The organism is Ralstonia sp. SA306 (assembly GCF_054792405.1).
Genome location: NZ_CP096451.1, coordinates 3302875 through 3418217, shown reverse-complemented (window position 1 = coordinate 3418217; position 115343 = coordinate 3302875). Strand labels below are relative to the sequence as shown.

Sequence of the window (115343 nt, the reverse complement as noted above, 5' to 3'; positions counted from 1 at the left end):
TGGGCGCGCTGGACCAAGCCCTGTGGAAAGCCAAAAAGCATCTGGCGGGGCACAACATCGTCTTCCAGGCGGGGCTCAACGAAGACCTGGCCGCCACGGCGGTCTGGGGCTCGCAGCAGGTCAATCTGTATCCGAACGCCAAGTTCAGCGGCGTGTTCGGCATGTGGTACGGCAAGGGGCCGGGCGTGGACCGCACGATCGACGTGTTCAAGCACGCCAACTCGGCGGGCTCGTCCGCGCATGGCGGCGTGCTGGTGCTGGCGGGCGATGACCACGCAGCCAAGTCGTCTACGCTGGCGCACCAGTCCGAGCACGTCTTCAAGGCAGCCGGCATTCCGGTGCTGTATCCGTCCAACGTGCAGGAATACCTCGACTACGGCCTGCACGGCTGGGCGATGAGCCGCTACTCCGGCCTGTGGGTGTCGATGAAGTGCGTGACGGACGTGGTGGAATCGTCTGCGTCGGTAGATGTCGACCCGCATCGCGCGCAGATCATCCTGCCCGAAGATTTCGTCATGCCGCAGGGCGGCCTGAACATCCGCTGGCCCGATCCGCCGCTGGTGCAGGAAGCCCGCCTCCTTGACTACAAGTGGTACGCCGGCCTGTCGTACGTGCGTGCCAACAAGCTCGACCGCGTGGTGCTCGATTCGCCGCAGGCACGCTTCGGGATCATGACCGCCGGCAAGGCGTATCTGGACGTGCGTCAGGCGCTGGTCGACCTCGGCCTCGACGAGGAAACCTGTCGCCGCATCGGCATCCGCCTGTACAAGGTCGGCTGCGTGTGGCCGCTGGAAGCGCACGGCGCGCGTGCCTTTGCCGAAGGGCTGCAAGAGATCCTGGTGGTGGAAGAGAAGCGCCAGATCCTGGAGTACCAGCTCAAGGAAGAGCTGTACAACTATCGCGACGACGTGCGCCCGCGCGTGTACGGCAAGTTTGACGAGCGCGACAACGCCGGCGGCGAATGGTCCGTGCCGATGGCCAACTGGCTGCTGCCGGCGCATTACGAGCTGTCGCCTGCGCTGATCGCCCGCGCCATCGCCACGCGTCTGGAAAAGTTCGAGCTGCCGTCGGACGTGCGCGCACGCATTGCCTCGCGCATCGCCATCATCGACGCCAAAGAGAAGGCGCTCGCCAAACCGCGCATCACTGCAGAGCGCAAGCCGTGGTTCTGCTCGGGCTGCCCGCACAACACGTCGACCAACGTGCCGGAAGGCTCGCGCGCGCTGGCCGGCATCGGCTGCCACTACATGACCGTGTGGATGGACCGCCGCACCGACACCTTCAGCCAGATGGGCGGCGAAGGCGTGGCGTGGATCGGCCAGATGCCGTTCTCGGGCGACAAGCACGTGTTCGCCAACCTGGGCGACGGCACGTATTACCACTCGGGCCTGCTGGCGATCCGCGCGTCGATTGCGGCCGAGGTGAACATCACCTACAAGATCCTCTACAACGACGCCGTGGCCATGACCGGCGGCCAGCCGGTCGACGGGCCGCTGTCGGTGCCGCAGATCGCCGCGCAGGTGCATGCGGAAGGCACGTCGCGCATCGTCATCGTCACGGACGAGCCCGAGAAGTACAACGCTGCCATCAAACTGCCCGAAGGCGTGACGGTGCACCACCGCGACCGGCTCGACGCAATTCAGCGCGAGCTGCGCGAGGTGCAAGGCACCAGCGTGCTGATCTACGACCAGACCTGCGCGACGGAAAAGCGCCGCCGCCGCAAGCGCGGCACGATGGTCGATCCGGCACGCCGCGCGTTCATCAACGATGCGGTGTGCGAAGGCTGCGGCGATTGCTCGGTCAAGTCGAACTGCCTGTCGGTCGAACCGCTGGACACGGAGCTGGGCACCAAGCGCAAGATCAACCAGTCGTCGTGCAACAAGGATTTCTCGTGCGTGAACGGCTTCTGCCCGAGCTTCGTGACGGCCGAGGGCGCGCAGGTGCGCAAGCCCGAATCGCACGGCGTGTCGATGGAAGGTCTGCCGCTGCTGCCGCATCCTGAGCTGCCGGCCATCCAGCGCGCGTACGGCGTGCTCGTCACCGGCGTGGGCGGCACGGGCGTGGTGACCATCGGGGGCCTGCTCGGCATGGCTGCGCACATTGAGGGCAAGGGCGTGACCGTGCTCGACATGGCGGGCCTGGCGCAGAAAGGCGGCGCCGTGCTCTCGCACGTGCAGATCGGCGAGCGTCCGGATTCGATTCACGCCACGCGCATCGCCATGGGCGAGGCGGACCTGGTGATCGGCTGCGACGCGATTGTCTCGGCGTCGGACGAAGTGCTGTCGAAGGTGCAGCATGGCCAGACGCGCGCCATCGTCAACAGCACGGCTTCGCCCACGGCCGATTTCATCAAGAACCCGAACTGGCGCTTCCCGGGCAGCTCGGCCGAGGCGGACATCCGTGCGGCCATCGGCGATGCCTGCGCATTTGAAGACGCCAACACGCTGGCCGTGCGCCTGCTGGGCGATGCCATCTACACCAACCCGCTCGTGCTGGGCTTTGCGTGGCAGAAAGGCTGGCTTCCGCTGACGCACGACGCGCTCATCCGCGCGATCGAACTCAACGGCGTGGCCGTCGAGAAGAACAAGACCGCGTTCGAATGGGGCCGCCACCTCGCACAAGACCGCGATGCGGTGCTCAAGCTCGCCGACGATGCGCCGCGTGCCAAAGCCGACGTCATCGCCCTGCCCTCGCTGGACACGCTGATCGCCCGCCGTGTTGATCTGCTGACCGCGTACCAGAACGCAGCGTATGCCGCTGAGTTCCGCGCGGTGGTGGAACGCGTACGTGCAGCCGAAGCTGCCGTGGTGGGCGCAGGCCAGCCGCTGGCGTTCACGGAAGCGGTGGCGCGCAACCTGTCGAAGCTGATGGCGTACAAGGACGAATACGAAGTCGCCCGCCTGTACACCGACCCGGCATTCCTCGACAAGCTGCGTGCGCAATTCGAGGGCGAGCCCGGCCGCGACTACCAGCTCAACTTCTGGCTTGCGCCGCCGATGATTGCCAAGCGTGACGAGAAGGGGCACCTGGTCAAGCAGCGCTTCGGTCCGAACACGATGCGCATCTTCAAGCTGCTCGCCAAGTTCAAGGGCCTGCGCGGCACGGCGTTCGATATTTTCGGCAAGACCGAAGAGCGCCGCACCGAGCGCGCGCTGATCGGCGAATACCGCGCGCTGGTCGATGAACTCGCGCGCGGGCTGACGGCGCAAAAGCTCGGGCAGGCCGTGGAACTGGCCCGCTTGCCGGAGGACATCCGCGGCTTCGGCCATGTGAAGGAGGCCAACCTGGCGGCGGCGCGCATCCGCTGGAACAAGCTGCTGGCCCAGTGGCGCGATCCGGCGGCGGCACAGCAGGCAGCCTGATCCGCGCCGCTTTAGGTATCACCATGAAAAAACGGAGGCTTCGGCCTCCGTTTTTCTTTGCGCGCGTCCGCTTCGTCAGCCCGGCTCCTCAGCCCGGTGCGATCTGCTGCGCGTAGTCGTACAGGTCCTGCAGGATGGTCTGCGCACGCGCGTCGCCGTTCTCCGTGGCTTCCGCGCCCAATTGTTGAAGCCGTTCGCCGAAGACCTCGAAGGTCAGATAGCCATCGCGGCCTTCGAACAAGCGCTCGGCGCGCAGTTGCTCCCACTGCTCGTATTCCTCTTCGTTCAACGTATCGGGGAAGTTGCGTGCGCGGTAGCGGAACAGCAACTCGGGCAGGCGTGCATCGGCAAAGTCCGCATGCAGGCGCGCGAGTTGTTCGCCGCTGAGCGTGCGCAGCTCGTTGAGCATGCGGCGGTCGTCGTTACCGACAAATCCGCCGTAGAGGTTCTGGTCGACGTCTTCGATCGGCTCCAGCTCGCGGGCGTACACCTGGCGCCACGTGTCGCGCATGTCCGGCGCCCCCTGCGCGATGGCGGCGTGGCGTTCAATGGTGGCGAAGTCGATGCCCCAGCGTTCTGCCTGCGCGGGCTGCAACGTCTTCATGTTGCTGATGACGATGGGCGACTTGTTGATGTGGATCGACTTGATCGGCAGGCGTGTGGTGCCTTCGGCCAAGTCAGCCGTACGCGTGAACATGCGCTCGCGGATCGTCGCAACGTCCATGTGGAACAGCTCGGACGGGTCGAACGCCAAATCCCACACGATCAATTCGTTCTTGTTGGTCGGGTGCCCGCCCAGCGGCCACACCACGGCCATGCAGCCGCGCTCCACGCCGTACATGCCCGAAATGTGCAGCAGCGGCCGCGGCGCATCGCCGATCTCGGCCACCACGCGGTCTTTCTTGCGCAACGCCAGGCAAAAATCGAACAGGCGCGGCTGTGCGTTGCGAATGAGGCGCGCCAGCGCAATCGTCGCGCGCACATCGGATACCGCATCGTGCGCCGCATCGTGCACCAGACCGTTGGCCTTGGACAAATGCTCCAGCTTGAAGCTCGGCCTGCCGTCTTCATGCGTCGGCCATTGAATGCCTTCTGGGCGCAGTGCCCAGGTGGTGCGCACCACGTCGAGCAGATCCCAGCGCCCGCATTCGTTCTGCCACTCGCGTGCGTATGGGTCGATCAGGTTACGCCAGAACAGGTGCCGCGTAACCTCGTCGTCAAAGCGGATGGTGTTGTAGCCGACGCCGATGGTGCCGGGCGTGCCCAGTTCGCGCTCGATGGCCTGAGCGAAACGGTATTCCGGAACGCCTTGCCGGGCGCACTGCTGCGGCGTGATGCCGGTGATGAGGCACGACACCGGATCGGGCAGCCAATCGTTGGACGGCTGGCAGAACAGCTCGACAGGCTCACCGATCTCGTTCAGCTCGGCATCGGTGCGGATGCCCGCAAACTGGGCCGGACGATCACGGCGCGGCACGGCGCCGAAGGTTTCGTAGTCGTGCCAGAGGAAGGTAGGAGTGACGGGCAAGGCAGCGGCTCGTTGGAAAGACTGAAGATGCCGGCATGCTAACAGTGTTGCCGATCCCGCTCGCCTTGACGGTTGACTCACATCAACCCGCACCGGGCAGGCGTCGACCAGACTGGTATCTCCCCCCAACCAGGAGATGTCTCATGGCCCAGTCGATGAAAGCTGCGGTTGTCCACGCGTTTGGCGAACCCTTGCGCATTGAGGAAGTGCCGGTTCCCACACCTGGGCGCGGGCAAATTCTTGTGAAGATCGCGGCCTCGGGCGTCTGCCACACCGACCTGCACGCCGCCGATGGCGACTGGCCCGTCAAACCCAGCTTGCCATTCATCCCCGGGCACGAAGGGGTGGGTTATGTGGCGGCGGTGGGCGAAGGCGTGACCGCCGTCAAAGAAGGCGACCGCGTGGGTGTGCCCTGGCTCTACACCGCCTGTGGCCACTGCGAGCACTGCCTGAGCGGCTGGGAAACCCTTTGCCACGAGCAGCAGAACACAGGCTACTCCGTCAACGGCGGCTATGCCGAATACGTACTGGCCGATCCGAACTACGTCGGCCACCTGCCCGCGCAGGTCAGCTTCGAAGAGATCGCACCGATCCTCTGCGCGGGGGTGACGGTCTACAAGGGCATCCGCATGACGGATACGCGGCCCGGACAGTGGATCGCCATTTCCGGCATTGGCGGGCTGGGACACGTGGCGGTGCAGTATGCGATCGCCATGGGCCTGCACGTGGTGGCGGTAGACGTGGCGCCGGACAAGCTCGCGCTGGCACGCGAGTTGGGGGCCAAGCTCGTCGTCGATGCCTCGCAGCAGGACCCCGCGGCCGTGATTCAGAAAGAGATCGGCGGTGTGCACGGCGTGCTCGTGACGGCGGTGTCGCGCAGTGCCTTTGCACAAGCGCTGGGCATGGTGCGGCGCGGCGGGACGATCTCGCTCAATGGGCTGCCGCCGGGCGATTTTCCGTTGCCGATCTTCTCCACGGTGCTCAATGGCATCACGGTGCGCGGTTCGATTGTCGGCACGCGGCGTGATCTGCAAGAGTCCCTGGAGTTTGCCGCCGAGGGGCTGGTACGCGCCCACATTCACCGCGACAAGCTCGACAACATCAACCAGGTGTTCGCCGATCTGAAGGCCGGCAAGGTGGATGGCCGCATCGTCCTGACGCTCTGAGTGCCGCCACCGGGCGGTGCGAGTAAGCTGCAGGCATCACGTCCGCTTACCCCACCGCCATGCGCATCCTCTTTTTCAGCAGCCACCGTTACGACGAAGACAGCTTCCGCGCCTCCCTGGCGCGCGGCGGCCACAGCTTCGACCTCGTTTTCCAGCGCGCGCACCTTGACGCGCAAACGGCGTCCCTCGCAGCGGGCTTTGAAGTGGTGTGCCCATTCGTGAACGACGCGCTCAACGCGGAAGTGCTCGAAGCGTTGGCAGCGGGCGGCACGCGCCTGATCGCGCTGCGCTCGGCAGGCTTCAACCACGTCGATCTGCCGGCCGCGCAGCGCCTCGGGCTGACGGTGGTACGCGTGCCGGCCTATTCGCCGCACGCGGTGGCCGAACATGCGGTTGGCATGATCCTAACGCTCAACCGGCGCCTGCACCGTGCCTGCAATCGCACGCGCGAAGGCGATTTCTCATTGGATGGATTGCTGGGCTTCGACCTGGCGGGCAAGACCGTCGGCGTGATCGGCACCGGACAGATCGGGCAGGTGTTCGCGCGGATCATGGCGGGCTTCGGCTGCCAGTTGCTGGCATTCGATCCGTTTCCGCAGGCCTCGCTGACGGCGCTGGGCGTGCGCTACGTGCCGCTGCCTGATTTGCTGGCGCAGGCGGATATCGTCAGCCTGCACTGTCCCCTCAACACCGGCACCCACCACCTGATCGACGCCAACGCTCTGGCCAGCATGAAGCCGGGCGCGATGCTCATCAACACCAGCCGCGGCGGCCTGGTCGACAGCCCCGCGCTGATCGACGCCCTCAAGACCGGCCAGCTCGGCCACCTCGGGCTGGACGTGTACGAGGAAGAGGCGGATCTGTTCTTCGAAGACCGCTCCGCCGATGTGCTGCAGGATGACGTGCTGGCGCGGCTGCTGAGCTTTCCCAACGTCATCGTGACCGCACATCAGGCGTTCTTCACGCGCGAGGCGCTGGCGGGCATTGCCGACACCACGCTCGCCAACGTGGCGGCCTGGGTGGCTGGCGCACCCGTCAATGTGGTGAAGGCCTAGACCCGCAGCAAATCAAACTGCCTCGGCTTTCGGCTGGGACAGCTCGCTCTCGCCGTCCTTTACGTAGATGGAGTTGCGTGGCTTGGCCAGCACGCGTCGCACCATCGGCTCGAAGAACGACAGCGGCAGGTTGTCGTAATCGGCCATGAAGGCGGCGGCGTCGTATTTGGCGCAGAACTCGGCCGTGCGCTCGAACAGCTCGGGCTGGCTGCGGTACTGCTCGCGCAGGTTGCGGTCGAGCCCCAGATGGTGGAAGAAGTAGTAGCCCTGGAAGATGCCGTGCTTCTCGACCATCCACAGGTTTTCCGGGCTCACGAACGGCTTGAGGATGGCCGCGGCGATGTCCGGGTGGTTGAAGCTGCCCAGCGTGTCGCCAATGTCGTGCAGCAGCGCGCAGACCACGTATTCCTCGTCGCGACCGTCGCGGTGGGCGAGCGTGGCGGTTTGCAGGGAGTGCGCGAGACGATCGATCGGGAAGCCGCCGCAATCGCCGTCGAGCAGCTTCAGGTGGGCGAGCACGCGGTCGGGCAGTGCGCGGGCATAGGGCATGAACTCGGCCGAGATGGCGGCCCAGTCCTCGCGGGTGCCGTGCTCCATGTGGGAAAACGTTGCGCGCGGGGCGGTGTGCTGCGGATCGGTCATCGGGGGTGTCTCCTTCGTCGCCGGAATGGTCGCGTCGGTGCCGCGTCGTATTGAATGGCTGCGCGGCTGATGGGGCATTCTCTGCCCGGCGCTTGCATGCAGACTGTCAAGCGTTTGACAATGATCGGACTGCCTTCGCCGCATCCTGCCGCCATGCCCGCAGACACCTCCCATACCGCCCCGGCTCCTACACCCTCGCAGCTCGCGCAGGGTTGGCTGCGCGACGCCCCCGCCGACCTGCTGGCCGAGATCGCACCCACCGCGCGCCTGGTCACCTACCCTGACGGCGAATGCATCCACCCGCACGGCGGCCCGGCGCAGGGCATGTTCCTGATCGTGCGCGGCCGCGTGCGCATCAGTCGGACGACTGACGGCGGCAGCGAACTCGTCTACGGCGTGCTGCGCGCGGGCGAGTGGTTTGGCGAGATCGCGCTCATCGACGGCGGCGGCCGCACGCACAGCGCCCACGCGCAGGGGCCCACCACGCTCGTCCTGCTTGGCAGCGCGGCGTTTGCGCGCGCGGTGTCTGCCTACCCGGCCGGCATGTGGGCGCTGATGCAGCAGCTCTGCCAGCGCATCCGCCTGATCTTTGACGAGTTCGAGCACGCCAGCGAAATGCCCGCCGATGCACGCCTCGCCCAACGCCTGCTGCAGCTTGCCCGCGCCGGCGATGGTCGCACCGTGGCCGCCAGCAATGAAGAGCTGGGCCGCATGCTGGCACGCTCGCGGCAGACGATTTCCAAGTACCTGCAGGCATGGCAGCGCGCCGGCTGGGTCCGTTGCCATTACCGGACGGTCGAGGTCGTCGACACGGCAGCTTTGCGGAGGCTGATCGACGGCCACGCTTCCTGAGCGCGCCCTGCGCAGGGGGCACGCACGCCGCAACCTCCGCCGATAGAATGGATTGTTGCCGCGCAGATCTGCTTGCCCTCATCACACCCTCCTCCATGCACCCCATGTTCTCGCCCGGCTCGCCCGAGGGCCGGCGCCTTGTGTTGCTGCTCGGCCTCGCGCAGATGGTCTCTTGGGGCACGCTGTACTTCAGCTTCACCGTGTTTCTGGCGCCGATGCACGACACGCTCGGTTGGGCCCGGCCGTTTCTGGCGGGCGGGTTTTCACTCGGGCTGCTGGTGTGGGCGCTGTGCTCGTTCTGGGTTGGGCGCGCGCTGGACCGCTGGCCTGCGCGCCGTGTGATGGGCGCAGGCACCGTGCTGGCGGCGAGCGGCCTGCTGGCTTGGTCCTTCGTCTCGAACGAGACGGCCTTCCTCCTGCTCTGGCTGCCGATGGGCCTGGCGATGGCCACCACGCTCTACGACCCAGCCTTCGTCGTGCTTCGCCAGGCGTTTGGCGACGCGTATCAGCGCCCGATCATCGGCCTCACACTGATTGCAGGGTTCTCCAGCACGCTGTGCATTCCGCTCGCGCAATGGGGCGTGGAACACCTCGGCTGGCGGCACACGCTGCAGCTTTTTGCGTTGGCCCATGTGCTGATCTGCCTGCCGATCCATGTGCGCCTGCGCGTGCGGCCCCCCGTGCACGCGCCTGCCGAGGCGCTCGACCCGACGGCACCGGTGCATGCCTCGGCATGGCGCATGGTGTTGCGCTTGCCGGTGTTCTGGGCGGTGGTGCTGGCCTTCATAGCGACCAGCCTGATCGCCACCGTGCTCGGGGCGCACCTGATTCCGCTGCTGACGGAGAAAGGCGTGCCGACCAGCCGCCAGTTGCTGATCGCGGCGCTCATCGGCCCCGCCCAAGTGCTCGGGCGGCTGGCCATGATGCGGTCGCGCCCGGCGCATCCGGTGCGCATTGCACCGTGGACGTACGGCGCCATGGCCGCAGCGCTCGTCTTGCTGGCGCTGTCCAGCGGGCCGCTGCTGATCGTGTTTGCGCTCGTCTACGGCGCAGCCAACGGCATCAACACGATGGTCCGCGCGATTGCGATGCCGGAGCTGGTTTCGCGCAACCAGTACGCCACGCTCAATGGCCTGATGATGACGCCCGTGCTGCTGGCGCAGGCCAGCGCCCCATGGCTGGGCGCACTGCTCTGGCGGGCCAGCGGCGGCTATGCAGCAGTCGAATGGGCGATGGTTGGGGCGGCCCTCGTCGCACTCGCGGCCTTCGCCTATGGCTTGCGGCACGCGCAAAAACGCCACGTACCTACCGCTGCGTCGCGCACCGAGGTGACGCAATCGCCATGACGCATTCACCACTTTCTACGCAGAAGATTGCTTTTAGGAACCTTTGCAAGCGCACATCTGTCTTGAAACATGGGACGTGATGTTTCATTCTCATAGCAAGGGCGGCCCGCTTTTTGCGAGACTGCCGACGGAGGAAGCGCCTTGTCACAGGTTCATCTGGAAACATCTGAGAGCGAGCGCATGCCGTGGTCGGTCCAGGAGATCGCTTACGACAGCATCGACGTCGCACGTGTGCGCGAAAACGGCACGCTGTTCTACCTCGTTGCCAGTGCGTCGTTTGTGGAGAGCGGCTCCGACCTCTATGCCGGCAACCTCGCTCAGTACTACGCCGATCGCCCCGAAACCGCGCACTGGCTGATCCACCATTGGGAACGCGAAGAACTTCAGCACGGCCGTGCATTGCGCCGCTACGTTGAAACCGTCTGGCCCGAGTTCGACTGGGAGCGCGGCTACGCCCGCTTCTTCGAGGAATACTCGGTCACCTGTTCGGTCGACCAGTTCGAGCCCACGCAGGCGTTGGAAATGGTCGCGCGCTGCGTCGTCGAAATGGGCACTGCCACTTTCTATCGGGCCATCGCCCAAGCTGCGGCTGAAGCCGATGAACCGGTGCTGCGTGACCTCGCCAGCCGCATCTCGGCCGATGAAGTCCGACATTACAAACACTTCCTGCGTTTCTTCAACGAGTGCAACGCTGGCGAGGGCGTGGGCCGCGCGCGCGTGCTCAAGGCGCTCGCCTCACGCCTGCGTGAAATCAAGAATGAAGATTCGATGATCGCCCTGCGCAATGTGCTGCGCATCGAGCGCGGGCAGGAGGACGTGCCCGAAGCCGATGTCCGCGCGCTGAACTCGCGCGTCAGCGCGCTGGTGCGCTCTTATCTACCGCTCGATATGGCGGCCAAGATGCTGCTCAAGCCCTTGCGCCTGCGCCCGGGGTTCGAGCGCTCGATTCGGCCGCCCCTGGTGGCCGTGGTGCGGCGGGTGATCCTGCACTAGAACGCGGCGCACGAAAAAGGCGCCAACAAAAAACCCGGGTTGAAGCCCGGGTTTTCTATATCTAGCCGACAGAATGCCGATTAGAACTTGTGGCGGATACCGACCATGGCACCCATTTGGTTGTTGCTGCTGCCGTCCGCGCTGGTGAACACGTCGCCGAGGCCAGCGACACCGAGCGGCAAAGCTGCGTTGCTGCTGTTCTTGGCGTAAGCCACGTTCAGATAGGCGTCGGTGCGCTTGGACAGCGCATAGTCGCCGCTCAGGACAAACAGCCAGGGATTGCCGGCACCGGTGGTCTTGAAGTTCTGGTAGTAGGCCGTACCGGTCAACGCCAGAGCCGGCGTCACTTGGTAGCCGGCGCCCAGCCAGTACAGGTTCGAACGCAGTAAGGATTCGGATGCCAGCGGATGGGTCGCATTGAGCCAGCGATAACCCGCGTAGAGCTTGGCCGGGCCATAAACGTACGTGCCGCCGATGGTGGCGCGTTGTACCTTGAGGTCGGAAGCAATGCCGTAGGCCGCGGGCACGTCCGTATTCCCATTCATTTGGTCATACACGGCACCCACGGAGAACGGGCCGTTCGCGTAGTTCAGTCCAACGCTCCACTCGCGGCCCAGCTTGCTCGCGCCGGCAATCTCCTGGCCATCGTTGCGCGTCGAGTACAGCGCCGAAGCGGTCAGGCCGCCGAACGTACCCATGTATTTCACCGCGTTGTCTGCGCGCCCCGCCATGGCAGCGTCCTGCGAAGCCAGCGAATAGCGCGAAACCGCCATCGGGTCGTATTGCAGCGCGAAGTCGTACAGCAGGTTCTGCTGGCGGCCCAGGGTCAGTCGGCCCCACTGGCCTTCCAGCCCGACGTAGGCGTTACGGCCGAACAGGCGATCGCCCTGGCCCATCTTCCCGTCGTCAATATTGAAACCGCTTTCCAGGTTGAAGATACCTTTCAGGCCGCCGCCCAGGTCTTCCGTGCCGCGCAGGCCCCAGCGCGAACCGGACATACCGCCCGACTGCACGGCACCACGAGAGCCGCCGTTACCCGGCGCCTTGTTCACCCACTCAACGCCGGCGTCGACCACGCCGTACATCGTCACGCTCGATTGAGCGAAGGCACCAGCCGAAACCAGGGCGGCAGCAGCGGCCGCAAACAGCTTGATCTTCATATCGTCTTCCTTGAAAAACACCATCGCGGGGATTTGCGATCGGCGGCCATTATGTATGCTCAATTCTCATATTCAGCAATTTCAAAAACGGCCTGTGGTAAATATGAAACCTAAGCGCCAATAGCGAAATTCTTCATATCAATCAACGTCTTGCAATCCCACGTAGATAGCCGTAAGTGGGGTCCACAAGAAGATAAGCCAATGCCTTACGAGACGTAATCCATTGGACGCACAAAGTCATCCAATCGATGATAAAAATTAAATTATTCGAGCGCACCGCTTTTCGATTATGATTCGGCCCGAAGCTTGAATGACAGTTTCACAGCTTCACATCGACTTTAAGAGGCCGCCTTAAACAGCGGTCTCTTTTTTTTGCCGGTGAACTGCACTGATCCGTCAGCCGGGGAGCCCGATCTTCCTGGAGATGCGGTGCTTGAAGGTGGACACCGTCTTGGGCGAAATCCCTAGGCGCCTTGCGATCTCGATGTTGCGATGGCCTTCGGCCAGCAGTTGGTTCACGCGCATTTCGCGCTGGGTGAGCGTGGCGACGCCGGCGCCATCTGACGGCCCCATCGCGGAAGCGGGAAATGAGAGGTAACCGCGTGCCGCCAGCAGCAGCGCCGCTGTCAACGCGGATGTTGCTTCCGATTTCGGCACGTAGGCGTTGGCGCCGGCCAGGAAGGCGAGCCGCGCCTCGTTGCCGGTGGTCTGGGCAGACGTGACCACCAAGCCGATATCGTGGCGTTGCGCTCGCACGCGGCGCACGAGTTCAAGACCGTCCAGGCTGGGCAGATTGATGTCGACGATAGCCAGCTTCGGGCGCGCCGAACGTATCAACTGCAGCCCGCGCGCGCCATCGGCTGCCGTCGCAACAAGCTGCAATTGCGGCGACCCGGCGAGCAGCGCCTGGATGGATTCGAGAACGATCGGGTGGTCGTCAATCGCGACGACGGAATGAAAGGCTTGATCTGCGGGGGACATGGTGGGTGGTACCTGAGCGGGTTCCATGCTGCGAGTCCCCTGTGCGGGTCAGGTTCCGCGCGGTACAGGTTTGCACGATTGCCCGTCAAACCTTGTACCGATTGCAACGCCACGTCCTCAATTCATGACATCTTGCCGGCTCAGGCAAGCCGGAACACATCCACAGCGCCGCGCAGTTCCTGGGCCTGTTGGCGCAGGCTTTCGGCGGCAGCGGCCGCTTCTTCGACCAGCGCAGCGTTCTGCTGGGTCACCTCGTCCATCGACGTGACCGCATGGTTGACCTCTTCGATCCCTTGCGACTGCTCGCGCGAAGCGTGGCTGATCTCGCCCATCAGACCGGCGATGCGCTCCACGCGCGTCACGATGTCCTGCATGGCATCACCAGCGCCGCGTGCGGCCTCGTTGCCGGCCTGCACTTCTTCCACCGAGCGATTGATCAATTCCTTGATCTCCTTGGCGGCGGCTGCGCTGCGTTGGGCGAGGCTGCGCACCTCGCCGGCCACGACGGCAAAGCCGCGGCCCTGTTCGCCTGCGCGGGCGGCTTCCACGGCGGCGTTCAGCGCCAGGATGTTGGTCTGGAACGCGATGCCGTCGATGATGCCGGTGATGTCGGCAATCTTCTGCGCCGTGGCATGGATGCCAGACATGGTGCCGACCAGCCGCTCGACCGTCTGCCCACCAGCGTTGGCCGCCTCGCTGGCGGACTGCACCATGTCATGCGCGTGGTGGGCGCTCTCGGCGTTCTGGCGCACGGTGGCGGCCAGTTGTTCGATGCTCGATGCGGTGCGTTCCAGATTGCCGGCCTGCGCTTCGGTTCGGGCAGAAAGATCCGCATTGCCGGCCGCGATCTGGCCAGTGCTCGATGCGATGGTGGAGGCGCTGGCGCGCACCTTGTCGACGATGCCTGAAAGGCCGTCGCCCACGCCATTGACAGCGCGCATCACCTGGCCGATTTCGTCGCGGCGGGTGGTGGGCAGGCGGTGCGTGAGATCGCCCGCAGCCACACGCTGGGCGACGTTCACCACCTCGGCCAGCGGCGTGCTCACAGTACGGCGCAGCATCCAGTACAGCCCGCCGGCCAGCAGCGCACCGAGTGCCAGGCCCAGCAGCAGGAAGCGATTGCGGGCGGCCACCAGATCGGCGTCGAGTTCATCTACGTAAGCCGTGCCGGCAATCACCAGTTGCCAATCCGGGTACTGCGTGAAGACGGTCAGGCGCTCACGCGCGGTGCCACCTTCCGTGTCGGCCAGCGTATGACGCAGCGTGCCGTCCTTGCGCGCAATCATCTCGCGTACCCAGGCTTGGCCGGCGGCGTCCTTGGCGTCGAGCAGGTTCTTGCCTTCGCGGTCTTGCGTGTGGTCGATCAGCACCTTGCCCTGATCGGCGCCGGGCTTGCCGTCGATGACGAAATAGCCGCCCGTCTTGCCGATGCCGTGCGAGCGGATCTTGTCCTTGAGCAGCGCCAGTTCCGAGCGCACGTCCACACCCACATACAGCGCGCCGATCACCTTGCCCGACGCATCGCGTACGGGTTCGTACTTGCTCATGTACGGCACGCCAAACAGCCAGGCCAGGCCGCGGAACGGCTCGCCGGCCATCAACGCCTTGTAGCTCGGGTGGGCGCGATCGAGAAGCGTGCCGATCGCGCGTTCGCCGTTTTCCTTCTTGAGCGAGGTGGTCACGCGCACGAAGTCGTCACCGGTGCGGGCGAACACGGTGGCGATGGTGCCGCCGGTGCGCGCGAAGAATTTGTCCGGCACGGTGAAGTTGAGGTTCAGAACCGTTTCACCGTTCGGGCCGCTCTTGAAGGTGGGCGTCGGCTTGCCCGCCACTTGCACGGTCTGCGCCGGGTCGATGCTGTAGGGGCCTGGCGCGGCGTCGGCAAAGGCGGTCAGGAAGCGGTCGGCCTCGGTGCGCATGGTGCCGTCGAACAGGCCGATCATGTCGCGCATGGCGGCCTCCTGGTTGTGCATGGCCGATTGGGTATTGGCTTCCAGCATACGCAGACTCGATTGCGAGTTTGCCAGCGCAAACATGCCGAACACCGCAACCAGGGCGATCAGGCCAATCACGGCCAGCCGGGTACCGAGGCTGGTTGGGGGCTGTGAAACTTCAGAAAGGGGCGCAGACGCTCTCATGCTTTTTTTTCCTGGGGGTCGTCAGTCGGGTTAACAACGGATCAACCGGGAAAAGCTTGAGCGCAAACGTTTTACAGGCGGCTATGTCCGACAAAGCAGACTTGCGTCTGCGTTTCCGGACGTCATTTGTCGCAAGTCAGCTCGACGTGCTGGGGCGCGAGCTTGGCGGGGTTGCCAGCACCCAGTTCGATGCGCCAGTCGGCGCCATGGGAGGCACTCACTTCGCGGCCGTCCACGGTCGCCCGGCAACGGGCTGCATTGGCAAAGCGGATGAACGGTCGCGTATAGCCGGCAACATCGACTGACAGCGAGCTGCCATCCGCACTGCGCTGCCAGTTCGACAGCCGGCCGCTGGCATCGCGCACGTAGGGTTGCGTTGGTGCGGCGTTGTTCAGGGCGAAGCGTGCCGATCCGCTGGTCAGGTGGATATAGGTGCCGCCAGGGCCCGCAGCGTAGCCGGCCACATCGCGCGCATCGGCAAGGCGGGGCACGCCGGGCCCCGTCCAACGGACGGTCCGCAGATCGCCATTGCCGCGCACGACCCAGGCATCGCCGTCACGCGCGACAGCCATGGCGCGGAAGTCGAGCACCTTGCGGATGTAGTCCGACGCGTAGATCGGCATGACCGGCTGCGCGACCGCCCAGTCGTACACCTGCCGCAAGGCGGTGAGCGACGCCAGCTTGGTGCCGGAATACATGTGGTAGTAAATGCCGATCGGCTTGAAGCGATAAGGCTTTTCGGTCAGCTCGAACGTTTCGATGGCCCGCGAGAAACCGTAATACGGGCCGTGCCAGAGGTTGGTGTAGATGTTCTCGTTCTGGTCGGGCGCAAAGACCTGGAACAGGCCATCGCCCTTGTCCACGCCAAGCGGCGCCACGGCCGTCCAGCTCGGGTTGGAGCGCGTGATGTAGGTGTCGCCGCCATTCATGTTCAGCACACCGGCCTCGACCGTCTTCTGCACGGCAATCGGCGGCACCTGGCCATTGCCGCTCCACAGCAGCACCTTCACGCGCTTGCCCGGCGGAGCCAGCTTGGTGTTGATGTAGCGGATGGAGCCCGCGATCTCGCGGTCGAAACTGAAACGGTAATTGGGAATGTTCAACGAGAAGGCGGTGTCGGTGCCTTCGGGCGTTTCGGCAGAAGTCGGATCAGGCGGGTTGGTAGTGCGCAGCCAGTTGAACGGGTGCGAGAACGTGTGACTGGCCAGCTCCACGTAAGGCTGCGCAAAGATGGTACGCGCGATCGGCTCGAGCTGCGGCGTGAGCTTCGGATACACACCGTCGGCGGCCACTTCGCCCTCGATGATCGACACGGTGGTCGGCACCTTGTAGCGATCCAGAATGTCGCGCAGCAAGGCCTGGCCGGAGAACTCTCCGGGCGGAAACTCGGTCCGGGAGGCGAATCCGTCGCCGTCGATATGCACAGTCATCAGCCGGCGGCCGTTTTCCGTCGTGGTGTCAGGCACCGGCATGGCGGGCAGTTGCAGCGCGCGGCGTAGAAAATCCAGCGGCTGGATGACCCAGCGCGCCTGGTCGACATCGGGCATGCGAAACACACCGAACGGCTGCAGCACGTAGCCGCCCCACGGCATGATGGCCGCCGCATCGTAGGTGTAGCTGCCGGCCGAGAGCCGCAACAGCGATTGGGCCCCCGCAACGCGGGAGTCGACCTGCACGCCCACGGCCATGCGCCGATCGGGATGGGGCTGCAGCTCGAAGCCCATCATCGGATCATGCGAGACGATGGCAAGCGGCCCCGCCGGCGTGCCGGGCACGGTTTGCAGATTCAGCATCTGCGCCGTAGGGGCATCCATGTTCAGCCCGAACTGGTTGAACATCGCCACGCGCACGCCAGCACCCATCGTGCGCCGGAGCCACGACGCCCACGAGCCAGGTCGCGGTGCGTTGCTGTCGAACCAGGTGACAACACCGGCATAGCGGTCGGGCGTGACGGTCGGCAACGGCTTGTTGGCGTCGGCAAATTCGGTGCGATAGCCGAGGTAGTTGATGGGCATGGCCAGATAGAGCACCGATGGCGCAGTGTTGCGGCTGGTGCCGGGCTCTTGGGGTTCGACCAACAGGACACGTCGCGGCATCACTTCCAGCCGACCAATGCCGATGAAGTCGGCGCCCGGCGTGGTGGCGTAGCTGGTGACGCCCGCGGCGCGCGCAACATTGGCGGTCTCACGCAGACAGGTGCGGTTGTAGCTGGCACAGTAATCGAGCGCGACCGCCGGCAAGTGATACTGCGCCCCGATGTTGCGCAGCGTAGCAATGCGTGCGGCGCGGTCGGCATCGGGCACATCGTGCAGTCCTTCGCCGCCTGTGCGCTCACGCACCAGACCCGCCGTCACAACGCCGGACAATTGCGGCGCCAACGTTTCGAGCCAGGCCGTGCCGCCGGCCAGCAGCTTCGTCTGCGGTGCGCGCGCATGCAACGCCTGAACCAGCGCCGCAATGGCATTGGCGGCATCGGCGGCATCGGGGGCGCCGCGTTGGAGCGTGTCCAGCCCATCGAGCAGGAAGCCTTGATAGCCTTGCGCGAGCAGCGGCGCAAAGACCTGGTCGATCACATTGGCAGGCCAGGCGCTCGAGCGCATCGCATCGGTCTGCTGTGTCAGGTCTACGCGAGCGAACCAGAGCGTGGACGATGGCTGTTTCGGATCGAAACTGCCACCCGTTGCCGGGTCCACCACGACCCAATCGAAGGCTTGCAGTTCAGCGGCGGGCACATCGCGGCCGTAGTAGAAGGCGATCTGCGGATCTGCAGGCGCAGGCGTTGCCGGCTGCTGTGCGCGAGCGGCCGCAACGCCGAACGCCAACGTAACGACACCCAGCCACGCCGTCCGCCACCACAACCCCATGCTGCCCACAGCTCGCTTGCCCTGCATCCCGATCCTCGAAAGTCGTTCCGACTTTTATTGTGACGGGCTGCGGGCCGATTGCAATGTTTGTGGACACTGCGTGCCCGCCACGATGTCCCGGCGGAGACACGTGGCGGAGGGCAAGCGGCTCAGTAACCGACCACCGTGTACTGCGGAAATTCAGCTTCGAACGCCTTTTCCAGGTCGTCGACGCTGGCGACTGCGGAAGTGTAGACAGCGGTTGTCGTGCCGCTGTTGTATGCGAGCGTGACGGCCCAGGCGGCGTGCGCCTGGTTGACGCGATCGCGTGCGGCCTGAGCCGCCAGTTGACCAGGGCCGTTGTCAGGTTTGGTTCCGTAGACTTTGCAGTTGGACATGGCAATCACTCCGAAGATGTGGAAGGAATGCCGCCAGCGCACGGGCGAGGACACGCTCGGTCTGGCTGGTCTGCGATCTAGACGATACAGGCGAACAGACGCGCTGCCGGCTTGTCCCGCCGGCATGCACCAGCGACACGGCCAGCGTAAAAGCCGGGGCCGCGCGCCGGAATGGTGCGTTCGTCAGGGCTGACGTTCTAGAACGCCGACTTCACCACGCCGCCATCCACGCGCAGCGCAGCGCCCGTGGTGGCTGACGACAGCGGGCTCGCCACATAGGCAACCAGGTTGGCCACCTCTTGCGTGCTGGCAAAGCGCTTGATGAGCGAGGTCGGCCGCGCCGTCTCGAAGAAGGTCTTCTCGAACGCTTCGAAGCTCTGGCCGCCGGAGAGCTTCTCGACAAACTCGTCCACGCCTTCGGAACGCGTCGGCCCCGGCAGCACGGCATTCACGGTGATGGCCGTGCCGGCGGTCAATTCGGCCAACCCGCGCGAGAGGCCCAGCAGCGCAGTCTTCGTGACACCGTAGTGGATCATCTCCACCGGGATCTGCACGCCGCTCTCGCTGCTGATGAACACGATGCGGCCCCAGTTCTGGGCACGCATGCCGGGCAGGTACGCGCGGGACAGGCGCGCGCCGCTCAGCACGTTCACGTTGAAGAAGTGCTGCCATTCGGCGTCGTCGATTTCCTCAAACGGTTTGGGGTCGAAAATGCCGAGGTTGTTGATGAGGATGTCGACCTTGGGAAATCGGGCGACCAACGCATCAGCCTGCGCCGGATTGGACAGGTCACCGGCAAAGCCCTCGGCCTGGGCGTCGGGCACCTCGGTTCGCAGACGTGCAATTGCGTCGTCTACGGACGCTTGGGTACGTCCGTTGACGATCACGCGGGCGCCTTCGGCGGCCAGTGCTACAGCAATGGCATGACCGATGCCCTTGGTAGAGCCGGTCACGAGCGCGAGCTTGTTCTGAAGGTGGAGGTTCATGGCGTTCAAAAAAGGAATATGGAGGAGGACGAGCACGCCGCGCCACATGCGTCGGCTGCCACGTTTCAACCATGATACGAACCACCCCGCCCCTTGGCAGCCGCAATCGTTTTGCAGCGATATCCAACGAGATTTGACGATCCGCGTTGGTATCGATCCCGGCTTGACGGCCTGGGCAAGCGACGATTAGTGTGCAATGAAGCACGCTAGCGTTACGGGAATGCGGCGCGCCTTACAAGCCGGATCACCGGCAGAACGGGGAGCACCACCATGAGCATCGACGTACAGACACCTGAGGCCGCCGACACCAGCACCAGTGAAGGCGCCTACCAGCTTGACACCATGGACCGCGATACCAACATCGGTCGGCTCGTGCATCGGGTCCGACACGCGTTGGTGACACACATCGACAGTGCCCTGGCATCGCTGGACCTGACGGCCGCGCAGTGGACGGTCGTCATCTACCTGGCCGAAGACCTGGCCACCACCCCGGCCGAACTCTCTCGCGCGCTGCACTACGATCCGGGTGCGATGACGCGGCTGATCGATCGGCTGGAGAAGAAGAACATCGTCAAGCGCGCGCCCAGTGATGCGGATCGCCGCTCGGTGGTGGTCTCGCTCACCGAGCAAGGCCGCGCGCTGTATCCGGAAATCCGGCCGCTGATCATCGATGTGCTGAACAACCTGCTGCGCGGGTTTTCGCAGACCGAGGTCAAGCAGTTGGAGAACCTGTTGCTGCGCGTGCTGCATAACGCCTGACCTGTTCAGGCGTTCGCGGTTCGGTCATCTGAGCCGACGGCGTTGCCGGCGTGCAGGGCATGGCTTGGGCGCCGCTCAGCCCTCACTGCCCCTCAAGCTCGTGCTTGATCTTGAACAGCTCGGTATCGGTGCGAATACCCAGCTTTCGATAGGCCGATTGCTTCTGCGAGCTGATGGTCTTGATGCTGCGCGCAAATTTTTCGGCAATGTCCGTGACCGACATGCCGTCAAGGCAGCAGCGCAGCACTTCGCGCTCGCGCGGGCTCAGCTCGGAGCGGTCGAGCAGTGCAGAGAGTTTGCTGCCATTCGCGGTGGGCGGGGGCGCATCGGTAGAAAGGGCATCGCTCTCCATCTCGGCAGCCAGCGCTGCATTCAGGCGCTTGCCGCCCGTAGCCACGGTGCGAATGGCGCGCACCAGTTCCGTCAGCTCCTCTTCCTTGCCGACAAACCCACGCGCACCGGCATGCATGACCATGCCAACCGTCGCCTTGTTGTGATGCGCCGAGGCCACCAGAATCTTCAACTCCGGATAGCGCACGCGAATCAGGCGGATCAAGTTCAGCCCGTCGATTTCAGTGGGCCCCAGCGAATAGTCCATGAGCAGGACATCCACCTCGAAGGTGTTGTCCTTGAGTGCCCGCACGATTTCGCGGCCCGACGCAAACAGGCCGCAGACCTCGATATCGGCCTCCTGCTTCAGGCGCGCAGCCAGACCATGGCGGACGACCGCATGGTCGTCGAGCACGACCACGCGGATCGGTCGGGTCGCGGTCCAATTCATGTTGGCGGGTTCCTAGTCGACTTGTTTTGAGTTACTGCGCAGGCTCGCTTGAACGGGCACCGCACAGCCAAACGGGTCACATATTAATGTCTTCATGCCCTGACCTGACCCGGGCGGAATCGATGCCAACCGTTGCGAGGGTCTTTAATTGGCCTCGACAACCGTGTCATCACGGGCATAGATGGAGCAGTTCTGATAACGCTCCTTGCACGACGACACCGCACGGAATTCAGCGTTCTGGCCCCACTCGTAGACGAACTGATCGCCGTCGGCGGCCACGAAGATCTTGGGCCACGGCTTGCGCAAATACTCGCCAAAGGCGGCTTGCGACTTCGGCCCGAGTTCACCGGGCTTGCGCGGCTGTAGCGCGGCGGCGGCCACGGTTGCCGCTACGGGCGTCGTGTTCGCCGCCACCGGCGACGCTGCGGCAGCGCGCTCAGCCAACGCCTTTTGCGCACGCGCGGGCACATCGTTGATCCACTCGGCGGGCGCTGCAAAATTCAGGTTCTGCCCGTAGACGGCGGACACCATGCGCGACGTGATGCCGACCAGCCGCGCGTTGCTGTCGAACAGGCCGCCGCCGCTGGAGCCCTGCGAGATCGCCGCCGACGTCTGGATCGCCTTGAGCTCGCCGCTTTCGTCATGCCGCAGCGACGAGATCAACCCCTCGCTGATCGTCAGGTCAAACCCGAGCGGATTGCCGATTGCGTAGACCTTCTGGCCCGTCACCAGCATGCTGCTCGGCACGATCGTGACGGCAGGATAGTGGAAATCGGCAACGCGCAGCTGGCACAGGTCGCGCTGCACGTCGGGATACAGCAGGCGTGCGCCAAAGCTGGCGTTGCCGCGCTTGAGGCTGACCTGCTTGCCGCCGCGCAGCACGTGGCAGTTGGTCACGGCCAGCCCGTCGCCGATCACCACCGCGCTGCCGATGGCCAGCGGCTGGCCGGCGGCGTTGGACACGCGCACCTCCCAGATGCTGGGCGCGACCTTGGCGAACACTTCGGCCGGCTCCAGCGCGGCCACCGGCAACGCGGCCAGTGCCGATGCAGTGGCCACAAACGTGCGGATCATGAAGGCGGTGCGGCGGGTCATTGCGGCGTCAGCAGATCGGAAAGGTCGCTCAGCGTGGTGGAGCCGTCTTCGGAGCGCGTCTTGTCACGCATGAAGGCGACGTCGGCGTCGGTCAGACCGGGGCAGCTTCCGGTGCCCCACGACGGGTTGATGCGGTAGGTGCGATAGCGCGCGTTGATGGCGTGCCACGACCGGCCGTCGTCAGACTCAACCACGCCGGCGCGACACACATGGGCGTTGGTGGGGTAGCTGGCCGTCATCTTGTACTGCTTGCCCGCCTGCGGCACGAACGTCGCCGACACGCCGCAGCGGTAGATGAGCGTGCCCGAGGTGCGGATGAAGCTGGCGCCCAACGCGGTCGGCACACCGGCCAGCACGCGGATCGGCCGCGTCGCATCAGCCGGCTTGAGCGCGGTGCGCGGGTTGCCGCAATACTTTGGGTCATCAAACGCGAGGATGGTGGCATTGGTGCTGGTCAGCGGGCGGACGAAATCCACCGTGGCCGTGTTGGCGCCGGCAGGCGGCTCCGCATAAGGCGCTGCGCAGCCCGTCAGCCACAGCGCGCACCCGATTCCGATGGCCGCAGCAATCGTTTGGCTCCTCATAGCCTGTTCCCCCGCGAGTCTTGTGTTTGGTGTGTTTGTGCGACTGCGCACAAGTGTAACCAAAGGTGGAGCCACCGGAAGACCGGGGCGCCGCGCGGGCGTTGCTTGCGCGCGTCGCGAGTTGGGAAGTCCGCTCAGGCGAGCGCCGCATCGATGCGCGCTTGCGTGCTGCGGCGCGCGCGCTCGAATACCGCCATGTCGCCCATCAGAAACGCCACGTTGGCGTTGGAGCGAAACGATTCGATTTCGAAGACGAGCTGATCGACGTCGACATCGGCGCGCAATTCACCAGCGGCCTGCGCCGCCGTAATCGTCTCGCGAAAACGGGCGCGCACCGACTCGCGATGCCCGCGCACACGGTCCTGGATGGCTCCCGGCCGCGCGCGGTATTCGTAGCTGGCCGCGCAGACGAAGCAACCGCCCGGCGACGCCCCGCCGGCCACGTAGTCGAACCAGCCATCGGTTAGCGCACGCAGGCCGGCGAGCGGGCTTTCCAGCGCTAGCGCCGGCTCGACCACCATCTCGCGGTAATGCACGACGCCCGCATCCAGCGTGGCCAGTTGCAGCGTTTCCTTGTCGCCGAAAAGCACCTGGATGTTGCCCTTGCCCACGCCCGCATCCGTGGCCACGCGACCGATAGTCAGGCCCTCAAGTCCGTCGGTGGAGGCAATGGCGGTGGCGTGCTCCAGCACCTGGGCGCGCGCACGTTCGCCACGCTGGCGGCGGCCGTCGGTTTCGTTCATGGCAATGCCCTATCGATGAGTGGGGACAACGCAATCGGCGCTTGACGTAGGCCAATCGCTCTCTAGTATACGTACGACCGTATATTAATAAACCGAGATCCCCCATGTCAACGGAATCCCTTTCTGCCGCTGGCGTTGCCTCGCCAGCCAAACGGCACTGGCCGGCGCTGGCGGCGCTGCTGACCGGCAACTTCGTCACGATTCTCGACCTGTTCATCGTCAATGTGGCGATTCCGGACATCCGTGCCGGTCTGCACACCAGTTTTGCCGAAATCCAGCTCGTGATGGTCGGTTACAGCGCCGCGTATGCGGTGTTCCTGCTCAACGGCGCCCGCCTGGGCGACCTGTTTGGGCGCAAGCGCATGTTTCTGGCGGGCATGGCGCTGTTCACGCTGGCATCCGCACTGTGCGGTCTGGCGACAACGCCGTGGATGCTGATCGCCATGCGTGTCGGCCAAGGCCTGGGAGCAGCCATTCTGATGCCGCAGGTCATGGCTTCGCTGCGCGTGCTGTTTGACGGCGACGCACGGCGGCGCGCGTTCGGCACCATGGGCGCGGTGCAGGGCGTGGCGGCGTCGGTCTCGCAGATCATCGGCGGCTGGCTGATTGCGCATCCGCTGGCGGCGGAAGTCTCAGGCTGGCGCGCGGTGTTTCTGGTGAACGTGCCGATCGGCGTTGTCGCCATCTTGGCGGCGCGCGCATTCGTGGCGGAATCGCGTGCGCCGGTGGCGGCGCGGTTGGACGTGCATGGCGCCGTGGCAGGCGCGGTGGCATTGGCGATGCTGCTGGTGCCGATCATGCAAGGCCGGGAGTCCGGCTGGCCGTGGTGGTCGTGGGCGGTGCCGCTGGCTTCACTGCTGGTGTTCCGCCATTTTGTGCGCGTAGAGCAAGCGCTGTCGGCGGCGGGCCGCGTCCCCATCATTGAGATGGCGCTGTTCCGCAACCGCAGCTTTGTGCTGGGCGTGCTGGCGATCTTCCTGTTCTACACAGCCATCAGCTCGTACTTCCTGGCGTTGACGATCCTGCTGCAGTTCGGGCGCGGCTTGTCGGCGTTGGCAGCGGGGCTGGTGTTCACGCCGGCGGCCATCGCGTTCTTTACCGGCTCGCTCACAGCGCCCCGCCTGGCTGAACGCATCGGGCAGCGCGCCTTGCTGCTGGGCGTGGCGATCTTCGCGGTGGGCATGGTGGTGCTGGCCGGAATGGCGCAACTGGGCGCCGGCACCGCCTGGCTGATCCTGCCCCTGATGCTCAACGGCTTTGGGCAAGGCATGGTGATTCCGCTGTCGCTCAACACCATCCTGAGCGGCGTGGAGACGGCCCAGGCAGGCATGGGCGCCGGCACCGTCACGACCATGCAGGCCGTCGGCAACGCGGTGGGCGTAACGGTGGTGGGCGTGCTGCTGTTCTCGCTGCTGGGCCAGGTGGAAGGGGCAAATGGGGCGGTGGCGATGGACTCCGCCACGCACGCCGCGCACTACGGCCACGCGTTTGCGCTGGCGACGCTCTACAACGTGGGCGCGACGATACTGTCCTTCGTGCTCTTCTGGCGTGCCTGGCGCCGGCACGCCTGACCCACGCTTACTTGCGCACCCAGCCGCGCCGCACGCACGGAGCCAGCAACACACCATGCAACGCCAGCCCCAAACGGTGCAGCGGCTCCGACAGCGTATGCGCCACGCGCCCACTGCACAGCCATGCGCTCAAGGCTGATACAGCAGCCGCGCCCAGCATGTCGAACGGATAGTGCACGCCCAGGTAGATGCGCGCCCACGCCATCGGCACGCCCAATAGCGCCAGCAATACGCCCACGCGCCGCAGGCGTGCGTGCCACATCAGGCTGAACGCTACGGTCCACAGCGCGGTCAGGTGGTCGCTCGGGAACGACGAATCCGGCGCATGCGGCAGCAGATTGGTGCCCAGGTCAATCGCAAACGGCCTCGGGTGATACCAAAGCAGGCTGAAGCCAACGTTGATCAACAATGCCAGCGCAGCAGCCACGCCGGCCTGCAGTGCCTGGCGCCGCGTGGTCGGCTCGCCCCAGAGCCAAGCGGCCACGAGCGTCAGTGGCACCAGCCAGATCGCGTATTCGGCAAAGGCCATCGCCAGCCAGACGGTGGTGGCCGACGCGTCGGCCGGCGCGTTGATCCAAAGAAACAGCGTGTGATTGAGTGATTCCATACAGCGTCGGCCAACGGCCCAAGTGATTCAACAACGGCGTGAGACCCGGCCCACACTACGAAAGGTTCCCTTCAATTCCCTTGGAACGGGCCTGTGGATAAGCCTAGGCCACCCGACTTAGGCCGGCCGTAGCGATGCCACCAATCCTTGCCTAGGCTTTTCCCGCCGCCGGCCGCTGCCTATGATGTAGGCACACCGACACGCAAGCAGGTCGGATACACACAATCTCGAACCCCGGGGGGTGGATGGAAAGTTTTCTGATTCAGCGAGCCACACGCCAGCAAGCGATGATTGCCGGCGCGATTGCGCTGCTGATCCTGTTGACGCTGGCCGTGGCCGCACCACGTGCAGGCCTGCAATGGCCGGCGATCAACCCGTTCATGCCGATGTGCGCCTTGACGGTGTTCACCACGGCCGGCATTGCCGCGTTTTTGCTGGGCGCGCAGTTCACCGTGACGCGGCAGCCGATGCTGGGCGCACTGAGCGGTGCCTATGCCTTTACCGCGCTGGCCGTGGCGCTGCAATTGCTGACCTTCCCGGGCGTGTTCTCACCCACGGGGTTGTTTGGCGCCCGCCCCACCAGTGCAGCATGGATGTGGGTGTTCTGGCACGGTGGCTTTCCGCTCTTCGTGGTCCTGGCGGTGCTCATGCGTGATCGGCTCTCGCGCGATGCCGTTGCTGACGGACGCGTCGGCCTGTGGGCTTGGCTGCTGATCGGCGGGCCGGTGGTGGTGGGTGTGCTGCTGTGCAGCTTTGCGGTACTGACCAACCTGCCGCCGCCGTTGCACGCCAGCAATGGCGACAACCCCGTGGCGGTCGTCCTGTGGGCCATCAACGCGATTGCGGTGCTCGCCGTGGTGGCCAGCGGCCGCCTGCGTGCGGTGCTCGACGTGTGGCTGGCCATTGCCGCGTTGGCCTGCCTGACCGACACCACCCTCAACCTGCTGAGCACAGACCGCTTTACCGTGGGCTGGTATGTCGCGCGCCTGTTCAGCATGTTCGCGCCTGGGGTGCTGGTCTGCGTGCTGGTGTGGGAGGTGACCGCGCTATACCGGCGGCTGTTCGAGGCGCATGTCTCGCTGCGGCAGGCGTCCATGCATGATGCGCTGACCGGCCTGTACAACCGCACCTACTTCAACGAACGTGTCGACAGCCTGATCAGTGCCGCCCTGCGCAGCGGACAGCCGCTTTCGCTGGTGATGGTCGATGTCGACCACTTCAAGCGCTACAACGATGCGTTCGGCCACCTCAAGGGCGACGCATGCCTTGCAGCCGTGGCCCATGCACTGGCGGGCGTGGTGCGCCGACCGTCAGATTTCATCGCACGCTATGGCGGCGAGGAATTCGTCGTCGTCCTGCCCGAAACCGATGCGACCGAAGCGCAGGCCCTTGCCGAGCGCGCGCGCGAAGCCGTGCTGCGTCTGCGCATCGAAGCCACCGCGCCGTCGCGCTACGTGACCGTCAGCGCCGGCTGCGCCACGTCTGCGCCGGACAACAGCGCCCTCTCCATCGACACGCTGGTCGAAACCGCCGATGCCGCGCTGTACCGCGCCAAGGCAGGCGGACGCAATATGGTGATGAGTGCACAGCCACTGCCGGCCGCGCTCACGTAACGCACGTCAAACGAAGGGGCAGCCATGACGCTCATCCATCGCTGCACCCTTGCCATTGCGCTGGCCCTGCCGCTCCTGTGCCACGCGCAGATCGACACGCAGACGCTGCGCGCCGGCGCCTCGCGCGCGCCGGATCTGACCTTTCCTGACAAGGTGAGCGAACTCGGCATGCTCACCACGCCATCCATGGCGCTCTACAAACCCGCTGGCGATGGCCCCTTCCCGGCGCTCGTGCTGCAGCACCAGTGCAGCGGCCTGGGTCATGGCAAGCGGCAGAACCAGGCCATGCTCGAATGGGCCCGCCGCGCGGTACGCCATGGCTATGTGGCATTGCTGATCGACAGCCTCGGCCCACGCGGTGTTGAATCGGTGTGCATGGGCCCGCAAGGCGGCGTGACGCCCATGCGTGGCGTGCGCGATGCGCTGCAGGCCGCCGCGTATCTCGGTCGATTCGATTTCGTCGACAAGGCCCGCATTGCCCACGCCGGCTATTCCTGGGGCGCGATGATGGGCCTCGGGCTGAGCAGCAAGCACTGGGCAGAAGCCCTGGGGGACGGCACGCGCTTCGCAGCCGCCGTCGCGTTCTACCCTGTGTGCTCAGGTCTCAAGCTGCGCAACGGCACCCCGCTCGACATCCTCAACCCCGACATCGACCGCCCCCTGCTCGTGCTGATGGGTGAAGCCGACACTGAAGGCCCCGCCGCAGACTGCGTCTCCAGGTTGCAGGCCGCCAAGGACGCTGGTGCGCCCGTGCAGTGGCACGTCTATCCCGACACCACGCACTGCTGGGACTGCCAGCACCTGAACAACTTCAGCAAGACCGACGTGCGCGGCCATCAGGTCGTCTATCACTACAGCCCGCAGGCCACAGAAGACTCAGAACGCCGTATGTTCGAGTTTCTTGATCAAGCACTGCAGATGAAGCGCCCATGAGCATTTGGCTCGCCCGTCTTTGCTGTCTTCTTTATTTCTTCTGTATATAAAAATAGTAGTAGTAGATAACGGTGGATCGTTTCTGTGGATAGCTGCAGAAAACGCTTTTGCGTCAACTGCTTGCGAAATGCACAACCCATCGGACAGCGTGTGGCGTGGCGTGGATGACTCGTGCAGAGTGCGCCCCACCCTCTCGGCAGACACCAAAGTTATCCCTCTGCTGTGGACAACCTGACCCCGGAGAGCCAACACAGTTGTCCCTGAAGTTCTTCACGTGCTTATCCACAGAAACAATCGTGCTCATGCTGCCGGTTACTTCGTCGGCCCTCGCCCCACCCGAGCCGGAAAAGATTCCACCAGCCAGTCAATGAACACTCTCAGGCGGTGCGTGACGTGGCGTGTCTGCGGATAGACGACATGGAACGGGTAAGGCGCCGGCCGCCACGGCTTGAGGATCTCCACCAGAGCGCCGTCGTTGATCGCCGCTTCAGCCGCATAACCAAAGGTCTGCACGATGCCCAGGCCCGCCAGACAGGCGGCCAGATGCGCATTGCTCTCGTTCACGCCGATGCGATGCTCGACCTTGATCTCGGTCTTTTCACCGTCGCGCTCAAAGCGGAATGGAACCGACCGCCCCGTCTGGCTGAGCACGTAGCTCACCAGCCGGTGGCCATTCTTGAGTTCATCGGGATAAGCCGGCGTGCCGTATTGCTTGAGGTATCCCGGGGTGGCGCAGGTGATCAGCGGCGCGTTGCCCAGGTGGCGTGCGACCAGGGACGAGTTGTCCAAGGGGCCACCACGAATGACGCAGTCGACGTTGTCCGCAATCAGATCTACCGAGCGGTCTGACACGCCCAGGTCGATCCTGATCTCGGGGTAGCGCGCCACGAATTCCGGCAGCAGAGGAATGAGCACGTCGCGCGCCGTCGAGCCGCCGACATCGATGCGCAAGGACCCGCGCGGCCGCCCGCGTGCGAGGCTGAACGAGGCGTCGATGTCTTCCAGGTCGCGCAGGATGCGCGTGCTCTTGGCGTAGTAATCCTGCCCTTCCGGCGTCACCGTCACGCGCCGTGTCGTCCGCTGCAGCAGGCGCACACCCAGGTGGGCCTCCAGTTCCTGCACCTGCTTGCTGACCGTGGCAATGGGCATGTCGAGCGAATCGGCCGCCCGCGTAAAGCTGCCAGCCTCCACCACGCGTGCAAAGGAACGCATTGCCAATAGTTGATCCATTCGAGTGCCCTTGTGCTTGATCGTGCAGCCGCCAATTATCCACAGTTGTGGATAGTAATTCTGTTTGCAGTGCTTTTTCGAAAAGTCTCTGGGCCCTACAGTGCCTCCATGCCCAACGCGACGGGGCCACGCAGAGCAAGGCTCCCGCCGCGAGGTCATTCATCCAAACCTGAAATCACGACATGGAGCACATCATGAGCAAGCAACTGGAAGGCAAGATCGCCCTCGTCACGGGTGGCAGCAGCGGCATCGGCCTTGGCGCCGCCAAGGAACTCGCGGCCCAAGGCGCGCGCGTGTTCATTACCGGCCGCCGTCAGGCTGAACTCGACGCCGCCGTCGCAGAGATCGGCGCCGGGGCCACCGCATTGCGGGCCGATGCGTCGGTGCTGTCCGACCTCGACGCCGTCTATGCCCAGATCGCCAAGGTGGCCGGCAAGCTCGACATCCTGTTCGCCAATGCCGGCGGCGGCGACATGATGCCGCTGGGCGCCATCACCGAAGAGCATTTCGACCGGATTTTCGGCACCAACGTGCGCGGCGTGCTGTTCACGGTGCAGAAGGCACTGCCGCTGCTGACCGACGGCGCATCGATCATCCTCACGTCGTCCACGGTTTCCGTTCAGGGCACGGCCAACTTCAGCGTCTACAGCGCCAGCAAGGCGGCGGTGCGCAACTTCGCCCGCTCATGGGTGATGGATCTGAAGGATCGCGGTATCCGCGTGAATGTGGTGAGCCCCGGCCCGATTCGTACGCCGGGCCTTGGCGGCCTCGCATCGGATGAAACGCGCCAGGGGCTGTTCGACTTCCTCGCCGCTCAGGTGCCGCTGGGCCGCCTGGGGGAGCCGGCCGAAGTGGGCAAGGCCGTCGCGTTTCTTGCCTCGGATGCGGCAAGCTTTATCAATGGCATCGAGCTGTTTGTTGATGGCGGGATGGCTCAGGTTTGAGCGGCGGTAGCCGGAAGCGGCTACCAACCTCCAGGCCGCCTGCGTACAAATTGCAAAGCGAATGCTGAACAGCATGCGATGCGTGCGGGCAGCCAATCCTTGGCCAGGCACTTCTGGCGCCTCATCGCAGTGGCCATGCCTGCTTTGATTGCTGTCGCCGGGCAGCATATTCTTATGCAGATGCACGGGAAGCGACTTCCAACAGGTTTGCCTTGGGTGCTCGAACCCGTTGCGATGAGGGCTTGGTATGGATACCAACGCAGGCAGATTGCGAAGACTGGGAAGCGATGCACCGATCGCTCACGTGCCCGTGGAGGAGCGTTATCGCACCTTGGTGGACGCGATACAGGACTATGCAATCTTCCTGTTGGATCCGACAGGTCACATTGCCAGTTGGAATGCCGGTGCTGAACGCATCAAGGGCTATCGCGCCGACGAAATCATCGGCCAGCACTTCTCGGTTTTCTATCCAGCCGAGGCAATTGTGCAGAACTATCCGAGCGAAGAACTCAAGCGTGCCGCAGCGCTTGGCCGCTGGGAAGACGAAGGGTGGCGCATACGCAAAGGCGGCTCGCGATTCTGGGCCAACGTGGTGATCACGGCTCTGCGAGATGAGGACGGCGACCTGATCGGCTTTGCCAAAGTCACCCGGGACCTGACCGAGCGAGAGCGACTCAAGCAACTTGAGTACGCGAGCGAGCTGGCAGCCCGCGTCGAAGCCACTCGCGAAGAAGAAAAGAAGCGTATTGCGCGCGAGCTTCATGACGACCTCGGGCAGCAATTGACGGCGCTGAAGATGATCATCACCGGCCTGCTTGCCGATGAAGGCAGCACGCCAGAAGCCCGGGCATATGCGCGCGAAAGAACACGGACAATGAGCAATGCCATCGACCACGCGCTGGCGTCGGTCCGCCGTCTTGCCGCCGGCCTGCGGCCGACCATGCTCGACGATCTGGGGCTGCTCCCCGCACTCGACTGGCTTGTCACCGATTTCGGACAACATACCGGACTACGGGTCGCGCTGAATTGCAACACGCATAGGGTGGCGTTCAACGACACCGCCTCCACCGCGCTGTTCAGGATCGTGCAAGAAGGTCTGACCAATGTTGCCCGGCATGCGACGTCGGCAACGGAGGTGGTGATCGACCTCCGATGCGACCGGTCGAGTTGCGAGCTGACGATTCTCAACGATGGAGCCGTCGTCACACGCTTAGCCGAACCGGCCGCCGGGCGTCCGCCGTCATCGGGAATCGCGGGCATTCGTGACCGCGTGCGCCGCCTGGGCGGGACTTTCGCAGCGGGACCGCTTTCACAAGGCGGGTACCGCATCCAGCTTTCGATTCCGCGAAAAGCGGTTGAACTGGATTTACCACTTGGTCAGTAAGGCGCTTCCACCCGCCGAATAGAAAGCCCGCCGGTTACGAGCGCGGCTTCCCCACGAGCGCAATGCGGACGCCGTCTAGCGTTACCGTCTGCCGCGCACTATGACTGGAATCATCTCGCGCGGTTTGGTGCCGGCGACGCGCATCCATGGCATTGCCGCGGCAGCCATGAGCGGCGACGCAATGTTCGGCGCCCCCCCCCCCGAGACCGTGCGGTATCGGAACCGGAAGGCATTCATTGATCGGCGCTACCAGGCATCGATGCACGTAAGCAGGAGAGAACATCATGGTGCGAACCGTCAGCGCTCGTCGTTCTGTGATCAAGGCCGCGACGTACCGAATCGTGATCATGTGCCTGGACTTCGGCACTCTTTATCTGCTGACTGGCACGGTTCACCTGGCAGTCGGTTTCATGATCGCCAGCAATATCTATACGTCGATCGCCTACTTTGCCCACGAACGCATATGGGCTCGCATCAAGTGGGGAATTTTCGAAACGTAAATGGGCGGCCGTCCTTCGACAGGACCAGAGAACAGCGACGGATTCGAAGATACGAACCCCACGGGCAGTGCGACGCAGAATGCCCGCGCCGTCCGCACAGCGTGCAATAGTCGTCCATGACAATGTCCTTTATCGAGAGCCGGGTGCCACCAGGTTCAGTATCGGAGGGGCGCCCGGCCGTCGCTATCAGGGGACGCCAATTGTCTTGTCCGGGCGCGCCCTTGTTTCTGTAGGTCAATACACAGGCGCTGTCAGTGCAGGCTGACAGCATTCGGCGCCCCGATTGTCGAGCGGAACGCGTCGCAGCCGCTCTGGCAGAGCCGGCTCAGGCTGAGCGCGCCAACCAGATCTTTTTGCGGTTCAGCAGCAGCGGAATGACGCCGATGGCAATGCCTCCCATCCCCACGACGTTGGTAACCCAGTCGAAGGTCGGGATGCTGTAGAGCGCGATGAAGAACAGGAAGAGCCCGCTTGCCACCGGCCAGATGACATGGGTGATCGCGACCCACGGCCCCTGCATCAGCACCTTGCGGTAATACCAGCCGCAGGCAAGGCCGGTGAGCCCCAGGTAGAAGCAAATCTGGAAGCCGATGGCGGTAATCGAATCCTGCAGGATGACGTTGATCGTCGGCAGATAAGACGACATGAACAGCAGTACGAGCCCGGTGATCCAGATGAAGAAGATGGCGATGTGGGGCGTGCGCCAAACCGGATGCAGACGCGCATAGCGCGCGTGGAGTGCACCGTCGCGGCTTTTGGCAAACAGCGTGCGCGTGAACTGCAACATCTGGGTTTCAACCGTTCCCACCGTGCTCAGCAATACCGCAACGATCGCGACGTAGCCCCAGGTCGGTCCAAACAACTTCTCAGCAATGGCAAAAATGATGTTCGTGTTGTAGTGCTGAATCTCAGCATCGGACAGGCCCAGCTGCGTAATGACGATGAAGATGAGGAAGAACGCCATCAAGAACACCATCGACCAGAACGCGGCCCGACCAGGTGTGTGGTTCGCGTCCCGCGTCTCTTCGCTGAGGTTCATCGTCACGTCCCAGCCGTAAAAGAAGAAGATCGCAACCAACGCGCCGTTGGCGAACATCTTGGGCGTAAACGCGAAAGGCCAGAACCAGACCCACGAGAACGGATGCGCTGGCGTATGCGGGAACACGATGAAACTCGCCACGATGATCACCAGCAGGATAACGCCCTCGACAATCGTCATCAGCACCTGCACATAGCTGGTGAGTTTGATGCCCTTGACGACCACCGCGCTGACAATTGTGAGCCATGCCGCAGCGATCAGCGTCACGTAATGCACGTTGTTCATCATGGGCCGATCAAAGATGAGCAGCGTGGCATTTGCCGCCGGAATCATGGCGGACACCATGAACACGCAGCACAACACCAGAAGCGCCCAGCCAGCAAGAAAGCCGAGCGCACGCCCGAACACCATGCTCACCCACGAATACGAGGTGCCGGCACTCGCCAGGGCGCGGTTCATGTTGATGAACGCGTAAGCGATGCCAAACATGATGAGCCCGCACACCAGGATGCTCGCCGGCGATTGCGTGCCAGCCGTCCCGATGATGGTGGAAGTCGTAATCTCGATGCTGTAGGCCGGTGCCGTGCCGGCAATCCCCATGATTACCGATTCGACGACACCCAGGGAATCGGCATTGAGCTTGGCTGGTTGGTCCATGGGGTAGGCGACTCCGGGTCGACATTGGGCAATAGACCGATTTTTACCCTGTGCCGGATGTGCGGGCAATAGGGGCCTCTCTGGACCGGGTCAGTGCTTGGACGGGGCCCCGCAAGCCTTCGGCGATAGGGCGAGGTGGCACGCGTTTGCGCATGTGTTCTTCGTCCAGCACCCAATGGGCCTCTTGAAATTTCTGCCCGCTTCCCTATTTTAGGTTTCGTCAATGCAGTCGCGGTTCTCGCGCTGCGTGTTTCGATTTGTTTGTCAGTGGCCCGCCACGGATCGATGAACTGGAGCGCGTAGTTCGGTTCAGTCTCCGTGCGGGCCCTTCAGGAGCCAGCCATGAGCGATCTGTTTTTTGGCACCGATCTGCTGGGCGAATTCGATCGCCTGCAACGGCAGATGGCCACGCTTTTTGCGGGGGCACCCGCCAGCCTGCGCGCAACGCGCATCGGTACCTTTCCTCCCGTCAACATTGGCAGCACCGATGACTCGGTAGAGATCGTCGCGTTCGCCCCGGGGCTCGACCCCGCGCAGATCGATGTCTCGATCGACAAGGGGCTGCTGACGATCAGCGGCGAGCGCAAGCGCCCCGATTTCGAACTCACCGACGAGACGCGCGTGTATGCCGACGAACGCTTCACGGGCGCCTTCCGTCGTGTGATTGAGCTGCCACAGGACGTCGACCCAGACAAAGTCAGCGCCCGGTACGTCAACGGCTGCCTGACCATCAGCGTGGGCAAGTCGGAGGCATCGAAGCCGCGTCAGATCAGGGTGCAAGGCTAAGCCGCACCTGCGCAAGCATGAAGGAGCACATCATGAATGACACCACCCAATTGGCGACCCATGCGCAGCCAGGTAAGGCGGCGGTTGCAAAGCAGACGGCCGAACAGGCGGCCGCGCGACAGACCCACATGGCGCCTCCCGTCGACATCTTCGAGAACCGCCAGGGCATCACGCTGTATGCGGATCTGCCGGGCGTGCCGCGCGAGAAGCTCGATGTTCGCGTGCAGGATGGCACGCTCACCGTCGATGCCGAATTGATGGTGCCCACGCCACCCGGACTGCGTCTGCAGCACGGCGAAGTTCGGCACCCGCATTTCTCGCGCACCTTTGTGCTGAGCCCTGACTTCGATGCCTCGCGCATCGACGCTCAACTGCGCGACGGGGTGCTCAAGCTGACGATCCCACGCCGCGATGAAGCCAAACCGCGGCGTATCGAAGTGCAGGCCGGCTGATCCCCTCACCGACCGTTGTTTTGCCATGCAAGCGGGCGCGCGCCTTGCGCGCCTGCATTTGGCACCGTGCCCCCTGGTTACGGTTGTTTGTCACTAGGAGACAAAGATGCTGAGTGCACACGAATTTGCCACCTTGATGCTGGTCAGTCAGTCACCAGAGCAGGTGGATATGAATCGCGCTGAATTGGATTCGTTACTGGAGCGGCAATTGGTGATGTTGGAGCGCTCGGCAGAAGGACATCGCCGCCGCGCGCGTTTGACTGATACCGGCCGTTCGGTGCTCCAAGCCATCAACGCCGTTGATCGTCAGTAGCACGGCAGGTTCGCGGGCAGCAGAACAGCAGGCTCGCTGGGGGCCTGCATTCTTCAGGCCGTCGAGGCCCCTGGCAGAGTAGGCCCGCGTTTTACACCACGGAAGAGAATGAGTGCCACGCCGAGCATGATTCCAATGTCTGCGACGTTGAATACACCCGTTCGCAACTGCCCGATGCCTATGTTCAGAAAATCAAAAACCCGGCCATCGTAGACACAACGATCGAACAGGTTGCTGAGCCCTCCACCCAGAATGCAAGCTGCCGCAATGACTTCGGTACGGCCGAGCCTGGGTGAACGCAACAGCCACACGAACAGGCCGACCAGAATCGCCAGAACGCCATAGATGAAAACGATATTGCGAGTCGCATCGGACATTCCCGCCCCGAGGCTTAGGAACGCGCCGTGGTTATAGGTGGGTAGAACGAGAAGGCTTCCTGAAAGCAATGACACGACTTCGCCGGGCGTCAATATTTGCTTGAATATGGCCTTCGTCGCCTGGTCGATGATGATCCAGGCGAGCGCGCCAAGCAGCGCAGTGGCAACTCTTTGTTTCGTCGTCATTCGAGAGGTCATCTGTAGGCGGGCCCCCATTCTAGTCAGAGTTGGATGCTGCGAGCGGGTGCTCGGGGGTTGTCAACGACCGCGATGACGGTATCGACCCGCCGCCTTTGGCCGCCAGGGGCCGCCAGTTCCGAACGACTTAGACTGGCTACGCATATTTGTCGCCCACCGTACTGCGAATCGGATGGGTGTCGTAGACGATGATCATTCGCTCAATGAGCCCATTGTCGTCAAATTCAAAAACATCGACGCACTCAAAGCGCACTGCCGTCCCATCTTTGAGCCCCCAGTCATAGATGAAGTAACCGGTCGCACGTCGGGCGCCCATCGTGCTGACGCAGATGTCGATTGGCGTGATTTTGCTTTCACCAGATGCCGCATCGACCCTCGCAAAGAACGGCGCGGGGTGCACCCACCCGAGAAACGGCGAGAAGATCTGGGCATCCGGCGTGAACAACGTACAGATCGCCGCGACATCGCCGCGCTCCAATTCCCTGAGATAGTTGCGAACCTGCCGCGTGTATAGTGCTTCCGACGATGAGGCCATGTTCATTCTCCGGTCATTCGTTGACAACTCCGCGCGCTCGTGCGGTCGCGCGCTAGATGCATGCACGATATCGATGCACCGATGTCCGAACAATCGAAAAATCCGCAACCCGGGTATGCAGCCCATGCATACCCCTTGGCCGATCTGACGCGGGCACTGCCGCCGCTGGCAGCGTTCCAGTCATTCGTCGCCGCGGCGCAACTCGGGAGCATCAGCAAAGCCGCAGATCATCTGTGTCGAACACAGGGCGCGGTGAGCCGTCAGATCCAGCAACTGGAATCGCACTACCGGTGTGCAGTTTTTGTGCGCCACGCTTCAGGACTCACACTGACGGCGGAAGGAAGCGAACTGCTGACCGTAGCCGTCAGCATCCTCACGCAACTGGTTCAACACGCAGACATCCACGCCAAGACAGCGTCCGTCGTCACTCTGCGGGTGCCATCCACGTTTGCGATTCGTTGGTTGCTGCCGCGGCTGGCAGACATCAATGACGCCTTGCCTGGAACAGAACTGCGCATCTCCACATCGGCCGACGACACGCCGGATTTCACTACGCCTGACGTCGATGCCATCGTCGTTCGGGGAACCGGCCAGTGGGCGGGTATGGATGCGGTTCCATTGTTTGCCGAGCAACTCACACCGATGTGCACCAGCGAGATAGCTGCATCGCTTGGATCGCCGGCCGATCTTGCTCATGTCACCTTGCTCCATCCCGGACAGAGCCGCGAGGAGTGGCGGTGCTGGCTGGAAAGCGTTGGGGCACCTCACATCGACGCAGACCGTGGGCTCGTTTTCGATACCCTCGAGTTGACGCTCACCGCTGCGGCGGCGAGGCATGGCGTTGCAATAGGTGACCCGCGGATGGCGAGAGACCGCCTGCGGGCGGGGACGTTGGTCACGCCTTTTATCGACGTGGCGAAAAACGGCTTGTCGTACTTCGTCGTCTATCCATCCCAACGAGCCGCCCAGTCCAAGATCCGCGCCCTCGCCGACGTCTTGTCTCGGCTTGCGCAGAAAGACTGATTGCTGTCGAGGAAAGCAGCCCTGTACTGCAACGTGTCGTTGCCGCATCTGCATGCCGTCTGACAAAAAAAAGGCCCCGGCCGGGACGGGTGGCCGAGGCGAGCTAGGACTGCATGGACGACTAGGGAGAGGGAGGAGCCTCCCCTTAATTTTCCAGGGGCGGAGTCTATGGAAGGGGCCCTGCCGAGGCAATTCAACAATTCTCAGCGGAAACGCGCCCCTCCCGGCCTGCTCAATGTGCTTGCCGGCGTGCCCGCAACGCGTGCAGCACTGCATCAAGCCAGCGAAGAACTGAAGGCGCGGTTGAGGTCATCGGCTGGGCGGGTTGTCACCGCCCATGCGCCATTGCAAACGACGAGGAGCAGCGCGTAGGCCGGCTCACAGCTCAGGACAGAAACCCCGCGTTACGCAATGCTTCCTCGGCGGCCTCGTGGTCCTGGGCAGCGCTGCCACCGGAGATGCCGATGCCGCCCACCAGGCGCCCTTCGTAAAAGATCGGCACGCCACCGCCCACCGGCATCAGGCGCGGATGGTGCGCCAGCGGGGCAACGGCAGGCTCGGCCATGTACTGGTTCCATTGATGCGTGGCCATGCCGAACGATGCTGCGGTCCATGCCTTGTTGATGGCGACGTCAGCGGTCAGGAACGGCGCGGCGTCCGCACGCTCGAACGCGCGCAGGTGCCCTCCTGCATCGGTAATGGCAATGGTGGCGGCAAACCCGCGCGCTGCGCTGGCGCGACGCGCCTGCGCCAGCAAGGCTTGCGCGGCTTCCAGACTGATCGTTGCCGTGGGGACGATGGGGGATGTCATGGTGAGGCTCCTTCTCAGATGTCTGCAGGGTTCAGGCGTTGGCGACAACGACTTTGCCGATCATGTTTCCGGCTTCGACCAGCGCATGCGCCTTGATCAAGCTCGCGGCGTTGATGCCATCGATGCGCTGCGTCAAGGTGTGCTTGATGTCCCCGCGATCGACCAGTTCGGCCACGCGCCGCAGCAAGGCGTGTTGTCGGGCGATGGTGGCGGTGGTGAACATGGCGCGCGTGAACATCAGTTCCCAGTGAATCGAAATGGATTTCCCCTTGAACGGGCCGATGTCCAGATCCGCCGGGTCGTCGATGAGGGCGAATTGCCCCTCGGGGCGCAGCACTGCGGCGATCTGCGGTACGTGAGCGGCGCTCTGGTTCAGCCCGGCCACATGCGTGACGTGTTCAATGCCAAGCGCTGCCAGTTGCGGTGCCCACGGTTCACGATGATCGATGACGTGGTGCGCGCCGTGCGCCAGCACCCATTCACGGGTTTCCGGCCGCGAGGCCGTGCCGATCACGGTCATCCCCGTCAGCGCGCGCGCCAGTTGGGTCAGGATGGAACCGACGCCGCCTGCAGCTCCGGTCACCAGCAGCACGTTGTTCTCGGTCGGGTCGGCAGCCTGGACGCGCAGACGATCAAACAGCAGTTCCCACGCAGTGATTGCCGTCAGCGGCAGCGATGCGGCTTGCGCAAAATCCAGCGATGCCGGCATGGGGCCGACGATGCGTTCGTCGACGGCATGCAGTTCGCTGTTGGTGCCAGGCCGCGTGATGTCGCCGGCATACCAGACACGGTCACCTGGCTTGAAGCGCGTGGCCAACGGGCCGGCAGCGCGGACGATGCCCGCTGCATCCCAGCCGGCAATGCGCGCCTGCCCTTCTGGGATGTCTCCGCCCCGCCGGATCTTGGTATCGACCGGGTTGACCGACACCGCTTTGACTTCCACCAGCAGGTCGTGATCGCGAAGCGCAGGCGTCGGCAACTCGATGTCTTGCAGCGCCTGCGGATGGCTGATGGGGTGGTTCTGATAGAAACCGATGGCTTTCATGCACGTTCTCCAGAGAGTGAATGAGGGCCATGCTATCTTTCAGCGATATGCGGATAAACGGGCGGCATGCCCAAACACTTTCGGCATTTCAATGAAAATCATCCGCCTCGATGACGTGCAAATCTTCGTGCACACGGCTGACGCCGGCAGCTTCTCGGAGGCGGCACGCCAACTGAACATCGCACCTGCGCAGGCAAGCGCATCTGTGCAGCGGCTGGAAAAGGCGCTGGACGCCCGCCTGTTCACACGTTCCACGCGCAGCATGCAACTGTCAGAAGCTGGAGAGCGCTACCTGCCGCATGCGCGCGTCATGCTGGGCGCGCGGGAACAAGGCGAACAGGCGCTGGCCGGTGGCCGGGAAGCACTCTCCGGCCCGCTGCGGCTATCGGCTCCGTCCGATTTCGGAAGAAACCTGCTGCTGCCGTGGCTCGACGATTTTCAGCACCAGCACCCCGGCTTATCGGTGCACCTGAAGTTGAGCGACCGTGCGGCCGACCTCATCCGCCAGCCGCTGGACTTTGCCGTGCGCTACGGGGCGCTGCCCGATTCCTCCCTGCTGGCCATCAAACTGCTCGACAACAACCGGCGTGCGTTATGCGCGGCGCCGTCGTACATCGAACGACACGGCGCGCCGACCAAGGTGGATGACCTGCGGCGACACAACTGCCTTCGGTATATCTGGAGCGAGCAAGTCCACGAACGCTGGCGCTTCACGCTACCCGGCGGCGAGCGCACCGTGGCAGTCACAGGAAATCGCGTCAGCGACGATGCCGATGCGGTGCGCCGCTGGGCCATCGCAGGCGAAGGCCTGCTCTATAAATCGCGACTGGACCTCATCGATGATTTGAAGGCCGGCCGATTGGTCGAGATCTTTCCGCAGGAATATGGCGAGCCCGCGCCGCTGCATTTGATTTGCGCCCACCGTGCGCAACTCACACCCGCCATCAAAGCGCTGAGTGCATTCCTGCGCGAACGCTGTATGGCCCTGCTCGCAAGCTACTCGTCGCAAGGTTCGCCATCCGAGTAACTCGGCGGCAACCGACTCTGGCTGAATCCTCTTCGACCTCTTCGACCTGATCGACTGGTCCGCCGCTCCCCCTCTTTGAGCGCGCAAACGTACAACCGTTGCGCCGCCTCTCTCTGCAGGCACGCCCGTGCCTTGTGGCACTCGAAATAAGTTGATCCGTATCAGGCGAATGCCGCCGGAAGGTTTGACAGCTGCGGCCATAGCGCCTTTCATGGTCGTACGTGCTGGTGAAAAAACCGAAAAAAACATTGGGGAGGGACACCATGCGACGTCTCATTACTGCGCTCCGTGCGCTCGCGGGGCTGCTGATCGGTGCGCTTGTGGCGTGGTCGGGACAAGCCAGTGCGGTACCGGCTTTCGCGCGTCAGACCGGGATGGCATGCATGGCGTGCCACGTCAGCTTTCCTGAACTGACCCCCTTCGGCCGCTTCTTCAAGATGACCGGCTATACGCTGGCCAACAACAAGACGATTCCGCTCTCGGGCATGGTGCAGATTTCGCGCACCAACACGCGGACGATCGATCAGGACAACTTCGACTTCGTGCGCAACGGAGACACGGTGCCGCAGCAGGTAAGCCTGTTCTATGCGGGGCGCATTGCGGGGCCCGTGGGTGCCTTCGCTCAGTGGACGTACGACGGTATTGCGCACCACAGCGCGCTGGACAACACCGATATCCGCGCCGCATGGCACCTCACGCGCGAGGACGTCGAGTTCATCTACGGCGTCACGGTCAACAACAACCCGACGGTGTCTGACGTGTGGAACAGCACGCCGGCATTCGGGTATCCCTATGCCGCTCCCAGCATCGGCGTGCCTCCCCTGGCGGGCACCCTTGTCGACGGTGGTTTGGCGCAGCAGGTGGTAGGCGCCAGCGCATACGCATTCTGGCAACGCCATATCTACGCAGAACTGGGCGCCTATCGGACTGCCGATCAGGCCTTCTCTGTGTTCCGCGCTGGGCAGGACACCGCAACCCCGGGCGGCGTTGCGCGCTTGAGCGGCGCGAACCCGTACTGGCGTCTGGCATACAACCAGGAATGGGGCTCGCATTCGGTCATGTTTGGCACGTTCGGGTTGCTGGCCAACCGGTACCCCGACAACACCATGCCGGGCACACCAACCGATCGCTTCAAAGACTATGCGCTCGACGCGCAGTACCAGTACTTGACCATGACCCATGCGTTCACGGCGCAGATGGCATGGATCCACGAGCAACAGAACTGGCGGGCGAGCTTCCCGAGCGGTGGCATCGGCGCGGGCCCCACTCCGGCCAACCCAACCGATCATCTCGATACCTTCAAAGCCAAAGCGTCGTACTACTACCAGCGCAAGTACGGGGGGTCGGTCGCGTACTTTTCAACAACAGGCAACGCAGACCCCGGCCTGTACGCCCAAGCGCCTGTGACCGGTAGCGCCAACGGGCGACCAGACACGCAAGGCGTGATCCTGGAGCTGGACTATTTACCGCATCCGCAGATCAGGCTCGCGTTGCAGTACACGTGGTTCCTGAAGTTCAACGGCGCCCATGCCAATTACGACGGCAACGGCAGAAACGCGGTCGACAACAACACGATTTACCTGCTTGGCTGGTTCATGTTCTAGCCGTAGGTCACGCGCGAAGATGCGAGGGGGGAGAACGCCATGAAAGGATTCCATCAGCCCAGGCGAGTCTGGCTGACCGCGCTGGCAGCGTTGGCGATGATCGGCTGGTCGAACATGGCGGGCGCGCAAGATGGCGAGAAGCTTGCCGCGCAGTTGTGTTCTTCGTGCCATGGGGTGCACGGCAAGAGCGAAGCGCCGATGTTTCCGCGCCTGGACGCACAGGTACCGCAGTACCTGGAAGCGCAGTTGAAAGGCTTCCGCACCCGTGGCCGCGGTGAGACCGATGCACAGGCCTTCATGTGGGGTATTGCATCGCAGCTGGACGACGCAACCATTGCGTCCCTGGCCGAATACTATGCGCGGCAGACTGCACCTGCCGGCCCTGCGGGTGACCCGGCACTGATGGCGCGCGGCAAAGAGATTTTCGAGCACGGCCTGCCTGCGGAAGGCGTACCAGCATGCGCGTCGTGTCATGGGGCGCAAGCGCAGGGCAACGCAACGTTCCCGAGGCTGGCGGGCCAGCATGACGCCTATCTCTTACGGCAGATTGCGGTGTTCAAGAACGGCACGCGCGCCAACGCTCCCGTGATGAGCGCCGTTGCACACACGCTGTCGGACGACCAAGCGAAAGCGGTTGCTGCGTTTTTGCAGGCTCAGTAGCAGGGTGCAGAACCAACCTGGCCTAGGTACTCACCAGCCGACCCCGTGCATGCAGCGAAATCTCGTTGGCCACGATCTGCTCAAGCTCCGGCCACGTCACGGGCAACGGTACAAACACACTGTTATTGTTGTCCGACGAGACGCACAGCTTGATGTGGCTGACGTGGTTGTCCACACCACACCCAACACGAAGGATGCGCGTGGTCGCCCCCGGGTGCCACACCACGTTGCCGAGGAAGTACGTGAGAGCGCCGCCCCGCTCCACTGGGTCGGTGACCAAATCGAACGTGCTGCTCAGGAATGTATGAAGCTCGTCGATCGTCATGTCTGAACGTAGTCCCCGCAGTTCGTCAGCATCCTTCCATCCTCTGCAGTGGTTTGCTTTTTTTTTGAGCGTACCGAGAACGTGCGTTTCTGGCGGGCCATCCCCAAGACCGGCCAGTTCACGGCACAACAGCGCATCGACGGCGCGCCCGCGCGCTGACTGACTTTGCGCGGGGCGTCGGTGCAGATTTCGGATTTGATTGAGGCGGGGGTGTAGGCGTTGCGCTGGGTCTCGCATCGCCGGCCGGGTTGGCGGCGGCGGTGCGGGCCAATGAGGCTGGCCGCTATTGGCCGATAGACATCATCCGGCCCATGGCTGCTCCTCGCGCGCAAAGTTGGGGATTCACGGCGATCTGGCAGAGGCATCAAACGCAGAGTTGGCGAGATGTCTGACCGTCAAATCAACGAATGCAGACAAGCGGTTAAGCCGCCTCAAGTCGCGGTGGTAGCCCATCCAGATCTCGCGATGCGGCGGTTCCACGTCCAGCTCCAGCCGGCGGATACCGAGGGTCTGGTCACCCAGCGGGCGCGGCAGCACCGCAATGCCCATTCCCATCGCGCACATCTGCGCTTTGACGTTCCGGTTGTTCGAATGCAGCGCCACGCCTGCGTTCGGGAACATTTCTCTCAGCCATGCCGTGTCCGGAAACGACCCGCTTAATACATCCGGCGTGATCAGCCGATATCCGCTGCCGTCGCCAGCGATCGGGGCGGGCCCGGTGGCAGACACATAGACGCCATAGCGCATCTGGAGCAACCGCCGCTGGACGATGTCCTGCTCCTCGAACGGGACAATGCGAAACGCTACATCAGCCTCCCGTTGCGCCAGATTGAACAGGCGCGTTCCGGTGAGCACCTCGATCTGGACTTGGGGATATTTGGTCGCATACGCCGCCAGCACCGGAGGCAACACGTAGGCGCCGAACCAGTCGGCGGAGGTCACACGTAGCGTGCCGTCGAGCGCTTGTTGCTTCCCGGCCAGTCTCCGCTCCATCGCCAGCGCGCCCTCTTCGATCTGCTCGGCAAGAGGAAGCACGCCCATCCCTTCTTCTGTCAGAACGAAACCGTCGGCCGTCCGTTGGAACAGCACCTGCCCTGTGGCCTCTTCCAAAGCGCGCAATCGCCGGCCCACGGTCGGGTGGCTCACGCGCAGAGCCCGTGCAGCGGCACCGAGCGTGCCCGTGCGGGCGACAGCAAGAAAGATCCTCACATCACTCCACTCCATGCCACCCCTTACAAAACTGAACGGACAGTGTTCATTATATTCAGTTGATGAACAGTATCGAACGTTGCGAGACTACGCTCCATCGCATGCCGAACGATCGGCTGCAGTCAACGGCCCGGTTGGCTCCGTTCGAGCTGGGGGCCTGACTTCTGGAGAAAGCAACGCAAATGGAAATCGGAATCATCGGCCTTGGTGCGATGGGCCGGGAAATCGCACGCAACCTGGCTGCGGCCGGCCACAAGGTTGTCGCATGGAATCGCTCAGGCGGGAGCGTCGCAGGCTTGCGAATGGTGGATACGCCAATGCAGGCATTGCAAGCCGACATGGCATTGACCATGTTGTCCGACGACTCTGCCATTCGCAGCGTGCTGATGGAAGGCGATCTGCTGGCGCAGGCAAGGCCTGGCTTGGTGCATGTGGTGGCGTCCACGATCTCGGCTGCGTTTTCACAAGAGCTGGCGGATCATCATCGCGCCCGCGGCATCGCCCTTGTCGCAGCGCCGGTACTGGGACGGCCTGATGTCGCTGCGCGGGCCGAACTCAACATTCTTGCCGCCGGTGACCCGGCCGCGATCGATAAGGTCAAGCCAGCGCTGGAGGTGATCGGTAAGCGCATCTGGCGCATGGGCGACGATCCGCGCATGGCCTATGCCGCCAAATTGGCGTGCAACATGATGATCAGCTTCGCGATCGAAGCGATGGCCGAAGCGGTGGTGCTGACCGAAGCGCATGGAGTGCCGCGGGAACGCTTTCTGGAACTGATCCTCGGCACCCTGTTTGGCACGCGCCCCTACCAGACCTACTCCGGCAACATCATCAAGAACGAATACCCGCCAGGCTTCAAGGCCACGCTAGGCCTGAAGGATCTGCGGCTAGCGAAAGAAGCCGCACGGGACGCCAACGGCGAGCTACCTATGCTCGACATCGTTTATGCACGCATGCAGGACGCTGTGGATGCCGGCTACGGCGACCAGGACTGGTCAGCCATGGTCAGAGCCACCTTGGGTGGGAAATGAAGTAGGCGGCCATATTGCTGCCAACCCAAACCGCACTCCCGCTGCGCCGCTTAGACGCCGATGCGGACACCGATATAGAAAAGGCAATCATGAAATACCGACATCCAATGACCAAGCTGTTTGCCCTCTGCAGCCTTCTGGCAATGTCCGTGCTGCTGCAGTCTGCAGCCCACGCGGCCGCTCCCCTTGCACGTAGCTCAGCGCCAGGCTTTTACCGTTTCATGCTGGGCGGCTATGAGATCACCGCACTCAATGACGGCACACTGGAATTGCCGGTTGACCAGTTTCTGACGAACACCACACCGCAGAAGGTCGACGACGTGCTGGCAGAGGATTACCTGCAAAGTCCGCTCGAAACGTCCTACAACGCCTTCCTGATCAATACGGGTCCGAAACTGATTCTGATCGATACCGGCGCAGGCAACCTCTTCGGCCCGCGCCTGGGGAGGCTGGCAGCCAACATGAAGGCCTCCGGTTACGCGCCGTCCCAGGTGGATGAAATCTACATCACGCACATGCACGCAGACCATATTGGTGGGCTGACGACGGATGGAGACATGCGCTTTTCCAATGCGATCGTCCGCGTCAATCGTGGTGAGCTGGATTACTGGCTGAGCGAGGCGAACATGGCCAAGGCGCCAGAGGGCAATCGCGGCGACCAAAAAGGCAGCTATCGCCGCGCCATGACGATCATGGAGCCCTACATCAGGGCAGGCCGCGTGCGGCCGTTTGACGGCAACCAAGAGCTGAGCCCCGGCATCCATGCGTACCAGAGCGCTGGACATACACCCGGGCACGTGGGTTACATGATCGAGAGCCAAGGAAGTCGCTTGATGGTCGTGGGCGACATCGTGCATGTCGCGGCCATTCAGTTTGAGGATCCGACGGTCACCGTTTCGTTCGATAGCAACAGCCCATTGGCCGAACAGGAACGCATCAAGGAATTCACCCGCATCGCCAAGGACAAGATACTTTTCGCCGCCGCCCACGTTCCTTTTCCGGGACTAGGGCATTTGCAGACGGATAAGCATGGCTTCCGTTGGATTCCTCTCAACTACTCGGCTGGGAAATAAGTCACTACGATTTCCATCGTCGTATGCCTTCGGGCAACTGGTCCAGGCTAGTTTCGGCAGGGGAGCGCAGCGCGCCGACTAAATAAGTCCCAAGCCCGACCGCAATGCGCGTAGATTGGGCATCAGGCGCTGACCCTGTCAGCGCACTCGGCAGTCCGTGCAGAGCCTTCGATGCCGACCTTGCCGTTCTTCGCGGCGTTCGCTGCGGGAACGATAAGAGCCTAAGGCGGTTCACCCCTTTACGGCGGGACGTGTTCTGAAGCTAGAGCTGAGATCCTGGCGCAAGGAAATAGCGCACCCCGGAGGCAATATGACACGCACCACCGAGTATCGCGGCTTTCAGATTCATGTGGATCTCGTTGAGACGTCTGAAGACATGTTTGATCTGTGGTTCCGGATCGAAGGCCCCCTTGAGACCGCTGGCGTGATAGCGCTGGGCAAGCGGATCAAGATTCATGGGGGACCCTTTTCCAAGCGTTGGGCGCACTTGGTAGGAGAGGTGGCGGGGCGCGCCGCGGTGGACGTCATTCTTGGCCCCGAGGATGTACCTCCGGCCACGCAGGAATGGTAGGCAGCGCAGGTGCCTTACCAAGTGCAGATTGCTTGGTCGGTCGCCATTGGCATATCGGCCTTCAGCTCAGCGCTTGTGAGCGCTTGAACCTCGACGCGAGGGCGAGTCGGCTCGACATCGCCAAAGATCATTGCGATGGGCACTTCAGTGGCATCGCGCCCGGTACCAATCCGCAGGAGCCCCATGGGCATCGATCCGTTTGATGGATCGAGCAGATTCCACTGGTTGCCCAGGTACACCTCTACAAATGCATGGAAGTCATTGGGGCCGAGAGCAGGGTCGGCTCCGTAGTTGACGCTCGTCGCGAAACGGGCCGGTATGCTTAGCGCGCGACACAACGCGATCATCAGATGGGCGTAGTCCCGGCATACACCATGCCGATCCACCAATGTGCCCACCGCAGAGGTTTGCTCGCTCGTCGATAGCGGGATGAACTGCACATACCGGCAGACCCAATCCCGAATCGCAAGGACAAGCGCATACCCGCGCTGATACCCGCCAAACTCGCGGCGCGCCAATGCCATGAGGCGGTCGGATTCGCAATAGCGGCTGGGCGCCAGGAAGGGAATAACATCCAGCGGCAAATCCGCAATGCGAACTTCAAACAATGACTGCGGCGGTTTGAGCAAGTGGCGCATCTCAACGGTGGCCACATAGTTGATGGCGAGATAGCCACGCGGTGCTCGCACCCGTAGATGACGATTCAGTAAGGTCGGTTCCGTCTGAAGCGTGGTCGGAATCGCGGGGGTCAGTTGCAGTGATTCGGCAACGATTGTCTGCCGCGCGGTCTGCGCCGCGTGAAAATTGAAGATGAAGTCTGCGGCCTGATCGCGAATCTCATAAGCCAGGCAGATTGAGTACTGCATTCGAACCATTCGACCTCCTGACGCCCGGCATGGCTGGGTCGTTTGCGTAGACGGTGGCCCTTGAGAGCGCCACCGGACAGACCTTCCGATTTGACCTCATGGAACGGTCTACTCGCCGGCCATAGATTGGCCCGGCACGAGCCCATTGATGATGTCCTCTGCGCCCTGCGTGGCCGCGCGCTTCGCAGCGCCTACGTTGTCCCATGGCTCGCCTCTTAGACGAAAGACGCGGGAGCGCTCATCGTCCATCGTCTCGCCTTCAAGACAGATGACGACCGAGACGCTGTACGCGCGGTCGGGGCGTTTCTCGTGCCACTCGCGCGGCGGGTTGAATGGGTAAATCAGGGGGTAAATCGCGAACCCTTTGTAGAAGGATGTCGGGTAGGTATCCATGGTGGATCTCCCATAGGAAAAGCAAGCAGGCCGGGGCTACGCCCTTGGTGCTCTGATGGCAAGGCGAGAATGCCCGGGGGCGGTGAATGCGAGCCGTGCTGAAAAACGACTCGGAGAGGCAGCTTGGGAGGCTGGATCGAGGTAGAACGTCCGCGACGCGTCGATCAGAGGCGAGGCAAATTTCTCTTGTGCCGGGGCCGACGATGCGCCCCGCTGATATCCGTACCCCACTCTACTCCGATATCCGTAGCGTGGGCGCCGGTATTTCTTGAAGCGCTGCGCGTCGCATTGCGCGCTGTGATGCCGCGGGTTGCCAAGTCAGCAATGCAAGTCGTTCATCCGCAGAACTATCACCCTTACCGCGCCCCATCTGCGCGGCATTCCCGCCCGTCACGGGAATGCGTCAATCTGTTTTTATTGGCCGTAGCCACGCCGCTCTACGGCGGCAAGTACATCCCACGTTTGCGGATCAACATCGCGGCCCCCGAGCGACATCGACACGTAGGCATCAATCGCATCGACAAAGCCTTTGATGAAGGCCGGCGGAAATGCGTGCGCGGACAAATGTTGAAGCTGCTCGCGCAGCATGCCCGGCCGGCACTGGCCGTGTGAGCGCATGGCGGTGCGTGTGCGCTTCAGATATGCCTGCGCTGCAATGGCGCCGTTCAGGTAGGTGCGGTTTTTGGTGAGCCTGCCTGTGTCGGATGACGTGGGCGGTGGGGGTTGCGATGTTGGCGGAGATGGATACGACGCGGGGCGCGTCTCGTCTGCAATAGGCATGGGAGCCTCCGTGAGTGTTGACTGGAGGTCCGCCTTCTCGTCGCCAGACGAAGGTGGCGGGCCTGACGGCGGGGCTGGCGAACCGGTACTCACGGCAACCGGCAGACCTTGCGGTCTCCCCACCCGGCCCGCCGTAGGAGGCATGCGCGAGTGTGCCCGAACGTATCCGCCAAGCGGACGCTCGTTGTGAGTATGTCGGATCGCCAGACCCGGCTACCGTTGGTGCGGCAGCGGGATGGATTATAGCGACGGGGGCAGCGGCGAAAGTTGGATTATTGATTCGCCAGCAGCGACGGTCGGAAGGTCACGCTCCGGCCTCAAACAGTGGCGCTTCACCCTCAGGGAGTGGAACGCGAGGGTCAAACACTGGCGTTTCACTGTTTGAGGGTCAAGCGTCAGTGTCAAAGCGTCGAATTCCACCCTCTGAGGGTCGCGTTTGAGCCTCAAACACTCGAACTTCACTGTCTGAGGGTCGAGCGTCAGTCTCAGAGAGTCGAATTCGATAGTCCGAGGCTCGCGCTTCTCGCTCCAACACTCGAACGGCGTGAGCGGGCTTGCCCGCCCCATGTGCGAGCGGTTTCCCGTCAAAAGTTGTGTACAGCATTGCGATACGCCGCAGCGGTAGCCAACCTCACCGGGTTGTGCCAATCGGCATGACGTTGATATCCGCTTTAGAAGGAACGCAATGTCTCAGAACTTGATCTCGTTTCAACCCAGCGCCACCGACCTGACCGCCATTGACGGTGCGCTGAAGACACTGGAAGAAAAGCTCGTCGGCCTGATTGGCCTGTCAGTCGAGCAGCGCAGCACGCTCATGAAGATGGGCGACAAGTCAGAAGCGTTCTGCCGCCAGGCAGTGGAACTGCTGAGCAACAACCCCGGCGTGCTTCCTGCCAATTTCAACCTGCAGGAAATGCGACGTGACTTGGTGGGCTTTGACACCCTGCGCCCTCGCCTCGCCCGCGTGGAGAAGTTGCTGGAAAGGATGCAGGATTCGCAACTGGCGATGGGCAGTGATCTGATGACAGCCGCGCTGGAGGGTTACACGTACCTGAAGGTTGCGGGCAAAGGGGAAGGATTGGAATCGGCGCGACGGACGTTATCGGCGCGGTTTAGTCGGGGGCCACGGAAGAAGGTGGAGGAGGTGGCTGGGGAGTGAGGTGAGGGGCTGCTGATGGTTTGATGGCGGCCTAGATGGGAGAAAGCCCGCGATGCTTTTTGGGGTCGCGGGCTTTTTTGTTGGACATCGTTTGGGCATCTCTGTGCATTCAACTAAAGGAAACGACGGCCCGGTGCGATACGAACAAAGTGCTCGGCGCGGCGCACGATTACCCCGTCCTTCACGATTTCGCAAATCATTTTGTGGCGCCCCCTGAAGGCGGTCGACGTCCAATAGGGCTCACCAGCGCCTTTCATTTTGTCGTGCGTAAGCTGCCCTGCCTCTTGCGCCTCGTGGCCCTCGTTACGCACGGACCAGCGAACGTTGTAAGGAGGAGCGACTCCCTCCGGTTTCGCAGTGAACCGGAGATGGATGCCCTTAGGCAAGAAGGAGTCGTTGATGTGCTGTTTATAGACTGCCCCCTCGCTTTTCTTGGCAAGCCAACACTCAATGGCCAATCCCGCAGCCGCCACAACAGAAGATGCAGCGGCTTTCCTAGCGCTGGACCAATAGTCATGCCAAAAAATAGCGTCCCACGCGCCCAGCGCTTGTTTCAGCGTGCAGCCAGCCTCATACAGGACCTCCAGGCTCGGCAGCTTCTCCTCTAGTGCGTCCCGTAACCGCTCCACCTCCCCGCGTCGGCGGTCTGACGCCGTAAAGTAGACGCCCGGCTGAACCGGGTTCTCCACCTCAATGGAGCCTTTCAGCCGCACAAGAAGCGCCTTAAGAGTATCGACCAGAGCAATATCGTCACGCGACGTATGCGGCTTGTAGACCTCGCACACAAGGCTCGTGATAACAATGCCGCCCGGCAGAACCCATGCCGACCGAGACCGTGCAAATGCCTTCACGAAACGGACGATGCGACGCAACTGCCCTTTCGGCACTGACACCGATGAGCCCAGAACAGTCTGCAAGAACGTGGGTGGGCTTTGGGAATCCACTTGGCGAGTGAACCAATCTGTGTATGCCATAGGGTCACGCTCGGCCCACTCGTCTCCACCAGCATGTTCGATCACTGTTGTGCCCAACCAGTCCGTCCGGCGCCGGTACACTGCAAAATCGATGTGATAGCCGTCGGCATACCAGATCGTGACGGCGTTCTTTCGGGCCTCCGGCTCTTTGGTGAAGTTAGAACACTTCTCAAGGAGGGCATCGCGCACGCGCGCCCTGGCATCAGCGGCACCGTCGGGGAGATCGTCCTTTTCAAAAATGACGGCTACATCGATGTCGTAGTCGGTGTGCTCGCATTGATTTAGGGTGTGCATGGCATAGCTACCCTGGTTCTTGCTGTCAGCAAACGTTCCGCAAACAACGCCCTTTTTTTCTCCCAGGGCCTTCAACCCATCAGTTAAGCGCTGGAGATTCAGATCGCGGTAGCCGCCCAGATCGTTGCGCAGCTTCGCCCCTAGCCGGACGTGGTTTTCGTAGAAAGTGTTCAGATTCTTCGATACATCAAACATTGCGCTTATCCCCCGCAATCCAAAGTTGGCCCGGATCGCTGTCAGCGGCCACCAAATCCACCGCCCAGTAGTAGGGCGGCGAGCTTCGTTGCGAATAGTTGTAGGCGAGCACAGAGCGGTGCATGGTGCGGCTCACCATCTGACCCAGACGGAAGGAGACTGACATGGGTGTCGCGGCGAAGACGTGTTGGGTCGTCGCAGGATTCTCGTTATGAATTCGGTCCACGGCCTCTCGAAACGCGTTTGCAATCGCACGAGCCTGGTCGTGATGTGTGACCACGCCGCGCTTTGGCTCCTCGATGCTCACTACGAAGTGCCGGTACGGTCTGTCAATAGTCTGTTCAATGTCGGCCTTGGCTACTCTAGCGCTCACATCCACTTGGATCACTGCATCAGGGCCTCCCACCGGCCCGCCCATATCGGCTAGCTTCACACCTAGATCTGGTCCATCGCTGTCCAGCAACGGGTTCCAGTCACCAGCAGCAGAGGCCCCATCCAACTCATATAGTCGGACGGGTTGTTTCGTCGACACCGCTGAACCGGCGTGCATCGCAAGGGGAATGTGGGTGATTCCGAAATAGGCTACCGTCGCCTTGGAATGAGCACGCAACTGTGCAGAGACGTCACGATAGAGATTGCGCTGAAGAGCGAGCGCGCTGCGAACGTCAAGGACTCCATTCTCGAAATGCGGTGACGCGTCCATGTGTACTTGGTGGAAGCCTTCGGCCGCCGCAACCGGATCCACGCGATCAAAGAGTCCAGCGTGTTGGAAGGATTGGTGGCAGATGGCGATAAGCTCCGCAGGGGCATTCACCTCTAGCAGGGCTAGATGCAGCGAGCGGAAGTGCTCCCGTGCCACCTTCTTGTGATCTTTCAAGATGGCCAACAGTTGATCCCAACCGAAGACCCGAACCGGGAATTTTCCGACCTTGGCATGAGCCTCCGTGATGAGTCTGGCCTCCTCTTGTACCGCCACATCGGCAACTCCACTTGTAACCAAGTAGTAGCAACTAAGAGCCGGCTTGAATTTCAGTGCTTTCTCGACTTCCTTGCGCAACTCCGCCTTAGTTACCGAATGCCCATAGCGGCCGTCTTTTCCCTTGCATTGAACACCCTCCGTCTTTCCGGTTTTCACGTTCGTGCCGTATACGTCGACCCCCGCTTGGGCTTGGCCAGCACGTCCGTTCATTTCTGCCGTGGGATCATTCCAATGCGCCGCGAACAAGTCGCGGGTGAATCTTTCGAATGCCTGCCAATCGGCAGGCTGAGGAAGTTGATATGCTCCGAAAGCCAAGGGGTTCCTCTCTGGTAGGTATATCCGTGCGAGCAGCTTCGTGGGGCCGCCCGCCATCCGTTGCTTCCCGATTGACATCAGAGCAGCAGGCTGCGAATACCGCTCTCGAACAGTTGCATTGGATGTTATGTGCCGCTACGTGTTCTACTACCCGCGCGACCTGCATTCGCTTCGTGGCAATCGCCAAGGAAGAATCCGATTTCTCACGAGCTGCAAGTCTCTACATTGCGACACATCAGCAACGCAGCTCATTCATCCGCTTACGAACGTAGTTCAAGTTGTCCCGCCACGGAGACATCTGCTGCGTGGTCACAGACAGCCGCAAAATCCCATCTCGATCCGCCTTAAGCCGCGCGCATTCCGCGTTCGTAGCGCTGACCTGCTGCTGAACAGCTATCTGCTCAGCCGCCAAGTCCCGATCCCGCTGCGCCATCCGCTGATCCCACTGCCGCGCAAGCTGCTCTTCCGCGCGCTTCGCTGCTGCTGCAGCCTCTTCCATCTCACGCTGACGAGCGTTGCTGGGTGCCTCGGTAGACGCATTGCCGACGAGTGCGCGCATCGCCTGCCCGCACGGCGCTTCCGTGTAGACCGTCTGTCCGTTAATCACGCATTTGTTCACGCCAGCGGCAGGCGTGGTGGCGCGTGCCGTGGGCTGCTGCGCAGCAGGCATGGGCTGGCGCGGTGGCAGTGTCGTGGTGGGCGCCGGCTGTGTTGAAGCAGCCTGCTGGCTCGGTGCGGCCGTGCCATTGCCGGTGAGCCGCAATTGCTTCGCAGCGATGTAGACGACCAGAAGAACGGCCACCCACAGCATCAAGGAAACGATCCAGTGCACGCCCTGCTTGTCACCCTGAGGCGGCTTGCCATACCAGCGGGCGTATTCCTTCTGCCAGTCGGGATTGCGCAGCTGCGGCTCTCGACGGCCTCTGAACCAATCGCGACCTTGTACTCCCACGACCCTCACCCCTTTCTATGGCGGCTTGTTTGTTATTTGCTGGAACCGCGCCGGACATAATCCGCTGGCCGGATATAAGTGGTGCTCCTGCTTCCGGCGAACACCTACGCTACAACGAATTTATCCGGCGCGAAATGCCACAAATTGGGGTATCGCACGCGCGCCTTGCTGAGGCTCAAAAATAGATAACGCCTCGCAGCTGCCGAACGCCCTTCCCCGGCTCTTCGCCTGTCTCGATGTTTCTCGTTGATTTTTAAGGGGAAAGCGCCATGGCTGGAGCGGCGGTATTTTTGAGCCACACCCCGGGCGCTACCTCGGTCGTAAATCGAAAGAGGTAAGCACCTGCATTACACCAACCGATACGGCGCCCAGGAAGAATGCGATGGAGTCGAAAAATGCGGGCAATAAAAAACCCGCGAGGCTCATCGCTTCGCGGGTTTTTTGGGGCATCGCTGATCAAACGCTGCCAATAACTTGGTGGACCGAAGGAGGATCGAACTCCCGACCTCCGCATTGCGAACGCGGCGCTCTCCCAGCTGAGCTATCGGCCCGTGGAAAATGAGTCTACCCGAACTTCCGGGGCGCTTTCAATCGGGGCTCAACCTGCGTTTTCCATGCCCGCATTGCCTTCCATGCCGACAATGCGCGGCGTGTTGAGCGGCCCGGCGGTCACTTCGCGCTGGTCGCGCAGCCAGTCGGCCAGCACGTCCCACACGGGGCGGCCGCCAGCCTTGCGCGCTTCGGGCGACACGGCAGCCCAGCCGGCCACTTTGTAGCGGCGGTCGGCGTCGATGGGCTGGCCGTCACCGGGGCCCAGGCGCATGTCGGTAATGCGCTGGCCCATGGGCTTCATCGGGTCGATGGTGTAGCGCAGGCCACCGGTGCGCACCATGTCGCCGCCCTGCTGGTAGTACGGGTCTGGGTTGAACAGGTTGTCGGCCACGTCTTCCAGCACGGTCTTGATGGTCGCGCCGGTCATCTCGGTGAGCGTGGTGGCGGGGTATGTGATGGCGGTCTGGGCCATCAGCGCTTCCACGGTCAGTGCGTCGCCGGGCAGCAGCGTGGTGCCCCAGCGGAAACCGGGCGAGAAGGCAATCTCGGCGCCCTGCGCGTGCATGAGGCCATCAACGATGAGCTGGTCGAACGTGCCGTTAAAGTTGCCGCGCCGGTACAGCAGGCCACGGTTGGTGGCGAGCGTTTCGCCCAGTTTGTCTTGGTACGGCGCACGCACGCGGTTGATCAGCGCCGTCATGGCCGGATCGGGCGGCAGCAGATCGGCAAACACGGGCAGCAGCGTATAGCGGATGTCTCGCACGGTGCCGCCGCGCACATCCAGATCGAGCACGCCGACAAACTTGCCGTTGGCGCCCGCGTTGGTAACGAGCGTCACGCCGCCCGGGTTGCTGACCTTGACGGGCGCGGGCACCGCATCGTGCGTATGCCCGCCGAGGATGGCATCCAACCCACGCACGCGCGAGGCGAGCTTCAGGTCGACATCCATGCCGTTGTGCGACAGCAGCACGACCACCTTGGCGCCCTTGCCGCGCGCCTCGTCAATCATCTTCTGCAGCCGCTCTTCCTGAATGCCGAACGTCCAGTCGGGCGTGAAATCGGCCGGATGCGCGATGGGCGTGTACGGAAACGCCTGCCCGATGATGGCCACCGGCACGCCGTTCAGCTCGCGCAGCACATACGGGTCGAATACCGGATCACCAAAGTCTGCCGTCTGGATGTTCTGCGCGACAAAGGCGACCTTGTTCTTGAAGTCGTGATCGACCACGTGGCGCACGCGGTCTGCGCCGTAGGTCATCTCCCAGTGCGGGGTCATGACATCCACGCCCAGCGCGAGGGCGGCGTCGACCATGTCCTGGCCGTTCGTCCACAACGCGGTGGCGGAGCCCTGCCAGGTGTCGCCGCCGTCGAGCAGCAGCGCATTGGGGCGCGTGGCGCGCAGGCGCTTGATGAGCGTGGCCAGATGCGCGAAGCCGCCCATGCGGCCGTAACGGCGCGCAGCCTCGGTAAAGTCGAGCGACGTGAACGCGTGCGCGGCGCGCGAGCCGGGCGCGATGCCGTACCGCTTGAGCAGCGCGTGCCCCACCAGATGCGGCGGCTGCCCGGCCCATTGCGCCACGCCCAGGTTGACGCTGGGCTCGCGGTATTCGATGGGCAGCAACTGCGCGTGGCAGTCGGTGAAGTGCAGCAGGTGGACGTTGCCGAAACGGGGTACGTCGTAGCTGAACGTGTCAGCGTGGGCGTCGGTCAGACGCAGGCCGGCGGCGGCGGCAATCGCCAGGGCTTGAACGAATTCGCGGCGGTTCATGGTGTGTTGCTGTGCGCGTAGCGAGCCAGGTCGGCCACGTCGTCTTCAAGCATCTCGCCAACTTCCTTGCGCACCACACGCCCCTTGGCGTCGAGCACGAGCAGTTCGGGCAGGCCCTTGCGCGGGCCGGTGGCGGCGCACAGCGCGTCGGTTTCCATCGTCACCGGAAAGGTGAAGTTGCGCTTGGCGACGTAGTCTTTCGCGAGCTGGGGGTTGGCGTCGATGCTGATGGTGAGAATGCGCAGGTCAGTACCGCGCGTGGCGTCGACCAGCTTTTGCAGGCGTGGGTTCTGCAGCGCGCAGAACGGGCACCACGATGCCCACGTGGCGATGATGACCGGGTGCCCGCGCCACGCGTCGCCCGGCACGCGCGTGCCGTCGAGCAATTGCAGGTCGGGCAGCGCAACCACATCGCCCACTTCAACGGCCTGTGCATGATTGGCAAACTGCGTGGCGGCAAACACCATCACCGCTGCCGCCCACATCAGGAACCGTCGAAGCGCGTGCATGGCGTTACTGGGTCACTGGTTCACTGGCGATGCCGGGTCGAACAACAGCGCCATCACGTCGCGGATCTGCTGTTCGGTCAGGATGCCCTTGTGCCCGAAGCGCGGCATGTTGGAGCACGCCGCATACGCGTTGGAGTTGTAGATCTTGCCCCAGGTGTAGCGCAGGATCGCTTCCGAATCCCCGCGCAGCTTGCCGTACTGGTACAGCGACGGGCCGATGGTGCCGTACGACACCTCGTCTTTCGAGAGGCGGTGGCACGCGTAGCAGTTGGCGCCGTTGACCATACCGGCCGGGTCGGAGAACTGCATGCCGCGGCCGTTCTGGGCGGTCTTCTCGCCGGCCTTCCAGTCGCCCAGCCATTTGTCGTCAGCCGGGTAATGGATGGTCTTGAGCTGCGCGTCTTCCAGCTTCTTGGCCACGGCGGCGGGCACGGCGTTGCGGTCGGCAAACTGGCTGCAGATCTTCTGCACGTCGTCGCGCTCGGTCACGCCTTCCACGGTGGCCGGGCCCTTGGAGACAAAGCTCTCGTGGATCACCTTGGCGAGCGCGGCGTCGGCCTTTGCGTCGGGCTTGGGCGCGGTGACGGCCTTGGAGGTGGCGTCCGCTGCGTGCGCGGTGCCGGCAGCCAGCGCCAATGTCAGCGCGGTCAGAACGATGGGGGTCAGTCGAGTCATGCGTGGCCTCATCGTTTGATGGACGGCGCGTCCATCTTGCCGCCGTTGGCGTTGCGGGCAAGGAACATCTCCAGCGCGGTGATCACCTCGCTGCCGTAGAGCGGTTCCGGAAAGCGCTGCTGGCGCAGGCAGTCGTATAGGCGATGCTGCATGGTGCGTACCTCGCCCTGCGAGACGCGATAGCCCGGCCATGTGGAATACGCATAGCGCGCGCCGTCGGCGGTCAGCAGATCGGGCAGGTCTTGCAGGCGGATGCGCAAACCCGGCTGGGCATGGCACGTGGCGCAGGCAAAGTCGTACGCGCCGCCACGGTAGAAGAACATGCGACGGCCGAGTTCGTACACGCGCTTTTCTTCGGGGTGGGCGAGCGGAATGTCGATGGCCGCGCCACGCGATTCCGAGGCGACGTAGGCCATCAGCCGTTCAATGTCCGACGATTTGCCCGGCGACGAGAACGGCCGCGCCGAAGCCTCTTCCTTGGTCAGCCCCTGCAGCGTCATGCGGCAATACATGAGGCGCTGTTCGGCGTCCATCACGCGGCCGGTGTCTTTGAAGAAGCGCGGCAGCTTGGCGTAGGCGCCCTTCACCACGCCGGGGCCGAGGCCCAGGTCGCACGCTTCGAGCGAGGCCTGCTTCGGGCCGGCGGGCTTCTTCCAGAGTTCTTCGCCAGCGGCTTCCCAGAGTTCGGCCGGATTGCCGTCAGCCAGCATTTCGCGGTACTGCGCGATGCCGGCGGCGGTGCTGTCCTTGGCATCCTGCGCGGATGCCATCACGGCGCCGCCGGCTGCCAACGCCGCAGCCAGCACCATCGTCCATGTCTTGTGTTTCACGGTCCCCTCCGTGGGTCGCCTACGGTTTGATATAGGCGAAACCTTCTTCCTGCTGCAAGCGCGTGATTTCCACCACACCGGCGGGCACCACCTTGGCTTCGAGCAGCAGCTTGTCTTCCGGCACCTTGAAGGCCATCAGCGAGTTATGGCACACGCGAAACTCCACGCCCATGGCGGCCAGCGCGGCCACCGGCGCATCAAACGGGCGGCCTTGCGCATCCTTGGCGCCTTCAACCAGAAACTCGATGCCGTGGCCGAACGCCACCACCACGATCTTCGTGCCGGGCGCACCGTTCAGATGGTTGCGCAGGTTGCCGATGGCGCGCATGGCCTGGTCGATGCCTTCGCTCAACTGGTAGACCACCTTGTAGCGGCCACCGGCGCCGCCAGCGCGCGGGGCATTCTGGGCAGCGGCCTTGCCGGCCACACCCAAGGCCGCCAGCGCGGCGGTCACACGAAAGAAGCTGCGTCGCATTTGGGCCTCCGGGCCTTTACTGGATAGACGTCTCGTCGGTGCGCTTGTCGCCGTGGTTGTCGACCCACGTGACCGTAACCTTGTCGCCCTTGGCGCCGCCCTTGAACTTGAAATTGAGGAACGGATCTTTCGACACGGCGGGGCCGAACTGCGCGTCGAGCACCGTCTTGCCGCTGTGCAGCACCGTCACGTTGGTGATGTGCCAAGCTGGCACGACCTTGCCGGACGCGTCTTTGCGCTGGCCGGTTTCCATGTCGTGCTTCATCAGGATCTTCACGTCGGTGGTGCCGCCGTTTTCCATTGCGCGAATGCGCATCGGGTCTGCCATGGTGTGTTCTCCTGATGTTTAACCGCCGCAGCCACCAAGGGTGACCTTTACTTCCTTAGCTGCCAGCACCCATTTGCCGTTGGCGCGCACGGCGGCGTAGACATGGGAGGTCTCGCCCATCTTCACGCGCGTGCTGACAAACGGGTCGGTCCCGGCCGGAATGGCGAACGTTGCGGCCAGTGTGTTCGGGTTCTTTTCCACCAGAATGGCGATGAGGTCGGTGCCGGGCAGCGTGCTCGTCACGACCAGCGGCACCACGGCGCCGTTTTCTGCGATGTCCGGTGCGGTGAGCTGGATGCCCGCGCCGCCCTTTTCAACCGCGCCGCCGCCCAGTTGCTTGAGCACTTCGTTCACGCCCTTGACGGCAAAGGCGGCCTTGTTCCATTCGGCTGCCTGGGCCGGCGTGGCAATGCCGGCGGACACCAGCAGCGCCATCATGGCGCCAGCGCGCAGCACGTCGCGGCGGCTCAGGTTGATTGCATCATTCATCGTCCGTTCCTCACTTGGCCGGGGCGCCCGCGAGCACCCAGTCGATCACGGTTTTCAGATCGGCATCGGCAATCTTCGGATTGGCCGGCATCGGGATCTGGCCCCAGTTGCCCATGCCGCCTTCGCGCACCTTCTTGATGAGCCTGGCTTGCGCGCCGGCATCGCCCTTGTATTTGGCAGCAACGTCCTGGTAGGCCGGGCCAACGAGCTTGCGGTCTACGGCGTGGCAGCCCATGCAGGCGTTCTGGTTAGCGATGGACAGCGCGCGGGCAGCGTCAACGGTGGCCAGCGCGGGCGTGGCGGACAGCGCCAGGCCGGCCAGCACCGCCGCAGCGGCGAGCGTGGGGGCGAACTTCATGTGGTCTCCAGAAGACGAGGCTGCCCGCATGCGTGTGCGGGCCAATGGTCGCAGGGGTAGGGATTGGACCCGGTATTGTGCCCGAAGTAGGCCAAATCCTATGTCGCCCCCACAGCAAAACGCCCGGTACCTTTCGGCCCGGGCGCTTGCTGCTGATGGGGTGCGGCGTCAGGCCATCGCCCGCCGCGCCGCCAGCCGGCCGCCAAATACGTTGAGCAGCAGCCCGGCCATCACCACCGCGCCGCCCAGCCATTGGGCGGGCACGAGGCGCTCGCCCAGCAGCACGGCGGCAGACACCAGCCCCACCACCGGCACCAGCAGCGTGAGCGGCGCGACCTGGCTGGCTGCGTAGCGCGCCAGCAGGCGGCTCCACAGGCTGTAGCCGAAGATGGTGGCACCAAAAGACAGGTAGACGATCGCGCCGATGCTCGACCCACTGATGTTCGCCAGGCTATGCGCAATCTGCTCCGGCCCCTCCAGCCAGTACGACAGCAGGAAGAACGGAATCGGCGGGATGGCGGCGCCCCACACCACCAGGCTCACCACGTTCACCGGCCCGATCCGCTTGGTGACGATGTTGCCGCTGGCCCACGAAAACGCCGCGCACAGCGTCAGCAGGAAACCGGCGGTGGTCATGCCCGTGACCGAGCCGCCACCCGCCATGCCGATGATCGCCAGCCCGCCCGCGGCCACCGCCATGCCGGCCAGATGGAACCAGCGGATCGGCTCGCGCAGCACGATGGCCGCAATCGTCAGCGTAAAGAACGCCTGCGATTGCAGCACCAGCGAGGCCAGCCCCGCCGGCATGCCCACATACATGGCGGAGAACAGGAACGCGAACTGCCCGAAGCTGATCGTGGCGCCATAGGCGACCAGCCACTTGAGCGCGATCTTGGGGCGTGGCACGAACAGCACGGCCGGAAACGCGACCAGCGCAAAGCGCAGCGCACCCAGGAGCATGGGCGGCACGCCATGCAGGCCCACCTTGATGACGACGAAGTTGACGCCCCACACGAGCACAACGGTCAGGGCCAGCAGCAGATCCTTGGGAGACATGATGATCGGAAGGTTCGGACGGCCGCCCGTGCGGCCAGATGACGCACTGTAGGCGCGGGCCGCTTACACGACTTGCACAATCTTGCGCATTGTTTGTGCCCGGGGCCTCACCTTCTGCGTCACCTTCAGCCTCACATTCAACCCAACATGTCCGACCAGATGGCGCGGCTCCAGCCCTGCGCCAGCTTGCCCTCCGCTGCGGAAGGCGCCTCGGAAAGCCCGCCGGCGCCGGGCACGGTCACCATGGTGTGCTCGGCCGCGTCGTAGCGGTGCACGGTCGCCACGTGCATCGCCTCGTCCGGGGTGGCAAAGCTGTAGCAGGTGTTGGTGTACAGCGGTGATGCATCGGGCGCGTGGCCGGCCAGCATCGCGACCACGGCGGCGGCGGCCACCTTGCCGTGCTGGTTGGCCATGTGGCCCGACTTGGGCATGAGGGGCGCGGTCTGGATGGCATCGCCAATCACATGCACGCCCGGCGCCACCTTCGATTCGAACGAGAGGAAGTCCACCTCGCACCAGCGCCCGTTGGCCGTCGCCAACCCGGCTTGCACGGCAATCGCGCCGGCACGCTGCGGGGGGATGAGGTTGACGACATCAGCCTGCACGTCGTCTTGCACATCGAACTTGAGCACGCGGCCCGTGGCATCGATGTCGACGGCGTTGTATTGCGGGCGATATTCAATGTGCTGTGAGTAACGTTCGGCCCAGACGCGCTTGAACAGCGCGCCCTTGGAGGTGACGTCGTCGTTGGCATCGAGGATGAGCACGCGCGAATCCGGCTTGGCGCGCTGCAGCCAATGGGCGATCAGGCACGCGCGCTCGTATGGCGCGGGCGGGCAGCGGTATGGCGCCAGCGGAATGCTGATCGCCACCGTGCCGCCGTTGGGCATGGCTTCGAGCCGATGGCGCAACGCCAGCGTCTGCATGCCGGCCTTCCATGCGTGCGGCGCCTGCGCGGCAGTGCCCGCATTGGCGAGACCCGGGATTGCTCCCGGCACGAAGTCGATACCGGGGGAGAGGATCAGCCGGTCGTAATCGAGCGTGCCGCCGCCGGTCAGCCGCACCTGCTTTGCGCCAAGGTCGATGGCCGATGCGCGATCGCGCACCCACCGCACGCCGTGGCGCTCGACCAGCGCGTCATACGGCACGGTGATCGAAGCCATGTCGCGGTCGCCCGACAGCACGAGATTCGACAGCGGGCACGAGACAAACGCGGCGTTCGGCTCAACCAGCGTCACGTCGACATGGCCACCAGAAAACACGCGCACATACTTGGCTGCCGTCGCGCCGCCATACCCGCCGCCAACCACTACAACGCGCGCATTGCGCACACCCGACAGCGATGCGCATGCGGCCAGCGGCCCGGCCAGCGCGGACGCCCCAAGCGCGCGCAAGACTGCGCGTCGATCCTTGCGCGGCGACTCACTCATGGCGCCTCCTGCGATTGGCGCGACAGCCAGCCGGCAATGGCGACGATCTGCGCATCGTCGTAACCGCGAGCGATCTGGCCCATCACCGTGGCCGGACGCGTGCCGTTGCGGAATGCCTGCATCGCGTCGATCAGCTCGGCCTGCGAGCGGCCTGCGAGCGGTAGCAACGTCTGCGCAGGGAGCTTGGCACCGGGCGCGGTATCGGCGTGATGGCAGCTTGCGCACGTGGCGGCCCAGGTGCGGGCCTGCAGATTGGAGGGTGGGCGATCGGCCGCATGGGCCATATCGGGCGCAGGGGCAGTAAGCAGCGTCGCAAGCAATGCTGCGGTGGCAAGGCGGTGGACGACGGGCATCGGGGGGCTGCGAAGTCGCGGAAGCGTCATACGCTAACACGCACGGCCTGCCATGTGCCCTGTGATGCGCGCAGCCAACAAAAAACGCAGCACGGTGGCTGCGTTCCTTGCGAAGCGACGTTGCGGACGTGGCTTACGGCAATTGCTTGCCCGGCGGCAGCGCCGGCGAGTTGGTCGGCGACACGGTCACGCCAGGCGAGGCCGATGTGACGGGTGCCGGGGCCTGCGTGGCCGTCGGCGTGCCTTGCGCCGGCGCCGGGGTGCCTTGCGACGCATCAGGCGCCGTCGACGCGTTGGTCGACGTGGCATTGGCGTCCAGGCGCTTGCGCTCGTCTTCGCTCACGTAGTCGAACACCTTCACGACCTTGTTCACGCCGCCCACCGTGCGCACGGCTTCGGTGGCCTTGTTGCCTTCGGCCTCGGTTACCACGCCCATCAGGAAAACGGTCTGTGCTTCGGTCGTCACCTTGATGGAGTTCCAGGGCACGCCTTCCGTGCCGGCCAGCACGCTCTTCACCTTGGTGGTGATGTACGTATCGTTGGTGCGCGAGCCGAAGGTGCTCGACACCGGCGTCACCACAATCTCGTTGACGACCTCACGTGCGTTCTGCAGCTTCTGTGCATATTGGCCGATCTCCTGCTTGGTCTGCTCGGTGCCGGCCTCGCCGGTCAGCAGGACCTTGCGGTTGTAGACCGTCACGTTCACGTGGGCACGGCCGTCGTAGCGCGAGATCAGCGTGTTCTCGGCTTCCATCTGCAGGCCGCGGTCGATGGTCTGGGTGGCGGTCGGGCGGCGGTCGGTCGCGAGCGCCACGCCGCCGGCCACGGCGCCGGCAAACAGCGGGAAGCAGGCGGTCAACTGCGTTGCGGTAATGCCGGCCAGAGCGGCCAGCACGGCGGTGCGCTTGACCGTGTGACGGAAGCGGGCAAACGTAGGCGACGAGAGTTTCATGCTGTCCTTGAATGAAGTCCGGAAGAAAGAAGAGCGAGGTTTAGGCGTCGGCACCGAAGGCATCGCGCATCCATTCGATACGGACGCCGTCGATGGCGATAACGTCAAAACGGCAGGCGGGCACGTCTTCAGCCTGCCGCGCGAGAAAATCTTCGGCCGCGGCAATCAGGCGACGCTGCTTGGCGGGCGTGACACTCGCGGCCGCCCCGCCAAAGCGCTGCGCGGAGCGCGCCACGCGGGCACGCACCTCGACAAACACGAGCGCGCCGGCCGCATCGCGCATCACCAGATCGATCTCACCGCCCTTGCAGCGATAATTGCGGCTGACCACCGCCAGCCCGCGCGCCTGCAAGTAGCGCAGCGCACGGTCTTCACCGGCTTCACCGGTGGCGGCTGTGATGGTCTGCGGCGCATGCATGTGCGGTTTGAACCTAGGGCCTGTCTTCATATGAAACGTGCGCGCGCAAGGGGAATCTGGGTCGCAGGGCTCGGCGCGGCCGGCGCCGCTTGGTCGTTCCAAGCAAGCCGGCTGCAACAACGCCGTGTGACCCAAATTCCCCTTGCCCTCCGGGTTGACCCAAGCCGGGGCCATCTACTTTGTCGGGCACCTTGCAAAGGGAATAACCCTTTGCGGCGGTACCCTTCGCGTATCTGACCCCGGCTTGGGTCAACGCGCGTACGTTTTATATGAAGACAGGCCCAAACTGAGAGAAGTTCTCGTGAGTGATCCTGACTGGACCCTGCTGGCGCATGACCAGCACTATCCCGCCGGCGCATTATATGTGGTGGCCACCCCCATCGGGAACGCTGCCGATGTGTCGCTGCGGGCGCGCTACGTGCTGGGCCTCGTCGACGCGGTGGCCTGCGAAGACACCCGCAACACCGGGCAACTGCTCAATCGGCTGGGCCTGTCGCGACCGATGCTCGCGGCGCACCAGCACAACGAACGAGAAGCCGCTGCGCGCATCGTCGCGCGCTTGGCGCAGGGCGAGCGCATCGCCTATGTGTCCGATGCGGGCACGCCCGGCGTATCGGACCCGGGCTCGCGCATTGTCGAGGCGGTGCGCGCGGCGGGCCAGCGCGTGATTCCGCTGCCGGGCGCCAGCGCCGTGGTGACGGCGCTTTCCGCCGCGGGCGAATTGCTGGACACGTCGGAGGGGCAGTTCACCTTCGTCGGCTTCCTGCCGCCCAAGGCCGGGCAACGCGAGGCGGCCATCCGCCAATGGGCGGCGCACGGGCCGGCATGGGTTCTGTACGAGGCACCGCATCGCATTGAGGCCACACTCGCCGCGTTGGCCGAGCACTTGCCAGCGCGACGCATCCTGATCGGGCGCGAGTTGACGAAGCTGTTTGAGCAGATCGTCGTGCTGCCTGCTGCGCAGGCACCTGCATGGCTTGCCGCTGATGCCACGCACGGCAAGGGCGAATTCGTGTTGGTGGTGGAAGGCGCAGGCGCGCAGGACGAGGCACCGACCGCGATGGCGGCAGACCAGGTCTTGCGTCTGCTGTTGGCCGAGTTGCCCGCCAAGCGCGCAGCCAAGCTGGCGGGCGCGATTACGGGCGCGTCGGTCGACACGCTGTATCAGAGCGCGCTGGCGCTGAAAAACGAAGGGAAGGACTGAGGCAGGAAGGCGGTTGATTCAGCGGCTCAGCGGCGCTTGGCGCGACGCTTGATCGCCTTCTTCTTGACCGGTGCGGGCTCGTCACCGCCCACATCGGCATCGCCATCGTTGCTGGCGACATCGGTTTGCGTCAGCTCAGGACGCAGCGCTTCGACTTCAGCGCGCGACAGGCGGCGGATTTCCACCTGCGTCGAACCGCGCTTGACGAAGTCGAGTCGCTTGGCTGCGGCATACGACATGTCGAGGATGCGCTTGCCATAGTACGGGCCGCGATCGGTCACCTTGGCTACGACCACGCGGTCGTTGGCGAGGTTGCGCACCAGCACCCAGCTCTGTAGCGGCAGCGACGGATGCGCCACCGTGAAGGCGTTCATGTTGAAGCGCTCGCCGCTGGCGGTGCGGCGGCCGTGGAAGCCGCGGCCGTACCAGGAGGCCAGGCCGCGCTGTTCAAACGTGCCGAGGTCGGCGCGCAGGCCGGGGCTCGTATCAGTGTTCTCGTCGAGCTTGAGGCTGCTCGAATCCGGCACGCCACGGAACGACAGCGTGCCCCAGGCATCGGGGTTGTCGCGCGGGTCGGCAACCTTCAGCGCGGGCGCTGCAGGCTTGCTGGCCTGGAGACCGGATTGCCCACCCACGGGCGGCTCGCCAGGAATGGCGGCACAGCCCGCCAGCACCAGCAGCGCGGTGCCATGCGTCAGCCAGGCACGCAGCGTGCGGCCGGCCGAACGGCTGGAATTGAGGGGGGTCAACTTAAGCATGGCCGCGAGTCTAACATGCATGCTTCGATCGATTATTTACATTTCCTATTAAAACGATCACATCATGCTGTTATCTCCCATCAATTTTGTAAAATTTTCTTTCTGATGTAACAGCGCAGCCCGCGAGCCCAGTGCTGGCGCGGGCTCGGGCCGATACAATCGGGTTATCCCTGCCATGTGCAAATGCGCACACAAGATCACATGAAAGTCGTTGTCGTCCCCGTTACGCCGTTTGAACAGAACTGCACGCTGCTGATTGGCGACGATGGTGCTGCCGCCGTCACCGATCCGGGCGGCGATATCGAACGCATCCTGGCCGCCGCCCAGCAGCACGGCGCGCGCATCGAAAAAATCCTGCTCACGCATGGCCACGTCGACCACTGCGCCGCCGCCGATGCCCTGCGCACGCAGCTTGGCGTGCCCATCGAAGGGCCGCAGAAGGATGAGGCGTTCTGGATCGATCAACTGCCGATGCAGAGCCAGCGCTTTGGGTTCCCGCCCGCCAAGGCGTTCGTGCCCGACCGCTGGCTGGAAGACGGCGACACCGTGGAAGCCGCCGGCCGCACGCTGCAGGTGTTCCACTGCCCTGGCCACACACCCGGTCACGTGGTGTTCTTCAGCGCGGAAGATCGCGTTGCCATCGTCGGCGATGTGCTGTTCGCGGGGTCGATCGGCCGCACGGATTTCCCGCGCGGCAACCATGCAGACCTGATCAACGCGATCCGCACCAAGCTCTGGCCGCTCGGCGACGACGTCACGTTTGTGCCGGGCCATGGACCAGTCTCGACTTTTGGTGAGGAGCGCGCCAGTAACCCGTATGTCGCCGATCGCCTGTTTGCCAACGAAGGCTCAGCATGAGCGGGACCACCAACGACAGCGCCAAGGACAGCGCCAACGAGAGCGACGACCCCTTCGCCGACAGCGCGCCCGCTGCGCCGGCGGACAAGCCCCGCCGCAAGCGCGGCAACCAACCGCCCGACACGCGGCCCGAAATCTACGTCAGCACCGACATCGAGGCCGACGGCCCCATCCCCGGCCCGCATTCGATGCTGAGCTTCGCCAGCGCGGCGTACCTGGCCGACAAGACGCTCGTCGGCACGTTTGAAGCGAACCTGCAAACGCTGCCCGGCGCCGAAGGCCATCCGATCCAGATGCAATGGTGGAAAACGCAGCCCGAGGCGTGGACTGCGTGCCGCGCCAACCTCGAAGCGCCCGAGGTGGCCCTGCCGCGTTACGTGGAATGGGTCGAGAGCCTGCCCGGCAAGCCCGTGTTCGTGGCGTTTCCAGCCGGCTTCGATTTCACGTTCATGTTCTGGTACATGATGCGTTTTGCCGGGCGCTCGCCGTTTGGCTGGGCGGCGCTCGACATCAAGACGCTGGCCTTTGCGCTCACGGGCATGCCGTATCGGCGCAACGTCAAAGCGGCTTTTCCCGAGCACTGGCACGACCCGCTGCCCCATACGCATATCGCGCTGGATGACGCAAAGGAGCAAGGCGCGCTCTTCTGCAACATGCTGGCCGAACTGCGCAAGCGCGAAGCCGAGCGCGCCGCCGCACAAATGCCCCACCAATCTGCTCAAGATTGAGCGCCGCGCACATCACGCAGTTGGCGAAGACCCGCACGCGGTTTGCCTCTTGCCCGCGTGATGCGCGCACCATGCCGCAACGCAACTTGCGGCGCCGCAAACCCCCGTCTACGCTGGGCTTGTGCGAGCGACCAGACGACTGCGCCACCCGGCGCCGACAAGCAAAGCCACTCGCATACGCCATTTGCTTGCCGTATCGTTTTCGGGCCGCACGTGCCCCCGACGCCGGTGCGTGCCGGCGTCGGCTATCAGCTAACAACGGGGAGGTACCGCGATGCGATTTTCCCGTGACGCGTTTGACACGCAACACTTGCGAGCGATGACGGAGCGCTTGCATTGGCATCGCAAATCATCTGCGAAGGCGGTTCCGTTGAGCATGCGTGCGCAGCATCTGCATCACACGCACAGCAACGCACACCACGACGCAGACGTCATGAAAGTCGCCATGGTCTCGACCGCGGCGGCGCTGGCAGTGGTGCTTGCCGCCCTGCTGGCAGTTGGCTTCGGGTCAGAAATGGCCCGATGGATGGGCCTGGAATAAACCGGTGCCCTTGCGCGTCTTGACGGACGCAGCCCCGGCCCTCGCGCAAAGCGAGATACGGCCACCCCTGAACGGCCTGTCCGATGGAAATCGGCAGGCCGTTCAACTTTGTGGGCCGTGGTGAATTACTTCAGAAACGCGTCGAGCGCCTCGGGCGTGCGACCGATGGTGGCGCGGCCGTTGCGAACGAGCACCGGGCGCTGCAGCAGCTTCGGATGTGCTGCGATGGCCTTGAGCAGCGCGTCGTCTGATGCATCGGCCAGATTGAGCTGCGCGTATTCGTCTTCGTTCTCGCGGATCAGGCTGCGCAGCGGTGTGTCGAGTTGCGCTGCGAGCTTCTTGAGGTCGGCCAGCGTGGGCGGCGTCGTCAGATATTCGATGACGTCGAGTTGTTCTCCGTTTTTTGCGGTAAAGGATTGCGCTTGTTCGAGGGCGGCGCGGGATTTGGAGCAGCGGGGGTTGTGGTAGATCTGCATGGGTTTTGGGCTCTAGGCCCTCTTGTTGGCTTGATGGAACGTGCTGCAATCTTAAGGGCTGGCGCTTGGTGGCTGGTTTCGTGGTTGGTGTTGGGGGGATTCGTGCTTTTTGTTTTTGTGGTGCATCCCTTGTTTCATCCCCTGGCGGGGCTGACTCACTTTCTTTGTCTTGCCAAAGAAAGTAAGCAAAGAAAAGTAAGTCGGTCCCGGCAGGGAACGAAAAGGGGATGGACCACCAAGGCAAAAACAAAACAACAATCACCCACCCAACAACTCCCCCACAGCGCACCCCACCACCACAGTCGCGCCCCGCAGATCATTCAACCGGAGGTTTTCATCCGTGTTGTGCCCACGCGCTTCCATCAATGTCCGCGGTCCCGCGCCATACAGTACCGTCGGCACGCCATGCGCCGTGTAATGCCGGGCATCGGTATACAGCGGCACGCCGTGCACCGGCACATCCCCGCCAAACACGGCCAACGCATGCCGCCGTAGCGCGCCAATCAGCGCTTCCACGCCCGGCAGCTCAGCAAGCGGCTCTGCCAACAGAATGCGTTCGACCGATACCTCGATCCCCGGCCGTTCCGCCGCCGCGCGCTCGATCACTGCGCGCAGTTCGCCTTCTGCATCGCGCCCGGCTTCTTCAGGAATCATCCGGCGGTCAACGCGGAACGTCACCAGATCGGGCACCACGTTGGTGTTGATGCCACCCTGGATCAACCCGACGTTGAGCGTTGCGTGGTCGATGCCCGGCACGGCGGATTTGCGCGTCGCGAGTTCCGCGCGATATGCATATACGGCCTGCAGGATATGTGTGGCCGCCTCGATGGCGTCGATGCCCGTATGCGGCATGGCGGCGTGCGCCTGCTTACCGCGCACCGTCACCTGCACGTGCAGGCAGCCGTTGTGCGCCGAGGTGATGCCATACGCAAAACCCGCCGAGATCGCGTAATCGGGCTTGCTCAGGCCTTGATCCAGCAGCCACTTCGGGCCGATGTCGCCGCCGGTTTCTTCGTCGTATGTGAAGTGCAGTTCGACCGTGCCGTTGAGCTTCGCGCCACGCTTCTCAGCCTCGATCAGCGCGAGCAGCGCCCACGTGTAGGTAGCAAAGTCCGACTTGGACACCGCCACGCCGCGGCCGAACATGGTCGGGCCGTGTTCGGTCTCGACGATCTCGCCACCGTATGGGTCGTGCGTCCAGCCCAGGCCGGGCGGAACGACATCGCCGTGTGCGTTCATGGCGACCGTGGGGCCGCCGCTGCCGAACGTGTGGCGCACGATCAGGTTGGTGGCGCTGACCATGCCGGCGGCGCGTACCTGCGCCTGCGGCACGGCATGCGCCTCGACCGTCAGGCCCAGCGCCTCCAGCAACGCCTTGGCGCGCGCGGCATGCGGTGCGCAATCGCCGGACGGGTTGTCCGACGGCACCTTCACCAGCTCACGCAGGAAATCAATCTGCTGCGCGTGCGCGGCCTCGACAAACGCGCGGATGTCCGCATCGATGCCGGGGGTGGCGAGTTGAGCCTGGGTCATGTCGATGTCTCCCTGATTGTGGTGGGACGGAGATTGAAAGTGACTGAGCCCCCGTTGTGCGGGGGCTCAGGATTGGCGCGGATGACGCGATGCTTACTGCGCGGCCTGCATGGCCTCGGCGGTCAACCACACCGATTCGGCCAAGTCTTGCTCGTCGCAGTTGTGGCCTTCGCCACCACGGTCGACGACGAGGAAATCGCTCACCTCGCCCAGGGCCAGCAGCGGGTGATGCCACACGCCGCGCGCGTAGTTCACGCCTTGCCAGCCACGCGAGACGAACGCGCGCAACTTGGACGGGTCCAGCTCGCCTGCCGGCGCCACAACCACCAGATAGGGCTTGTCGTTCTGCGGGATGAACGCTTGGCTGCCACGCGGATGGCGCTCCAGCATCTTGACCTCGAACGGCAGCGTGCGCGGCTGGCCACGGAACAGGCTGATCAGCGCGCGGCCGCCCTCGCCCACATCCACGTTGGCGAGGTCATGAAAGCGGATGGTCGTGCCCTGGTTGATGGGAAATTGCTTGGCCCCTTCCAGCTCGATCACATCGCCGAACGGCGCAAAAACTTCGCGCGTGAGCGGCTCGATGGTCAGCGCAACGCGTGCGGCGGTCTCTTGGCTCATTCGAGCACCCCCCACAGGCGCAGACGCGACACACCGCCATCCGGGAACATGTTGAAACGCACGTGCGTCACGATGCCGAGGTCGGCGATTTCCGCTTCGTAGTAGTGCTGCAGATCCATTTGCAGCTTTTGCTCGGGCAGCAGCGTCTGCCAGAACATCGCTTGCGTCTTCAGCGAGCTGTCAGTGCCGCCCACCACGCGCGCGGCCTGGATGGAAACGCGATCAGCAAAGTTGCCCTTGAAGTGCGCGGTGTCGACTTCGATCTTGCGGATGCGGCCCGGGTTGGCCAGGGCGATCACGCACCAGTCGTTGCCCGGTTCGCGGCGCCGGCGCGTTTCCCAGCCGTCGCCCATGTTCACGCCACGGCCTGGCATCAGCATGCGCGAGGCCGGCCCGAAGTGTTCGTTGTTGGCTTCGACCACATAGGCGCCGTTTTCCATGGCGGCCAGGTCGAACAGCTTGGTGCGATCCGCGCCCTTCCAGTCGACTTGCGGCTGGCCGTACACGCGCAGGCGCGCGATGCCGCCGTCCGGGAAGATGTTCACGCGCAGGTGCGTGAAGGCTTGCGTGCTCGTCACGGCCACGTAGGCGTGGCTGTTGCCTTGCAGCGTCGTCGACGGAACGATTTCGGTCCACTGCGTGGCTTCGGTCGGCTCGCCATCCGGCAGATAAGCGGCTTCAATGGAAGCGGCCGGAGGGAAGTTGCCGGTGAAGTGGCTGGTGTCGATATCCACACCTTTCACGACGCCCGGGCGGGCCAGGCGGACGATGCAGTGGTCATAGCCACCGTTGCGGCGACGGCGCGTTTCCCAGCCATCCATCCACTTGCCGTGGTCGTCGTACTTGCCCGGAATGAAGACCGCCGGCTCGGGGTTGAGCATGCGGTCTTTCGGCGCGAAGAATTCGTCGGTCGCGAACGTGGCCTCTGCGCCAAGGCGGGGGTCCGCCAGGTTCGGATATCGGCGCGTGAAATCCGGCGCGTTCGGATCGAGCGTGGGCATCGCCATGTGGAACTCCTTGGTATTTGTCTCTGGATGTTATACGGCCGCCCCATCGAACAAAAACAGCGAGTAAGAACACTCGAAACTGTAGCGATGGGAACGCCGGAAGTGCAGCGTAGATGGCGGAAGCACAAGGCTTCGCGGGACTGCATGAGTCGATCCTAGCATGTGAATTCAAAAATTGCATACAAAAATTGGATCGCCTATGATGCCGTCAACGCTCAACAATTCATCGCGACAATTTGTTGCGACGCAGCGAGCGAAACAAGGCCGTGACGACAATCGCAACCAACTGAATTAGACGATTGGGCACGGCTTGAGACACCAGTAATCCAAAGGAGGATTCACCATGCAACGCTTTACGCGCCCGTTGTTCGGGCAGGTTTTGATTGCCCTGGCGGTGGGCATCGCGCTGGGCATCTGGGCGCCGGAGTTTGCGCAGAAACTGCAGCCGCTTGGCGATGGTTTTCTGAAGCTGATCAAGATGCTGATCGCGCCGATCGTGTTCTCGGTGGTAGTGGTGGGCATCTGCGGCGCCGGCGAGCTGAAGAAGGTTGGGCGCGTAGGCGGCAAGGCCGTCATCTACTTTGAAATCGTCACGACGATTGCGCTGGCACTGGGCATTGCGCTGGCCTATCTGTTCGGGCCGGGCCACGGCATGAATGTGGATCCGAAGACGCTCGATCCGGCAGCCATGGCGTCGTACATGACGACCGCCAAGCAGGTGGAATCGACCGGCGTTGCAGCGTTCTTCCTCAAACTGATTCCCGATACGTTCGTCAGCGGTTTTGTGAAGGGCGACATCCTGCAGGTGCTGCTGGTGTCGATCCTGTTCGGCTGCTCGCTGTCGCTGCTGGGTGAGCGGACCAAGCCGCTGGTCAACCTGATCGATCAGCTCTCGCATGTGCTGTTCCGCATGATGGCCGTGATCATCCGTCTGGCACCGCTGGGCGTGCTGGGCGCGGTGGCCTTTACCGTCGGCAAGTACGGCGCGGGCTCGCTCAAGCAGCTTGGCTTCCTGGTGCTGCTGTTCTATGTGGCAGTGGCGCTGTTCGTGTTTGTCGTGCTCGGCACCATCCTGCGCCTGGCGGGCTTCAACATCTTCAAGCTGATCCGCTTCCTGCGCGCTGAACTGCTTGTGGTGCTGGGCACGGCTTCGTCCGACGCGGTGCTGCCGTCCATCATGAACAAGCTGGAGAAGATGGGCATCAAGCGCTCGGTGGTCGGCCTGGTCATCCCGACCGGCTACTCGTTCAACCTCGATGCGTTTTCGATCTACCTGACGCTGGCGGCCGTGTTCATCGCACAGGCAACCAACACGCCGCTGGCGCTGCAGGATCTGCTGCTGATCCTGGGCGTGGCGCTCGTCACTTCCAAGGGCGCGCACGGTATTCCGGGTTCGGCCATCGTGATTCTGGCGGCCACACTGTCGGTCATTCCGGCCATTCCGGCGATCGGCCTGGTGCTGGTGCTCTCCGTCGACTGGTTCATCGGCATTGCCCGTGCGCTGGGCAACCTGATCGGCAACTGCGTCGCCACCGTCGTCATCGCAGCGTGGGAAAAGGACATCGACCGCGTGCGCGCCAATGCGGTGCTCGACGGCAAGATCGACATCACCGAAGAAGGCGAAGCGATTGCGCACAGCCACGGTGTGGCCGCGGCCGCCCACACGCTGCCGCATGCCTGAAGCGGCGCTACTGTCGGACGGCGGTAAAATCGGCGCCATGACCGAAACTACCGCCGCCGACATCTCCTCCGAAGGCATAGCCGATGACATCGCCCAGGCGATCGTCGCGCATCGGCTGCCGCCGGGCACCAAGCTGCGCGAAGAGGCGCTGGCGCGGGTCTACCACGTCAGCCGCACGAAGATTCGCGCAGCGCTGCTGATGTTGGCCAAGGACAAGCTGATCCGCATGGAGCCGGATCGCGGTGCATTCGTCGCCAAGCCGGATGAGACCGAGGCGCGCGAAGTGTTTGCCGTGCGCCGCGTGCTGGAAGTGGCGCTGGTGCGCGAGTTCATCGCCAAAGCGACCCCCGCCGATTACAAGCGGCTGGAGAAGCACCTGGCCGAAGAACACAAGGTGGCGGCAAGCGGTGACTTGTCTGACGTCCCGCGCCGCAATCGCCTGATGGCCGACTTTCATCTTTTGATGGCCGACGTGGTCGGGAACAGCGTGCTCAAGGAGATGCTGTATGAGCTTTCCGCCCGCAGCTCGGTGATCACGATGATGTACCAGTCGACGTACGACGCCGTGCGTTCGTCCGACGAACACACTGCTTTCCTGGACGCCGCCAAGCGCGGTGACGTGGAAGGCGCCATCGCACTGATGGAAGAGCACATGGCGCACACCGAGGCGTCGCTCAAGTTCGAATCGCCGGGCGGCCGGGCGACGGATCTCGTAGCCGCCCTCCTCGCCTGACCGCGCGTGCCGACGTACACGCTGCGCGCGCCGGTTTCTGCCGAGCTGGAAATCAAGAAGAGCCGCTTTATCGGGTTGGCCGTGCCGGTTGAAGACCGGGCCGCCGCCATGGACGTCATTGCACGCCTGCGCGCCGAACACCCCGCTGCCACGCACGTCTGCTGGGCGCTCCTGGCGGGCGGCCAGTCAGGCATGTCCGATGACGGCGAGCCCTCCGGCACGGCAGGCCGCCCCATTCTTGAAGTGCTGCGCCATCACGATCTGGACGGCACGCTGGGCGCCGTGGTGCGTTACTTTGGCGGGGTCAAGCTCGGCGCCGGCGGTCTCGTGCGCGCCTACACGGATGCCATTGCCACCGCCCTCATGCAGGCCGAACGCGTGGAGCGCATCGCCAGCACCACGCTCACCCTCGCCACCGATTACGCCGATGAAGCGCGCATCCGACGGTGGATCGATGATGGCGGCTACACGCTTGTCGATGCTGCCTACGATGTGGGCGTCACGCTTACCGTACGGTTGCCGGTGACGGACGAGGCTGCAGCACGCGTCGCGTTGCGGGATTTGACGCAGGGGCGCGTGGCGATTACCTAGCGCTTATCGCTCGGGAGCGAGCGGAGCGGCGGGCGCGGAGCCCGGGCAACACGGGTTCTGGCAGTCCGGTTGAAAAACTACGTAGGCGGCTGTCGGCATTTTGGGGGCGACACCCTCGCGTTCCACAGCACGTAGATGCGTATCGGCTTCGGACGACTCGACTTTGTCGCCCTCGATTCCGACAGCGTCCAGCACGGCCTGGATGCTTCTGAGGCGCAGCACAGCCAGCTCTGGGTCGGGAGCAAGCTCGGACGCCTCCCGCAAGCGCACCCGGTACTTGCCGCCGCTGCGAAAATCTTCTTTGAGTTGCGAATCCCATTCCGCCAGTTTCAGGATTTCGGTGGTCGGCAGCGCAGACTCGCCGGGCGAGAACACCAGCGGGTGCTCAAGCCCCGTCAGATCGCACGCCAGGGCAGAGGTGCTGAGCATGAGAGCGCCGACAACTGCAGTTCTGTGTAGCATCTTCAGTCTCCGGCATTAAGCGCGCCACCCGCGATGCGTCTGATGACAAGTTTAGGAACCGTCATCCATTTCCGCACGCTCAACTCGTTCGCGACCAATACCCCGCCTGCCCATACACCGTCTTCAGATGCTCGATGAAGAACCGGATCTTTGCCGGCACCGGCCGCTGCTGCGGGTACACGGCGAGGATGTCGTAGTCGGGCAGCGCGTAGTCGTCCAGCACGGTCATCAGCGCGCCGGATTCCAGCTCGGGCTGAATCTCCCACGTTGAGCGCCACCCCAGGCCTAGGCCTTCGCCCATCCAGCGGTGCAGCAGTTCACCATCGTTGCAGTCGAGATTGCCGTTCACCTTCACGGTGACGGCCTTACCGTTCTGCTGGAAATACCAGCCGCGCTGCTGCCCACCCTGCAGGTTGAAGGCGAGGCAGTTATGGCGCTCGAGATCATCCAGCGTGCGAGGCACGCCGTGCTTGGCGAAGTACGCAGGCGTGCCGCACACCACGCGCTTGTTCGACGCCAGGCGGATCGCCACGAAGTTCGGATCGATCGCGCCGCCAATACGGATGCCCACGTCGTAGCCTTCGCGCACGAGGTCGACCACGCGGTCGGTCAGGTTGAAGGAGATGCGCACGTCGGGGTTGGCACGCAGGAAGTCCGGCGCGTGCGGGGCGACGTGCTTGCGGCCGAAGGCAGCCGGCGCCGAGACGATCAGGTGCCCGGTCGCCTTGTGGCGGCCCTCGGCAACCAGCAGCTCTGCGCGGTCCAGCTCGCCCAGCGCCTTTTTGCACTGTTCCATGAACACCGCGCCCTGCTCCGTCACCGCAATGCGGCGGGTCGACCGGTGCAGGAGCTTCACGCCCAGGCGGGCTTCCAGCGCGTTGATGCGGCGGCCGATCATGACGGGCGTCACGTCCTGCGTGAGCGCGGCGGCGGCCATGCTGCCGTGTTCCACCACGGCGATGAACGCTTCGATCTGCTTGAGCTTGTCCATTCCATCATTCCAGTTCGCAATGTCTGACCATTTTAGTGAGCATTCCGTACCTGGATTGCAGCTTTCTGGCGCATATCACCTGTGACGAATGGCAAAAATGGTGGACAACGATGTGATCGATGCGAGCGCGTTGCGCCATTTTTTTTGCGCCGCACAAAAGCAGCTTGAAACGGCTTCAATACAAGCTTCTTCGACGTATTAGTTGCCGGGGAATTGGTGCGGTACGCAAAACCATTCGGTATTCAGAGTTAGCAATCAACTGACGAAAGCTGCGTTTATCCATATCGGCATGCGGGAATAGGATCAGCTCCAACGGATTCCCACCTTCCCCTTCCTGGAGACACCCCATGCCGAAGATGAGAGCGATTGATGCCGCAGTTGCGGTGATGGAAAAAGAAGGCATCACCACCGCCTTCGGCGTGCCTGGTGCCGCCATCAACCCGTTGTACTCGGCGCTGCGCCGCGCCGGCAACATTGACCACGTGCTGGCCCGCCACGTTGAAGGCGCCTCGCACATGGCCGAGGGCTACACCCGTGCCGAACCCGGCAACATCGGCGTGTGCATCGGCACGTCGGGGCCGGCCGGCACCGACATGATTACCGGCCTGTACTCGGCCTGGGCAGACTCGATCCCCATCCTGTGCATCACCGGCCAGGCGCCCCGCGCCCGTCTGTACAAGGAAGATTTCCAGGCCGTCGACATCGAGTCGATCGCCAAGCCGGTCACGAAGTGGGCCGTCACCGTGCGCGAGCCGGCACTGGTGCCGCGCGTGTTCCAGCAAGCCTTCCACCTGATGCGCTCGGGCCGCCCCGGTCCGGTGCTGATCGACCTGCCCTTCGACGTGCAAGTCGCCGAGATTGAATTCGACCCCGACACGTACAGCCCGCTGCCGGTCTACAAGCCCGCGGCCACACGTGCCCAAGCCGAGCGCGCCATCGAGATGCTGTGCCAGGCCGAACGCCCGCTGCTGGTGTGCGGCGGCGGCGTGATCAACGCTGATGCGGCCAAGCTGATGGTCGAGTTTGCCGAGCTGGTGAACGTGCCCGTGGTCCCGACGCTGATGGGCTGGGGCGTGCTGGCCGACGACCACCCGCTCAATGCCGGCATGGTCGGCCTGCAAACGTCGCACCGCTATGGTAACGCCACGCTGCTCGCTTCGGACTTCGTGTTCGGCATCGGCAACCGCTGGGCCAACCGCCACACGGGCAGCGTCGACGTCTACACCAAGGGCCGCAAGTTCATTCACGTCGATATCGAACCGACCCAGATCGGCCGCGTGTTCGGCCCCGACCTGGGCATCGTCTCGGACGCCAAGGCTGCGCTGGAGAAGTTCATTGAAGTGGCCCGCGAGCTGAAGGCCGCCGGCAAGCTGCCGTGCCGCAAGAGCTGGAACGCCGACGTGCAGAAGCGTAAGCGCACGATGCTGCGTCGCTCGGACTTCGACAACGTGCCCATCAAGCCGCAGCGCGTGTACCGCGAGATGAACCAGTACTTCCCGCGCGACGTGCGTTACGTGAGCACGATCGGCCTGTCGCAGATCGCTGCTGCGCAGTTCCTGTCGGTCAACCAGCCGCGCCACTGGATCAACTGCGGCCAGGCAGGCCCGCTGGGCTGGACGATTCCCGCCGCCATCGGCGTGAAGGTGGCCTCGCCCAACAGCGACGTGGTGGCCATCTCGGGTGACTACGACTTCCAGTTCATGATCGAAGAGATGGCGGTGGCCGCGCAGTTCAAGGTGCCGTACATCCACGTGGTGGTGAACAACTCGTACCTGGGCCTGATCCGCCAGGCGCAGCGCAACTTCGAGATGGACTACTGCGTCCAGCTCGCCTTCGACAACGTCAACGCTCCTGAGCTGAACGGCTACGGCGTCGACCACGTGAAGGTGGTGGAAGGCCTGGGTTGCAAGGCGATCCGCGTGTTCAAGCCGGAAGACATCGAACCCGCCTTCGCGCAGGCCCGCCTGCTGATGGCCGAGTTCTCGGTGCCGGTGATGGTGGAAGTGATTCTTGAGCGCGTGACCAACATCGCGATGGGCACCGAGATCGACAACGTGGTCGAGTTTGAAGACGTGCTCGACCTGGAAGACACCCTCACGGAAGCCGAAGGCGTCACCGCATAAAGACGACCCGCCGTTCCCTCACCGTCCGATAAAAGGAGAAACCATGACAAAGCTGGCAGCCAACCTGACCATGCTCTTCAACGAGCAGGCCTTCCTTGACCGCTTCGAAGCCGCCGCACGTGCGGGCTTTCGCGGTGTGGAATTCCTGTTCCCCTACGCGTTCCACGCAGACCAGATTGCCGATCGTCTGAACCGCTTCCAGCTCGACCTCGTCCTGCACAACCTGCCGGCCGGCAACTGGGACGGCGGCGAGCGCGGTATCGCCATCCTGCCCGATCGCGTGAGCGAGTTTCAGGACGGCGTGGGCGAAGCCATCAAGTACGCCAAGGTGCTCGGCGTGAAACAGCTCAACTGCCTGGTGGGCATTCGCCCCGAAGGCGTGAGCGAAGACGCTGCACGCAAGACGCTGGTGGAGAACCTGAAGTTTGCGGCGAAGGCGCTGAAGGCCGAGAAGATCGATCTGCTGATCGAGCCGATCAATACGTTCGATATTCCCGGCTTCTACCTGAACCGCACGCAGCAGGCGCTGGATCTGATCAACGACGTGGATGCGTCCAACCTGTATGTGCAGTACGACATCTATCACATGCAACGGATGGAGGGCGAAGTGGCAAGCACGCTGAAGCGCCATCTGGACAAGATCAAGCATGTGCAGTTGGCGGACAACCCTGGCCGTAACGAACCAGGTACCGGCGAGATCAACTACCAGTTCCTGTTCCGTTGGTTGGATGAGATTGGCTACCAAGGCTGGATTGGTTGTGAGTACAAGCCTAAGGCTGGGACTGTGGAAGGTCTTGGTTGGCGGGCGGCTCACAACGTTGCTTGATGCCCCATTGGTGATGTTCGCCTTGTCCCGGCGGGAGTGGTGCATCCCTTGTTTCATCCCCTGCCGGGGCTGACTCACTTTTCTTTGTCTTGCCAAAGAAAAGTAAGCAAAAGAAAGGCGCGCCCGAGATGGCGAAAGATTCCTTGAATTTATGTCGCAGAGAGGGAGTGCAGGCAACTCGCTTCGCTCAGACAGGCCTGCCCTCTTTTTCCTCTCTGCAACAGAAATTCAAGGCGCCATCTAGGGCTCCAACGGCCACACCATCGAGCACGAGTGCAGTAGGAACCAGCAGCGCAACGCGAAGCAAAGCGAGCAACGCAGCATCAAACAAGAGCCAACTAGGACTGCGCACAGATTGTGTGGCCGCACCCTGCCCTAGATGGCGCCTTGAATTTGTGTAAGCGGGCGGAAAAAGGAAGGAGGCTGTTTGAGCGCAGCGAGTTCGCCTCCTTCCCCGCCCGGTTACACAAATTCAAGGAAGGGGGCGCCATCTCGGGCGCGCCTTTCTTTGCTTACTTTCTTTGGCAGGACAAAGAAAGTGAGTCGCCCCCGGCAGGGGGTGAAAGGGAGATGAACCACCAAGGTTCAAACAAGCAAACCACCAACACATTCAAACCAAGGAGATCCCTCACCATGGCAACCACCAATCTCAACCTCGGTTTCATCGGCCTCGGCATCATGGGCGCCCCCATGGCAGGACACCTGCGCGCCGCCGGCCACACGTTGTTCGTGCACGACGTCAACCCGGCCCCGGCCGCGCTGGTGGAAGCCGGCGTGACGGTCTGCACGAGCGCCGAGGAAGTCGCCAAGCGCGCCGACATCATCTTCATCATGGTGCCGGACACGCCGCACGTTGAAGCCGTGCTGTTCAGCGAGAAGGGCGTGGCCAAGGCGCTGAAGGATGCAGGCAAGGACGTTGCTGCCGGCAAGATCGTGGTCGACATGAGCTCGATCTCGCCGATCGCGACGAAGGACTTCGCATCGCGCATCAACAAGACCGGCGCGCAATACCTGGACGCTCCGGTGTCGGGTGGCGAAGTGGGCGCGAAGGCTGCATCGCTGACGATCATGGTGGGCGGTGAGCAGGCTGCGTTCGACCGCGTTGCTCCGCTGTTTAACCTGATGGGCAAGAACATCACGCTGGTCGGCGGCAACGGCGACGGCCAGACCACCAAGGTGGCCAACCAGATCATCGTGGCGCTGAACATCCAGGCCGTGTCGGAAGCGCTGCTGTTCGCATCGAAGGCGGGCGCGGACCCGGCGAAGGTGCGTCAGGCACTGATGGGCGGTTTCGCCGCGTCGCGCATTCTCGAAGTGCACGGCGAGCGCATGGTCAAGCGTACGTTCGACCCGGGCTTCCGCATCGAGCTGCACCAGAAGGACTTGAACCTGGCCCTGCAGGGCGCCAAGACGCTGGGCGTGGCCCTGCCGAACACGGCCACCGCGCAGGAGCTGTTCAACACCTGCGCTGCCAACGGCATGGGCAAGCAAGACCACTCGGCACTGTGCCGCGCGATCGAGATCATGTCGAATCACGATATTGCGTAAGTTGTGTGCACTGTCGCAGCCTTCGGGCGGCGGCAGTTTTTTTTTGCTGTCTCTCCGCTTTCTGCCATGCACCACGACCAGTCTGCCCAGGCCGCCCTGCGCGCTGCCTTGCCCAATCCGTCGCCGCGCGCGTTGCTGCACGGCCTGTTTGATACCGCGGTGGCTGCGGTCAGCGCTGCGCAATGCTTGCCGGCATTCCTGCCCGAACCGCCGCGTGGCCGCACCATCGTCATCGGCGCTGGCAAAGGTGCAGCCGCGATGGCCGAGGCAGTGGAGCAGCACTGGAAGGGCGAACTGTCCGGCCTGGTCGTCACGCGTTACGAGCACGGCCGCGCGCCCGGCACACAAGGCCGGATTGAAGTGGTTGAAGCCTCGCACCCCGTGCCCGATGCGGCCGGCCAGCGCGCCGCGCAACGCATGGTCGGCCTGCTCGAAGGTTTGACGAAAGACGACCTCGTCCTCTGCCTGATCTCGGGCGGTGGCTCGGCCCTGCTGGCTGCACCGGCCGAAGGCCTGACGCTGGCCGACAAGCAGTCCGTCAACCGCGCGCTGCTCAAAAGCGGTGCGAGCATCGGCGAGATGAACTGCGTGCGCAAGCACCTGTCGTCGATCAAGGGCGGGCGCCTGGCGCTGGCGTGCGCACCGGCACGCGTCGAGACCCTGCTGATCTCCGATATTCCTGGCGACGACCCAACGCTCATCGCCAGCGGCCCGACGCTGCCAGACGCCACCACCTGCGCGGATGCCCTGGCCGTGATCAACAAATACGGCATCGACGTACCCGATGCAGTGCGCCGTCATCTGGAAACCGGCGCAGGCGAAACGCCCAAACCCGGCGATGCACGTTTCGAAGGCCATCGTAGCCACGTCATCGCGACAGCTCAGCACGCGCTGGAAGCGGCGGCCGCACAGGCACGCGCACTCGGTTATGAGGCGCACATCCTGTCGGACAGCATTGAAGGCGAGGCGCGCGATGTAGCCGAAGTGCACGCCGGCATCGTGCGGCAGATCGTGGCGCGCAATCAGCCGTTCACCAAGCCGTGCGTGATTCTGTCGGGCGGTGAAACCACGGTGACGGTGCGCGGTAACGGCCGCGGTGGCCGTAATGCCGAGTTTCTCCTGGCACTGGGCGTGGCGTTGGATGGCCTTCCGGGTGTGCATGCAATTGCCTGCGATACCGATGGCATCGATGGCTCGGAAGACAACGCTGGAGCGATCCTGACACCGGATAGCCTGGCGCGTGCTGAAACGCTTGGGTTGAAGCCGAAGCAATGGCTCGACAACAACGACGGGTATGGGTTCTTTAATGCGTTGGGCGATTTGATTGTGACTGGGCCGACGCGGACTAATGTGAATGATTTTCGGGCGATTTTGATTACTGCTTGACGTTGGACTGGACGAGGGATGGATTGATGCTTTTGGTTCATCCCTTGTTTCATCCCCTGCCGGGGCTGACTCACTTTCTTTGTCTTGCCAAAGAAAGTAAGCAAAGAAAGGCGCGCCCGAGATGGCGAAAGACTCCTTGAATTTATGTCGCAGAGAGGGGAAGGGAAAAACTCGCTTCGCTCAGACAGTTTCCCTTCCTTTTCCTCTCTGCAACAGAAATTCAAGGCGCCATCTAGGGCTCCAACGGCCACACCATCGAAGCGCAACGGCAATAGAAAACAGCAGCACAACGCGAAGCAAAGCGAGCAACAGCAGCAACAAGCAAGAGCCACCAGGGCCCGCACACCAACGGTTCGGCCGTTGACGTTCCTGCCCTAGATGGCGCCTTGAATTTGTGTAAGCGGGCGGAAAACGGAAGGAGGCTGTTTGAGCGCAGCGAGTTTGCCTCCTTCCCCGCCCGGTTACACAAATTCAAGGAAGGGGTCGCCATCTCGGGCGCGCCTTTCTTTGCTTACTTTCTTTGGCAAGACAAAGAAAGTAAGTCGCCCCCGGCAGGGGGTGAAAGGGAGATGAACCACCAAGGTTCAAACAACAACCCCACCGGAAACACCAACATGCGCCGCTTCCGCAACACCAAAATCCTAGCCACCCTCGGCCCCGCCAGCAGCGACAAAGACACCATCCGCGCACTGTTCGACGCCGGTGCAGACGTCTTTCGCTTGAACTTCAGCCACGGCTCGCACGAAGACCACCGCAAGCGCTACGACACCGTGCGCGCGGTGGAGGCCGAGACCGGCCGCCCGATTGGCATCCTCGCTGACATGCAAGGCCCGAAGCTGCGCATCGGCACGTTTGCCGATGGCCGTGTCGTGCTCAAGAACGGCGATCGCTTTGTGCTCGACCGCGACCCGACGCCGGGTGATGTCACCCGCGTGCACCTGCCGCACCCTGAGCTGTATGCGGCTGCCGCGCCAGGACAATCGCTGTTGCTCGACGACGGCAAGATCCGCCTGGAGGTGGAAGCCGCCGATCCGACGGTCATCGTCACGCGCGTGGTCGATGGCGGCCCGCTGTCGGACCGCAAGGGCGTGAACGTGCCGGATGCCGTGATCCCCATTCCGGCGCTCACAGAGAAAGACCTGCGCGACCTGGACTTCGCCCTGTCGCTGGGCGTCGATTGGATCGCACTGTCATTCGTGCAGCGCGCCGAAGACGTGATCGCCGCGCGCGAGATCATTGGCGACCGCGCCGGCCTGCTCTCCAAGATCGAGAAGCCCGCAGCGCTGCTGCATCTGGAAGACATCGTGCAGGCGTCCGATGCCCTGATGGTGGCGCGCGGCGACCTGGGCGTGGAACTGCCGCCCGAGCGCGTGCCTGGCGTGCAGAAGCGCATCCTGCGCATGGCGCGCCACCACGGCAAGCCGGTGGTCGTGGCCACGCAGATGCTGGAATCGATGATTGAGGCGCCGGTGCCGACGCGTGCCGAAGCGTCTGACGTGGCCAGCGCCGTGTATGACGGCACCGATGCCGTGATGCTGTCGGCCGAGTCGGCCAGCGGCAAGCATCCGGTGGCTGCGGTCAGCATCATGAACCGCATCATTGCCGAGACCGAGCGCGACCCGCTGTACCGCAACCTGATCGACGCGCAGCATCAACCGCCGCTGCCCACGCGCCAGGACGCCATCTGCGCGGCCCTGCGCGACGTCACGCACATCCTGGGCGCAGTGGCCACCGTCACCTACACGTCCAGCGGTCAGACCAGCCTGCGCGCCGCGCGCGAGCGGCCGCTCGCGCCCATCGTGAGCATCACGCCGCGCCTGGATACGGCGCGCCGTCTGGCGATCACGTGGGGCGTGCACAGCACGGTCAGCCCCGATGTGAGCAACGTCGACGAAATGGTGGATGCAGCGTGCCGTGCCGCTGCGCGTGAAGGCTTTGCCGTGTCGGGCGACCAGATCGCCATCACGGCGGGCATGCCGTTCGGCCAGGCCGGTTCGACCAACCTGCTGCGCCTGGCGGAAATCTGGCCGCAGACGCTGGTCAGTGCGCAGACGCAAACCACTGCACTGCAGCCCGAACCGGTAACGGTCTGACGTGACGTCGGGCCAGTAAGCGGATCAGACCACTTTGGAGTAGCGCGGGACGAAGGTGACGGGCTTGCCCTCGGCTTCCACCGCGCGCTCCGTGCCTGCCTCACGCAGGTGCGAATCGAACACCATGGCGATGCGGCGTACGAGCAGCCGCCCTTGCGGCGTGATGACGATACGCTCGTCCCCTACCTTCACCAGCCCGGCTTCCTCCAGGGGTGCCAGCGCCTGCAGCTCGTCCGCAAAGCTGCGCTTGAAGTCCAGCCCGTGGCGCGCACCGAATGCGCGCATGTTCAATTCGAACCCGCACATCAACTCGCCAATCAGCGCGCGGCGCACGTGGTCGTCCGGCGTGAGCGACATGCCGCGCAGCACGGCAAGTTCGCCGGCGTCGATACGTGCGTAATAGGCGTCGAGATCCTTCTCGTTCTGCGCATACACATCACCCACGCGGCTGATGGCGGACACGCCAAAGGCCAGCATGTCGCAATCGGCGTGCGTCGAATAGCCCTGGAAATTGCGCTGCAGCCGCCCTTCGCGCTGCGCGATGGCGAGTGCATCGTCAGGCCGCGCGAAGTGGTCCATGCCAATGTAGACATAGCCCTCGGCAACGAGGCGCTCCACCGTCATCGCCAGCAAATCGAGTTTTTCGTCTGCGGTCGGCAGCGTGAGCATGTCGATGCGGCGCTGCGCCTTGAACAGATGCGGCAGGTGCGCATAGCTGTAGACGGACAGCCGATCAGGCGCCATCTCCAGCACACGATCCAGCGTGGCGTTGAAGGTTTCCGTGCGCTGATACGGCAAGCCGTAGATCAGGTCGAAGCTGATCGACTCGAAGCCCAGCCGGCGCGCCGTGTCGACCACGCGGCGTGTCTCTTCCACGCTCTGGATGCGGTGGACCGCGCGCTGGACATCGGGGTCAAAGTCTTGAATGCCGAGGCTTGCGCGGTTGAACCCGATTTCGGCCAGGACTTCAAGCGTGGCGTCGTCGGCGTGGCGTGGGTCGAGTTCGACGGAGATCTCGCCATCGTTGGCCAGATCGAAATGCTCACGCGAGGCGGCCATCACGGCGCGCATTTCGTCGTGCGCAAGGAAAGTGGGCGTGCCGCCACCCCAATGCAACTGCGTTACGCGGCGCAGGGGGCCAATCTGGTTGGCCACCATCGCCATCTCGCGGGCGAGGGTTTCAACGTAGCGTGCGCTGCGCGAGCGATCCTTGGTGATGACCTTGTTGCAGCCACAGTAATAGCAAAGGTTCGCGCAGAACGGCAGGTGCATGTACAGCGACAGCGGCGCATGCAGCGCGGGCGCAATCGCCGCGCGGCGGTGCAAGGCGTCGAGGTAATCGGCGTTACCGAATTTGTTGTGAAAGCGGTCTGCCGTCGGGTACGACGTGTAGCGCGGGCCGTGCGTATCAAAGCGCTGCGCGAGCTCGCGCACCTGCGGCGCCGACCAGCGGAAGGCGGTGTCATTTGCGGCGGACGGATCGTCGGCCGGCTTGGCGAACGGAAACATGGGGCGATTGTTGTGGGGGCGATGGTTCATCCTAAAACTGCGGTGCGGGTGTCGCGTTGATGTGTGTCAACGTCAGTCACCGCCCGTTCAAACGCATCGCCCCCTCCGCCGGGAGGGACCCAACTTCACCGATCTGTCACGTTCTACCCCCTAACATCGACAATCCGCACCATGGCCGCGTCGCCAGCCATACGCTGGCCGTCACAACAACACAACAGCGCAGGTCGTCGACTCGATTTTTTGGGGGAAACACCATGTGGCAGAGACTGGCACGCCGCGGCGCATGTGCGCTGGCCTGCGCGGCCGTGACGCTGGCGGTGCATGCGCAGGGTACGTCCTTTGTCGTCGGCCAACTGGTCGAACGCGGCGCAGACCAAGCCGACTACGCGCGCGACTTCATGGCCGGCGCCAAGGTTGCATTCGATGCGGCCAACCAGAACGGCGGCATCAAGGGCCGGCGCATCAGCCTCGTCCGGCGCGAAGCTGCGCTTGGTGAAGCCGTACCGCAGGCCGTCGACATGATCGATCGCGACCATGTGGAAGTGCTCTTTGGCGTAAGCGAACGCCTTCTGCCCGCGCTGGCCGCGTCTGCCGAGATCGCACGGCGCAACGTGCCGCTGCTCGCCCCGCTCTCGGGCGCGACATCCGCGTCTGACAACGTCCTGTTCATCCGCCCCGATTACGACCACGAGATCGTCGCTGCGCATAACCGGCTGCGGCAGTTCGGGATGCGGCGGATTGCGCTCGTCACTGCAGCAGGCTTTGATCCGCAGCTTGGTGCGCGTCTGCGAGGCACGTTAGCCAAGGGGAGCACTGGGGAGACGCTGGACCTTTACACGCTCACCGGAGACCCGGCGGAACTTGCTGCCCGTATTGCACTGACAAAACCCACGGCAGTGATCATCGCCGGCGATACGCTGACCTACGCCACCGTTGGGCGTGCGCTGGCGCAGCAGGGGTGGTACGGCTTTCTCGTCGGGCTATCGTCGGTCAACCCACAAGTGGCGCGGGAAATCCTGGGCGCGGGGTACAGCGGCGGCATGCTGCTCGCACAGACGGTGCCGAACCCGGCCAGCGGCGCCACCAAGGTCGCGCGCGAGCATATGGCGCGGATGAAGCAGTTTCTGGATGAGCCGCCTTCTGCTGCAACGCTGTCGGGGTATATCGCTGCGGTGTATTTGATTCAGTCGATGAATGCCAGCGGTGGCAAGGTTGCCGGTGCAGAACTGCGGCGTGCATTGCAGACCCGCGTTGATGTGGGCGGGTTCACGCTTGATTTCACCCGTGGGAATCGGGGGAGTGAGTTTGTTGATCTGAATTACATTCAGGGGGCGGGGAATTGATTTGGACTTGGTGGTCTGGTTCTGTTTCAGCCCCGGCAGGGGATGAAGCAAGGGATGCACCACAAACAAAGAACAAAAAACCAATCACGAAGCCACAGGTTTCTTCGCCGCCAGCAACCCCTTCAACGCCCCGAGCCGATCCTTCGGCGACATCGCCGGCATGGTGTCCTCCGGTGTCGGCCCCGCGTCTTCGCCAAGCTTCATCTCCGCGATATAGCGCGACGGCTCACACACCACCGTCTCCCGCGCACGCTTGCGCTTCTTGCACCAGCTGATATGCAGACTGCGCTGCGCCCGCGTGATGCCCACATACATCAACCGCCGCTCTTCTTCGATCTTCTCGTCGGTCAGATCATCGTCTTCGCGGCAGTGCGGCAGGATGCCCTCTTCCACGCCCACCAGGAACACGTGCGGATATTCGAGCCCCTTGCTCGCATGCAGCGTTGACAGGCGCACAGCATCCGGGTCCTCTTCCTTGCCTTCGAGCATGCTGATCAGCGCGATGGTCTGCGTGAGCTCCAGCAGGTTTTTGCCGGCGTCCATCAGGCCATCGGCATTGTCGAAACCGGTGGCCTCTTCGTCGTCGTCTTTCTCGGGCTTGGTGCCCTTGCGCTTGAGCCAGTCGAGAAACTCCAGCACGTTGGTCCACTTGTTCTGGGCCTGGCGCTCGTCGTAGGTGTCATACAGGTAGGCCTCGTAATGGATGCCTTCCATCATCTCGTCGAGCAGCGTGGCGGCGGGTTCCTTGGCGGCCCGGTCCGACAGCCGCACGATGAACTCGCAAAACACCCGCAGCGGCTCGAGCTGGCGCGGCGCCAGTTGGGCTTCGATGCCGCCCATCATCGCCGCTTCGAACAGCGACACCTTCGCCTGTCCCGCAAACGAACCCAGCACTTCCAGCGTCGCGTTGCCCACGCCGCGCTTGGGCGTGGTGATGGCGCGGATGAACGCAGGATCGTCATCAGCATTGGCAATCAGCCGCAGGTAGGCACACAGGTCCTTGATCTCGGCCTTGTCGAAAAAGCTCTGGCCGCCCGAGAGCACATACGGAATGCGCTCGCGGCGCAGGATCTGCTCAAACAGGCGTGCCTGGAAGTTGCCGCGATACAGGATCGCGTAATCCCGAAACTGCGCGCGGCGCTCGAACTTGTGGGCAGAGAGCTTGAAGACCACGCTCTCGGCTTCGTGCTCTTCGTCATTGGCGCTGGTCACGTTGATCGCGTCGCCCATGCCGTGCTCGCTCCACAGCGTCTTCTCGAACAGCTTCGGGTTCTGCGCGATCACGGCGTTGGCCGCGTTCAGGATGCGCACGGTGGAGCGGTAGTTCTGCTCCAGCTTGATGACCTTCAGGTTCGGGAAATCCGTCTGCAACAGCTTGAGGTTGTCGAGCGTGGCGCCGCGCCAGCCGTAGATGGCCTGATCGTCGTCGCCCACCGCCGTGAAGGCCGGCGCACGCAGGTGTGAGCCACCCGCCAGGAGCTTCAGCAACTGGTACTGGCAGGCGTTGGTGTCCTGGTATTCGTCGACAAGGAAGTAGCGCAGGCGGTTCTGCCACTTCAGCCGCACCTCTTCATTGCGCGCGAACAGCTCGGCAGGAATACGAATCAGATCGTCAAAATCCACGGCCTGATACGCGTGCAGCGTCGCAACGTAATTGCGGTAGACGAGCGCCGCCTGATGGTCATCGACGTTGTTGTTGGCGAGCGCCTCGGCAATCGCGGTGTCCGGGTCGACGAGACCGTTCTTCCACAGCGAGATCGTGCTCTGCACACGGCGGATCAGTTGCTTGTCGGTGGTCGCCAGTTGCTCCTGGATCATCCCGAAGCAGTCGTCCGAATCCATGATCGAGAAGCGCGGCTTGAGGCCCACGTGCTCGGCCTCGGCCCGCAGGATCTGCACACCGAGCGAGTGGAACGTACACACCGTCAACTGCTTGATGGGAATGCGCTTGCCGTCTTCGCGTGTTTTGCCGTCCATCAGCTTGGCCACGCGCTCCTGCATTTCCTTGGCGGCCTTGTTGGTGAACGTAACGGCAGCGATGTGCCTCGGTTCGAAGCCTTTGTCGAGGATCAGGTGCGCAATCTTCTGCGTAATCACGCGCGTCTTGCCTGAGCCCGCCCCGGCCAGCACCAGGCATGGGCCGTCGAGGTAATGCACACCTTCGGATTGGGCAGCATTGAGCCCGTGGGCGAGACCGGAAGACATGGGAAGAGGCAGAAGAAAAAGCAGGCGGGAACGTACAGCGGAAGGGGATGGTAGCACGTGCGATCCGATGGTTCCCGCCGTCGGCACGGCGGCGGGTGCCCAGGGGCCTCGCCTCCGTTTTTTTATTTTTTTGTCGATTTTTAGGCTCGCAGTTTCCGATGGAGTCATTTTTTAAACCACGTTTTTGACGCATTTCCTTTTGCGCGGCACAGCGAGGTCGCTACCAGATTTTGGAATCCACTGATTGATGGTTGTCAAATTCAAAACTAAGAATTGGCTGACATCTGTAATTTCTTGTGGTGGCAATGGGCATCTTTATGTCATCAAAACCAGCGGTCTAGCATCGGCGGTACGCCTTGATGTAGGAATTTTCTGATCTTGCGGATTCCATCGCTTATTGCGATGCGCACGAAAATCAACAGAACTTGCCCCTTGATTTCTACAGACTCTGCGCCGGCTGATCCGCGGCACGGATCAGTACCGGATTCCGTTTCTTATTTCGCAGGGTAATTGACATGAACAAGGCATATCGCGTCGTTTTCAACAAAGCGATTGGCGTATGGATGGCAGTTTCGGAAATCGCGCGTGGGCGTGGCAAGGGACGTCCTGTTGTGCGGGCTGCGGTTTCTGCGCTGATCGCGGGCACGGTATTGCTTTCTGCGCCTGGGGCGATGGCGCAAACGCTGATCGAGCAGCCGGACGCTGGAGGGCCGATCAATATTGGCAGCGGTGTGACCGGAGGTTCGGTCAATTTCTCTAATTTAGCGGGACAAAACCGTCGCCTGACGGGCGTTCAAAATGGTATCGGTACAACCGATGCCGTGACCGTCAACCAGCTCAACGGTGCGCTTACCGCACTCGGTGGCGGTGCTCGTATCAATAGCGTGACGGGTGCCGTTGTTGCGCCGACCTACACACTGGGTGCGGACAGCACGGGAAGCACGACGTACTCAACCGTGGGCGGCGCGCTCGGCAATCTCGACGATCGTATCAAGGGTAATGCTGCCAGTATCGTCACCAACGCCAACAACATCACCAACCTCACCAACGGCACGGCCGGCATGGTCCAGCAGGCTGGGGCTGGCACTGAGATCAGCGTAGCGAAAGACACCGATGGTGATGCTGTGAACTTCGCCGGCAAGGACGTGGACGGCAACGCCATCACGCGCAAGCTGACCAACGTCACCGCTGGTACGGCAGACACCGACGCCGTGAACGTCCATCAGCTCAAGAACGCCGGCCTGATCGGCGACGACGGCAGCGTCGGCAACGCCGTCATCTATGACGATGCCACCAAATCCAGCGTGACGCTGAACAAGGGTGGCGATGCGGTGCAACTGGGTAACGTCGCCGACGGTAAGGTGGAAGCCGATAGCAAGGATGCCGTCAACGGTGGCCAACTCAATGACGTCAAGTCCGTGGCCGATAACGCGGCCAGCTTGGCCAGCAATTCCGTGCAATACGACGCAGGCGGCACAAGCGTGACGCTCCAGGGCGCAGGCACGGGGCCGGTGCAGGTCAAGAACGTGGCCGAAGGTACGGATGACACCGATGCCGTGAACGTACGCCAGCTCAAGAACACCGGTCTGGTCCGCGACGACGGCAGCATCGCAAACGTGGTCGTGTACGACGATGCCACCAAATCTAGCGTGACGCTGAACAAGGGTGGCGATGCGGTGAAGCTGAGCAACGTAGCAAATGGCGTGGCTGACAACGACGCTGTGAACTTCAGCCAGCTCAACAGTGTTGGCAGCGCCTTGGGCGGCGGTGCCGGGTTCAACAACGGTGTGTGGACGCCCCCGATGTATTCGTTCACGGACAAGACCGTGCATAACAACGTGGGTGATGCGCTCGCGAACCTCGACGGCCGCGTCAACAAGCTGGAGGGTGCCACGAGCGATGGCGGCGGCGCGGAAAATCCTCGGTTTGTCGGTAGCGGCGGCAGCGGTGACCCGGCAACGAAGGAGGAAGCCGCAGCAACCGGCAACTACTCCACAGCATCGGGCGCCAACGCCGTTGCCAGCGGTGCAAATTCCACGGCGACCGGTGCCAATGCCGTCGCGTCGGCAGACAATGCTGTCGCAGTGGGTGCTCACTCGGTGGCCGATCGCGCCAACAGCGTGTCGGTCGGCTCCGTTGGCAACGAGCGCTCCATCACCAACGTTGCAGAAGGCACGCAAGCTACGGACGCCGTTAACAAGGCACAGCTCGATCGCGTGGACAACAAGGTGGCCGATGTGCAACAAGGTCTGGGGAACGTGCAGAACCAAGTCAATCAGGTCGACACCAAGGTCAATCGCGTGGGTGCAATGAGTGCCGCCATGTCGACCATGATGGCCAGCGCTGCCGGCCTGCAAACCGATAACCGCATGGCCATCGGCACCGGGGTGTACCGCGGCCAAGCAGCACTCGCGATCGGCTACCAGCGCAAGATCGGCTCGCGCGCCACGGTCACCATCGGCGGCTCCACGGCAGGCGGCAGTGAGTACAACGTTGGGGTCGGCGCTGGCTTCGGCTGGTAAGTCAACCACGTTGAGCGGCTGAAGGTAAGCGCCGGCACCACATTCGTTTGCGCCCCCCGGCCTTCTGCGCCGCGTTACACGGCTTACGTGTGGTTACACGAAGACCGTAAGCGCGTCGGCAACGCGATTCGTTATAGGCAGGACAGCGGCTGAATCAGTCGGCCGCCCACCGGAGAAACCACCATGAACCGCATCGTCAAAGCCCTGGCCGTTACCGCCGTCGCCCTGTCCGCCACCACCGGCGCCTTCGCCCAGACGCAGTGGCAAAAAGACCACCCGCGCCGCGCCGAGGTCAACCACCGCCTCGCCAACCAGAACAAGCGCATCCACAACGAAGTGAAGGAAGGCGAGATCACCAAGGGCCAAGCGCGCCAGCTGCACCGAGAAGACCATCAGATTCGCCAGGAAGAGCGCGACATGGCGGCTCAGAATGGCGGTGCCATCACCAAGCAGGAGCAGCGCACGCTGAACCAGCAGGAAAACCAGGTCAGCCGCCAGATTGGCAAGTAAGTCACAGCAAGACCAACCAACACCCGCACTCCGGCCACACCCTTGGGGCTTGGCGATCTCGCCAGCGCCCCGAAGCTGTGGCCGTTGTCTTTGGTCTTTGGCCTTTGACGTACCAGCCCTAGATGGCGCCTTGAATTTCTGTTGCAGAGAGGAAAGAGGAAGGGAAACTGTCTGAGCGAAGCGAGTTTTTCCCTTCCCCTCTCTGCGACATAAATTCAAGGGGAAGTCGCCATCTCGGGCGCGCCTTTCTTTTGCCTACTTTTCTTTGGCAAGACAAAGAAAAGTGAGTCAGCCCCGGCAGGGGATGAAACGAGGGATGGACCAAAAGCATCAAGCCAGCCCTCCTCCAAAAAGCCGCCGCCCCCCAATTGACAATCCCATCCCCCTTCCGTAAATTCCGCTCATCCATCCGGGAGAGCGTGCCCGCCGTACACGGCAAGGCGCCGCCGAAGGGGTAGCACCCGAAAACTCTCAGGCATCCAGGACCGGGCGGATCGGCGGACATGCGTCCGACCGCACTCTGGAGAGCTGGCGCCGCACGAACCACAGCGGGCGCCCACCGAAGGGGCTCACGGACCGGCGCGTACCGCAGTACGCGCTGCTTCGCAATCTCTCAGGTACCAAGGACAGAGGGGCCATCTGCGCAGCTTGATGATCTTCATGGCGTCACCATGAGGAACCAGGCTGCGCGGGTGGCCTTTTTGCTTTTCTGGTCCCCGTTCAATGCGCCGCGCCCGGCCACGGCGGCGTAATCAGCCGAGAGATTCCATGACGCTCCAACACACGCCGCTCAATGCCATCCACCGCTCGCTGGGCGCCCGCATGGTCGACTTTGGCGGCTGGGACATGCCCGTCAACTACGGCTCCCAGATTGAAGAACACCACGCCGTGCGCCAAGACGCCGGCATCTTCGATGTCTCGCACATGTGCGTGGTCGACCTCACCGGCGCGCGTGTCCGCGACTTCCTGCGTGGGCTGCTCGCCAACAACGTCGATAAGCTGCAGACGCCCGGCAAGGCGCTCTACAGCTGCATGCTCAACCCCAAGGGCGGCGTGATCGACGATCTGATCGTCTACTTCTTCCGCGAAGACTGGTTCCGCCTGGTAGTGAACGCCGGTACCGCACCGACGGACCTGGAGTGGATCGTCGCGCAGAACGCCGCCGCCGGCACCGACGTGACGATCACGCCGCGCCGCTCCGACAACAACGGTGGCGCCGAGCCGCTGGGCATCCTGGCCGTGCAAGGCCCGAATGCGCGCGCCAAGACGTACGCCGCGCTCCCCGGCACGCAGGCCGTGGGCGAAGCGCTCAAGCCGTTCAACGCCGGCTTCGCCACCGTCGAGCACGTCGGCGAGATCATGGTTGCGCGCACCGGCTACACGGGTGAAGACGGTTTCGAACTGATCGTGCCGGCCGCGCAGATCGCCGGTGTGTGGGAGCGCCTGCTGCAAGCAGGCGTACGCCCGGCCGGCCTGGGCGCACGCGACACGCTGCGCCTGGAAGCGGGCATGAACCTCTACGGCCAAGACATGGACGAGCACGTCTCGCCGCTCGACGCCGGCCTCGCGTGGACGGTGGACCTGCAAAGCGAACGCGACTTCACCGGCAAGGCCGCGCTGCAAGCCGGCGGCCAGCGCGAACAGTTCGTCGGCCTGATCCTGCGCGACAAGGGCGGCGTGCTGCGCGCCCATCAGAAGGTCATCACCGCTGCCGGTGACGGCGAGATCACCAGCGGCACGTTCAGCCCGAGCCTGTCGCTCTCCATTGCACTGGCGCGCCTGCCCAAGGACGTGGCCGTCGGCACCGACGTGCAGGTCGAAATTCGCGACCGCAAGTTGACCGCGACTGTGGTTAAACTGCCGTTCGTGCGCAATGGCAAGGCGCTGGTCAGTTGAACACCGAATCCGCATCCCCCAATACCAATCTTCCGGAGAAACCTTTCATGAGCAACGTCCCCGCCGATCTGAAGTACACCGAACACGACGAGTGGATCCGCGTTGAAGCCGACGGCACGCTGACCATCGGCATCACCGACTACGCGCAGGACGCGCTCGGCGACATCGTCTTCCTGGAGCTGCCGGACGCTGGTCGCGCCGTCGCCAAGGACGAGGCGATTGCCGTGGTCGAATCGGTCAAGGCCGCCTCCGACATCTACGCCCCCGTGTCGGGCGAGATCATCGCCAACAACGCCGACGCCGCAGGCGCGCCCGAGTCGGTCAACGCCGGCGCCTACGACGCATGGCTGTTCAAGATCAAGCCGACCAACGCCGACGATGTGAACGCGCTGATGTCGGCCGAGCAGTACGCCGCCAAGATCGGCTAAGCCGGTCACCGAAGCCGATGTGCCTGACCCGCACATCGGCGCTCTGCATGAATTTCGAGCCCTTGCCATGAACGCTCCGCACCCCGCTTCCTCGGCGCTTGCTGCCGAACGCCCCACCCTCGCCGCCCTGGAGGCGTGCGACGCCTTCGCGCACCGCCACATCGGCCCGTCGCCGGAAGAGCAAGCGCAGATGCTTGCTGCGCTCGGCTTTGATAGCCGCGCCAAGCTGATCGACGCCGTGATTCCGCCGGCCATCCGCCGCCAGGACGGCATGCCGCTGGGTGAATTCACACAGCCGCTGACCGAAGAGGCGGCGCTGGCCAAGCTGCGCGGCATCGCCGGGCAGAACCGCGTGGTCAAGAGCCTGATCGGCCAGGGTTACTACGGCACGCACACGCCGGGCGTCATCCTGCGCAACATCCTCGAGAACCCCGCCTGGTACACGGCCTACACGCCGTACCAGCCAGAAATCTCGCAGGGCCGCCTGGAGGCGATGCTGAACTTCCAGCAGATGGTGATCGACCTGACCGCGATGGACATCGCCAACGCGTCGATGCTGGACGAAGCGACGGCCGCTGCCGAGGCGATGACGCTGCTGCAGCGCATTGGCAAATCGAAGTCGACCGTGTTCTTTGTGGCGGACGACGTGCTCCCGCAAACGCTGGAAGTCGTGCGCACGCGCGCCGAGCCGATCGGCGTGCAGGTGGTGACCGGCCCGGCAGCCGACGCCGCCAAGCACGACGCGTTCGGCGTGCTGCTGCAATACCCGGGCGCCAACGGTGCGCTGCTGGGCGATCTGGCGACGTACCAGGCGCTGACCGATGCCGTGCACGCTGCCGGCGGCTTGGTCGTTGCGGCTGCCGACCTGCTGGCGCTCACGCTGCTGGCTGCGCCGGGCGAATGGGGTGCCGACGTCGTGATCGGCAACACGCAGCGCTTTGGCGTGCCGTTCGGCTTCGGCGGCCCGCACGCCGGCTACATGGCCGTGCGCGATGCGTTCAAGCGCTCGATGCCCGGTCGCCTGGTCGGCGTGACAATCGACGCGCAGGGCAACCCGGCCTACCGCCTGGCGTTGCAGACGCGCGAGCAGCACATCCGCCGCGAGAAGGCCACCTCGAACATCTGTACCGCACAGGTGCTGCTGGGTGTGATGGCATCGATGTATGCCGTCTACCACGGCCCGCAGGGCCTGAAGCGCATCGCCCAACGCGTGCACCGCCTGACCGCCACGCTGGCCGCCGGCCTGCGCGCGATCGGCTACACGCTGGAAGCCGACGCCTTTTTCGACACGCTGACGGTCGCCACCGGCGCACGTACTGCCAACCTGCACATCGCGGCACAGGCGCACGGCATCAACCTGCGCCAGATCGACGACACACGCCTGGGCATCTCGCTGGACGAGACGGTCACGCGCGCCGATGTGGTCGCGCTGTGGGAAGTCTTCGCGCACGCCGCCCACGCTGCCGCGCCGGACTTCGACCAGACCGAAGCAGCGGTTGCGGACGCGTATCCGGCGTCGCTCGTGCGCCAGAGCGCGTACCTGACGCACCCGGTGTTCAACGCGCACCATTCCGAGCACGAAATGCTGCGCTACCTGCGCAGCCTGGCCGACAAGGACCTCGCGCTCGACCGCACGATGATCCCGCTGGGCTCGTGCACCATGAAGCTCAACGCCACCGCAGAAATGCTGCCGGTGACGTGGCCCGAGTTCTCGAACATCCACCCGTTCGCGCCGGCCGATCAGACCGTCGGCTACCGCGAGATGATCGACCAGCTCGAGCAGATGCTGTGCGCCGCCACCGGCTACGCCGCCGTTAGCCTGCAGCCGAATGCCGGCTCGCAAGGTGAATACGCTGGCCTGCTGATCATCCATGCCTACCACGCCAGCCGTGGCGAAGCGCACCGTAACGTGTGCCTGATCCCGTCGTCGGCGCATGGCACGAACCCCGCGTCGGCACAGATGGCCGGCATGCAGGTCGTTGTCGTGGCGTGCGATGAGCGCGGCAACGTCGATCTGGCTGACCTGGAGAAGAAGGCTGCCGAGCACAGCAAGAACCTCGCGGCAATCATGATCACCTACCCGTCCACGCACGGCGTGTTCGAGGAAGGCGTCAAGCGCGTGTGCGAGATCGTGCACAGCCACGGCGGCCAGGTGTACGTCGACGGCGCCAACATGAACGCCATGGTCGGCACCGCGGCGCCCGGCCACTTCGGCGGCGACGTCTCGCACCTGAACCTGCACAAGACGTTCTGCATTCCGCACGGCGGCGGCGGCCCGGGCGTGGGTCCGGTGGCCGTGGGCGCGCACCTCGCACCGTTCCTGCCCGGCCGCGCGGCCTCGGGTGAAGACGCCAGCCAGAACATCGGCAACGTGTCGGCTGCAGCGTTCGGCTCGGCGTCGATCCTGCCGATCTCCTGGATGTACATCGCGATGATGGGCGCAGCGGGCCTGACCGCCGCTACCGAGACGGCCATCCTGTCGGCCAACTACGTGGCCAAGCGGCTCGCTCCGTATTACCCGGTGCTGTACACGGGCGCGCACGACCTGGTGGCGCACGAGTGCATTCTCGACATCCGTCCGCTGCAGAAGGAATCGGGCATCAGCAACGAAGACATCGCCAAGCGCCTGATGGACTTCGGCTTCCACGCACCGACGATGAGCTTCCCGGTGCCCGGCACGCTGATGATCGAGCCGACCGAGAGCGAACCGAAGGTGGAACTCGACCGCTTCATCGACGCGATGATCGCCATCCGTGGCGAAGTCGACAAGGTGATCTCGGGCGAATTCGACCGCGAAGACAACCCGCTCAAGCATGCACCGCACACCGCAGCCGTGGTGATGGCCGACGATTGGTCGCACAAGTACACGCGCGAGCAGGCCGCCTACCCGGTAGCATCGTTGCGCAAGCAAAAGTACTGGCCGCCGGTCGGCCGCGCCGACAACGTCTACGGCGACCGCAACCTGTTCTGCGCCTGCGTGCCGATGAGCGAGTACGCGCAGGATTGATGCATTCGACGTGACATGAGGCGGCGGCGGTGCATTGCGCTCCGCCGCCGCGTCACATGTAACGTGGCGCAATCTCTGTAACTCGTGCTCACAACCGCTTTTTTCAGCGCGCCTCGCCGTTTATGGTGACGACAGTTCACCTGATCGACGAGACCCCGCTATGCCGATGCTCCAGCCTTCCTCGCTCTTCCGTCTGCTTGCCTGTGCTGCCGCTGTTGCGGTGTGCGGTGCGTGCTCGCCGGTGCAAGCAGGTGCGGCCGTATCGGAATCCGCCGGCGCGCACACCTCGACCGGGTCGGCACGCGAGTGGTGCAGCGTTTCGCCTGCGCAATCCGGTGAGCCTGCTGCTGTAAAGCTGGTCGCCCGCGCCACCCAGCACCTCGTGCAGACGCCGCACCCGTTGCCGCGTCTGCATACCGAAGGCACGCTGCCCCATCAGGGCATCTACGACGAGTCCGTTACGGCCGCGCGGGACTTTCCGGTCATGCGCGACGCAGCAATGGCCTGGCGCCTCACGGGCGACATGCGGTTCGCCGAGCAGGTCGACACCTTTCTGCACGCGTGGGTTGGAACGTATGTACCGAGCTTCAACCCGATCGACGAGACGAAGTTCGATGCGCTGATCCAGGCCTACATGCTCGCGCGCGACGGCCTGACGCCGGGCACGCGCGCAGAGACGCAACGCTTCCTGCACACGCTGGCCGAGGGCTATATCGCCCGCGCCGAGGCTGCGCGCCAGCCGCTGTCCCACACGTGGGTGAACAACTGGCAAAGCCATCGCATCAAGCTGATGGCAATGTCGGCTGCCGCGCTGGGTGACCACGCGTTGCTCGCGCAGGTACATCGCCTGTTCCTGCAACAGCTCGCCAATAACGTGCGCCCGGACGGGTCGGTGGAAGATTTTGAAGACCGCGATGCACTTCACTACGTCGTCTACGACCTCGAGCCGCTGACGATGGCCGCGATTGCCGTGCAGCCTTTCGGCCAGCACTGGCTAAATGAGCGCGCAGCCAACGGCGCCACGCTCGCCGCCGCCGTTGATTGGCTCGTGCCGTATGCCGACGGCAGCCGCACGCACGAGGAATACGTCCACTCACACGTTGCTTTCGACAAGAAGCGAGCCGACGCGGGCCTGCCCGGCTTCTCCGGCATGTGGGAGCCGAAAAGCGCCGGCACGCTGTATTGGCAGGCTGCGCGACTGGACCCGAAATACCGCACGCTGGCCGAGCGGCTCGCCGCTACAGCGCCTGATTGGCTGGCGCTATGCGCAGCCCGCTGAACGGCGAAGCGCTGTACTGACAGCGCGCGCACAACAACCTGGCGCAAGCGGCCACAAGCCGCTTGCACCCTTTAACGCCCCCGGAGCCTCACCCATGGCTGTTTCCGTTTTCGACCTCTTCAAGATCGGCATTGGCCCGTCCAGCTCACACACCGTCGGGCCGATGCGCGCCGCGCTCATGTTCGCCTCCGGCCTGGAAGCTGACGGGCTGATGCCACAAGTCGCCAGCGTGCGCGTCGAGCTGTACGGCTCGCTCGGTGCCACCGGCAAAGGCCACGGCACGGACCGCGGCGTCATCCTCGGCCTGATGGGCGAGGCGCCTGACACCATCGACCCCGACACCATCGATGCCAAGCTGGCGGAGTTGCGTGCATCGCAATCGCTGTCGCTGCTGGGCCGTCACGCGATGCGCTTTACCGAGAAGGAACACATCGCCTTCTACCGCCGCGAAGCGATGGCCGAGCATCCGAACGGCATGAAGTTCCACGCCTTCGACGCCGCCGGCGAGCGTCTGCGCGAGGCGCGTTACCTCTCAGTCGGCGGCGGTTTTGTCGTTACGGCTGGCGCACCGAACACGCAGGTGCTGGCAGCGCATGACCAGTTGCCGCATCCGTTCCGCAGCGGCAAGGAACTGTTGGCGATGTGCGAGTCGACGGGCAAATCCATCGCCCGCCTGATGCTCGAAAACGAGCTGACGTGGCGCACCGAGGCCGAAGTGCGTGCCGGTCTGCTCAACATCTGGCACGTGATGCAAGCGTGCGTGGCGCGCGGCTGCCGTACGGAGGGCGAACTGCCGGGCCCGTTCCACGTGAGGCGCCGTGCCGCCGAGTTGTATTCACGGCTCACGGTGCAGGCCGAACGCACGCTGTCCGACCCGCTGTCAGTCATCGATTGGGTGAACCTGTATGCGATTGCCGTGAACGAAGAGAACGCTGCGGGGGGGCGCGTCGTCACGGCACCGACCAACGGCGCAGCGGGCATCATCCCGGCGGTGATGCATTACTACGACCGCTTCGTGCCCGGCGCGAACGACAGCGGTGTGGTGGATTTCCTGCTCACCGCCGGTGCGATCGGCATGCTCTACAAGATGAATGCATCGATCTCTGGCGCGGAAGTCGGGTGTCAGGGAGAGGTCGGCGTGGCGTGTTCGATGGCAGCGGGCGCGCTCGCTGCGGTGCAGGGCGGCACGCCTGCTCAAGTCGAAAACGCTGCTGAGATTGGCATGGAGCACAACCTGGGGCTGACGTGCGACCCGGTCGGCGGGCTGGTGCAGATTCCGTGCATCGAGCGCAATGCGATGGCGTCTGTGAAGGCGGTGAATGCGGCGCGCATGGCGTTGCGTGGGGATGGCACGCATTATGTTTCGCTCGACTCCGTGATCAAGACGATGCGGGAGACGGGGGCGGATATGAAGACGAAGTACAAGGAGACGGCGCGGGGGGGGTTGGCGGTGAATATTGTGGAGTGCTGATTTTTCTTGTTGGTCCATCCCTGGTTTCATCCCCTGCCGGGGCTGACTCACTTTCTTTGTCTTGCCAAAGAAAGTAAGCAAAGAAAGGCGCGCCCGATGCGGCGAAAGACTCCTTGAATTTATGTCGCAAGGAGGGAGGGGAGGCAAACTCGCTGCGCTCAGACAGCCTCCCCTCTTTTTCCTCCTTGCAACAGAAATTCAAGGCGCCGCATAGGGCAGGGAAAGTCAAAGACAAAAGCCAAACACTCTGGGTGCCAGCTCAGACGACAAGGCCAACCTCGCGATGGGTTGGCCTTTTTCTTTTGACGTTGAGCCCTAGATGGCGCCTTGAATTTTCGTAAGCGGGCGGAAAAAAGACGGGAAACTGTCTGAGCGAAGCGAGTTTTTCCCGTCTCCGCACGGTTACGCAAATTCAAGGAGGCTTTCGCCATCTCGGGCGCGCCTTTCTTTTGCTTACTTTTCTTTGGCAAGACAAAGAAAAGTGAGTCGTGCCCGGCAGGGTACGAAACACAGGTGCACCACAAGCAATAAATCTAGAGCACCCCCCAAAAAAAACCCACAAGCCCCCGCCCCCATCCACTCCTATAATCCGCGCCACAAGAACCCTCTTTGGAGAACCGCAGGATGCAATCCCTCCATCCTCCCAAGCACATTTCGGCAGCGACCCTGCCGGAGCTGACGCTGCGCGGCATGATCCTCGGCGCGATCATCACCGTGATCTTCACCGCTTCAAACGTGTACCTGGGCCTGAAAGTCGGCCTGACGTTCTCATCGGCGATTCCCGCAGCGGTGATTTCCATGGCGGTGCTGCGCATACTCGGCGGCACGAACATCCTTGAGAACAACATGGTGCAGACGCAGGCGTCTGCGGCCGGGACGCTGTCTTCCATCATCTTCATCCTGCCCGGCCTGGTGATGATTGGGCACTGGCAAGGTTTCCCGTTCTGGCAAACGTTTGGGGTCTGCATGGCGGGCGGCATGCTCGGCGTGGTGTTCACGATTCCGCTGCGCCACGCGATGGTGGTGCAGAGCGACCTGCCCTATCCCGAAGGTGTGGCGGCGGCGGAAATCCTGCGCGTGGGCAGTGGCCAAACGTCGGATGGCTCGGACGCTGACGCCGTGCCCGCTGCCACCGGCATGCGCGATCTGGCTGCCGGCGGCATCGTCGCGGCCATCGTGGCGTTTGCAACCAGTGGCCTGCGCGTGCTGGGCGAAGGGGCAAGCTGGTGGTTCGCTGCGGGGGCCGCAGTGGTGCGCTTGCCGCTGGGCTTTTCAACGGCACTGCTGGGCGCGGGCTATCTGATCGGGCTGGTGGCGGGGCTTGCCATGCTGGTGGGCCTGGTGATTGCCTGGGGCATCGCCGTGCCGTATCTGACCTCCATCACGCCAGTGCCGGCGGGCAAGGCGCTCTCAGCGTTTGGCACGGATGTGTGGCGCACGCAGGTGCGTTTTATCGGTGCAGGCGTGATTGCGGTGGCGGCCGTGTGGACGCTGGGCACGCTGATCGGCCCGGTGGTGCACGGCGTGAAGCGCTCGTTCGGCAGCCTGCGCCCGAAGGCCGATGGCGCCCAGCGCACCGAGCAGGACATGGCGCCGCGCTGGATTCTGCTGGTCACGCTGGCCATGGTCGTGGTGCTGGTAATCACGTTTGCCGCGTTCCTGGCGCCGACCATGCTATCGGCCGGCTCGCGCTGGACGTTGATCACCTACGCGGTGATCTTTGCGGTGGTGTTCGGCTTTCTGGTGGCGGCGGCGTGCGGCTACATGGCCGGGCTGATCGGTTCGTCGTCGAGCCCGATTTCGGGCATTGGCATCATCGCCATCACCTTGGTGTCGCTGCTGCTGTTGGCCATCGGGGCGGACAACGGCATCGTGGGTTCGCCGGAAGCAAGCAAGCTGGGCATTGCGCTGGCCATCTTCACAACCTCGGCCGTGGTGGCCGTAGCGACCATCTCCAATGACAACCTGCAGGATCTGAAGACCGGCTGGCTGGTGGGTGCCACGCCGTGGCGCCAGCAGGTGGCGCTGTTGATCGGGTGCGTCGCGGGTGCTGCGGTCATCTCGCCGGTGCTGGAGCTGCTGTACAACGCGTATGGCTTTCCGGGCGCGCTGCCGCGTGCCGGCATGGACGCGGCGCAGGCGCTCTCAGCCCCGCAGGCTACGCTCATGACGGCCATTGCCACCGGCATCTTCACGCACCAGCTGGAATGGAACATGGTGATTGCAGGCATCGTCATCGGCATGCTGCTGATCGCCGTCGACTGGGCGCTCAAGCAGCGTGGCGGCGTCGCCCGGCTGCCGGTGCTGGCAGTAGGTATCGGCATCTACCTGCCACCGACGATCAGCACGGTGCTGGTAACGGGTGCGGTGCTGGCGTGGGTCATCGAGAAGATTCTTGCCAAGCGTGCGCAGGCGGCCGGTGTGCCGTACGCGCGCTATGCCGAGGTGCCGAACCGCCATGGCGTGCTGCTGGCGTCGGGCCTGATCGTGGGTGAAAGCCTGGTGGGCGTGCTGATGGCGGCCGTCATCGGGGCCACGGGCAAGGATGCGCCGCTGGCGATCGTGGGCGGGTCGTTTGAAGGCACGGCGCAATGGCTTGGGCTGATCGTGTTCGCCTTGGTATGCTGGGCCTTCGCGCGCCGCGTTCTGGCGGTGCGTCCGACCCATTGAGCCCATCACGCATCATGCTGCTCCGCGACGCAACGCAGGCCGATCTGCCGGCCATCCTCGCCATCTACAACGACGTGATCGCCACCTCCAACGCGATCTACACCGAAACGCCGGTCACGCTGGAAGACCGCACCGCGTGGCTGGCGTTGCGTGCCACGCAGGGGTATCCGGTGCTGGTGGCCGATGATGGCGGGCAAGTCGCGGGCGTTGCATCGTTTGGGGATTTCCGGCCGTACCCGGGCTTTCGCACCACCGTCGAGCACTCGGTGCATATTCATCGCGACTGGCGCGGCAAGGGCTTGGGCAGCCTGCTGGTCGAAGCGCTGTGCGAGCGTGCCGCTGCCCTGGGCAAACACCTGATGGTGGGCGCCATCGACGGCGCCAATGCAGGGTCGATCCGCCTGCACGAAAAGTTGGGCTTCAAAGAAGTCGGCCGCATGCCCGAGGCTGCCATCAAGCACGGCCAGTGGCTCGACCTCGTCTTCATGCAGCGCTGGCTGGAAGCGCCGGGAACGGTCCGCAACGACTGACCGTTCTTCGAGGCGTCAGGCGGGCTGCGTTGCCGCCTGCTGCGTCCACCGCCCGCAACCGCGTCGCACGGTCTCGTGCAGGTTGCGGGTTTCACGTTGCGCCGCGCGGATCCACTCGGCATCCGCATCGCGCGCTTCCACCACTTCCCGCACCATATCGAGCGCGCCTTCGGACGACAGCGCTTCGGCATGAGCCGACAGCACCTTGCTCGTCTCCAGGATGTGATCGGCCAGCGCGCCTCGGTTGCCCGTGGCCGGGTCGACGTATTCGCCGGCCAGCCCAAAGCGGCATGCCTGGAAGCGGTTGAAGGTGTAGACGAGGTAATCGTCTTCCACTGGCATGAACGGGCGATCGAGCAGCAGCCAGCGGCCAAGCGCCTGGATATAGGCAGCGATGGCGGCGGCGCGTTCAACAGTCAGCGGGGTGTCCATCACGCGCACTTCGATCGTGCCGAATTCGGGCTTGGGGCGGATGTCCCAGTAGAAGTCCTTCATGCTTTCGATCACGCCCGTGGCGTGCATCTTGTCGAAGTACGCGATGAAGGCATCCCATGTAAGCACAAACGGCGCGCGGCCCGACATCGGGAAGGCGCTGACGGAGTTCATGCGCGCGGAAGCAAACCCCGTATCCACGCCCTGTACGAACGGCGACGACGCGGCCAGCGCAATGAAGTGCGGCACGTAGCGCGACATGGCGTGCAGCAGGTACAGCGCATCGTCCGGATTCGGGCAGCCGATATGCACGTGCTGCCCGAACACGGTGAACTGCTTGGCGAGGTAACCGTACAGATCCGAGATGTACTGATAGCGCGGCGATTGCGAAATCTGGCGCTGGCTCCACTGCTGGAACGGGTGCGTGCCGCCGCCGCAGATGCCGATGTTCAGCGCCGTGGCGGCGTCGGCCATGCGGTCGCGCATCTCGCGCAATTGCCAGAGTGCTTCATCGTGGCTGTGGCAGATGCCGGTGGAGATCTCGATCATCGAATCGGTGATCTCCGGTTTGATGTCGCCGGGGTATTCCTTGCCCTTGAGCATGCGCAGCAGGTCGGGCGACGCCGAAGCGAGGTCGTAGTCATGGCGATTGACGAGCTGCAGTTCCAGCTCGACGCCAAACGTCAGGGCTTCGGATTTCGAGAACGGTTCGAGGGACATGGGGCTCAGTGCCTCCCTTCGTCTTGTCGCACCTCACCTGCCCAGCGCAGCGAACGCGCGGTCAGGATCGGCGCGGCAATCTGTTGGATCGCCAGCGTGCACAGGATGATGGCCGCAAGCGGCCCGCCGGTTTGTGGATACAGTGCCGCCGTATCGTGCATCAGCAACCATGACAGTCCTGACATGGGCCCAAGCGCCAGGCCCAGGGCGATGCTCTGCCGCATCGACAGGCCCGAGAACGAGCCCAGCGCCGTCGTGGCTGCCAGTTTGGCGATGAAGCGCGACAGCACCAGCGCCACCGCCGCCACACCACCAATCACCCAGTCCGACGCCTTGAGCGGCAAGCCGAGCGACACGATCATCACCACAATCAAGATGCTGCCCGCGCTGCCGAAATGCGATGGCCACACGCGGGGGTGATCGTCCTGGTGCTTGAACACCACGCCTGCCAGCAGCAATGTGAGCGGCACCGACAGCTTGAGCAGCTTGGCCATCGCCAGCGCAAACAGCACCAGGCCGACCAGCACCAGGAATGCGTAATGATCGTCACCCGCCATGCGGTGATACAGCGCATGGCCCACTTTGCCGACCACCCAGGCAAGAAGCACGGAGCCTGCCAGCAGGTACAGCGGATGGAGCAGCGCCGCCGCCCAGTGGCCGTATTCGCTGTGCAGCCAGCCGGCGGTGAGCGGCACCAGCACGCTGGCGTAGATGCTGTTGAGCGCGCCCAGCGAGAGCAACCGCTCCGTCACCTGGCCTTCGGCACGTAGTTCGTTCTTCAGTTGCAGCAGTACCGTGGGGGACGTGGCCACCGCGATGGCGCCTGCGGCCACCGCCACCGGCGTCGCCACGCCAAACAGCTGCAGCACCCAGGTGACCAGGCCCCAGGTCAGCAGGCTCTCGAAGCCACTGGTGAGCAAGAGCCAACGATTGGCTCGCAGCCACTCGAACGACAGCCGGTGCCCTAGTTCGAACAGCGCCAACGCCAGCGCCATCTCGATCAGGATGTGGGTCTGGTCGAGCATGTCGGCGTCGATGAGCGGGCGGCCAAGCACACCCGCCACCAGCCCCGCCGCCGCATAGCCGACGATGCGGGGCAGCTTCAGCGCCGCACGCGCAAACTCGCCGCACAGCGCCGCGCCGACCAGCGCCAGCCCGATCCAGAAGAGACCGCCAGGTGCGGGCGGCCACGAAGGGAAGAGATCGTGAAGTCCTGTCATGGGCGACATGGTACCCGAAGCACCCACTTGGGAAAGTCAGCCAAGCACTGACACGCGTTAGACCCTCGTTACACGATATTTAATAATAGATCGATGACGTTCGACGCAGAAAGCGACAACTCTGCGTTTGGAGCCTTGAGCCGCCGGCAAAGAAAAACCGCCCCGGAGGGCGGTTTCCATACTGCGAATGGCTGAGAGCCGGTCGGATTACTTGCCGCCGACGCTCTCCAGCGGCGTCCACTTGCCGCCGGTGACCTTGTAGACGGTGATACCGCCATCCTTGAGGTCGCCCTTCTCGTCATAGGCGTAGTGCTTGGCGGTCACGCCTTGCATGTTGGTCGCGGCCAGGATCGGCAGGTACTTGCTCGGATCCGACGAGCCGGCCTTCACCATGGCTTGCATCAGGGCCATTGCGCCGTCGTAAGCGTACGGGGAGTACGTCTGCACCGGCGTGCCGAAGCGCTTCTCGTAGCGGGCCTTGTAGCCAGCGCCGCCCGGCATTTGTTCCAGCGGCAGACCGGCCAGCGAGCACACCACGCCTTCGGCCGATTGCGCGCCAGCCAGCTTGATGAAGTCGTCGGTCTTGGACATTTCGCCCGACATCAGCGTGGACTTCATGCCCAGTTCGCGCATCTGCTTGACCAGCGGAGCCGATTGGCCTTCCGCGCCGCCGTAGAACACGGCGTCAGGCTTCTTGGCCTTGATCTGCGTGAGGATCGACTTGAAGTCGCTGGCCTTGTCGTTGGTGAACTCGCGACGCACGATGGTGGCGCCGGCAGCCTTGGCGGCCTTCTCGAACTCGTCTGCCAGACCTTGGCCGTAAGCCGTGCGGTCATCAACGATGGCGATGTTCTTGTAGCCCAGCTTCTTGACGGCGTACGTGCCGACCACCGAACCCTGCTGGGTGTCGGAGGTCATCATGCGGAACGTCGTCTTGTAGCCTTGCTTCGTGTATTCCGGTGCCGTTGCCATCGCGATTTCTGCGATGCCTGCGTTGTTGTAGATGCGCGAGGCCGGGATGGTCGTACCCGAGTTGAAGTGGCCCAGCATGCCCTTGATGCCGCTGTCCACCAGCTTCTGTGCGACGGTGGTGCCGGTCTTCGGGTCAGCCTGGTCGTCTTCCGAGATCAGCTGGAACTTGACTTCCTTGCCTGCAATCTTCGGATGCGTGGCGTTGAATTCCTCGACCGCCAGCGTCAGGCCGTTCTGCATGTCCTTGCCGTACTGGGCTTGAGGACCGGTCATCGGGCCGGCATAGCCCAGCTTGATGACTTCCTGGGCCGATGCCGCGCTGCCAAGCGCGCACAGTGCTGCCGCCAGACACAGTTGCTTCAATTTCATTTGTGCGTCTCCTAGTTCAAACGCAATTTGGATCAATAGCGCGACGGGATCACCGTCGCCCTCCTCCCGCTTCGCGCTCCACCCACACCCGTCGTGCGGATGGCGCTGCGAATCCTGCTCGTGCTCCCCGTCAGCCGATGGTCATCAGGCTGGCGTTGCCACCCGCTGCGGCCGTATTGACCGACAGCGAACGCTCGATCAGCAGGCGCTCCAGCGCCAGCCCTTCCCCGCCATGCGGCAGGCCTTGCACGCCCACGATAGGGCCGGCACGTCGTGCCAGTCCTTCGCAAATGGCGCGCAGATGGTCCGAATCGCCGTGGTGCAGCACCGCATCAAAAGCCGCTTCGTCGGTCGACCCGACCACGCGGACGCGCGATTGTACTGCCGCCGGCAAGCCCCGAAGTACCGCTTCGATGGCAGGGTTTTCCTGCACAACCGCCACGCTGCCCACGGCCAGCACAGCCGCCAGTTGGCGCAGCCAATCGGCCGGATCTGCCGCCACGCACAGCACCGCTTCGCGCGGCAGCAGCGTGTAGGTGTTGCGCTCGCCCGTCGGGCCCGGCAACGTAGCCGTGGCGCCCGTGGCTGACGCCGCAGCCAGGCGTTCGCACAGCGAAGCCAGCTCAGGCGCCTGCTTGCGTGCCCAGTCCGCCAGCGCATCGAACGGCGCCAGCAGCGCGCGGCGCGCATCGGTGTCGATTTCCGTGCCGGCACCCGCGGTCAGTTGCAGCGCGGTGCGCATGCCGTCCTGCGGGCACGTCGACAGCAAGCGCAGCAGATACAGCGGCCCGCCGGCCTTCGGGCCCGTGCCCGACAGGCCTTCGCCGCCGAACGGCTGCACGCCCACCACGGCACCGACGATATTGCGGTTCACATACAGGTTGCCGACATGCGCCCGGTCCACCACGTGCGCGATGGTCTCGTCGATACGCGTATGGATGCCCAGCGTCAGGCCGTAGCCCGTGCCATTGATCTGCTCGATCAGCTTGGTCAGGCCGGCGCTATCCGTATCCTTGGCCGTGCGCTTCCAGCGCACCACGTGCAGCACGGGACCGAAGATCTCGCGCGTCAGGTCCGACAGGCTGTCGAGTTCGATGATGGTCGGGGGCACGAACGTACCGTGCGCGCACGCGGCCGGCACCGGCGCCTGATGCACGCGGCGGCCCTTGGCCCGCATCGCTTCGATATGGCCGACGATGTTGTCGCGCGCTTCGGCGTCGATCACCGGGCCCACATCCGTGGCGAGGCGATCCGGATTGCCCATCGCCAATTCAGCCATGCCGCCCTTGAGCATCGCGAGCACGCGATCGGCGACATCATCCTGCAGGCACAGCACGCGCAGCGCCGAGCACCGCTGGCCTGCCGAATCAAACGCAGACGACAGCACATCCGCCACCACCTGTTCTGCCAGCGCGGAAGAATCCACGATCATCGCGTTCTGTCCGCCGGTTTCGGCAATCAGGGGGATCGGCGCGCCGTTGGCATCCAGGCGGCCGGCCAGCGTGCGCTGCAGAATGCGCGCGACTTCGGTCGAGCCGGTAAACATCACGCCCTTGGTGCGCATGTCCTTCACAAGCGCCGCGCCGACGGTCTCGCCACGGCCCGGCAGCAGTTGCACGGCGCCAGCCGGCACGCCGGCTTCGCGCAGGATGCGCACGGCCTGAGCGGCGATCAGCGGGGTCTGTTCGGCAGGCTTGGCCAGCACCGGGTTGCCCGCGGCCAGCGCTGCGCTCACCTGGCCGGTGAAGATCGCCAGCGGGAAGTTCCACGGGCTGATGCAGACCACGGGGCCCAGCGGACGATGCGTGTCGTTGGAGAACCCGCCGCGCACCTGCGCTGCGTAATAGCGGAGGAAATCGACGGCTTCGCGCACTTCCGCAATGGCGTTGGACAGCGTCTTGCCCGCCTCGCGGATGATCAGCCCCATCAGGTGCTGCATCTCGCCTTCCATGAGGTCTGCTGCGCGATCGAGCAACGCGGCGCGCGCCTCGGGCGGCGTGGCTTGCCAGATCGGGGCGGCAGCGGCGGCGGCCGACAACGCTGCATCGACGTCGGCTTCGGTGGCCTCGGTCACGTGGCCGACCACGTCGCGCAGGTCCGACGGATTGCGCACCGGTTGCGGCCGGGTTTCCGAAATGCGTCCCGTGTAAGGCGCATCGCCGATGGTCGGCTCGGCATTCCAGACCGTGCTCGTGCCCGCAAGAAGGGCGGACGACAACGACGCCAGGCGCTGCTCGTTCGCCAGATCAATGCCTGACGAGTTGGCACGCACATCGCCGTAGAGGTGGCGCGGCAGCGGAATCTTCGGATGCGGCAGGCCGAGCGTCCCTTCATCGGCGTGCATCTTTTCCACCACCGCCACCGGATCGGCGACGAGGTCGTCCAGCGGAATCGACTCATCCGCAATGCGGTTCACGAACGAGGTGTTGGCGCCGTTTTCCAGCAGGCGGCGCACCAGATAGGCCAGCAGCGTTTCATGCGTGCCGACCGGCGCGTAGATGCGGCACGGGCGGTTCAGCTTGCCTGGCTTGTTGCCGACCACCTGCTCGTACAGCGGCTCACCCATGCCATGCAGGCATTGGAATTCGTACTGACCGGGGTAATAGTTCTGACCGGCCATGTGATAGATGGCCGCCAGTGTGTGCGCGTTGTGCGTGGCGAACTGCGGGAAGATCGCTTCCGGCGCGGCCAGCAGCTTGCGGGCGCAGGCCAGGTACGACACGTCGGTGTAGACCTTGCGCGTGTAGACCGGGTAGCCCTCCAGGCCGTCGACCTGCGCGCGCTTGACCTCGCTGTCCCAGTACGCGCCCTTCACCAGGCGGATCATCAGGCGGTGCTTGCTGCGGCGGGCCAGGTCGATGATGTAGTCCAGCACGAACGGGCAGCGCTTCTGATAGCCCTGCACCACGAAGCCGATGCCGTTCCAGCCAGCCAGCTCGGGCGCAAAGCACAGGCGCTCCAGCAGATCGAGCGACAGTTCCAGGCGGTCGGCTTCTTCGGCATCGATGTTGATGCCGATGTCGTATTCACGCGCCAGCATCGCCAGCGCCTTCACACGCGGATACAGCTCGTTGATCGTGCGGTCGTACTGCGCGCGCGAGTAGCGCGGATGCAGCGCCGACAGCTTGATCGAAATGCCCGGCCCTTCGTAGATGCCGCGCCCGCCCGACGCCTGGCCGATCGCGCGGATGGCCTGCTCGTACGACGCGAGGTAGCGCTGCGCGTCTTCCTCCGTCATCGCGGCCTCGCCGAGCATGTCGTAGGAGTAGCGGAAGCCTTCGGCCTCGAACTTGCGCGCGTTGGCCAGCGCTTCGGAAATGGTTTCGCCGGTGACGAACTGCTCGCCCATCAGGCGCATCGCCATGTCCACGCCCTTGCGGATCAGCGGCTCGCCGCTCTTGCCGATGATGCGCGTGAGCGCCTTCGACAGCCCCGCTTCGTTATGCGTGGCGACCAGCTTGCCCGTGAGCAGCAGGCCCCAGGTGGCGGCATTCACAAACAGCGACGGGCTCTGGCCGACATGCGAATACCAGTTGCCGTTGCTGATCTTGTCGCGGATCAATGCGTCGCGCGTGGCCTTGTCGGGAATGCGCAGCAGCGCCTCGGCCAGGCACATCAGCGCCACGCCTTCCTGGCTCGACAAGGAGAATTCCTGGATCAGGCCCTGCACCAACCCTTCGCGGCCAGTGCCGACCTTTTGCGTGCGCAGCTTGCCGGCCAGATCGCGGGCCAGCTGCTTGGCTTCCGAGGCGAGCGCGCCCGGCAGACGGGCCTGCTCCAGCAACATCGGAATCGCTTCGGTTTCCGGTCGGCGGTAGGCGGCCGTGATGGCAGCGCGCAGCACCGACTGCGGTTGCACGCTCTGCGCGAATTCGAGGAACGGTTGCACCGCGGGCTCATCACCCTCGTGCACGTCGGAGACGGCTGCGGCGGCGGACGGGAGGCCATCCGCCGCCGGGCCGTTTGCATCAGTTGGCAGCTGCCCCCGCTCCACTTGGTCCAGATACGTGAAGATCGCCTGCTTGATCAGCCAGTGCGGCGTGCGGTCAATGGACTGCGCAACGCGCTTGAGGCGTTCACGCGAAGCATCGTCCAGCTTGACCCCGAGGGTGGTTGTAGCCATGTGGGTTCCTATCCAGAGCTGCCATTGCCTAGCTTGTGGCCGGCAAATTGGGCGGATCATACGCCTGGCGATCTTGAAGGTGCAACCTAGTGAAACCCCTTGGTTCGAAATGGGTAGATTGGGTGCAACCGCAGGCGGTGTTGGGGGCTCTTTTTTAGGTGGGCTTGGTTTTTTTGTTGGTGGTGCATCCCTTGTTTCATCCCCTGCCGGGGCTGACCCACTTTCTTTGGTCTTGCCCAAAGAAAGTAAGCAAAGAAATGCGCGCCTGAGATGGCGAAAGATTCCTTGAATTTATGTCGCAGGGAGGGGAAGGGAAAAACTCGCTGCGCTCAAACAGTTTCCCTTCCTTTTTCCTCCCTGCAACAGAAATTCAAGGCGCCATCTAAGGCAGGAAAGTCAAAGGCCAAACCATCTCAGCGCCAGCCCAAACGACAAAGGCCAACCGCGCGATTGGGTTGGCCTTTTTCTTTTGACGTTGAGCCCTTGATGGCGCCTTGGATTTTTGTTGCGGGGAGGATTAAGGAAGGAGCCTTGTCTGAGCGCAGCGAGTTTGGCTCCTTCCCCTCCCCGCGACACAAATCCAAGGAGGCTTTCGCCATCTCGGGCGCGCCTTTCTTTTGCTTACTTTTCTTTGGCAAGACAAAGAAAAGTGAGTCGGTCCCGGCAGGGAACGAAAGGGGTGTGGACCACCAAGCCTCAAATCCTCAAAGGATCAATCTCCAACTGCCACCGCACCCCCTTCACAGTCTTGCCGATCCCAGCAAACCCCTCGGTCCAGGCAGACAAGAACTTCTGCAAAGCCGCCCGAGAAGCCGACTCCACCAGCAACTGCGCGCGCTCGCGGTTGGCCAACCGCACCATCGTCATGGGCACCGGATCATGCAAAAACACCGGCGCACCCAATTCGGCCGCCAAGGCTTCACCCGCAGAACGCGCAGCGCCCAAAAATTCAAGCGCCCGCGCCACTTCCTTGTGCTCTGCGGTGAGCAGCGCCTGATAGGCAAACGGCGGCAGCCCGGCTTGCTTGCGTTCCCGCAGCAACTGGCGCGCAAAACCGCCGTAGTCGTGCCGAACCAGCGCCTGCAGCGCGGGGGCATCCGGATACCGCGTCTGAATCAGCACCTCCCCAGCCAGCCCGGCCCGGCCCGCGCGGCCCGCCACCTGCATCAGCGAGGCAAAGAGATGCTCCCCCGCACGAAAGTCGTGCGAGAACAGTGAGGAGTCGGGTGCGACCACGCCCACCAGCGTCACCCGCTGGAAGTCATGCCCCTTGGCGACCATCTGCGTGCCGATCAGGATGTCGACGCTGCCTTCGTGCACGGTGTCGAACAGCGCTTCGGCGCTGCCCTTGCGGCGGGTGGAATCGGCGTCGATGCGGGCGACGCGGGCCTGCGGAAACAGCTCGCCGAGCGTCTCTTCGATGCGCTGTGTGCCGCGCCCAAGCGGAGCGATGTCGACGTTGCCGCAGTCGGGGCAGTGATGCGGGATGCGGGATTCGTACCCGCAGTGGTGGCAGCGCAGTCGCCGCTCGGGCTTGTGCAGCACGAGGTACGCCGAGCAACGTGGGCAGCCCGACAACCAGCCGCACGCGTCACACGAAAGCACGGGCGCGTAGCCGCGGCGGTTGAGGAACAGCAGGCTCTGTTCGCCGCGCGCCAGGCGATCGGCAATCGCATCGACGAGCGGTTTAGACAGCCCATCGCGAATCTCACGCCCGGCGCGGCGCTCCAGATTCAAGTCGACGAGCGATACGCGCGGCAGCACCGCTTCAGCCTGCGCGCGTTGCGAGAGCGTCAGACGCGTGGTGGGGGTCTGTTCTGCGCGCCACCAGGTTTCCAGTGACGGCGTGGCCGAGCCCAGCACGACGGGGATGTTGCGCTGCTTGGCGCGCCACAGCGCCAGATCGCGTGCGGAATAGCGCAGCCCCTCCTGCTGCTTGTACGACGTGTCGTGCTCTTCGTCGACGAGGATGAGCGCGAGGTTAGGCAGCGACGCCAGCATCGCCAGCCGCGTGCCGAGGACGATGCGGGCCTCGCCGCGATGGGCGGCCAGCCAGTTCAACGCACGCGGCTGTTCGGCCAGGCCGCTGTGCAGCGCGGCCATGGGCACGCCGGGGAAACGTGCGGCGATACGCGCTTCCAGTTGCGGTGTCAGGTTGATCTCGGGCACCAGCATCAGCACCTGTGCGGCCGGGTCCCGCGCCAGGGCGTCGGCGATGGCGTGCAGGTAAACCTCGGTCTTGCCGCTGCCGGTGACGCCGTACAGCAGGAACGGGCTGAATGTGCCCGCCGTGCCAGCTTGGGCAATGGCCGCCACGGCGGTCGCCTGCTCATCGTTCAGGGCGGGCGCGACGGAAGGCGCGGGCAATTCGAGCGGTTGCGGCAACAGCGCTTTCGGCCGCAGTTCTGCGCGCAGCCAGCCGACGGCCGTCCAATCCCGCAGCTTAGCGACGGCTTGCCCGTGCAGTTCGACGGCAGCGCTGGCGGACAGCTCGCCATCGCCGGTCAGCGCTTCAGCTAGGCGCATGGCGCCGGACGCACGTTTCGGAATGCTGTCCAGCAACGCGGCCCGGGCCGGTTCGAACATTACGTAGACGGTTTCGTTGGCCTGGCGCGCGAGGTTGTCCCAGCTGGCCGGCGTGCGCCAGAGCGGCGGTAGTGCGGGCAACGTCACTTCGCCCAGCGCGCGGTGGTAGTAACCGGCAGCAAACTCGGCCAAAGCTCGCCATTCGACATTGAGCGGCGGCACCCAGTCGAGCACCCGCTCGACATCGCGCAGCTTCTCTTGGGGCACATCGGTGGTCGCGGCGGTGTCGATGACCAACGCCACCACACGGCGGTTGCCAAACGGTACGACGACAAGTTGCCCGGGAAGCACAGGCGGCCCGCACCGGTAATCGAACACCGCATCGAGCGGCGTATCAATCACTACCCGCGCGATGGCGGCCGACGCCTTGGCATCAGAGAACGCAGCGTCGACTTGGGCGGTGGTCATGCAAAGCGCAAACGGTTGAATTGCAAAGGGATTGTTGCGATGCAGCGGCGAATCCTGCACCTGGGAAATGCGTCTTGCCCATCTCACCTTGCCTTCACAGCCATTGTCGTGGCCGGCTCAATGTTCAAGTATTACTTGAGGTTTGCGCCCTGGCGCCCTGATCGGCGACCGTTTTCCGGGCTATCCACACAGCCTGTGGATAACTTTGTTGAAAAGTCGCCTGCCGCGCCTGCGAAGGCCAATGGATTCACCGTTTTTCTAGCTTGCACGATTTACGCGCACGCGGCTTTCTCTTAGAAAAATCAAACACTTATGCGTTGGATGCACAACGCTTCCCCTGTTGCGTCGCGGAAAGAACCAGCCGCGACAGCTTTGTGCATAAGTCAAGTCTTGACAGGCGGCTTACGCACCAGAAAGCGCGAAATAAATCGCTTGACACCCCTTTCGGGCCAGATGGGGCCACCCGCACGCGAGTAGTCACTCACCCTTACTGCACCAAAGCGGCGAAGATTCCACCCGTGCCCTCGGCTTCACGCACTACTGCGGCCCAATTCAAACGCTATCGCACCGCAGCATTGATCTGATACGTGTTACTTCGCTTTTGTGCGCAGCGCACGGCTGAAACTGTGCGCCTCGTCCACCAGCACCGACACGGCTTCGGGCGGCGTGAACTGCGAGATGCCGTGGCCGAGGTTGAAGATGTGGCCGTCGCTGTCGCCGCTGGCTGCGTAGTCTTCCAGCACGCGGCGCACTTGGGCGCGAATGGCATCCGGTTCGGCAAACAGCACCGTCGGGTCCAGGTTGCCCTGCAGGGCAACTCGCCCAGCCGTGCGCTGGCGGGCGAGCTGCAGGTTGACGGTCCAGTCAACACCCAGCGCGTCGGCCCCGGTGTCGGCCATGGCTTCAAGCCACAGGCCGCCGCCCTTGGTGAACAGGATGACCGGCACGCGCTG

At 63.7% G+C, this 115343-nt stretch carries 101 protein-coding genes, 1 tRNA gene and 2 riboswitches (2 of these 104 only partly in view); of the genes, 46 read left to right on the top strand and 56 right to left on the bottom strand.

Going from position 1 to position 115343, the window contains the following annotated elements; genetic code table 11:
* A protein-coding gene (locus M1D44_RS16170) for an indolepyruvate ferredoxin oxidoreductase family protein (protein ID WP_316853997.1) crosses the window boundary here: on the top strand, positions 1-3362 show its 3' portion. Its footprint begins 199 nt before the window's first position; the window shows 3362 of its 3561 coding nt (coding positions 200-3561); its start codon lies off the left edge, out of view; the stop codon is at positions 3360-3362.
* An 88-nt stretch (positions 3363-3450) separates the two neighbouring features.
* Here the strand turns inward: M1D44_RS16170 and sbcB are convergent, their stop codons facing one another.
* Entirely contained in the window at positions 3451-4890 is a 1440-nt protein-coding gene (gene sbcB, locus M1D44_RS16165) for an exodeoxyribonuclease I (RefSeq protein WP_112186695.1), read from the bottom strand.
* A gap of 143 nt (positions 4891-5033) precedes the next feature.
* Here sbcB and adhP point away from each other — a divergent pair, with 143 nt between their 5' ends.
* Positions 5034-6056: an alcohol dehydrogenase AdhP gene (gene adhP, locus M1D44_RS16160; RefSeq protein ID WP_024977348.1), complete on the top strand. Its 1023-nt coding sequence runs from the start codon at positions 5034-5036 to the stop codon at positions 6054-6056.
* A gap of 59 nt (positions 6057-6115) precedes the next feature.
* Positions 6116-7111 carry a 2-hydroxyacid dehydrogenase gene (locus M1D44_RS16155; RefSeq protein ID WP_024977347.1) on the top strand — a complete coding sequence of 332 codons (996 nt, stop codon included), beginning with the start codon at positions 6116-6118 and terminating at the stop codon, positions 7109-7111.
* 12 nt (positions 7112-7123) lie between these two features.
* On the opposite strand, the gene M1D44_RS16150 is transcribed toward M1D44_RS16155, so the two are convergent.
* Positions 7124-7753: an HD domain-containing protein gene (locus M1D44_RS16150; RefSeq protein ID WP_316853996.1), complete on the bottom strand. Its 630-nt coding sequence runs from the start codon at positions 7751-7753 to the stop codon at positions 7124-7126.
* Between the two features lie 96 nt (positions 7754-7849).
* On the opposite strand from M1D44_RS16150, the gene M1D44_RS16145 reads away from it, so the two are divergent.
* The 3 genes from M1D44_RS16145 (at position 7850) to M1D44_RS16135 (ending at position 10944) form a co-directional block, all read left to right on the top strand.
* Entirely contained in the window at positions 7850-8605 is a 756-nt protein-coding gene (locus M1D44_RS16145; RefSeq protein ID WP_316853995.1) for a Crp/Fnr family transcriptional regulator, read from the top strand.
* A 95-nt stretch (positions 8606-8700) separates the two neighbouring features.
* A complete protein-coding gene (locus M1D44_RS16140; protein ID WP_316853994.1) occupies positions 8701-9951 on the top strand; it encodes an MFS transporter in 1251 nt (416 codons plus the stop codon).
* Between the two features lie 180 nt (positions 9952-10131).
* Positions 10132-10944: a ferritin-like domain-containing protein gene (locus tag M1D44_RS16135; protein WP_024977343.1), complete on the top strand. Its 813-nt coding sequence runs from the start codon at positions 10132-10134 to the stop codon at positions 10942-10944.
* Positions 10945-11024: 80 nt separating this feature from the next.
* Here the strand turns inward: M1D44_RS16135 and M1D44_RS16130 are convergent, their stop codons facing one another.
* From M1D44_RS16130 to M1D44_RS16105, 6 genes are all read right to left on the bottom strand, one after another.
* Positions 11025-12104 (bottom strand): porin, encoded by a 1080-nt coding sequence (locus M1D44_RS16130; RefSeq protein WP_024977342.1) that lies wholly within the window; start codon positions 12102-12104, stop codon positions 11025-11027.
* A gap of 396 nt (positions 12105-12500) precedes the next feature.
* Complete coding sequence (locus tag M1D44_RS16125) at positions 12501-13085, bottom strand: response regulator (protein ID WP_024977341.1); 585 nt, start codon at positions 13083-13085, stop codon at positions 12501-12503.
* Between the two features lie 140 nt (positions 13086-13225).
* Positions 13226-15223, bottom strand: coding sequence for a methyl-accepting chemotaxis protein (locus M1D44_RS16120; protein WP_316853993.1), 1998 nt, complete (start codon positions 15221-15223; stop codon positions 13226-13228).
* Positions 15224-15345: 122 nt separating this feature from the next.
* Positions 15346-18114 carry a bifunctional glycoside hydrolase 114/ polysaccharide deacetylase family protein gene (locus M1D44_RS16115; RefSeq protein ID WP_316853992.1) on the bottom strand — a complete coding sequence of 923 codons (2769 nt, stop codon included), beginning with the start codon at positions 18112-18114 and terminating at the stop codon, positions 15346-15348.
* Positions 18115-18236: 122 nt separating this feature from the next.
* Positions 18237-18464, bottom strand: a complete 228-nt coding sequence (locus M1D44_RS16110; protein ID WP_024977338.1) for a hypothetical protein — start codon at positions 18462-18464, stop codon at positions 18237-18239.
* A gap of 197 nt (positions 18465-18661) precedes the next feature.
* Complete coding sequence (locus M1D44_RS16105; protein ID WP_024977337.1) at positions 18662-19450, bottom strand: SDR family NAD(P)-dependent oxidoreductase; 789 nt, start codon at positions 19448-19450, stop codon at positions 18662-18664.
* A 270-nt stretch (positions 19451-19720) separates the two neighbouring features.
* On the opposite strand from M1D44_RS16105, the gene M1D44_RS16100 reads away from it, so the two are divergent.
* Complete coding sequence (locus M1D44_RS16100; RefSeq protein ID WP_024977336.1) at positions 19721-20209, top strand: MarR family winged helix-turn-helix transcriptional regulator; 489 nt, start codon at positions 19721-19723, stop codon at positions 20207-20209.
* An 82-nt stretch (positions 20210-20291) separates the two neighbouring features.
* Here the strand turns inward: M1D44_RS16100 and M1D44_RS16095 are convergent, their stop codons facing one another.
* The 4 genes from M1D44_RS16095 to M1D44_RS16080 form a co-directional block, all read right to left on the bottom strand.
* Entirely contained in the window at positions 20292-20990 is a 699-nt protein-coding gene (locus M1D44_RS16095) for a response regulator (RefSeq protein ID WP_024977335.1), read from the bottom strand.
* A gap of 144 nt (positions 20991-21134) precedes the next feature.
* Positions 21135-22064 carry a S1C family serine protease gene (locus M1D44_RS16090; protein WP_316854080.1) on the bottom strand — a complete coding sequence of 310 codons (930 nt, stop codon included), beginning with the start codon at positions 22062-22064 and terminating at the stop codon, positions 21135-21137.
* Positions 22065-22081: 17 nt separating this feature from the next.
* Complete coding sequence (locus M1D44_RS16085; protein ID WP_316853991.1) at positions 22082-22669, bottom strand: hypothetical protein; 588 nt, start codon at positions 22667-22669, stop codon at positions 22082-22084.
* Between the two features lie 134 nt (positions 22670-22803).
* Positions 22804-23412 (bottom strand): TetR/AcrR family transcriptional regulator, encoded by a 609-nt coding sequence (locus M1D44_RS16080; protein ID WP_316853990.1) that lies wholly within the window; start codon positions 23410-23412, stop codon positions 22804-22806.
* 104 nt (positions 23413-23516) lie between these two features.
* Here M1D44_RS16080 and M1D44_RS16075 point away from each other — a divergent pair, with 104 nt between their 5' ends.
* Positions 23517-24983 carry an MFS transporter gene (locus tag M1D44_RS16075; protein WP_316853989.1) on the top strand — a complete coding sequence of 489 codons (1467 nt, stop codon included), beginning with the start codon at positions 23517-23519 and terminating at the stop codon, positions 24981-24983.
* Between the two features lie 7 nt (positions 24984-24990).
* Here M1D44_RS16075 and M1D44_RS16070 read toward each other — a convergent pair whose 3' ends face one another.
* Entirely contained in the window at positions 24991-25590 is a 600-nt protein-coding gene (locus M1D44_RS16070; RefSeq protein WP_316853988.1) for an undecaprenyl-diphosphatase, read from the bottom strand.
* A gap of 245 nt (positions 25591-25835) precedes the next feature.
* Here M1D44_RS16070 and M1D44_RS16065 point away from each other — a divergent pair, with 245 nt between their 5' ends.
* Together M1D44_RS16065 and M1D44_RS16060 are read left to right on the top strand one after the other, a co-directional pair.
* A complete protein-coding gene (locus M1D44_RS16065; RefSeq protein ID WP_316853987.1) occupies positions 25836-27203 on the top strand; it encodes a sensor domain-containing diguanylate cyclase in 1368 nt (455 codons plus the stop codon).
* A 24-nt stretch (positions 27204-27227) separates the two neighbouring features.
* Complete coding sequence (locus M1D44_RS16060) at positions 27228-28136, top strand: dienelactone hydrolase family protein (protein WP_316853986.1); 909 nt, start codon at positions 27228-27230, stop codon at positions 28134-28136.
* Between the two features lie 312 nt (positions 28137-28448).
* Here the strand turns inward: M1D44_RS16060 and M1D44_RS16055 are convergent, their stop codons facing one another.
* A complete protein-coding gene (locus M1D44_RS16055) occupies positions 28449-29366 on the bottom strand; it encodes a LysR family transcriptional regulator (protein ID WP_316853985.1) in 918 nt (305 codons plus the stop codon).
* 194 nt (positions 29367-29560) lie between these two features.
* Between M1D44_RS16055 and M1D44_RS16050 the strand changes: the two genes are divergently transcribed.
* The 3 genes from M1D44_RS16050 to M1D44_RS16040 all read left to right on the top strand — a co-directional run bounded on the left by M1D44_RS16050 (position 29561) and on the right by M1D44_RS16040 (position 32194).
* The gene (locus tag M1D44_RS16050) at positions 29561-30310 is read left to right on the top strand and encodes an SDR family oxidoreductase (RefSeq protein WP_024977326.1); all 750 of its coding nucleotides are present in this window, start codon (positions 29561-29563) and stop codon (positions 30308-30310) included.
* 247 nt (positions 30311-30557) lie between these two features.
* Complete coding sequence (locus M1D44_RS16045; RefSeq protein ID WP_316853984.1) at positions 30558-31694, top strand: PAS domain-containing sensor histidine kinase; 1137 nt, start codon at positions 30558-30560, stop codon at positions 31692-31694.
* A gap of 284 nt (positions 31695-31978) precedes the next feature.
* Positions 31979-32194: a DUF2061 domain-containing protein gene (locus M1D44_RS16040; RefSeq protein WP_024977324.1), complete on the top strand. Its 216-nt coding sequence runs from the start codon at positions 31979-31981 to the stop codon at positions 32192-32194.
* Positions 32195-32519: 325 nt separating this feature from the next.
* Here M1D44_RS16040 and M1D44_RS16035 read toward each other — a convergent pair whose 3' ends face one another.
* The gene (locus tag M1D44_RS16035) at positions 32520-33890 is read right to left on the bottom strand and encodes an APC family permease (RefSeq protein ID WP_316853983.1); all 1371 of its coding nucleotides are present in this window, start codon (positions 33888-33890) and stop codon (positions 32520-32522) included.
* A 342-nt stretch (positions 33891-34232) separates the two neighbouring features.
* Here M1D44_RS16035 and M1D44_RS16030 point away from each other — a divergent pair, with 342 nt between their 5' ends.
* The 3 genes from M1D44_RS16030 to M1D44_RS16020 all read left to right on the top strand — a co-directional run bounded on the left by M1D44_RS16030 (position 34233) and on the right by M1D44_RS16020 (position 35441).
* Positions 34233-34676, top strand: a complete 444-nt coding sequence (locus tag M1D44_RS16030; RefSeq protein ID WP_024977322.1) for an Hsp20/alpha crystallin family protein — start codon at positions 34233-34235, stop codon at positions 34674-34676.
* Between the two features lie 32 nt (positions 34677-34708).
* Complete coding sequence (locus tag M1D44_RS16025; protein WP_112186798.1) at positions 34709-35128, top strand: Hsp20/alpha crystallin family protein; 420 nt, start codon at positions 34709-34711, stop codon at positions 35126-35128.
* 106 nt (positions 35129-35234) lie between these two features.
* Positions 35235-35441 (top strand): hypothetical protein, encoded by a 207-nt coding sequence (locus M1D44_RS16020; protein ID WP_024977320.1) that lies wholly within the window; start codon positions 35235-35237, stop codon positions 35439-35441.
* A 53-nt stretch (positions 35442-35494) separates the two neighbouring features.
* Here the strand turns inward: M1D44_RS16020 and lspA are convergent, their stop codons facing one another.
* Positions 35495-36004, bottom strand: coding sequence for a signal peptidase II (gene lspA, locus M1D44_RS16015; protein WP_316853982.1), 510 nt, complete (start codon positions 36002-36004; stop codon positions 35495-35497).
* Positions 36005-36152: 148 nt separating this feature from the next.
* Positions 36153-36551 (bottom strand): nuclear transport factor 2 family protein, encoded by a 399-nt coding sequence (locus tag M1D44_RS16010; RefSeq protein ID WP_316853981.1) that lies wholly within the window; start codon positions 36549-36551, stop codon positions 36153-36155.
* 81 nt (positions 36552-36632) lie between these two features.
* On the opposite strand from M1D44_RS16010, the gene M1D44_RS16005 reads away from it, so the two are divergent.
* On the top strand, positions 36633-37574 hold the full coding sequence (locus M1D44_RS16005; protein ID WP_024977317.1) for a LysR substrate-binding domain-containing protein: 942 nt from the start codon (positions 36633-36635) through the stop codon (positions 37572-37574).
* A gap of 385 nt (positions 37575-37959) precedes the next feature.
* Here M1D44_RS16005 and M1D44_RS16000 read toward each other — a convergent pair whose 3' ends face one another.
* Both M1D44_RS16000 and M1D44_RS15995 read right to left on the bottom strand, forming a co-directional pair.
* Complete coding sequence (locus tag M1D44_RS16000; protein ID WP_316853980.1) at positions 37960-38385, bottom strand: GlcG/HbpS family heme-binding protein; 426 nt, start codon at positions 38383-38385, stop codon at positions 37960-37962.
* 31 nt (positions 38386-38416) lie between these two features.
* The gene (locus M1D44_RS15995; protein WP_316853979.1) at positions 38417-39430 is read right to left on the bottom strand and encodes a zinc-binding alcohol dehydrogenase family protein; all 1014 of its coding nucleotides are present in this window, start codon (positions 39428-39430) and stop codon (positions 38417-38419) included.
* A 97-nt stretch (positions 39431-39527) separates the two neighbouring features.
* Between M1D44_RS15995 and M1D44_RS15990 the strand changes: the two genes are divergently transcribed.
* From M1D44_RS15990 to M1D44_RS15980, 3 genes are all read left to right on the top strand, one after another.
* A complete protein-coding gene (locus tag M1D44_RS15990) occupies positions 39528-40457 on the top strand; it encodes a LysR family transcriptional regulator (protein WP_316854079.1) in 930 nt (309 codons plus the stop codon).
* A 263-nt stretch (positions 40458-40720) separates the two neighbouring features.
* Entirely contained in the window at positions 40721-42061 is a 1341-nt protein-coding gene (locus M1D44_RS15985; protein WP_316853978.1) for a cytochrome C, read from the top strand.
* Between the two features lie 39 nt (positions 42062-42100).
* Entirely contained in the window at positions 42101-42721 is a 621-nt protein-coding gene (locus M1D44_RS15980; protein WP_024977312.1) for a c-type cytochrome, read from the top strand.
* Between the two features lie 22 nt (positions 42722-42743).
* Here the strand turns inward: M1D44_RS15980 and M1D44_RS15975 are convergent, their stop codons facing one another.
* A complete protein-coding gene (locus M1D44_RS15975) occupies positions 42744-43046 on the bottom strand; it encodes a hypothetical protein (protein ID WP_316853977.1) in 303 nt (100 codons plus the stop codon).
* 342 nt (positions 43047-43388) lie between these two features.
* Positions 43389-44270, bottom strand: coding sequence for a LysR family transcriptional regulator (locus M1D44_RS15970; RefSeq protein WP_316684511.1), 882 nt, complete (start codon positions 44268-44270; stop codon positions 43389-43391).
* A gap of 167 nt (positions 44271-44437) precedes the next feature.
* Here M1D44_RS15970 and M1D44_RS15965 point away from each other — a divergent pair, with 167 nt between their 5' ends.
* The 3 genes from M1D44_RS15965 (at position 44438) to M1D44_RS15955 (ending at position 46930) form a co-directional block, all read left to right on the top strand.
* Positions 44438-45286 (top strand): NAD(P)-dependent oxidoreductase, encoded by an 849-nt coding sequence (locus M1D44_RS15965; RefSeq protein ID WP_316853976.1) that lies wholly within the window; start codon positions 44438-44440, stop codon positions 45284-45286.
* Between the two features lie 14 nt (positions 45287-45300).
* Entirely contained in the window at positions 45301-46359 is a 1059-nt protein-coding gene (locus M1D44_RS15960; protein WP_316853975.1) for an MBL fold metallo-hydrolase, read from the top strand.
* 310 nt (positions 46360-46669) lie between these two features.
* Complete coding sequence (locus M1D44_RS15955; protein WP_024977307.1) at positions 46670-46930, top strand: hypothetical protein; 261 nt, start codon at positions 46670-46672, stop codon at positions 46928-46930.
* A gap of 14 nt (positions 46931-46944) precedes the next feature.
* Here M1D44_RS15955 and M1D44_RS15950 read toward each other — a convergent pair whose 3' ends face one another.
* The 3 genes from M1D44_RS15950 to M1D44_RS15940 all read right to left on the bottom strand — a co-directional run bounded on the left by M1D44_RS15950 (position 46945) and on the right by M1D44_RS15940 (position 48969).
* A complete protein-coding gene (locus M1D44_RS15950; RefSeq protein ID WP_316853974.1) occupies positions 46945-47805 on the bottom strand; it encodes a transglutaminase-like domain-containing protein in 861 nt (286 codons plus the stop codon).
* A 99-nt stretch (positions 47806-47904) separates the two neighbouring features.
* Positions 47905-48189 (bottom strand): hypothetical protein, encoded by a 285-nt coding sequence (locus M1D44_RS15945; RefSeq protein ID WP_024977305.1) that lies wholly within the window; start codon positions 48187-48189, stop codon positions 47905-47907.
* 414 nt (positions 48190-48603) lie between these two features.
* Entirely contained in the window at positions 48604-48969 is a 366-nt protein-coding gene (locus M1D44_RS15940; RefSeq protein WP_316684507.1) for a hypothetical protein, read from the bottom strand.
* Positions 48970-49654: 685 nt separating this feature from the next.
* Between M1D44_RS15940 and M1D44_RS15935 the strand changes: the two genes are divergently transcribed.
* Positions 49655-50128, top strand: coding sequence for a hypothetical protein (locus M1D44_RS15935; protein WP_024977302.1), 474 nt, complete (start codon positions 49655-49657; stop codon positions 50126-50128).
* A gap of 113 nt (positions 50129-50241) precedes the next feature.
* Here M1D44_RS15935 and M1D44_RS15930 read toward each other — a convergent pair whose 3' ends face one another.
* The 17 genes from M1D44_RS15930 to M1D44_RS15850 form a co-directional block, all read right to left on the bottom strand.
* Positions 50242-51591 (bottom strand): nucleotide-binding domain-containing protein, encoded by a 1350-nt coding sequence (locus M1D44_RS15930; protein WP_316853973.1) that lies wholly within the window; start codon positions 51589-51591, stop codon positions 50242-50244.
* Complete coding sequence (locus M1D44_RS15925) at positions 51584-52885, bottom strand: SAVED domain-containing protein (protein WP_316853972.1); 1302 nt, start codon at positions 52883-52885, stop codon at positions 51584-51586. Before M1D44_RS15925 ends, M1D44_RS15930 begins: the two co-directional genes overlap by 8 nt.
* A gap of 235 nt (positions 52886-53120) precedes the next feature.
* Complete coding sequence (locus M1D44_RS15920) at positions 53121-53717, bottom strand: hypothetical protein (RefSeq protein ID WP_316853971.1); 597 nt, start codon at positions 53715-53717, stop codon at positions 53121-53123.
* A 595-nt stretch (positions 53718-54312) separates the two neighbouring features.
* Positions 54313-54388: transfer RNA gene (locus tag M1D44_RS15915), tRNA-Ala, on the bottom strand.
* A 47-nt stretch (positions 54389-54435) separates the two neighbouring features.
* Positions 54436-56157, bottom strand: coding sequence for a thiosulfohydrolase SoxB (gene soxB, locus M1D44_RS15910; protein WP_316853970.1), 1722 nt, complete (start codon positions 56155-56157; stop codon positions 54436-54438).
* Positions 56154-56666, bottom strand: coding sequence for a TlpA family protein disulfide reductase (locus M1D44_RS15905; RefSeq protein ID WP_428984672.1), 513 nt, complete (start codon positions 56664-56666; stop codon positions 56154-56156). Before M1D44_RS15905 ends, soxB begins: the two co-directional genes overlap by 4 nt.
* Before the next feature lie 12 nt (positions 56667-56678).
* Positions 56679-57353, bottom strand: coding sequence for a sulfur oxidation c-type cytochrome SoxX (soxX, locus tag M1D44_RS15900; protein WP_316853969.1), 675 nt, complete (start codon positions 57351-57353; stop codon positions 56679-56681).
* Positions 57350-58150: a sulfur oxidation c-type cytochrome SoxA gene (gene soxA / locus M1D44_RS15895; protein WP_037031862.1), complete on the bottom strand. Its 801-nt coding sequence runs from the start codon at positions 58148-58150 to the stop codon at positions 57350-57352. The genes soxX and soxA overlap by 4 nt, the downstream gene beginning before the upstream one ends.
* A gap of 40 nt (positions 58151-58190) precedes the next feature.
* The gene (locus M1D44_RS15890) at positions 58191-58646 is read right to left on the bottom strand and encodes a DsrE family protein (RefSeq protein WP_316853968.1); all 456 of its coding nucleotides are present in this window, start codon (positions 58644-58646) and stop codon (positions 58191-58193) included.
* Positions 58647-58662: 16 nt separating this feature from the next.
* On the bottom strand, positions 58663-58974 hold the full coding sequence (gene soxZ, locus M1D44_RS15885; protein ID WP_024977295.1) for a thiosulfate oxidation carrier complex protein SoxZ: 312 nt from the start codon (positions 58972-58974) through the stop codon (positions 58663-58665).
* A gap of 18 nt (positions 58975-58992) precedes the next feature.
* Positions 58993-59463 carry a thiosulfate oxidation carrier protein SoxY gene (gene soxY / locus M1D44_RS15880; RefSeq protein WP_112186652.1) on the bottom strand — a complete coding sequence of 157 codons (471 nt, stop codon included), beginning with the start codon at positions 59461-59463 and terminating at the stop codon, positions 58993-58995.
* A 10-nt stretch (positions 59464-59473) separates the two neighbouring features.
* Positions 59474-59821: a c-type cytochrome gene (locus M1D44_RS15875; protein ID WP_024977293.1), complete on the bottom strand. Its 348-nt coding sequence runs from the start codon at positions 59819-59821 to the stop codon at positions 59474-59476.
* A gap of 168 nt (positions 59822-59989) precedes the next feature.
* On the bottom strand, positions 59990-60877 hold the full coding sequence (locus M1D44_RS15870) for an EamA family transporter (RefSeq protein WP_024977292.1): 888 nt from the start codon (positions 60875-60877) through the stop codon (positions 59990-59992).
* A 137-nt stretch (positions 60878-61014) separates the two neighbouring features.
* Positions 61015-62307 carry an NAD(P)/FAD-dependent oxidoreductase gene (locus M1D44_RS15865; RefSeq protein WP_316853967.1) on the bottom strand — a complete coding sequence of 431 codons (1293 nt, stop codon included), beginning with the start codon at positions 62305-62307 and terminating at the stop codon, positions 61015-61017.
* On the bottom strand, positions 62304-62660 hold the full coding sequence (locus M1D44_RS15860; protein WP_316684498.1) for a c-type cytochrome: 357 nt from the start codon (positions 62658-62660) through the stop codon (positions 62304-62306). The genes M1D44_RS15865 and M1D44_RS15860 overlap by 4 nt, the downstream gene beginning before the upstream one ends.
* A 133-nt stretch (positions 62661-62793) precedes the next feature.
* The gene (locus tag M1D44_RS15855) at positions 62794-63612 is read right to left on the bottom strand and encodes a BON domain-containing protein (protein WP_024977289.1); all 819 of its coding nucleotides are present in this window, start codon (positions 63610-63612) and stop codon (positions 62794-62796) included.
* Positions 63613-63652: 40 nt separating this feature from the next.
* Positions 63653-64030, bottom strand: a complete 378-nt coding sequence (locus M1D44_RS15850; protein WP_112186644.1) for a YraN family protein — start codon at positions 64028-64030, stop codon at positions 63653-63655.
* A gap of 301 nt (positions 64031-64331) precedes the next feature.
* Here M1D44_RS15850 and rsmI point away from each other — a divergent pair, with 301 nt between their 5' ends.
* Positions 64332-65234, top strand: coding sequence for a 16S rRNA (cytidine(1402)-2'-O)-methyltransferase (rsmI, locus tag M1D44_RS15845; protein WP_316853966.1), 903 nt, complete (start codon positions 64332-64334; stop codon positions 65232-65234).
* 26 nt (positions 65235-65260) lie between these two features.
* Here rsmI and M1D44_RS15840 read toward each other — a convergent pair whose 3' ends face one another.
* The gene (locus tag M1D44_RS15840) at positions 65261-65992 is read right to left on the bottom strand and encodes a septal ring lytic transglycosylase RlpA family protein (protein ID WP_024977286.1); all 732 of its coding nucleotides are present in this window, start codon (positions 65990-65992) and stop codon (positions 65261-65263) included.
* A 201-nt stretch (positions 65993-66193) separates the two neighbouring features.
* Between M1D44_RS15840 and M1D44_RS15835 the strand changes: the two genes are divergently transcribed.
* The 3 genes from M1D44_RS15835 to M1D44_RS15825 all read left to right on the top strand — a co-directional run bounded on the left by M1D44_RS15835 (position 66194) and on the right by M1D44_RS15825 (position 68119).
* A complete protein-coding gene (locus M1D44_RS15835) occupies positions 66194-66850 on the top strand; it encodes an MBL fold metallo-hydrolase (RefSeq protein WP_024977285.1) in 657 nt (218 codons plus the stop codon).
* On the top strand, positions 66847-67578 hold the full coding sequence (locus tag M1D44_RS15830; RefSeq protein ID WP_316853965.1) for a 3'-5' exonuclease family protein: 732 nt from the start codon (positions 66847-66849) through the stop codon (positions 67576-67578). Before M1D44_RS15835 ends, M1D44_RS15830 begins: the two co-directional genes overlap by 4 nt.
* Before the next feature lie 274 nt (positions 67579-67852).
* Positions 67853-68119 carry a hypothetical protein gene (locus M1D44_RS15825; RefSeq protein WP_024977283.1) on the top strand — a complete coding sequence of 89 codons (267 nt, stop codon included), beginning with the start codon at positions 67853-67855 and terminating at the stop codon, positions 68117-68119.
* A 125-nt stretch (positions 68120-68244) separates the two neighbouring features.
* On the opposite strand, the gene arsC is transcribed toward M1D44_RS15825, so the two are convergent.
* The 4 genes from arsC to alc form a co-directional block, all read right to left on the bottom strand.
* Positions 68245-68595, bottom strand: a complete 351-nt coding sequence (gene arsC / locus M1D44_RS15820) for an arsenate reductase (glutaredoxin) (RefSeq protein WP_024977282.1) — start codon at positions 68593-68595, stop codon at positions 68245-68247.
* A gap of 258 nt (positions 68596-68853) precedes the next feature.
* Entirely contained in the window at positions 68854-70128 is a 1275-nt protein-coding gene (locus M1D44_RS15815) for a M20/M25/M40 family metallo-hydrolase (RefSeq protein WP_316684492.1), read from the bottom strand.
* A 93-nt stretch (positions 70129-70221) separates the two neighbouring features.
* Entirely contained in the window at positions 70222-70749 is a 528-nt protein-coding gene (locus tag M1D44_RS15810; RefSeq protein ID WP_316853964.1) for an ureidoglycolate lyase, read from the bottom strand.
* Positions 70746-71756, bottom strand: a complete 1011-nt coding sequence (gene alc, locus M1D44_RS15805) for an allantoicase (protein ID WP_024977279.1) — start codon at positions 71754-71756, stop codon at positions 70746-70748. Before alc ends, M1D44_RS15810 begins: the two co-directional genes overlap by 4 nt.
* Before the next feature lie 343 nt (positions 71757-72099).
* Here alc and M1D44_RS15800 point away from each other — a divergent pair, with 343 nt between their 5' ends.
* The 3 genes from M1D44_RS15800 to M1D44_RS15790 are packed head-to-tail and all read left to right on the top strand — an operon-like array spanning position 72100 to position 74761.
* Positions 72100-73437 carry a C4-dicarboxylate transporter DctA gene (locus tag M1D44_RS15800; protein WP_024977278.1) on the top strand — a complete coding sequence of 446 codons (1338 nt, stop codon included), beginning with the start codon at positions 72100-72102 and terminating at the stop codon, positions 73435-73437.
* Positions 73438-73474: 37 nt separating this feature from the next.
* A complete protein-coding gene (locus tag M1D44_RS15795) occupies positions 73475-74170 on the top strand; it encodes a GntR family transcriptional regulator (protein ID WP_024977277.1) in 696 nt (231 codons plus the stop codon).
* A gap of 6 nt (positions 74171-74176) precedes the next feature.
* The gene (locus tag M1D44_RS15790) at positions 74177-74761 is read left to right on the top strand and encodes an IMPACT family protein (RefSeq protein WP_316853963.1); all 585 of its coding nucleotides are present in this window, start codon (positions 74177-74179) and stop codon (positions 74759-74761) included.
* Between the two features lie 3 nt (positions 74762-74764).
* Here M1D44_RS15790 and M1D44_RS15785 read toward each other — a convergent pair whose 3' ends face one another.
* Together M1D44_RS15785 and M1D44_RS15780 are read right to left on the bottom strand one after the other, a co-directional pair.
* Positions 74765-75190: a hypothetical protein gene (locus M1D44_RS15785; RefSeq protein ID WP_316684490.1), complete on the bottom strand. Its 426-nt coding sequence runs from the start codon at positions 75188-75190 to the stop codon at positions 74765-74767.
* Between the two features lie 112 nt (positions 75191-75302).
* The gene (locus tag M1D44_RS15780) at positions 75303-76214 is read right to left on the bottom strand and encodes a LysR family transcriptional regulator (protein WP_024977274.1); all 912 of its coding nucleotides are present in this window, start codon (positions 76212-76214) and stop codon (positions 75303-75305) included.
* 347 nt (positions 76215-76561) lie between these two features.
* Here M1D44_RS15780 and gcl point away from each other — a divergent pair, with 347 nt between their 5' ends.
* The 5 genes from gcl (at position 76562) to pyk (ending at position 84190) form a co-directional block, all read left to right on the top strand.
* The gene (gene gcl, locus M1D44_RS15775; RefSeq protein ID WP_024977273.1) at positions 76562-78337 is read left to right on the top strand and encodes a glyoxylate carboligase; all 1776 of its coding nucleotides are present in this window, start codon (positions 76562-76564) and stop codon (positions 78335-78337) included.
* A 43-nt stretch (positions 78338-78380) separates the two neighbouring features.
* Positions 78381-79163: a hydroxypyruvate isomerase gene (gene hyi / locus M1D44_RS15770; RefSeq protein WP_024977272.1), complete on the top strand. Its 783-nt coding sequence runs from the start codon at positions 78381-78383 to the stop codon at positions 79161-79163.
* A 633-nt stretch (positions 79164-79796) separates the two neighbouring features.
* Positions 79797-80711: a 2-hydroxy-3-oxopropionate reductase gene (gene glxR / locus M1D44_RS15765; RefSeq protein ID WP_024977271.1), complete on the top strand. Its 915-nt coding sequence runs from the start codon at positions 79797-79799 to the stop codon at positions 80709-80711.
* A gap of 66 nt (positions 80712-80777) precedes the next feature.
* Entirely contained in the window at positions 80778-82097 is a 1320-nt protein-coding gene (locus tag M1D44_RS15760; protein ID WP_316853962.1) for a glycerate kinase type-2 family protein, read from the top strand.
* A gap of 614 nt (positions 82098-82711) precedes the next feature.
* Positions 82712-84190, top strand: a complete 1479-nt coding sequence (gene pyk / locus M1D44_RS15755; protein ID WP_024977269.1) for a pyruvate kinase — start codon at positions 82712-82714, stop codon at positions 84188-84190.
* 24 nt (positions 84191-84214) lie between these two features.
* Here pyk and hemN read toward each other — a convergent pair whose 3' ends face one another.
* The gene (gene hemN, locus M1D44_RS15750; protein ID WP_112186620.1) at positions 84215-85699 is read right to left on the bottom strand and encodes an oxygen-independent coproporphyrinogen III oxidase; all 1485 of its coding nucleotides are present in this window, start codon (positions 85697-85699) and stop codon (positions 84215-84217) included.
* A 254-nt stretch (positions 85700-85953) separates the two neighbouring features.
* On the opposite strand from hemN, the gene M1D44_RS15745 reads away from it, so the two are divergent.
* Entirely contained in the window at positions 85954-87042 is a 1089-nt protein-coding gene (locus tag M1D44_RS15745) for an ABC transporter substrate-binding protein (RefSeq protein ID WP_112186617.1), read from the top strand.
* Between the two features lie 84 nt (positions 87043-87126).
* Here the strand turns inward: M1D44_RS15745 and M1D44_RS15740 are convergent, their stop codons facing one another.
* A complete protein-coding gene (locus tag M1D44_RS15740; RefSeq protein WP_112186615.1) occupies positions 87127-89247 on the bottom strand; it encodes a UvrD-helicase domain-containing protein in 2121 nt (706 codons plus the stop codon).
* A 515-nt stretch (positions 89248-89762) separates the two neighbouring features.
* On the opposite strand from M1D44_RS15740, the gene M1D44_RS15735 reads away from it, so the two are divergent.
* From M1D44_RS15735 to M1D44_RS15695, 9 genes are all read left to right on the top strand, one after another.
* Positions 89763-91769: an ESPR-type extended signal peptide-containing protein gene (locus M1D44_RS15735; protein WP_316853961.1), complete on the top strand. Its 2007-nt coding sequence runs from the start codon at positions 89763-89765 to the stop codon at positions 91767-91769.
* A gap of 183 nt (positions 91770-91952) precedes the next feature.
* Positions 91953-92279, top strand: a complete 327-nt coding sequence (locus tag M1D44_RS15730; RefSeq protein WP_024977264.1) for a hypothetical protein — start codon at positions 91953-91955, stop codon at positions 92277-92279.
* A gap of 400 nt (positions 92280-92679) precedes the next feature.
* A riboswitch (glycine riboswitch) is annotated at positions 92680-92777 on the top strand.
* 12 nt (positions 92778-92789) lie between these two features.
* Positions 92790-92919, top strand: a riboswitch (glycine riboswitch).
* 128 nt (positions 92920-93047) lie between these two features.
* Complete coding sequence (gene gcvT, locus M1D44_RS15725) at positions 93048-94175, top strand: glycine cleavage system aminomethyltransferase GcvT (protein WP_024977263.1); 1128 nt, start codon at positions 93048-93050, stop codon at positions 94173-94175.
* Positions 94176-94222: 47 nt separating this feature from the next.
* Complete coding sequence (gcvH, locus tag M1D44_RS15720; RefSeq protein WP_024977262.1) at positions 94223-94603, top strand: glycine cleavage system protein GcvH; 381 nt, start codon at positions 94223-94225, stop codon at positions 94601-94603.
* A 67-nt stretch (positions 94604-94670) separates the two neighbouring features.
* Complete coding sequence (gene gcvP, locus M1D44_RS15715) at positions 94671-97610, top strand: aminomethyl-transferring glycine dehydrogenase (RefSeq protein ID WP_024977261.1); 2940 nt, start codon at positions 94671-94673, stop codon at positions 97608-97610.
* 160 nt (positions 97611-97770) lie between these two features.
* The gene (locus tag M1D44_RS15710; protein ID WP_316853960.1) at positions 97771-98889 is read left to right on the top strand and encodes an alginate lyase family protein; all 1119 of its coding nucleotides are present in this window, start codon (positions 97771-97773) and stop codon (positions 98887-98889) included.
* A gap of 94 nt (positions 98890-98983) precedes the next feature.
* Positions 98984-100360, top strand: a complete 1377-nt coding sequence (locus M1D44_RS15705) for an L-serine ammonia-lyase (RefSeq protein WP_024977259.1) — start codon at positions 98984-98986, stop codon at positions 100358-100360.
* A 624-nt stretch (positions 100361-100984) separates the two neighbouring features.
* The gene (locus tag M1D44_RS15700; RefSeq protein WP_316853019.1) at positions 100985-103030 is read left to right on the top strand and encodes an OPT family oligopeptide transporter; all 2046 of its coding nucleotides are present in this window, start codon (positions 100985-100987) and stop codon (positions 103028-103030) included.
* Positions 103031-103044: 14 nt separating this feature from the next.
* A complete protein-coding gene (locus M1D44_RS15695; RefSeq protein WP_024977257.1) occupies positions 103045-103560 on the top strand; it encodes a GNAT family N-acetyltransferase in 516 nt (171 codons plus the stop codon).
* 15 nt (positions 103561-103575) lie between these two features.
* Here the strand turns inward: M1D44_RS15695 and M1D44_RS15690 are convergent, their stop codons facing one another.
* The 6 genes from M1D44_RS15690 to hemE all read right to left on the bottom strand — a co-directional run.
* Entirely contained in the window at positions 103576-104712 is a 1137-nt protein-coding gene (locus M1D44_RS15690) for a YbdK family carboxylate-amine ligase (protein ID WP_024977256.1), read from the bottom strand.
* Between the two features lie 5 nt (positions 104713-104717).
* A complete protein-coding gene (locus M1D44_RS15685; protein ID WP_024977255.1) occupies positions 104718-105941 on the bottom strand; it encodes a cation:proton antiporter in 1224 nt (407 codons plus the stop codon).
* Positions 105942-106139: 198 nt separating this feature from the next.
* Entirely contained in the window at positions 106140-107273 is a 1134-nt protein-coding gene (locus tag M1D44_RS15680) for a branched-chain amino acid ABC transporter substrate-binding protein (RefSeq protein WP_112186559.1), read from the bottom strand.
* 130 nt (positions 107274-107403) lie between these two features.
* Positions 107404-111396, bottom strand: a complete 3993-nt coding sequence (gene putA, locus M1D44_RS15675) for a trifunctional transcriptional regulator/proline dehydrogenase/L-glutamate gamma-semialdehyde dehydrogenase (RefSeq protein ID WP_024977253.1) — start codon at positions 111394-111396, stop codon at positions 107404-107406.
* Positions 111397-112092: 696 nt separating this feature from the next.
* Entirely contained in the window at positions 112093-114390 is a 2298-nt protein-coding gene (locus M1D44_RS15670) for a primosomal protein N' (RefSeq protein ID WP_316853018.1), read from the bottom strand.
* A gap of 590 nt (positions 114391-114980) precedes the next feature.
* On the bottom strand, positions 114981-115343 hold the 3' portion of the coding sequence (hemE, locus tag M1D44_RS15665) for a uroporphyrinogen decarboxylase (RefSeq protein ID WP_024977251.1). 732 nt of this gene lie beyond the right edge of the window; only the last 363 of its 1095 coding nucleotides appear in the window; its start codon lies beyond the right edge, outside the window — the gene reads right to left on this strand; its stop codon occupies positions 114981-114983.

Excerpts from the sequence above, each read along its gene's own strand:
- adhP (WP_024977348.1), top strand. The coding sequence starts at position 5,034 with ATGGCCCAGTCGATGAAAGCTGCGGTTGTCCACGCGTTTGGCGAACCC.
- M1D44_RS16155 (WP_024977347.1), top strand. The coding sequence starts at position 6,116 with ATGCGCATCCTCTTTTTCAGCAGCCACCGTTACGACGAAGACAGCTTC.
- M1D44_RS16150 (WP_316853996.1), bottom strand. The coding sequence starts at position 7,753 with ATGACCGATCCGCAGCACACCGCCCCGCGCGCAACGTTTTCCCACATG.
- M1D44_RS16145 (WP_316853995.1), top strand. The coding sequence starts at position 7,850 with ATGCAGACTGTCAAGCGTTTGACAATGATCGGACTGCCTTCGCCGCAT.
- M1D44_RS16140 (WP_316853994.1), top strand. The coding sequence starts at position 8,701 with ATGCACCCCATGTTCTCGCCCGGCTCGCCCGAGGGCCGGCGCCTTGTG.
- M1D44_RS16135 (WP_024977343.1), top strand. The coding sequence starts at position 10,132 with ATGCCGTGGTCGGTCCAGGAGATCGCTTACGACAGCATCGACGTCGCA.
- M1D44_RS16130 (WP_024977342.1), bottom strand. The coding sequence starts at position 12,104 with ATGAAGATCAAGCTGTTTGCGGCCGCTGCTGCCGCCCTGGTTTCGGCT.
- M1D44_RS16125 (WP_024977341.1), bottom strand. The coding sequence starts at position 13,085 with ATGTCCCCCGCAGATCAAGCCTTTCATTCCGTCGTCGCGATTGACGAC.
- M1D44_RS16120 (WP_316853993.1), bottom strand. The coding sequence starts at position 15,223 with ATGAGAGCGTCTGCGCCCCTTTCTGAAGTTTCACAGCCCCCAACCAGC.
- M1D44_RS16115 (WP_316853992.1), bottom strand. The coding sequence starts at position 18,114 with ATGCAGGGCAAGCGAGCTGTGGGCAGCATGGGGTTGTGGTGGCGGACG.
- M1D44_RS16110 (WP_024977338.1), bottom strand. The coding sequence starts at position 18,464 with ATGTCCAACTGCAAAGTCTACGGAACCAAACCTGACAACGGCCCTGGT.
- M1D44_RS16105 (WP_024977337.1), bottom strand. The coding sequence starts at position 19,450 with ATGAACCTCCACCTTCAGAACAAGCTCGCGCTCGTGACCGGCTCTACC.
- M1D44_RS16100 (WP_024977336.1), top strand. The coding sequence starts at position 19,721 with ATGAGCATCGACGTACAGACACCTGAGGCCGCCGACACCAGCACCAGT.
- M1D44_RS16095 (WP_024977335.1), bottom strand. The coding sequence starts at position 20,990 with ATGAATTGGACCGCGACCCGACCGATCCGCGTGGTCGTGCTCGACGAC.
- M1D44_RS16090 (WP_316854080.1), bottom strand. The coding sequence starts at position 22,064 with ATGATCCGCACGTTTGTGGCCACTGCATCGGCACTGGCCGCGTTGCCG.
- M1D44_RS16085 (WP_316853991.1), bottom strand. The coding sequence starts at position 22,669 with ATGAGGAGCCAAACGATTGCTGCGGCCATCGGAATCGGGTGCGCGCTG.
- M1D44_RS16080 (WP_316853990.1), bottom strand. The coding sequence starts at position 23,412 with ATGAACGAAACCGACGGCCGCCGCCAGCGTGGCGAACGTGCGCGCGCC.
- M1D44_RS16075 (WP_316853989.1), top strand. The coding sequence starts at position 23,517 with ATGTCAACGGAATCCCTTTCTGCCGCTGGCGTTGCCTCGCCAGCCAAA.
- M1D44_RS16070 (WP_316853988.1), bottom strand. The coding sequence starts at position 25,590 with ATGGAATCACTCAATCACACGCTGTTTCTTTGGATCAACGCGCCGGCC.
- M1D44_RS16065 (WP_316853987.1), top strand. The coding sequence starts at position 25,836 with ATGGAAAGTTTTCTGATTCAGCGAGCCACACGCCAGCAAGCGATGATT.
- M1D44_RS16060 (WP_316853986.1), top strand. The coding sequence starts at position 27,228 with ATGACGCTCATCCATCGCTGCACCCTTGCCATTGCGCTGGCCCTGCCG.
- M1D44_RS16055 (WP_316853985.1), bottom strand. The coding sequence starts at position 29,366 with ATGGATCAACTATTGGCAATGCGTTCCTTTGCACGCGTGGTGGAGGCT.
- M1D44_RS16050 (WP_024977326.1), top strand. The coding sequence starts at position 29,561 with ATGAGCAAGCAACTGGAAGGCAAGATCGCCCTCGTCACGGGTGGCAGC.
- M1D44_RS16045 (WP_316853984.1), top strand. The coding sequence starts at position 30,558 with ATGGATACCAACGCAGGCAGATTGCGAAGACTGGGAAGCGATGCACCG.
- M1D44_RS16040 (WP_024977324.1), top strand. The coding sequence starts at position 31,979 with ATGGTGCGAACCGTCAGCGCTCGTCGTTCTGTGATCAAGGCCGCGACG.
- M1D44_RS16035 (WP_316853983.1), bottom strand. The coding sequence starts at position 33,890 with ATGGACCAACCAGCCAAGCTCAATGCCGATTCCCTGGGTGTCGTCGAA.
- M1D44_RS16030 (WP_024977322.1), top strand. The coding sequence starts at position 34,233 with ATGAGCGATCTGTTTTTTGGCACCGATCTGCTGGGCGAATTCGATCGC.
- M1D44_RS16025 (WP_112186798.1), top strand. The coding sequence starts at position 34,709 with ATGAATGACACCACCCAATTGGCGACCCATGCGCAGCCAGGTAAGGCG.
- M1D44_RS16020 (WP_024977320.1), top strand. The coding sequence starts at position 35,235 with ATGCTGAGTGCACACGAATTTGCCACCTTGATGCTGGTCAGTCAGTCA.
- lspA (WP_316853982.1), bottom strand. The coding sequence starts at position 36,004 with ATGACGACGAAACAAAGAGTTGCCACTGCGCTGCTTGGCGCGCTCGCC.
- M1D44_RS16010 (WP_316853981.1), bottom strand. The coding sequence starts at position 36,551 with ATGGCCTCATCGTCGGAAGCACTATACACGCGGCAGGTTCGCAACTAT.
- M1D44_RS16005 (WP_024977317.1), top strand. The coding sequence starts at position 36,633 with ATGTCCGAACAATCGAAAAATCCGCAACCCGGGTATGCAGCCCATGCA.
- M1D44_RS16000 (WP_316853980.1), bottom strand. The coding sequence starts at position 38,385 with ATGACATCCCCCATCGTCCCCACGGCAACGATCAGTCTGGAAGCCGCG.
- M1D44_RS15995 (WP_316853979.1), bottom strand. The coding sequence starts at position 39,430 with ATGAAAGCCATCGGTTTCTATCAGAACCACCCCATCAGCCATCCGCAG.
- M1D44_RS15985 (WP_316853978.1), top strand. The coding sequence starts at position 40,721 with ATGCGACGTCTCATTACTGCGCTCCGTGCGCTCGCGGGGCTGCTGATC.
- M1D44_RS15980 (WP_024977312.1), top strand. The coding sequence starts at position 42,101 with ATGAAAGGATTCCATCAGCCCAGGCGAGTCTGGCTGACCGCGCTGGCA.
- M1D44_RS15975 (WP_316853977.1), bottom strand. The coding sequence starts at position 43,046 with ATGACGATCGACGAGCTTCATACATTCCTGAGCAGCACGTTCGATTTG.
- M1D44_RS15970 (WP_316684511.1), bottom strand. The coding sequence starts at position 44,270 with ATGGAGTGGAGTGATGTGAGGATCTTTCTTGCTGTCGCCCGCACGGGC.
- M1D44_RS15965 (WP_316853976.1), top strand. The coding sequence starts at position 44,438 with ATGGAAATCGGAATCATCGGCCTTGGTGCGATGGGCCGGGAAATCGCA.
- M1D44_RS15955 (WP_024977307.1), top strand. The coding sequence starts at position 46,670 with ATGACACGCACCACCGAGTATCGCGGCTTTCAGATTCATGTGGATCTC.
- M1D44_RS15950 (WP_316853974.1), bottom strand. The coding sequence starts at position 47,805 with ATGGTTCGAATGCAGTACTCAATCTGCCTGGCTTATGAGATTCGCGAT.
- M1D44_RS15945 (WP_024977305.1), bottom strand. The coding sequence starts at position 48,189 with ATGGATACCTACCCGACATCCTTCTACAAAGGGTTCGCGATTTACCCC.
- M1D44_RS15940 (WP_316684507.1), bottom strand. The coding sequence starts at position 48,969 with ATGCCTATTGCAGACGAGACGCGCCCCGCGTCGTATCCATCTCCGCCA.
- M1D44_RS15935 (WP_024977302.1), top strand. The coding sequence starts at position 49,655 with ATGTCTCAGAACTTGATCTCGTTTCAACCCAGCGCCACCGACCTGACC.
- M1D44_RS15930 (WP_316853973.1), bottom strand. The coding sequence starts at position 51,591 with ATGTTTGATGTATCGAAGAATCTGAACACTTTCTACGAAAACCACGTC.
- soxB (WP_316853970.1), bottom strand. The coding sequence starts at position 56,157 with ATGAACCGCCGCGAATTCGTTCAAGCCCTGGCGATTGCCGCCGCCGCC.
- M1D44_RS15905 (WP_428984672.1), bottom strand. The coding sequence starts at position 56,666 with ATGCACGCGCTTCGACGGTTCCTGATGTGGGCGGCAGCGGTGATGGTG.
- soxX (WP_316853969.1), bottom strand. The coding sequence starts at position 57,353 with ATGAGGCCACGCATGACTCGACTGACCCCCATCGTTCTGACCGCGCTG.
- soxA (WP_037031862.1), bottom strand. The coding sequence starts at position 58,150 with ATGGTGCTGGCTGCGGCGTTGGCAGCCGGCGGCGCCGTGATGGCATCC.
- M1D44_RS15890 (WP_316853968.1), bottom strand. The coding sequence starts at position 58,646 with ATGCGACGCAGCTTCTTTCGTGTGACCGCCGCGCTGGCGGCCTTGGGT.
- soxZ (WP_024977295.1), bottom strand. The coding sequence starts at position 58,974 with ATGGCAGACCCGATGCGCATTCGCGCAATGGAAAACGGCGGCACCACC.
- soxY (WP_112186652.1), bottom strand. The coding sequence starts at position 59,463 with ATGAATGATGCAATCAACCTGAGCCGCCGCGACGTGCTGCGCGCTGGC.
- M1D44_RS15875 (WP_024977293.1), bottom strand. The coding sequence starts at position 59,821 with ATGAAGTTCGCCCCCACGCTCGCCGCTGCGGCGGTGCTGGCCGGCCTG.
- M1D44_RS15870 (WP_024977292.1), bottom strand. The coding sequence starts at position 60,877 with ATGTCTCCCAAGGATCTGCTGCTGGCCCTGACCGTTGTGCTCGTGTGG.
- M1D44_RS15865 (WP_316853967.1), bottom strand. The coding sequence starts at position 62,307 with ATGAGTGAGTCGCCGCGCAAGGATCGACGCGCAGTCTTGCGCGCGCTT.
- M1D44_RS15860 (WP_316684498.1), bottom strand. The coding sequence starts at position 62,660 with ATGCCCGTCGTCCACCGCCTTGCCACCGCAGCATTGCTTGCGACGCTG.
- M1D44_RS15855 (WP_024977289.1), bottom strand. The coding sequence starts at position 63,612 with ATGAAACTCTCGTCGCCTACGTTTGCCCGCTTCCGTCACACGGTCAAG.
- M1D44_RS15850 (WP_112186644.1), bottom strand. The coding sequence starts at position 64,030 with ATGCATGCGCCGCAGACCATCACAGCCGCCACCGGTGAAGCCGGTGAA.
- M1D44_RS15840 (WP_024977286.1), bottom strand. The coding sequence starts at position 65,992 with ATGCTTAAGTTGACCCCCCTCAATTCCAGCCGTTCGGCCGGCCGCACG.
- M1D44_RS15835 (WP_024977285.1), top strand. The coding sequence starts at position 66,194 with ATGAAAGTCGTTGTCGTCCCCGTTACGCCGTTTGAACAGAACTGCACG.
- M1D44_RS15830 (WP_316853965.1), top strand. The coding sequence starts at position 66,847 with ATGAGCGGGACCACCAACGACAGCGCCAAGGACAGCGCCAACGAGAGC.
- M1D44_RS15825 (WP_024977283.1), top strand. The coding sequence starts at position 67,853 with ATGCGATTTTCCCGTGACGCGTTTGACACGCAACACTTGCGAGCGATG.
- arsC (WP_024977282.1), bottom strand. The coding sequence starts at position 68,595 with ATGCAGATCTACCACAACCCCCGCTGCTCCAAATCCCGCGCCGCCCTC.
- M1D44_RS15815 (WP_316684492.1), bottom strand. The coding sequence starts at position 70,128 with ATGACCCAGGCTCAACTCGCCACCCCCGGCATCGATGCGGACATCCGC.
- M1D44_RS15810 (WP_316853964.1), bottom strand. The coding sequence starts at position 70,749 with ATGAGCCAAGAGACCGCCGCACGCGTTGCGCTGACCATCGAGCCGCTC.
- alc (WP_024977279.1), bottom strand. The coding sequence starts at position 71,756 with ATGGCGATGCCCACGCTCGATCCGAACGCGCCGGATTTCACGCGCCGA.
- M1D44_RS15800 (WP_024977278.1), top strand. The coding sequence starts at position 72,100 with ATGCAACGCTTTACGCGCCCGTTGTTCGGGCAGGTTTTGATTGCCCTG.
- M1D44_RS15795 (WP_024977277.1), top strand. The coding sequence starts at position 73,475 with ATGACCGAAACTACCGCCGCCGACATCTCCTCCGAAGGCATAGCCGAT.
- M1D44_RS15785 (WP_316684490.1), bottom strand. The coding sequence starts at position 75,190 with ATGCTCAGCACCTCTGCCCTGGCGTGCGATCTGACGGGGCTTGAGCAC.
- M1D44_RS15780 (WP_024977274.1), bottom strand. The coding sequence starts at position 76,214 with ATGGACAAGCTCAAGCAGATCGAAGCGTTCATCGCCGTGGTGGAACAC.
- gcl (WP_024977273.1), top strand. The coding sequence starts at position 76,562 with ATGCCGAAGATGAGAGCGATTGATGCCGCAGTTGCGGTGATGGAAAAA.
- hyi (WP_024977272.1), top strand. The coding sequence starts at position 78,381 with ATGACAAAGCTGGCAGCCAACCTGACCATGCTCTTCAACGAGCAGGCC.
- glxR (WP_024977271.1), top strand. The coding sequence starts at position 79,797 with ATGGCAACCACCAATCTCAACCTCGGTTTCATCGGCCTCGGCATCATG.
- M1D44_RS15760 (WP_316853962.1), top strand. The coding sequence starts at position 80,778 with ATGCACCACGACCAGTCTGCCCAGGCCGCCCTGCGCGCTGCCTTGCCC.
- pyk (WP_024977269.1), top strand. The coding sequence starts at position 82,712 with ATGCGCCGCTTCCGCAACACCAAAATCCTAGCCACCCTCGGCCCCGCC.
- hemN (WP_112186620.1), bottom strand. The coding sequence starts at position 85,699 with ATGTTTCCGTTCGCCAAGCCGGCCGACGATCCGTCCGCCGCAAATGAC.
- M1D44_RS15745 (WP_112186617.1), top strand. The coding sequence starts at position 85,954 with ATGTGGCAGAGACTGGCACGCCGCGGCGCATGTGCGCTGGCCTGCGCG.
- M1D44_RS15740 (WP_112186615.1), bottom strand. The coding sequence starts at position 89,247 with ATGTCTTCCGGTCTCGCCCACGGGCTCAATGCTGCCCAATCCGAAGGT.
- M1D44_RS15735 (WP_316853961.1), top strand. The coding sequence starts at position 89,763 with ATGAACAAGGCATATCGCGTCGTTTTCAACAAAGCGATTGGCGTATGG.
- M1D44_RS15730 (WP_024977264.1), top strand. The coding sequence starts at position 91,953 with ATGAACCGCATCGTCAAAGCCCTGGCCGTTACCGCCGTCGCCCTGTCC.
- gcvT (WP_024977263.1), top strand. The coding sequence starts at position 93,048 with ATGACGCTCCAACACACGCCGCTCAATGCCATCCACCGCTCGCTGGGC.
- gcvH (WP_024977262.1), top strand. The coding sequence starts at position 94,223 with ATGAGCAACGTCCCCGCCGATCTGAAGTACACCGAACACGACGAGTGG.
- gcvP (WP_024977261.1), top strand. The coding sequence starts at position 94,671 with ATGAACGCTCCGCACCCCGCTTCCTCGGCGCTTGCTGCCGAACGCCCC.
- M1D44_RS15710 (WP_316853960.1), top strand. The coding sequence starts at position 97,771 with ATGCCGATGCTCCAGCCTTCCTCGCTCTTCCGTCTGCTTGCCTGTGCT.
- M1D44_RS15705 (WP_024977259.1), top strand. The coding sequence starts at position 98,984 with ATGGCTGTTTCCGTTTTCGACCTCTTCAAGATCGGCATTGGCCCGTCC.
- M1D44_RS15700 (WP_316853019.1), top strand. The coding sequence starts at position 100,985 with ATGCAATCCCTCCATCCTCCCAAGCACATTTCGGCAGCGACCCTGCCG.
- M1D44_RS15695 (WP_024977257.1), top strand. The coding sequence starts at position 103,045 with ATGCTGCTCCGCGACGCAACGCAGGCCGATCTGCCGGCCATCCTCGCC.
- M1D44_RS15690 (WP_024977256.1), bottom strand. The coding sequence starts at position 104,712 with ATGTCCCTCGAACCGTTCTCGAAATCCGAAGCCCTGACGTTTGGCGTC.
- M1D44_RS15685 (WP_024977255.1), bottom strand. The coding sequence starts at position 105,941 with ATGTCGCCCATGACAGGACTTCACGATCTCTTCCCTTCGTGGCCGCCC.
- M1D44_RS15680 (WP_112186559.1), bottom strand. The coding sequence starts at position 107,273 with ATGAAATTGAAGCAACTGTGTCTGGCGGCAGCACTGTGCGCGCTTGGC.
- putA (WP_024977253.1), bottom strand. The coding sequence starts at position 111,396 with ATGGCTACAACCACCCTCGGGGTCAAGCTGGACGATGCTTCGCGTGAA.
- M1D44_RS15670 (WP_316853018.1), bottom strand. The coding sequence starts at position 114,390 with ATGACCACCGCCCAAGTCGACGCTGCGTTCTCTGATGCCAAGGCGTCG.